Annotated in this window: 74 protein-coding genes (1 of these 74 cut by a window edge); 35 read left to right on the top strand and 39 right to left on the bottom strand. The window is 44.5% G+C overall.

Annotated features, from left to right (window positions below; genetic code table 11):
- Positions 1-241 precede the first annotated feature (241 nt).
- Positions 242-3,415 (top strand): AAA family ATPase, encoded by a 3,174-nt coding sequence (locus tag L3V30_RS09560; RefSeq protein WP_237308799.1) that lies wholly within the window; start codon positions 242-244, stop codon positions 3,413-3,415.
- A 134-nt stretch (positions 3,416-3,549) separates the two neighbouring features.
- Here the strand turns inward: L3V30_RS09560 and L3V30_RS09555 are convergent, their stop codons facing one another.
- Positions 3,550-4,023: a DUF1842 domain-containing protein gene (locus tag L3V30_RS09555; RefSeq protein ID WP_237308798.1), complete on the bottom strand. Its 474-nt coding sequence runs from the start codon at positions 4,021-4,023 to the stop codon at positions 3,550-3,552.
- Between the two features lie 283 nt (positions 4,024-4,306).
- Here L3V30_RS09555 and L3V30_RS09550 point away from each other — a divergent pair, with 283 nt between their 5' ends.
- From L3V30_RS09550 to L3V30_RS09540, 3 genes are all read left to right on the top strand, one after another.
- Positions 4,307-5,998 (top strand): FAD-dependent oxidoreductase, encoded by a 1,692-nt coding sequence (locus L3V30_RS09550; RefSeq protein WP_237308797.1) that lies wholly within the window; start codon positions 4,307-4,309, stop codon positions 5,996-5,998.
- Between the two features lie 87 nt (positions 5,999-6,085).
- Entirely contained in the window at positions 6,086-6,367 is a 282-nt protein-coding gene (locus L3V30_RS09545; RefSeq protein ID WP_237308796.1) for a hypothetical protein, read from the top strand.
- A gap of 415 nt (positions 6,368-6,782) precedes the next feature.
- Positions 6,783-8,069: a linear amide C-N hydrolase gene (locus L3V30_RS09540; RefSeq protein WP_237308795.1), complete on the top strand. Its 1,287-nt coding sequence runs from the start codon at positions 6,783-6,785 to the stop codon at positions 8,067-8,069.
- 147 nt (positions 8,070-8,216) lie between these two features.
- Here L3V30_RS09540 and L3V30_RS09535 read toward each other — a convergent pair whose 3' ends face one another.
- The 5 genes from L3V30_RS09535 to L3V30_RS09515 all read right to left on the bottom strand — a co-directional run bounded on the left by L3V30_RS09535 (position 8,217) and on the right by L3V30_RS09515 (position 14,042).
- Entirely contained in the window at positions 8,217-9,260 is a 1,044-nt protein-coding gene (locus L3V30_RS09535; RefSeq protein WP_005396079.1) for a GMP reductase, read from the bottom strand.
- Between the two features lie 437 nt (positions 9,261-9,697).
- Positions 9,698-11,239, bottom strand: a complete 1,542-nt coding sequence (locus L3V30_RS09530; RefSeq protein ID WP_237308794.1) for an NAD(P)H-hydrate dehydratase — start codon at positions 11,237-11,239, stop codon at positions 9,698-9,700.
- An 86-nt stretch (positions 11,240-11,325) separates the two neighbouring features.
- Positions 11,326-11,763: a PAS domain-containing protein gene (locus tag L3V30_RS09525; RefSeq protein ID WP_005396081.1), complete on the bottom strand. Its 438-nt coding sequence runs from the start codon at positions 11,761-11,763 to the stop codon at positions 11,326-11,328.
- Positions 11,763-12,767: a response regulator gene (locus tag L3V30_RS09520; RefSeq protein WP_237308793.1), complete on the bottom strand. Its 1,005-nt coding sequence runs from the start codon at positions 12,765-12,767 to the stop codon at positions 11,763-11,765. The genes L3V30_RS09525 and L3V30_RS09520 overlap by 1 nt, the downstream gene beginning before the upstream one ends.
- A gap of 366 nt (positions 12,768-13,133) precedes the next feature.
- Positions 13,134-14,042: an aldo/keto reductase family oxidoreductase gene (locus L3V30_RS09515; protein ID WP_047008144.1), complete on the bottom strand. Its 909-nt coding sequence runs from the start codon at positions 14,040-14,042 to the stop codon at positions 13,134-13,136.
- 95 nt (positions 14,043-14,137) lie between these two features.
- Here L3V30_RS09515 and L3V30_RS09510 point away from each other — a divergent pair, with 95 nt between their 5' ends.
- A complete protein-coding gene (locus tag L3V30_RS09510) occupies positions 14,138-14,551 on the top strand; it encodes an XRE family transcriptional regulator (protein ID WP_237308792.1) in 414 nt (137 codons plus the stop codon).
- Here the strand turns inward: L3V30_RS09510 and L3V30_RS09505 are convergent.
- Positions 14,532-15,110: a hypothetical protein gene (locus tag L3V30_RS09505; protein ID WP_074190504.1), complete on the bottom strand. Its 579-nt coding sequence runs from the start codon at positions 15,108-15,110 to the stop codon at positions 14,532-14,534. The two genes, L3V30_RS09510 and L3V30_RS09505, sit on opposite strands and share 20 nt — an antisense overlap.
- Before the next feature lie 491 nt (positions 15,111-15,601).
- Here L3V30_RS09505 and clcA point away from each other — a divergent pair, with 491 nt between their 5' ends.
- On the top strand, positions 15,602-17,005 hold the full coding sequence (clcA, locus tag L3V30_RS09500) for a H(+)/Cl(-) exchange transporter ClcA (protein WP_074190503.1): 1,404 nt from the start codon (positions 15,602-15,604) through the stop codon (positions 17,003-17,005).
- 261 nt (positions 17,006-17,266) lie between these two features.
- Positions 17,267-18,208, top strand: coding sequence for a TDT family transporter (locus L3V30_RS09495; protein ID WP_167394206.1), 942 nt, complete (start codon positions 17,267-17,269; stop codon positions 18,206-18,208).
- A 52-nt stretch (positions 18,209-18,260) separates the two neighbouring features.
- On the opposite strand, the gene L3V30_RS09490 is transcribed toward L3V30_RS09495, so the two are convergent.
- Positions 18,261-19,499 (bottom strand): NRAMP family divalent metal transporter, encoded by a 1,239-nt coding sequence (locus L3V30_RS09490; protein WP_054868071.1) that lies wholly within the window; start codon positions 19,497-19,499, stop codon positions 18,261-18,263.
- 275 nt (positions 19,500-19,774) lie between these two features.
- Positions 19,775-20,428, bottom strand: a complete 654-nt coding sequence (gene folE / locus L3V30_RS09485; protein WP_237308791.1) for a GTP cyclohydrolase I FolE — start codon at positions 20,426-20,428, stop codon at positions 19,775-19,777.
- A gap of 287 nt (positions 20,429-20,715) precedes the next feature.
- On the opposite strand from folE, the gene moeA reads away from it, so the two are divergent.
- From moeA to L3V30_RS09450, 7 genes are all read left to right on the top strand, one after another.
- Positions 20,716-21,951: a molybdopterin molybdotransferase MoeA gene (moeA, locus tag L3V30_RS09480; RefSeq protein ID WP_006741128.1), complete on the top strand. Its 1,236-nt coding sequence runs from the start codon at positions 20,716-20,718 to the stop codon at positions 21,949-21,951.
- A 9-nt stretch (positions 21,952-21,960) separates the two neighbouring features.
- Positions 21,961-22,710: a molybdopterin-synthase adenylyltransferase MoeB gene (gene moeB / locus L3V30_RS09475; protein WP_006741129.1), complete on the top strand. Its 750-nt coding sequence runs from the start codon at positions 21,961-21,963 to the stop codon at positions 22,708-22,710.
- A gap of 185 nt (positions 22,711-22,895) precedes the next feature.
- Entirely contained in the window at positions 22,896-25,007 is a 2,112-nt protein-coding gene (locus tag L3V30_RS09470) for an LruC domain-containing protein (RefSeq protein ID WP_237308790.1), read from the top strand.
- 10 nt (positions 25,008-25,017) lie between these two features.
- A complete protein-coding gene (locus L3V30_RS09465; RefSeq protein WP_047008137.1) occupies positions 25,018-25,473 on the top strand; it encodes a hypothetical protein in 456 nt (151 codons plus the stop codon).
- A gap of 140 nt (positions 25,474-25,613) precedes the next feature.
- On the top strand, positions 25,614-25,910 hold the full coding sequence (locus L3V30_RS09460) for a hypothetical protein (RefSeq protein WP_005396101.1): 297 nt from the start codon (positions 25,614-25,616) through the stop codon (positions 25,908-25,910).
- A gap of 39 nt (positions 25,911-25,949) precedes the next feature.
- A complete protein-coding gene (locus L3V30_RS09455) occupies positions 25,950-26,780 on the top strand; it encodes a sulfurtransferase (RefSeq protein ID WP_237308789.1) in 831 nt (276 codons plus the stop codon).
- 21 nt (positions 26,781-26,801) lie between these two features.
- Positions 26,802-29,093 carry an EAL domain-containing protein gene (locus L3V30_RS09450; RefSeq protein ID WP_237308788.1) on the top strand — a complete coding sequence of 764 codons (2,292 nt, stop codon included), beginning with the start codon at positions 26,802-26,804 and terminating at the stop codon, positions 29,091-29,093.
- A 25-nt stretch (positions 29,094-29,118) separates the two neighbouring features.
- Here the strand turns inward: L3V30_RS09450 and L3V30_RS09445 are convergent, their stop codons facing one another.
- Both L3V30_RS09445 and L3V30_RS09440 read right to left on the bottom strand, forming a co-directional pair.
- Positions 29,119-30,411 (bottom strand): glycoside hydrolase family 18 protein, encoded by a 1,293-nt coding sequence (locus tag L3V30_RS09445; protein ID WP_237308787.1) that lies wholly within the window; start codon positions 30,409-30,411, stop codon positions 29,119-29,121.
- A gap of 131 nt (positions 30,412-30,542) precedes the next feature.
- Positions 30,543-31,544: a sugar-binding transcriptional regulator gene (locus L3V30_RS09440; RefSeq protein ID WP_005396112.1), complete on the bottom strand. Its 1,002-nt coding sequence runs from the start codon at positions 31,542-31,544 to the stop codon at positions 30,543-30,545.
- A 466-nt stretch (positions 31,545-32,010) separates the two neighbouring features.
- On the opposite strand from L3V30_RS09440, the gene tal reads away from it, so the two are divergent.
- Together tal and tkt are read left to right on the top strand one after the other, a co-directional pair.
- The gene (gene tal / locus L3V30_RS09435; RefSeq protein ID WP_005396118.1) at positions 32,011-32,961 is read left to right on the top strand and encodes a transaldolase; all 951 of its coding nucleotides are present in this window, start codon (positions 32,011-32,013) and stop codon (positions 32,959-32,961) included.
- A gap of 123 nt (positions 32,962-33,084) precedes the next feature.
- Positions 33,085-35,076 carry a transketolase gene (gene tkt / locus L3V30_RS09430; protein WP_145472775.1) on the top strand — a complete coding sequence of 664 codons (1,992 nt, stop codon included), beginning with the start codon at positions 33,085-33,087 and terminating at the stop codon, positions 35,074-35,076.
- A gap of 141 nt (positions 35,077-35,217) precedes the next feature.
- Here tkt and L3V30_RS09425 read toward each other — a convergent pair whose 3' ends face one another.
- From L3V30_RS09425 to aroG, 3 genes are all read right to left on the bottom strand, one after another.
- Positions 35,218-36,780 carry a PAS domain-containing methyl-accepting chemotaxis protein gene (locus L3V30_RS09425; RefSeq protein WP_237308786.1) on the bottom strand — a complete coding sequence of 521 codons (1,563 nt, stop codon included), beginning with the start codon at positions 36,778-36,780 and terminating at the stop codon, positions 35,218-35,220.
- A 211-nt stretch (positions 36,781-36,991) separates the two neighbouring features.
- Complete coding sequence (locus L3V30_RS09420; RefSeq protein ID WP_237308785.1) at positions 36,992-38,164, bottom strand: MFS transporter; 1,173 nt, start codon at positions 38,162-38,164, stop codon at positions 36,992-36,994.
- A 141-nt stretch (positions 38,165-38,305) separates the two neighbouring features.
- A complete protein-coding gene (gene aroG / locus L3V30_RS09415) occupies positions 38,306-39,358 on the bottom strand; it encodes a 3-deoxy-7-phosphoheptulonate synthase AroG (protein WP_005396134.1) in 1,053 nt (350 codons plus the stop codon).
- A gap of 461 nt (positions 39,359-39,819) precedes the next feature.
- Here aroG and L3V30_RS09410 point away from each other — a divergent pair, with 461 nt between their 5' ends.
- Complete coding sequence (locus L3V30_RS09410; RefSeq protein WP_005396135.1) at positions 39,820-40,812, top strand: OmpA family protein; 993 nt, start codon at positions 39,820-39,822, stop codon at positions 40,810-40,812.
- Positions 40,813-40,896: 84 nt separating this feature from the next.
- Here the strand turns inward: L3V30_RS09410 and L3V30_RS09405 are convergent, their stop codons facing one another.
- Complete coding sequence (locus L3V30_RS09405; RefSeq protein WP_104972370.1) at positions 40,897-41,502, bottom strand: beta-phosphoglucomutase family hydrolase; 606 nt, start codon at positions 41,500-41,502, stop codon at positions 40,897-40,899.
- Between the two features lie 76 nt (positions 41,503-41,578).
- Between L3V30_RS09405 and arfB the strand changes: the two genes are divergently transcribed.
- Entirely contained in the window at positions 41,579-41,992 is a 414-nt protein-coding gene (arfB, locus tag L3V30_RS09400) for an alternative ribosome rescue aminoacyl-tRNA hydrolase ArfB (RefSeq protein WP_005396137.1), read from the top strand.
- 101 nt (positions 41,993-42,093) lie between these two features.
- Complete coding sequence (locus L3V30_RS09395) at positions 42,094-43,863, top strand: methyl-accepting chemotaxis protein (RefSeq protein WP_237308784.1); 1,770 nt, start codon at positions 42,094-42,096, stop codon at positions 43,861-43,863.
- A gap of 91 nt (positions 43,864-43,954) precedes the next feature.
- Here L3V30_RS09395 and vmeZ read toward each other — a convergent pair whose 3' ends face one another.
- Entirely contained in the window at positions 43,955-47,107 is a 3,153-nt protein-coding gene (gene vmeZ / locus L3V30_RS09390; protein ID WP_046875892.1) for a multidrug efflux RND transporter permease subunit VmeZ, read from the bottom strand.
- Positions 47,108-47,115: 8 nt separating this feature from the next.
- Positions 47,116-48,243 (bottom strand): multidrug efflux RND transporter periplasmic adaptor subunit VmeY, encoded by a 1,128-nt coding sequence (gene vmeY / locus L3V30_RS09385; RefSeq protein WP_134645504.1) that lies wholly within the window; start codon positions 48,241-48,243, stop codon positions 47,116-47,118.
- Between the two features lie 417 nt (positions 48,244-48,660).
- On the opposite strand from vmeY, the gene L3V30_RS09380 reads away from it, so the two are divergent.
- The gene (locus L3V30_RS09380; protein ID WP_005373515.1) at positions 48,661-49,125 is read left to right on the top strand and encodes a cytidine/deoxycytidylate deaminase family protein; all 465 of its coding nucleotides are present in this window, start codon (positions 48,661-48,663) and stop codon (positions 49,123-49,125) included.
- An 88-nt stretch (positions 49,126-49,213) separates the two neighbouring features.
- On the opposite strand, the gene pepT is transcribed toward L3V30_RS09380, so the two are convergent.
- Positions 49,214-50,443, bottom strand: a complete 1,230-nt coding sequence (pepT, locus tag L3V30_RS09375; protein ID WP_237308783.1) for a peptidase T — start codon at positions 50,441-50,443, stop codon at positions 49,214-49,216.
- A gap of 170 nt (positions 50,444-50,613) precedes the next feature.
- A complete protein-coding gene (locus L3V30_RS09370; protein ID WP_048624836.1) occupies positions 50,614-51,477 on the bottom strand; it encodes a DUF6279 family lipoprotein in 864 nt (287 codons plus the stop codon).
- A 261-nt stretch (positions 51,478-51,738) separates the two neighbouring features.
- Here L3V30_RS09370 and L3V30_RS09365 point away from each other — a divergent pair, with 261 nt between their 5' ends.
- Positions 51,739-51,912, top strand: a complete 174-nt coding sequence (locus tag L3V30_RS09365; RefSeq protein ID WP_005373524.1) for a hypothetical protein — start codon at positions 51,739-51,741, stop codon at positions 51,910-51,912.
- 88 nt (positions 51,913-52,000) lie between these two features.
- On the opposite strand, the gene L3V30_RS09360 is transcribed toward L3V30_RS09365, so the two are convergent.
- The gene (locus L3V30_RS09360) at positions 52,001-52,633 is read right to left on the bottom strand and encodes a response regulator (protein ID WP_237308782.1); all 633 of its coding nucleotides are present in this window, start codon (positions 52,631-52,633) and stop codon (positions 52,001-52,003) included.
- Entirely contained in the window at positions 52,620-54,356 is a 1,737-nt protein-coding gene (narQ, locus tag L3V30_RS09355; protein WP_012842359.1) for a nitrate/nitrite two-component system sensor histidine kinase NarQ, read from the bottom strand. The genes L3V30_RS09360 and narQ overlap by 14 nt, the downstream gene beginning before the upstream one ends.
- Before the next feature lie 247 nt (positions 54,357-54,603).
- Between narQ and napF the strand changes: the two genes are divergently transcribed.
- The 6 genes from napF to L3V30_RS09325 all read left to right on the top strand — a co-directional run bounded on the left by napF (position 54,604) and on the right by L3V30_RS09325 (position 59,212).
- Positions 54,604-55,089, top strand: coding sequence for a ferredoxin-type protein NapF (gene napF / locus L3V30_RS09350; protein WP_237308781.1), 486 nt, complete (start codon positions 54,604-54,606; stop codon positions 55,087-55,089).
- A gap of 41 nt (positions 55,090-55,130) precedes the next feature.
- On the top strand, positions 55,131-55,439 hold the full coding sequence (locus L3V30_RS09345) for a chaperone NapD (RefSeq protein WP_005398456.1): 309 nt from the start codon (positions 55,131-55,133) through the stop codon (positions 55,437-55,439).
- On the top strand, positions 55,436-57,925 hold the full coding sequence (napA, locus tag L3V30_RS09340) for a periplasmic nitrate reductase subunit alpha (RefSeq protein ID WP_006741149.1): 2,490 nt from the start codon (positions 55,436-55,438) through the stop codon (positions 57,923-57,925). Before L3V30_RS09345 ends, napA begins: the two co-directional genes overlap by 4 nt.
- A gap of 78 nt (positions 57,926-58,003) precedes the next feature.
- On the top strand, positions 58,004-58,459 hold the full coding sequence (locus L3V30_RS09335) for a nitrate reductase cytochrome c-type subunit (protein WP_031780699.1): 456 nt from the start codon (positions 58,004-58,006) through the stop codon (positions 58,457-58,459).
- Between the two features lie 28 nt (positions 58,460-58,487).
- Positions 58,488-59,066: a NapC/NirT family cytochrome c gene (locus tag L3V30_RS09330; protein WP_005398274.1), complete on the top strand. Its 579-nt coding sequence runs from the start codon at positions 58,488-58,490 to the stop codon at positions 59,064-59,066.
- Between the two features lie 11 nt (positions 59,067-59,077).
- Positions 59,078-59,212 (top strand): TIGR02808 family protein, encoded by a 135-nt coding sequence (locus L3V30_RS09325; RefSeq protein ID WP_005373546.1) that lies wholly within the window; start codon positions 59,078-59,080, stop codon positions 59,210-59,212.
- Between the two features lie 203 nt (positions 59,213-59,415).
- Here L3V30_RS09325 and phaC read toward each other — a convergent pair whose 3' ends face one another.
- From phaC to L3V30_RS09305, 4 genes are all read right to left on the bottom strand, one after another.
- The gene (phaC, locus tag L3V30_RS09320) at positions 59,416-61,191 is read right to left on the bottom strand and encodes a class I poly(R)-hydroxyalkanoic acid synthase (RefSeq protein ID WP_237308780.1); all 1,776 of its coding nucleotides are present in this window, start codon (positions 61,189-61,191) and stop codon (positions 59,416-59,418) included.
- Between the two features lie 80 nt (positions 61,192-61,271).
- Complete coding sequence (locus tag L3V30_RS09315) at positions 61,272-61,619, bottom strand: phasin family protein (protein ID WP_005398278.1); 348 nt, start codon at positions 61,617-61,619, stop codon at positions 61,272-61,274.
- Positions 61,620-61,663: 44 nt separating this feature from the next.
- Positions 61,664-62,872 (bottom strand): acetyl-CoA C-acetyltransferase, encoded by a 1,209-nt coding sequence (locus L3V30_RS09310; protein WP_237308803.1) that lies wholly within the window; start codon positions 62,870-62,872, stop codon positions 61,664-61,666.
- 12 nt (positions 62,873-62,884) lie between these two features.
- Entirely contained in the window at positions 62,885-63,625 is a 741-nt protein-coding gene (locus tag L3V30_RS09305; protein ID WP_005398281.1) for an SDR family oxidoreductase, read from the bottom strand.
- Positions 63,626-64,630: 1,005 nt separating this feature from the next.
- On the opposite strand from L3V30_RS09305, the gene L3V30_RS09300 reads away from it, so the two are divergent.
- Together L3V30_RS09300 and L3V30_RS09295 are read left to right on the top strand one after the other, a co-directional pair.
- Complete coding sequence (locus L3V30_RS09300; protein ID WP_046875887.1) at positions 64,631-65,251, top strand: LysE family translocator; 621 nt, start codon at positions 64,631-64,633, stop codon at positions 65,249-65,251.
- Between the two features lie 16 nt (positions 65,252-65,267).
- Complete coding sequence (locus L3V30_RS09295; RefSeq protein ID WP_104970816.1) at positions 65,268-65,534, top strand: hypothetical protein; 267 nt, start codon at positions 65,268-65,270, stop codon at positions 65,532-65,534.
- Positions 65,535-65,596: 62 nt separating this feature from the next.
- Here L3V30_RS09295 and secF read toward each other — a convergent pair whose 3' ends face one another.
- The 4 genes from secF to L3V30_RS09275 all read right to left on the bottom strand — a co-directional run bounded on the left by secF (position 65,597) and on the right by L3V30_RS09275 (position 69,778).
- Positions 65,597-66,499 carry a protein translocase subunit SecF gene (gene secF / locus L3V30_RS09290; protein ID WP_005397711.1) on the bottom strand — a complete coding sequence of 301 codons (903 nt, stop codon included), beginning with the start codon at positions 66,497-66,499 and terminating at the stop codon, positions 65,597-65,599.
- A gap of 2 nt (positions 66,500-66,501) precedes the next feature.
- Entirely contained in the window at positions 66,502-68,340 is a 1,839-nt protein-coding gene (gene secD, locus L3V30_RS09285) for a protein translocase subunit SecD (protein ID WP_005397712.1), read from the bottom strand.
- A gap of 164 nt (positions 68,341-68,504) precedes the next feature.
- Positions 68,505-68,984, bottom strand: coding sequence for a hypothetical protein (locus L3V30_RS09280; protein ID WP_104973502.1), 480 nt, complete (start codon positions 68,982-68,984; stop codon positions 68,505-68,507).
- Between the two features lie 125 nt (positions 68,985-69,109).
- Positions 69,110-69,778, bottom strand: coding sequence for an SH3 domain-containing protein (locus L3V30_RS09275; RefSeq protein WP_237308779.1), 669 nt, complete (start codon positions 69,776-69,778; stop codon positions 69,110-69,112).
- 103 nt (positions 69,779-69,881) lie between these two features.
- Here L3V30_RS09275 and L3V30_RS09270 point away from each other — a divergent pair, with 103 nt between their 5' ends.
- The gene (locus L3V30_RS09270; protein ID WP_104970815.1) at positions 69,882-70,430 is read left to right on the top strand and encodes an ATPase; all 549 of its coding nucleotides are present in this window, start codon (positions 69,882-69,884) and stop codon (positions 70,428-70,430) included.
- A gap of 271 nt (positions 70,431-70,701) precedes the next feature.
- Positions 70,702-70,932 (top strand): hypothetical protein, encoded by a 231-nt coding sequence (locus L3V30_RS24020; RefSeq protein ID WP_031780651.1) that lies wholly within the window; start codon positions 70,702-70,704, stop codon positions 70,930-70,932.
- Between the two features lie 24 nt (positions 70,933-70,956).
- On the opposite strand, the gene L3V30_RS09265 is transcribed toward L3V30_RS24020, so the two are convergent.
- Positions 70,957-71,580: a class I SAM-dependent methyltransferase gene (locus tag L3V30_RS09265; RefSeq protein WP_104972363.1), complete on the bottom strand. Its 624-nt coding sequence runs from the start codon at positions 71,578-71,580 to the stop codon at positions 70,957-70,959.
- 5 nt (positions 71,581-71,585) lie between these two features.
- A complete protein-coding gene (locus L3V30_RS09260; RefSeq protein ID WP_031780652.1) occupies positions 71,586-72,041 on the bottom strand; it encodes an Lrp/AsnC family transcriptional regulator in 456 nt (151 codons plus the stop codon).
- 148 nt (positions 72,042-72,189) lie between these two features.
- Between L3V30_RS09260 and L3V30_RS09255 the strand changes: the two genes are divergently transcribed.
- A complete protein-coding gene (locus tag L3V30_RS09255; protein ID WP_237308802.1) occupies positions 72,190-73,116 on the top strand; it encodes a DMT family transporter in 927 nt (308 codons plus the stop codon).
- 94 nt (positions 73,117-73,210) lie between these two features.
- Positions 73,211-73,873 (top strand): flagellar brake protein, encoded by a 663-nt coding sequence (locus L3V30_RS09250; RefSeq protein ID WP_065646235.1) that lies wholly within the window; start codon positions 73,211-73,213, stop codon positions 73,871-73,873.
- Between the two features lie 2 nt (positions 73,874-73,875).
- Here L3V30_RS09250 and L3V30_RS09245 read toward each other — a convergent pair whose 3' ends face one another.
- The 8 genes from L3V30_RS09245 to L3V30_RS09210 form a co-directional block, all read right to left on the bottom strand.
- Positions 73,876-74,913, bottom strand: coding sequence for a DUF2955 domain-containing protein (locus L3V30_RS09245; protein WP_046875880.1), 1,038 nt, complete (start codon positions 74,911-74,913; stop codon positions 73,876-73,878).
- Between the two features lie 12 nt (positions 74,914-74,925).
- The gene (locus L3V30_RS09240) at positions 74,926-75,984 is read right to left on the bottom strand and encodes an HlyD family secretion protein (RefSeq protein WP_006741161.1); all 1,059 of its coding nucleotides are present in this window, start codon (positions 75,982-75,984) and stop codon (positions 74,926-74,928) included.
- Positions 75,985-76,019: 35 nt separating this feature from the next.
- Positions 76,020-76,475, bottom strand: coding sequence for a MarR family transcriptional regulator (locus L3V30_RS09235; protein ID WP_237308778.1), 456 nt, complete (start codon positions 76,473-76,475; stop codon positions 76,020-76,022).
- A 301-nt stretch (positions 76,476-76,776) separates the two neighbouring features.
- Entirely contained in the window at positions 76,777-79,353 is a 2,577-nt protein-coding gene (gene luxQ / locus L3V30_RS09230; RefSeq protein WP_237308777.1) for a quorum-sensing autoinducer 2 sensor kinase/phosphatase LuxQ, read from the bottom strand.
- On the bottom strand, positions 79,353-80,450 hold the full coding sequence (locus L3V30_RS09225) for an autoinducer 2-binding periplasmic protein LuxP (protein ID WP_005397733.1): 1,098 nt from the start codon (positions 80,448-80,450) through the stop codon (positions 79,353-79,355). The genes luxQ and L3V30_RS09225 overlap by 1 nt, the downstream gene beginning before the upstream one ends.
- A gap of 320 nt (positions 80,451-80,770) precedes the next feature.
- On the bottom strand, positions 80,771-81,091 hold the full coding sequence (locus L3V30_RS09220; protein WP_193448273.1) for a GIY-YIG nuclease family protein: 321 nt from the start codon (positions 81,089-81,091) through the stop codon (positions 80,771-80,773).
- Complete coding sequence (locus L3V30_RS09215) at positions 81,088-81,744, bottom strand: YceH family protein (RefSeq protein ID WP_237308776.1); 657 nt, start codon at positions 81,742-81,744, stop codon at positions 81,088-81,090. The genes L3V30_RS09220 and L3V30_RS09215 overlap by 4 nt, the downstream gene beginning before the upstream one ends.
- A gap of 165 nt (positions 81,745-81,909) precedes the next feature.
- Entirely contained in the window at positions 81,910-82,134 is a 225-nt protein-coding gene (locus L3V30_RS09210) for a hypothetical protein (RefSeq protein WP_005397742.1), read from the bottom strand.
- A gap of 220 nt (positions 82,135-82,354) precedes the next feature.
- Here L3V30_RS09210 and L3V30_RS09205 point away from each other — a divergent pair, with 220 nt between their 5' ends.
- Both L3V30_RS09205 and L3V30_RS09200 read left to right on the top strand, forming a co-directional pair.
- Positions 82,355-82,669: a DUF496 family protein gene (locus L3V30_RS09205; RefSeq protein WP_005373603.1), complete on the top strand. Its 315-nt coding sequence runs from the start codon at positions 82,355-82,357 to the stop codon at positions 82,667-82,669.
- Between the two features lie 121 nt (positions 82,670-82,790).
- Positions 82,791-83,210: the 5' portion of an MATE family efflux transporter gene (locus tag L3V30_RS09200; RefSeq protein ID WP_065646232.1), read on the top strand. It continues 918 nt past the right edge of the window; only the first 420 of its 1,338 coding nucleotides appear in the window; its start codon is at positions 82,791-82,793; its stop codon lies off the right edge, out of view.

Here is an 83,210-nt window from a genome sequence, read left to right as displayed (position 1 = left end):
TATCACGTTCAATATCGTGCATTTGTTCGAGTTGCAGTTTCTGTTGAGGAGTCAGTGTAATTTTCATGGTTCGTAGCATGATCCTGATTCTAAAAAAAATCAAGCATCTTCAATGATCACGGGTATATAACATTTTAACTACTAGTATTATATGTGGTGAAATAAGATAAATTTATTCACTCAACATATCCAATCGATTCAGGTTTACTGGGAAAAGCTATACGTTACAACGGAGTGAAATATGGCAAATAGGGATGGAAGAATTCCACTCAACGTATTACGACTCAAAGAACTGAGAAAGAAATTAGGACTGAGCCAAGAAAGACTGGCGGAAGAATGCTTTCAACAGGGTTTTGTCGTATCTATTGCTTCCATAAAGCGAGCAGAGTCTGGGGCGAATGTGCTGTATCGTACCGCATCCAATCTCGCGGAATACTTTTCTGTCCCCCTAGAGGACCTCTTAATAGATCGCGCCTCAGAACCATTACTTACAAATGTGCCTTCATCACCACCATATTTTTTTATTTTTGCAATCGAAGCAAAGTGTGATTTGACCGCAAAGACTCTGCAAACATTACTTTTCAGCCAAAACACTACACCCATAATACAAAACCGGACGTTTGTTCTTACTTGGTCTATACAGGAATCGGACGAATATGTTTTTGAACGAATTCGACAACTAGCCCTTCAATTACAGGTTGCTCTTTCGGCTTCGATTAGGTCTTTTATCAATGTGAAATACAAGCATCGAGTCACTGAGCTATCGGAACATCCGATTGCGATAACCCCACTCAATGAAATCCTAGTTAAAATCCCTTGGGGAGAAATAGCTGCTTGTCCTTGCTTTATCTCGTCCAATTGTGCCAGACCAATAAAACCGTTTCTAACAGGAGAGCCAGACTTCAACAACTGGCATCTTGTATCCTTACACCAAAGCCATACTGACTGTTTTGTAGGGCGTAAACTTGAACTAGAAACATTGAATAGCGGAATCAAGCGATGGCAAAAACAAGAAGCAGGCCAAACGTATTGTATTACTGGTACCGCAGGGATAGGAAAGACCAGCCTACTCAACCAGGTCATTGCGTCTTTGAATCGATCTTCGTGTTTAACCACAGAGATTCAAATCCTGAATCATGGTAGTGCTGATCTCTTATCCCCTCAAAATATATTCACTCGGGCAATTTGTTCATTTACTCGTGAAGATACCGATGATTCTATTCGTCAGCAAACTGTCGAGTCATCAATTCCCTCTTCTTTCCACCTCTGCCTTTATTGGTTAATGGGGGTAGCACTCAACGAATCAGAAAAGCAGTTGCTGAACTTAATGGAGTTCCAAACGCTGAAACAAACGATAGAGCAATCTATCCCTTTCTTAATTCAACAACGGCAGACCAGCAAACCGCACTTGATTATTGTTGAAGATGTCCATTGGGCCGACGAGGTAATGTTGGCGTTTCTTGAGACACTGCTACCTCATATTACAAACACCAATATTTTGCTCTTTCTGACGTTTAGGCAGCAAAAACGACTTAGTTCCAAACAATCTTGGTTTACCAACGTGAATCTAATCGAACTTAGGGAGTTATCATCTGAAGAGTCTTACGAGTTAGCTTGCTCAATCACATGCCAACAGAATAAACATATCAATGACTGTATAAAGCTTGCGAAAGGCCATCCTCTATACTTGCGCCAAACACTGCTTTGCTCTCAGTTTGATAAAGACGTTCCGGAGTCATTGGAACATTTAGTTTCGATACAATTAGCTCAACTTCCAGCCCAAGATCGCCAAGCACTCTGTACTGCCTCTGTGTTGGGGCAGTGCTTTCAACTGGAGCAACTGCGTGAAATCACTCGAATTCCCGGCTACGTACCAGATAAGTTAGTCGACGCTGGCTTAGTAAAACTCAATGGCGATCAATACCTTTTCCATCATGATTTGATTTGCAATGCTGTTTTCCGTCAAATAGACAAGTCACAGTGTTCAAAAATACACATGGCCTGTGCAAAATGGTATGAGAACCGAGATCGATTCTTATATGCCGTCCATATCAATCATGCCAAGGGCGAAGATGTATTTACTGTTCTTGAACAGACCGCCACACATTACCTGAGTAATTATCAGTTTGAAAAAGCACTGACACTTATTGAGTACGCTATTAAAGAGTCACCTAAAGAACAGATGGCGTATGCACTAAATATGAAAGGAAACTGCCTGTATTCGATGGGACGCATCAAAGAGAGTATTGAGGTTCTTGAGCAAGCGGTTCATCACACAGAAAATGATCCTGAACGTGTTCAATACTATTTAGACCTCATTAACCCCTACCGCTTAACCGACAACTTTGTACAAGCGATGTCGATTTTAGACCAAGCCCAAGCTCTGTGCGAAAAGCTGACGTTAAATAAATCTTTGTGTGAAATCCACTCGATGAGAGGTAATATGCTGTTCCCTACTGGGCAGCTAGACGAATGTGAGAAAGAACATTTACTTGCATTAGATTACAGTCAGCGAGCAAACTGTTTTCGCGCGAAAGCAAAATCGCTTGGCGGCCTCGGTGATTGTGCCTACGCACAAGGAAAAATGGCTCGCTCATACGAGCACTTAACCGAGTGTTTGCAATTGTGTGAAGAGCATCAGTTGCTTTCGATTGAAACTGCCAATCGCTACATGCTGGCAACAGTGATGATCTATCAACTGCAATCTGACGAAGCACTAAAACAGGCTCAGCATGCCTCGAATCTTGCCTATCTCACGGCAAACCGCCGAGCAGAAATTGTTTCCAGGCTTACGGCAGCATGGATCTTTCTCGACCGTAATGTATTGGTGCAAGCTGAAAACGAAATCTCGACCGCTCTGCAACTTTCAAAACAGCTTAATGCTCATCGATTTGTCGCTTTTCTTTTGGAGTCCAGTGCAAGATTGCACTGGTATCAGGGAAAAGAGGAGAAAGCCCTTTCGGACATCGACACGGCTCTAGAGCTTGTTCATATCAATAAGCTACACAATTTTATTGGTCCTTGGCTCGTATCTACCAAGGCACTTATTTGTGGCGATGAATCAACGGCCCTCTCCGCTTTGCGCACTGGTGAGGCTTGGCTAGAATCTACCTGTGTTGGTCATAACTATTTACGCTTTTACCAACAAGGAATCCAAGTAGCGTGGCAGTATAAGCAGCCTACGCTACTTCGAAAATATCGCGATAAGCTTGCTAACTTCACCCAAGAAGATCCGCATCCATGGGGTGATTTTTATATTGAACAAGCGAATCTGATGCTTGCCTTACTCGACCAGTCCAGCTCCGTCTCTGAGTTGTTAAACTTCAATCAGGCCGCGCGTAAGCATCAACTGAACCAGGCTCAAATAAGTGTTGATGAGCTCGACCATTGGCTCTTCACATCTACTCAACCATGAAATATTCAATAAACGAAGAAAGTCGACTAATTGCACCGTCAAATCATCTTGTTTGCTCGATTTACCTCGTCAAACACAGATATTCGAAACCATCGAATATCTGTGTTTTGGCACAGTGTCATCGCTGATTAGATTTATGCTGGCGCAAGATCACTTTGCTCCACCTTAAAGTTTTCGATGCTAGGAACATGCTCAGGTAAAAGTAGAGTAACGCGTTGATTTGCTACTTCAACCCATTTACCTGAACTATTTTTATATCGATAGAATGCCACGCCTGACTTCCAATCATCATTAAGTAGGATGTTGAGCGTTACGTTGTGAAGATCTGCTCCTAGAGGAGCAATGCCTAGGTAAGGCTGGTAGCCCTGCAACGTCACCATGATATGACAATCACGCATCGTGCATTGATAGTTGAAACTGCCATTGAGATCAGACACCACATTTAACGGTGGGTTAATGGCCTGAAAGATATGTCCTTTACCCACTATTGATTTGTCTTCGCTGGCCACGAGTAGATTAACATCGAAGTTCACTCCTCCAGGTAAGCCGTTGCCAATTTGATAATGAGCAGTAAAAATTGCTTGTGATACTTTTGATTCCATTTTCATTGTGTTCTCCAACTGAATTTATTGTCGTTAGTGACCCATTCAATGTAGATAACACGTCATTCAAGTTCAGTATCACTTTAGGCTCAGATCTACTTGACTACATAAATTATCTACGGTCACGCAGGTGCCGCTCGTTCTTTTCATCAACCAGATATTATTGCTCTCTCGCTGATGCTTTTGGCGATTTGTACAGAACAACTGATACCAAACTGATATGGCGAACATATGCACGCTAGTTAATATTTAAACAACTATTCAATACATAAGCCAAATGGAAAAAATAATGGAACAAGAATGGATGCAGGGAACTAAAGAAAACCAAGTGGTAGAACAGCACCCTAACCCTCAAATACAACGCCTCGCTGTACTTAACGCGTACTCAATCTCAATCAATAATGCCAAACTGTTTATTCAGAAAATGGATAAATGCGGTTTTCCTAAAGAGCGACTACTGACACCTCTTGAAAACACGGTTTCACCGGTTCCTGGTTTGAACCAATATCAAGTCGAGTCACTCATCTTCAATACTCGCTATCAACACCAACCCTTTGTCATTGTCATGTGCGAAAGTACGCAAGAAGTTCAGCAAGCCTATCTAACAGCAACTCGATTCAGTCTCCCGATTCGTGTTCGCTCAGGAGGGCATGATCACGCAGGTGAATGCAGTGGTGACAACGTCATTTTGATTGACGTGAGGAGAATTAAGACCTTCCAACTGTGTGACAATATTGCCACCATTGGTGCAGGCTATCGCTTCTATCAACTAACACCAAAACTTGCAGAGCATGATCGAATGATTGCACATGGAACCTGTGCCACAGTTGGGTTGACTGGCTATATTCAAGGCGGAGGATGGGGCCCTTGGACGCGAAAATACGGCATGTGTTGTGAGCACCTAGTGAGTGCAACCGTGGTATTGGGCGATGGTACGATCACAGAAGTCTCAGCAGAGTCCAACCCTCACCTATTTTGGGCACTAAGAGGCGGCGGAGGCATGAGTTATGGCATTGTTACCGAGCTACGCGTAAAAACATTCCCTTTACCCAAAGAGATCCACCGCTTCGAACTTCAGTGGAACCTTTACAAAAAAATCAACGGTATGCTTCAGCCAATACCATCGCACCCTACCATAGATGTGCTAAAAAATTGGGAACAGGCTATAAAAAGTCTCGATACGGCTAAACTTCTCGGCACCAACTTGCAAATTGATGCTCTGCCTGATTTACCTAACCATTGCGATATCGACACAATAAGCCATCACTGCACTATGTACGGTTACTGGGAAGGGACATTGCAAGATCTTGACCAATTTATAGCCGTTCAATTTGGCGCTTGCTCCCCTGATTTAGTTCAAGTCTATGAAGCACATGGCACTGATTTTGACGGGAAGAAATACGATCACTCCCTGATGAGCACATGGGGGCGCGATTCTTTATGTCAAAGCGGTTCTCCTTTCCCTCCCGATTATGACGCCCCAGCACCTCACAAAATCACTTCGCGATTGGTGTCAGAGCGAGGTCTTAAAGCAGAAGGCTATACTGCACTTTTGCAAAGCTTAACTTCACCTTTGATAAAGCCAGAAAACCGCGATCAAGGGCTATTTAGTTACGTAACCTTAGGTGCGATCACTGGTGGCTTTTATCATCACTCAGACGATCTTGAAGACATATCTTTCCCCTACCGCCAGTGTCAATATACGGTCCAATACCAAACCTGGTGGAATGAAGAGATAAAGCAAAAACTAGAACTACAAAATAACCCAGTACTTGTTGATGTAAACAGAGCCATGGACTGGATTGATAAAGCCAGAGAAGCTGATATACCGGGAACCTATGGTGCCTTCATCAGCTTTAAAGATCCGGCAATTCCGACAAGCGTTTATTTTGATCGAAGCTACCGCGACTTAATCGGTATAAAAGAAAAATACGCTAAGGATAAGTTTAATCATCTTAGAACTAATAAGACCATCATTTAACATCAATATGCACCTTAAAAAGCATATATTTACAGACCGTCATTTGGCCGTTCTATCACGTATAGAAATTAAAAAAGAGGAAAAATCATGGCAACTAAGGGGGCATTTTACGTTAAAAATAACTCCAGCGATAAAATCACCGGATATGTGAGATTTAAAGACTCTCCGGAAATGGAAGTCCGTTTCGACTTGAATACTGGCGAACAATCTGAATCTGCTAGTTTGAATCCGGTGCCGCTACCCATGACTCCTGGTACTACAGTTTCAAAAAGGCAGGTGAAACCTATACTGGGGACAAGTCCTGTGCATACTATGCAAAAGACGAAAATAAAGGCCCCGTCGCTGTGGAAATCTTTAATGATAATTTAAAAATATCTCCACCACTTAGCGGTTCTTGTGAGAAAACTTTATAGCCGCTTACCCGATTCATCACTTCGCCCGAGACAGTTGCACAACTTCTCGGGCAGTTTCATTTCTCTGTATTTGGATTGAAAACCCTCCCCATTTTCAATCACAATCTGAAATTGTTAACTTTATGTTCTCACTTTATATCACCACTGCAAGATAATCGAATCAATACAAATCACTTTTTATTTTAACTCTATCAACTGATACTAAACTGCTACTGACGTTTTTTGATTGAATGCTTAAATTAATAGCATGCGCTTATCTCCATGGCTAAAACCATTATTAAAGCGCAATTCTTCTATATCCACGTAATCTCCAAGCATTTGATTCAGAGAGTTTCTTGGATATGCATCATTCAAGATAAACAACGGAAAGCATGGCTATGTGTACAGATGTGAATATCAATTATGGTTGCAACAACCAAACCTTATCCGCTAGAACCATGGAGTTTGCAGTTAACCTTCAGACCGAGATTTGGTTTAGAGCCCAACAAACTTACCAAATTACGACCGTTACTTCCGACGGAAAAGCCGACCGTGTTTTCAATGGTCAGCCGCCAAAACGTCACAGTAAAGAATGTGAGTTTCGAGCAAATTGGCAGGGAGAGTTGAGCTTCATACACTGCAACGCCATTACCCACCCTCTTTTAACAGCTGATGGCATTAATGAATCTGGCCTTTCTGTTGGGTCACTGTACTTGCCCATTCTCAATCAAAATGTATCGACCTCTCACATCCCTGATGATGCCTTTGCATTAGGCAGCGGCCTGTTTGGTACTTTTATCTTGTCTACGTTTAATACTGTGGACGAGATGGTGACGTACTTCACTACTCACCCCGTTTACGTGTTTAACTCGACTATTTCAACTGGTGAAACAGAGAGTGACAATATGACGTTGGATCAGCATTTCGTGATTCACGATGCAAATAATGACAGTGCAGTCATTGAGTTTCTTAACGGTAATATGCATATCTATCGAGCATTTAAAGAAAGCGATATGTTCAGCAAAGAGGAAAATCAGCAAGCACGCTATCAATGTACCGAATATGACTTTGATGATTATAAAGTGGTTGTGGACCACTCCTACGTAGGAGTAATGACTAACTGCCCAAATTACCATTGGCATGTCAATCACCTCTCATATTTTTCCAATTTGCGCAACTACAACCCAGAACCGAACAATGAAGTAACCATGCAACGTCATGTCCAAGTGCCTGGCCCACTTCAATCAATCAATGGCGCTGGCTTGATGGGCCTACCCGCCGACCCAACACCGCCGTCTCGATTTGTACAAACCTATGCAATTAAGCAGTTAAGCGAACAACCAACTAACTTCGACGAAGCCTTCTCACTCGGACAAAAGCTACTTAATCGCGTTGATATACCTTTGGGTATCATGGCGAATGAGTTTGAGACATCCGATAACCCTGAAGTCTTTTTTAGTGATATCACCCAATGGAGCGTTATTAGACATAACAGTCATCAGTCACCCGCGTTCTATCTGCGTACTTACGGAGACATGACTTGGCGAGTAGCCAATGTCAAAGACTATATTGGATTAAATAGAGACTGTCAGATTTCAAGCGTTTTACAGCTCATGCCTGTTACAACATCATTACCGTTTGAACAAGTCGAATCTCGACCAACTATTAAAATCGCTTAGAGTTAATTTTGAAGCGCAAACAAATGAGAAGCAAAAAAGCCAGAGTAAGAAATCAATCTCACTCTGGCTCATAGCTGCATATAGTATAGTTTTATCTGCTATAGATATAACGTATGGTTGCTTTTACACTTGTTACATTCAGTCGATTTACTCTTTACCGAACACGTTGTTCTCTTGTTCTTGAACGCGAATGAATGTAGTACGCTTGGTTAGCTCTTTAAGCTTTGCTGCACCCACGTATGTACAAGTTGAGCGAACGCCACCAAGGATGTCTTGAATAGTGCCGTGAACGCTGCCACGGTATGGCAATAACACGGTTTTGCCTTCGGCTGCGCGGTAGCCAGCAACACCACCTGAGTGCTTCTCCATCGCACTCTTAGAAGACATGCCGTAGAATTTCATGAACTTCTCGCCGTCTTTCTCGATCACTTCGCCGCCTGACTCTTCGTGGCCCGCTAACATGCCGCCTAGCATAACAAAGTCCGCACCGCCGCCGAATGCTTTGGATACATCACCTGCGCATGAGCAACCACCGTCACCGATGATCATGCCACCAAGGCCGTGCGCTGCATCGCCACACTCGATGATTGCAGAAAGCTGCGGGTAACCAACACCCGTTTTTACACGAGTTGTACAAACTGAGCCAGGGCCAATGCCTACTTTCACGATGTCTGCACCAGCGAGGATCAACTCTTCACACATATCACCAGTAACCACGTTACCCGCAGAAATCACCTTGTCTGGGAACTCTGCTCGCACGCGTTCAACATACTCGACTAAATGCTCTGAGTAACCATTTGCAATGTCGATACAGATGAAAATAAATTCATCTGAAAGCGCCATAATATCTTTGGTTTTTTGGAAGTCTGCGTCAGATGTTCCCGTAGACACCATTACGTTATTCAGGGTTGCTTTATCAGCTGATTTAGCAAACTCAGCCCAATCTTCTACCGTGTAATGTTTGTGAACAGCAGTCATTACACCATGCTCAGCTAGCGCTTTAGCCATTGCAAAGCTACCAACCGAATCCATGTTTGCTGCGATTACAGGCACACCAGACCATTGACGACCACTATGCTTGAATGTAAAATCGCGGGTTAAATTTACTTGAGAACGGCTCTTAAGGGTAGAACGTTTCGGGCGAAACAGTACATCTTTAAAACCTAACTTAAGTTCTTGTTCGATACGCATTGTGTAATTCCTTGATTCATATGTATATGTGTCATCTCAGAGTGCGTAGTGATTTCGTTGGCAGACGAGTTCACTGTTCTTCGGACACAAAAAAACCGGAGCGTTGGCAGACGCTCCGGTTTTCAGCATTATAGGCTGTGATTTATTTCCTACAAGTCTGATATTTGAATTTTTTTTGTGATACCATCTTGATAATCGCATATCAAAAACACTCCTCAAGTCGTTATTTTTTCTCATTATTTATAATTATCAACAACTTAAGAAAACGTTTAAGTTAACCTATTGCGCAAACCTTTGCGTCATACCTTTAAAATGAAAACGCATCACCTCTCAAATCTGCCTAAAACTCAATCACCTAATACTAAGATGCGCTGCTAATTCGGAAAAAGTACTCCAAAAAAATCGATCATTTTTTCATAGTGATGGGCGAGATCTAGCTACGTCCTATCGATTTGTTGAGTAATAGCGGTACGAAGTGTGCCTATAACATCACTTGCCAAAAGACCAATTTGACCATGCTGACTCACGTTTATATCCGCAGCATGACTGTGGAGTACCACACCTAAACGTGCCGCAATGGAAATGGGTAACCCTTTAGCTAGCAACGCACCAATAACACCAGATAGCACATCTCCCATTCCGCCCGTCGCCATTCCGGCGTTACCCGCTAGGCAGACGTACATTCTCGTTCCATCGTAAATAAGTGTTCCCGCGCCTTTTAAAACCACCACACCGCCATAACGCTCTTGCAGTTGTCTTGCAGCAGAATATCGGTCACTTTCTATTTGTTGAGTGGTCACATTTAATAGTCGAGCTGCCTCTCCAGGATGCGGCGTGATCACTCGCTGGTTGTCGCACACCAAAGTGCCATCACATCGTTGGCTTAGCATCGCTAGAATATTGAGCCCATCAGCATCAACAACTTTAGGTTTCTGTTCTTGAGCCAGATATTGATAGGCTTGATAAGCCCACTCATCATCACCAAAACCTGGACCAAACACCAATACTTCAGCCCAGCGAATGCGTTTGGTTAAGTCGTTCTCAGTATCCCTGAGTAAGTCAGCGGTGATGCTTTGGCTCATTACTTCTGGGCAGCCAATCTGTAGTGGAATAAGGCTACTCGGGTGAGTAATTGCGGCAGTTAAACCCGCTCCGGCTCTAACCGCAGCGGAGGAACATAAACGAATCGCTCCTGACATACCTTGGTTACCACCGACGCAAAGTAGTTTGCCATTGTCACCTTTGTGTGCTGTAGGGTTTGGCTTGGGCATTAACCTTGACACAACCTGATGATCAATACCTAGTGCACTTTCTACTTCGATAGAATCAAACTCAACATTTACACCCAATCCACAAAAGTGGAGTTCACCAACTCGATCTCTCGCTTGTCCGGTGCACAAGCCTTGCTTAACACCAATGAAGGTTACAGTATGCTCAGCATGAATGGCATCGCCTAAAATAGCACCTGTATTTGCACACAACCCGGAAGGAATATCGACTGCAATCACTGGGGTGTGAATTTGATTGATTTGCTCAATGTAGCGACGGTACTCCGAACGAACCTCACCACTTAAACCAGTGCCTAACATGGAATCAATGATCACATCGGCTTCTAGCAATGCGGTATTCCACTCATCCCAATCATTGTTAACACCATCGATGGACTGCCAATCTTGATATGCGCGTAAAGCATCACCTTTGAGCGCAGTCACATCACCAAGTTGGAAAACCTGTACATTGAGTTGCGCTTGTTTAGCAAGCGAGGCAAATACGTATCCGTCACCACCATTATTCCCTTTGCCACAAATGACTAAGATATTTTTTGATTTGGGATACAAGTGTAAAAAACGCTCATACACAGCCATACCTGCGCGTTGCATTAGGCTATACATAGAAACACCAGCCATTTGCGCTGCCAGCGTTTCACCGTTTTTTACTTGTTCTGCGGTGTAGAGTTTTAGGGCGAGATTAAAGTCCATCTTCACGTTCTGCGCATTAGGAAACACAATTATAAGTATACAAAAAAGCCAAGGCGAACCTTGGCTTTTGAGAAAGTTTTTTATCGCTACTGACTCTGAGACATCAATGCTTCAGCCGTCGCGTCTTGTATAGATAAAAACAACGAATTGATTTTTCCAGTCGGTGTACGCATGGGGTTCAACGTAACGTTCTGGTACATAAACTCCGCTTGCTGAGTGACAGGGCGTACGTTACGGCAGCGAAACAAGTAAGGACGCTGGCGCCACGTAATAAAGCTGCGGCAACCTAAATCATACACTGGCTTTGTTTTTAACTTAAACCATTCCTGCGGGATTTCAGGGAAGATATCAAAGATAGAACGACCAATTGCGTCATGAGATTGCAAACCGCTGTGATGAGTCATAAACCCATTCCACACTTGCACATTATAATCTCGGTCAATGACGACGAGCCCCATGTCGACGTTTTGTACCATGTCTACCATCCAATGGAATTGTTCAAACTCTGCTGGCATATTCAACATTAGAACTCCTCCATTAGATATGACAGTTTGTTATCGAGCAGCGGCAAAGATTCATCGACGAACATAAACAATAAATCACAACGGATTGACGTTCCCTCAATGTTGTAGCTCACCTCGAATGTCATGGTGCGGCTGAATGCGCCCGTCGTAGACTCAATGATCGAATCAATTGATATATGCTGACCAAGAAGCACTGGAGGGCTTTGGAAGAATCGTACTTCAGATTGTTCGCCCAAGCCATTTAAGAATGACCCCACCAAGATATTGGAAACATCCATGAGCAGCTCAAGCTCTTCCAGTTCGTCGCTGTCTGCCGGCACTTTCATCAACTTCTTGAGATCCGATACGCTCGAATCGCTCAAAATCACCAGCGCTTCACCCGCAATACCTTCGCCACAAAAGCCCTGACAAACGCCCGATACGTTATCATGCGACGCTAAGTCACGGAGAGCCATGTGTAGTTCACTCACTTCGAAGATATTAACGTTCGGCAGAGGCAGTTGCACAAACACATCAAAGTGACGCGCCAATGCATCTGCGGCTCGACCAATAGAGACGTTCGCCACTTCCATATAAATATCGCGACGACGTAAAATCGGTAACTCAATAGAAACAGGCGTGATAATTTGAGGACGAGGCTCTGGCTCGACCAACTCTTTAAGCGCCTTCTTGAGTTCATCTTTGGCGATCGGTTTTTGAATAAACGCTTTTGCGCCAAGTGCGAACACACGCTCTTTCGCTTTAGGTTGGATATCCCCCGACACCACAACCACCGGAGTTGTATTCCCTAACCGCTGCATGTTTTCTAGTGTTTCAAAGCCATCCATTTCTGGCATGGTCAAATCAAGAAACATCAATTTAAACTCGTTCTTTTCGAGTTCTTCTAGCGCATTTTTTCCGTGGATAGCAAACGTAATATCGGCATTCAATGTGGCTGGTAGTGATCTCGCCATCTGTTTGCGTGCTAACGCTGAATCATCACAGATGAGTACGGGAAAAGACATTCAATCACCTTTTTATATTCCACAATCTGCGCCGGAGTCTAACAGATTGTTACAGCATGTAATACGAGAAAACTGACGAGTTTTTATTTCTTTTTTATTCAATAAGCATACGCAATATGAATGGATGAGTGAACAAAATGGCGAAAAAGCAAACATCCCATTCGCTGTTTAGTGACATGAAACAAACATGGATAAAACGCCTCCATTAAAAATAAGCACAAAGTTGCATTTTAAATTAAAAATCCGTTTTTACTTACACTCTATCCGCTCAGTATGAGTGCTGGGGAAATCGGTATCACGTAGCAATAAAAAAGCACCCTTTCATAGGGTGCCTTGAATAATGTATTCATCAATAAAGTGTCACTTCTATGGCACTCCGTGACCTTTCGAAGCCACCCATACGCGATACCATTGCTCTCGAGTCAATTCGATATTCAGCGCATTTACTGCCGTTTGCACACGCTCAATCTTACCAGAGCCAATGATTGGAATTGGGTTAGATGGTAAACGACGTACCCAAGCGTAAATCACTTGGTCAATGCTAGTCGCGCCCACTTCTTCGCGAATCGCTTCTAATTCGTTGCGAACACGAACGGCTTGCTCACTGTCACCACTGAAGATTGAGCCACCACCGAGACAAGACCAAGCCATTGGGCGCGTACGCAGCATTTGCATTTGATCAAGCGTTCCATCATGTGCAACTTCAAAATTAAGCGGGTTGATTTCCACTTGGTTAGTCACAAGAGGCTTACCTAAACGAGATTGCAACAGCTCAAACTGACGTGGAGTAAAGTTAGATACACCAAAGTGCTTCACTTTACCCACTTTGTGTAACTCTGAGAATGCTTCAGCCACTTCATCGGCATCCATTAACACGTCAGGGCGATGGATTAAAAGCACATCGATTTCGTCCACATTCAAACGCTCAAGCGAGTTATTCACCGATTGGTAGATGTGAGCGGAACTTGTATCATAGTGATTGATCTTACGCTCTGGTGTTTTATCTCCGCACAGGTTGATATCACACTTTGTGACGATCTGAATCTGCTCTCGCACGCTCTTATCGAGAGCAAGTGCTTCACCAAACAATTTCTCACACTCGTAATTACCGTATATGTCTGCGTGATCGACCGTGGTAATGCCTAACTCAATATGTTGCTTGAGGAATGACAAACGCTCTTGAGCAGTCATGCCCCAATCAACTGCACGCCAATATCCTTGGACCAGCTCTGAGAACTCAGGGCCTTTTGGTGCAGTCACAACTTTTGCAACCATGGTTTTTCTCCTTCAATTGATCTGCATTCATCGTAGTCTTGTTTTCACATCGGCTCAACGGGTAAACTTTGGCAATTCGAACTGGAGTACGAAATATGTCTTTTGCCCAACGCCTAGCCACCTTGATCGGAGAAGAAAGCGTCAGCGGATTTGCACGACGCGTTGATGTGTCTGAAGCTTTAATACGCAAATATTTAAAAGGCAGTGAACCGAGCCTAACGAAAGCAAATCAAATTGCGATGCGAGCCAACTGCTCTCTTGAATGGTTAGCGACCGGATGTGGTTATTTATATCGCCGCGCTGAAGTCGTAGATATGGATGCGTACAAACTTGCATTTCAACACGTTATGAATCAGCCGTTGACAGATGAGGCAGAAGAACAGCACCGTAAGCTCATCGCTGGCTATCAATACCTGCGCGCGCACAAAAAATCGGATGGATTTTTGGACGAGTCTGCGATGGCGACCTTCCTATCTCTCCATAAAGAATCTAAAAACGAGTCACTTTAACATCGATAATTTCGCCATCGCTGTGCAATTCCACATTTAAAGACGGTGATGGCGACGAAAACTCGTCCGGTTTTACCCAAAATAAGCTTCGAATCGTTTCTTGCGGATAGCGGTTTATCAACAAGATAACTTCTTTATCGACGAGCTCAGAAGATTTCTTTTCCAGCGCTTCAACGACGTCATAGTGTTCTTGTCCGATAGTTATATTGCGTAAAACCAATCCGTCTGTTCTTAAATTGAGGATTAAGTCATTGAGACTTTGCCATTGATATTCGGTCAAAAAAGAGAACTGAGCACTGTCCTTTCCCAAAACAACTTCACCATACAGATGCTGCTGATAGTACGAAAAATCGTCCAAACAAAATGTGCTGAAATACGTTGAAGCATCTTGCTGCTGCACGTCACAGCGATACCAGCTTCCCTTTGTTTCTATACGCTCTCTTAAATTGGAGTACGGCATTGCAGACAACGTGTCCTGCCACCAACTCTGGGTTGAAAATGCTGGAAACGTTACCGAAAAACAACATAAAGAAAACAGGACTCGAGGATAAAAGCGCATGAATTACTCTGGTTGATTAACATCGACCCCAGACATTACCGACTAGTAGAAATTGTTCAAGATAAAAATAGTGGCAAGTAGTGCGGAAAGTTGTAGAGCAGAAATTAAGAAGGCGCACATTTGCGTGCGCCTCTACCTCGTTACTCAATCGTGAGTGTGCGAATCGGAGATGTCTATTGATGCATCCCGAACATAAAACGAGGACTTACCGTAGGGTTTGAATCCATCCAAATTGTGTGTAAAACCTCACATCCCTCCTTCTGAAGCAGTCATGTTGCTTTACACCTAAAGCATGGTTCATTTTGCTCAAAAAACAAGTTTTTTATCCCAAATTATGAGAGCAATAGCACAATCTTGGTGAATGAATGACATCGCGACACTTCGAACACTCAATAGTGAAAAGCTAAATTGCATCTTTATTGATTAGGTCTAGACTCTGCGAAGCGTATACTTTCTCGCGTCCCTTCCACCAGCAACAGGAGAACTTGTTAATGACCAAACGAGAGAGAATTGTAAAATCTGTGTTAGCGCACGTACCGAAAGATGCGATTAACCAGTTTGTCTCTCGAGGGTCCACACCATTTTCTGTCCTGATTATGGCCGCAATCGTTGGCACACTAGCTGGTTTTGTCGGCACTTACTTCGAACTTGCGGTTCATTTTGTTTCTGAAACCCGTACCGAATGGCTGAGAAGCGAAATCGGTAGCGTACTTCCTCTTTGGCTTGCTGCGGTGCTGATCAGCGCGTTGCTTGCTTTTATTGGCTACTTTCTTGTTCACCGCTTTGCCCCAGAGGCGGCGGGCTCAGGTATCCCTGAAATTGAAGGCGCGATGGACAACATTCGCCCTGTGCGTTGGTGGCGAGTCCTGCCAGTAAAATTCTTCGGCGGCATGGGCGCACTTGGCTCCGGAATGGTGCTCGGTCGTGAAGGCCCAACGGTGCAAATGGGCGGTGCTGTCGGTCGAATGGTGACCGATATTTTCCGTGTGAAAGATGACGATACTCGTCATTCCCTACTCGCTTCAGGTGCCGCTGGTGGTTTGGCTGCCGCCTTTAATGCCCCACTCGCTGGCATTATGTTCGTTGTGGAGGAAATGCGACCTCAGTTTCGCTATTCTCTGATCTCAATTCGCGCGGTGATCATCTCTGCTATTATGGCCAATATTGTGTTTCGTGCCATCAACGGGCAAGACGCTGTCATCACAATGCCGCAATATCACTCTCCAGAGCTTCAGTCCCTTTGGTTATTTTTATTGCTTGGCGCATTGTTTGGCGTATTCGGAGTGATCTTCAATAAATTGATTACCGTGGCACAAGACAGTTTTGTCGCAATTCACAAAAACGATCGTAAACGCTATTTAATCGTGGGTTCACTACTTGGTGGCATTTTTGGTCTGCTTCTCTTATACGTGCCACAGCTAACTGGCGGTGGCATCGGCCTTATTCCTGATATTACCAATGGCAACTACTCGGTATCCGTTTTAGTTCTGCTTTTCTTTGGTCGCGTCATCACGACGTTGCTATGCTTTGGCTCTGGTGCGCCGGGCGGTATCTTTGCACCGATGCTTGCTCTGGGGACCTTGTTTGGCTATGCATTCGGAGCGAGTGCTGATGTGTTGCTTCCCACGCTTGATATCGAACCTGGCGTATTTGCTATTGCGGGCATGGGGGCCCTTTTTGCTGCAACGGTACGCGCACCGATCACGGGCATTTTGTTGGTGATTGAAATGACCAATAACTACTACTTAATTCTACCACTTATCATTACTTGTTTAGGTGCCGTGATTATTGCTCAGTTGTTTGGCGGACAACCGATTTACAGCCAGTTGCTACATCGTACAATCAAAAACGATAAGTTACGTCAGCAGGATCTTCCTGAAAACCAATCGACATAATTCTCGCTTTGTTATTATTTCGCTCCAAACTATCGAAGGGTTTGGAGCGATAAGCTCTACATTTTTACATCCTTTCCCAAATATTCGATACCAAACTCACAAAAATACCATTCTCTGATATTTCCTCACCACCTTTCATGAGTAAGCACTCTCTAAACTTGCTAGTATTCGCTACTCAAATAGAGCATTTCATCCAAATCATCACGTTTCGTTTCATTCAGGCAAAAATCAAATGGAGTAGATTTGAACTGGAGAAGACTTGTGCAGTTTTATAGCGTTCCGCCGTCTCAAGCCGCGTTAGCGCTAGGTATGATAGGTTTAGGACAAGCTTGGGCACTCTATGTCCCTGAAATTGGTGAACCAATACGCCCATTTTTAGCGTCACTCGGCGCGCTTTTACTCGCCCCTGTGCTGATAAAATATGCCACGAATCCACGATTATTTATGGTCGACATTCGTCACCCATTGAGCGGTAGCTTAATGGCCCCCATGAGTATGGCGTTACTGATCCTTGCAGATTATCTTGCTTCTGTAGCGCCAATCATTGCTTATCCACTCTGGTTTATGGCACTTTTGCTGCATTTTACTATGATGGTACTGTTTTTTAGCTTTCAGCTAATGAACTTCAAAATGTCGAATATTGTACCTAGCTGGTTTCTCTATCCAGTGGGACTGATCAGCAGCTCATTAGCAGGCTCCCAATTGGGTCACAACCTATTCTCTGAAACCTTAGCGATGATGTGCATTGGCATTTATTTCTTTATGTTACCGCTGGTGCTCTATCGTTTGGTGTTTTTCGGATCTCTACCGAGACGAGCCAGGCCGACCCTCGCAATTATGGCCGCACCGGTAAACTTGTCATTGGCGGCATACTTGGTGAACTTTCCCCTGCCCGATCCGATACTGACTGGCGCATTAGCAGGGATTGCTATCACAATGACGTTATTGATCTACCTGTGTTACTTCCGCTTACTTCGATTGAAGTTTCAACCTTCTATCGCGGCGGTAACCTTTCCTTCCGTGATCAGTGCCATTGCGATGCACCGCTTAACCTCCTTTTTTGCCGAATCGCATCCACATTGGCACTGGCTACACGATTTTGGCTTTTTAGAGCTCAGCATTGCGACTGTGTTGGTGGTTTGGGTATCGGCAGGTTACGTCAAAATGTATTGGCCAGAAATCGTTAAGTCGCCCTCTAAATAAGCATAAAAAAACGGCCTCATCTGAGGCCGCTGTTCATCTCATCAATAAGACATCAACCCACAAACTTCGCCATGAAGTTCCCAATGTTAGTCAAACTCGATGCCGCCATTACGATAACAATCGCTGCTCCAGTTAGCGTTAAGTACATTGGGTGTTGGTAGTCACCGACGATATCTTTGCGTTTTGTCGCAACCAATACAGTGCCCAAAACGATAGGAAGAATAATGCTGTTCACTAGGCCTGCTAGCATCAAAAGAAGAATTGGCATATCCATGGTTACCGTGCCTAACGAGGTTAGGATAATGAAACCAACACACCAAGCTTTCTCGTTTCGCGCGACAACTGGGAAAAGCGTCTTAATTAATGAAATAGCCATGTAAGAGTTGCCAACCACAGACGTGATGGAAGCTACAAACAGTACTAAGCCAAAGATGAAGTAACCAAGCTGGCCAGCACCTTGACGGAAAGCATCCGCCGCAGGGTTAGCCGTATCCAGCGTTGCGCCTGTCGCGATAACGCCAAACACTGCCAAAAACAGTAGGATTCGAATAACCACCGCAATAGAAATACCAGCCCACGCTGTTGAGGTGATGGAAGGCACGTTCTCTTTGCCTTTCAAGCCGATGTCTACTAGGCGTTGTGCACCCGTGTAGTAACCGCCAACTGCGCCGCCAACGATAGTCAACGTAGGCAGAAGCAAACTACCAACATCCATAGGCATCACCGCTGCACTTAGTGTCTCTCCCATCGGAGGTAAGCTCGTCATAGCCACGTATGCGATCAGAACAATCATAAACAAGCCAAGGTAGCGGGCCATTTGGTCCATTCGTTTGGAAGCGTTATGAACCACAAACAACAAACAGCCAACGACACCGGTAAACAGTGCGCCCCATGTTGTGTCCACGCCCGTTAGCACATTGATGCCTAACGCTGCGCCACTCACGTTGCCAAAGTTAAACGCTACTGCACCAAGCGCAAGGAGAATACCAACACCATAACCCATGCCGGGTGCCACTTTGTTCGCAATGTCTTGGATTCGCATGCCAGAAACGCCGACAATACGCCACAAGTTCATCACGATACCAAACGTGATAAAAATGGAAGCCAAAACTGGAAATGCCATGTCGACTTTGTAGATATTTGTGAAGACTGCGGTTTGAGTCAAAAAGCCGGGACCCACAGAGGTTGTCGCCATCAAAAAAGCGACACTGAGCATGGCTTTCTTTTGCCAACTGCTTTCTGTAACTGGAGCTGAAATAGAGGAGGTGCTGATAGTGCTTTGTGTAGTCATGCCGAGTCCCAAATTTGTTGTCTTTCTATTATTAGAAAATAGAAAGACAACTGACCGAGATCAGCTGAACTTAGAGAAATATCTCTTTTTAAAACAAACAATTACAAGTTGTAGCCGTTCATTGGGCGCATATATTAAGAGCAACGAATGTGACTGTCAATACACAATTGCATAATTACTATTTATTGCGACTCACTTGACGATGATTTGGATATAAAAGATATAAAAAAGGATGGCAACTCGCCATCCTCTCTCAATTTTATTTGTCGATTTGATTAACGCAGGCCATGCAGAAATTCAGCACGGGTCGCTGGGTTGCTCTTAAAAATACCACCTAACGCTGTAGTCGTGGTTTCACTGGTGGCATCCATCACACCGCGTGATTTCACACAGTAATGCGTCGCGTCGATAGTCACCGCTACATCGTCAGACTCAAGCAATGTTTGCAAAGCAACAAGGATTTGCTGGGTCATACGCTCTTGAACTTGAGGGCGTTGCGCAAAGAAACGAACAATACGGTTGATCTTAGACAGGCCAATGATCTTACCGCGAGGAATATAAGCAACAGCGGCTTTACCGTCGATTGTCACAAGGTGGTGTTCGCACGTACTGGTCACAGTAATGTCTTTCACGCGAACCATTTCGCTCACGTTCATCTTGTTTTCGATAACTGTGATCTTGGGGAAGTTGGAGTAATCCAAACCAGAGAAAATCTCGTCCACGTACATTTTTGCAATGCGGTGTGGCGTTTCCTCTAAGCTATCATCCGTAAGGTCGAGCTGAAGCAGACCAAGAATCTCACGCATGTGGTATTCAATCTTTTCCTTCTTCTCTTCACGGCTAACGGCATTAGAGCGCATTGGTGTTTCTAACCCGCGTTGCTCTAGCGCTTCTTTCACTAACTTTGCTGACTCGCTAAGACCTGACATTCCACTTCCTCTTTTGTAACTACCACTCTCGGTGTGAAATACAATTGCCGTGTTTTCATCCCGTAGCGTTAAAGTCGCTCAGTCCGATGTTTATAACGCCAAGGCACATAACAAGAATACACTGAGCTATTTTCTCATGCTCCGCAGGAACTTTACCCCTTTCGGATGGGTGACAAGGATACTCGGATTTTTGAATAATTACACCCATATTTTATAGGTGGACATTCTTACTCGGTCCCCTTTTATGGTAGAGTTGCCACAAAACAAAAGAACATAGGATTATCTCAATGGGCTGCTGCGACGCACCTGGCTTGATGCCAATTGAAGAAGCGATGGATAAGATGCTATCGCGAATCAAACCTATCCAAACGACACTTTCTCTTCCTCTTGCTGACGCTCTGGGTTTTGTGCTGGCTGAGGACATTTTATCGCCAATTCACGTGCCCCCTTTCGACAATTCAGCGATGGACGGTTATGCCATTCGTATTCAAGACCTAGAAGTGTCTACAGTGTTGCCTCTGGCAGGTAAATCCTTCGCAGGTCAGCCTTTTGAGGGTGAATGGCCGGCAGGCACTTGTGTTCGAATCATGACTGGCGCGAAAATTCCGGAAGGCTGTGATGCCGTTATCATGCAAGAAAATACGGAAGTGACCGACGCTGGTATTCAGTTCAACCAAACGGATGTGAAGCCGCAAAATAACATCCGCCCTACGGGTGACGACATCAAGCAAGGCGATATCGTATTGGCAAAAGGCGCGCGCCTAACACCACGCGATATTCCAATGATTGCCTCTCTTGGTGTCAGCCATGTCACCGTCGTGCGTAAGCCAAAGGTGGCATTTTTCTCCACAGGTGATGAACTTAAACCATTGGGTGAGCCACTCAAGGCGGGTCAAATCTACGACAGTAATCGTTACGGTATTAAGCCGCTAATCGAAAACTTTGGCTGTGAAGCGATTGATCTTGGCATTATCCCTGACTGCCCAGAGACACTAAAAGCAACATTCGAAAAAGCACAAACTCTCGCGGATGTAGTTGTAACGTCTGGCGGCGTCAGCGTTGGTGAAGCAGATTACACCAAAGACATTCTTGAAGAACTTGGCGAAATCGGTTTCTGGAAACTGGCAATCAAGCCGGGTAAACCTTTCGCATTTGGCAAGTTAAGTACTGCTTGGTTCTGTGGGCTACCAGGTAACCCTGTATCTGCGGTGCTAACCATGTACGTACTTGTTCAACCAATGTTGGCTAAATTGGCAGGCCACACTGAATGGAAAGCACCTGAGTCTATCCCTGCTACGACAAAAACTGCATTTAAGAAAGCGCCAGGCCGCACGGACTACCAACGCGGTATCTATACTCTAGAAAACGGTAAATTTGTCGTTGAAACCACTGGCAACCAAAGTTCAGGAGCCTTTCGCTCAATGAGTTTGGCAAACTGCTTTGTTGTATTGGAACGTGAACGTGGCCGTGTGGAAGTTGGCGAAACGGTTCAAATCCAACTGTTTAACTCAACGTTATACTAGGAACGTACCGTGGATATTCTTTCCGATCAGGAGATGCTGCGCTATAACCGCCAGATCATTCTTCGTCAGTTCGATTTCGAAGGGCAAGAAGCGCTCAAACAAAGCTCGGTGCTTATTTTGGGTGCTGGCGGTTTAGGTTGCGCTTCTAGCCAATACCTTGCCACGGCTGGTGTTGGCAATATTACTTTTATCGATGACGATATTGTTGAACTCTCCAATTTACAACGCCAAGTATTGCACCACGACGCCGATATTGGCCGTAAAAAGGTTGACTCCGCGGCGGATGCGTTGCGGGAACTTAATCCTCATATCGAAGTAAACACCGTTGCTAAACGCCTTGACGACATTCAGCTTCAGGCTTTGATTGAACAACACACTGTGGTGGTCGATGCTTCAGATAACGTCGACACTCGCAATCAACTCAACCGACTCTGCTTTGCAACAAAAACACCGCTTATTTCTGGTGCAGCCATTCGTATGGAAGGCCAAGTGAGTGTGTTTACGTACGACGACCCAACTCAACCGTGCTATCAGTGTTTGAGCGCGCTATTCGGCAGCAGTGCATTAAGTTGCGTTGAAGCTGGCGTAATGGCGCCTGTTGTGGGTATTGTTGGCGCTGTACAAGCGATGGAAACCATCAAGGTGATTGCAAATTACGGCCAACCCAAAAAAGGGAAGATCCTCATTCTCGATGCATTTAGCATGTCCTGGCGGGAAATGAATTTGATGAAAATGCCGACCTGCCCTGTTTGTGGCTAAGTAACGCTGTCAGCTTATCAATGAAGATTCTCAAAAAGCTCAACGTAACGTTGAGCTTTTTCTTATTCTGAGATTCATATTTCGAACCAAATAACTTACCGATATAAAATTCATTATAAACAGTAAGTTAAAAACTGGCACGTTCCTTTCATTGCATATCATACAAACCAATGAGAGGGCGAATCATGAAAAGGACATCACTATTACTTGGATCTCTGTTCGCAAGCGCATACGTAAGCGCAGCGCCATTCGACACTTGTCCGAGCAAAGCATATTTATTCCAATCGACCCCAGTGCAAGTTTACGGCGTTAATCTGGTTACCGGATCAACCAAGTTACTGACCGACGATGTGGGCTTAGCATCTGGTATTAACGGCGTCGGTTTCAACTTCACTGATCGATACATCTATGGTTACGATACAACCAACTTGAAAATCGTACGTTTAGGCCAGGACTTTCAAGCAGAAACTCTCAACGTACAAGGGCTTCCTAGCCATACGTTTTTTGTCGGCGACGTGTACAACCACGTATACTACTTGTATCGCAAAGGTAAAGGGCTGTTTTCCATTGATCTGTCGCCGTTAGATACGGACCCAAATGCTACCTTAACCCTGAATAAAATCACATCAAATGCAAGCGTGAGTTTAACCGATTTTGCGTTCCACCCTGGCGACGGTGCGCTCTATGGTATCGATAATGGGTCTGGCGTATTGTATAAATTCGATACAAAAACAGGCCAAGCAACCGCGATCGGCAATACAGGGGAAACGGGTACCTTTGGTGCAGGCTACTTTGATATAAACGGAAACTACTACGTATCGCGTAACCAGGACGGCAAAATTTATCGCGTCGACTTATCAGAAAATAATGCCGCCAATATCGCTGCGGGCATTGTTCCTGCTGTAGAATTTGTGTCTAACGGTCCAAGTTCCAGCCAAAATGACGGTGCCCGATGCGCGAACGCTCCTGTTATTGACGAAGACGAGCCAATTGACTTTGGTGACGCACCTGACACTTACGCTACCTTGCTCTCTTCTAACGGACCACGCCACGCTGTTGATGGTGTAACTTGGCTTGGCACAATTGCGCCAGATGGTGATGCCGATGGACAAGTGGCTCCGTCTGGAGATAACAAAGTTGGTACAGCAGATGAAGATGGCGTCGGCTTTGTTACCGCACTCGACCCAGGGTTAAGTTCACTAGTGAGCGTAACTGCATCGACATCCGGCTACTTGTCAGCTTGGTTTGACTGGAACCGAGATGGTGACTTTGCTGACGAAGGTGAGCAAGTATTCACCGATGAGTTACTCTCTGCAGGCAGCAATACGCTTCCATTTGTCGTCTCTGAACTGGCAACCGCAGGCCCTAGCTGGAGCCGATTCCGCTTTAGCCAACAAACTGGTCTGAACTTCGATGGCGGATCAACATCAGGTGAAGTAGAAGATTACCCAATCACAATCACTGAAAACGGCGTATCCGTACAGCACTTCCCAAGTGCCGATTCCTACGCAACGGTCGCGTATGAAGACAACTGGCCTTACACCGCTGACTACGACATGAATGACGTAGTCATTAAGTTCCGTATGACTGAAACACGTATGGACGGCACGGTGGAAAATATCCAAATTAGCGGAGATCTGGCCGCCTATGGGGCTGGCTATAAAAATGGCTTTGCTATTCGTCTACCTGGCGTTTCGAAAGCAAGCATTGAAAACGGCTTAACAAAGCTAACGTTTAATGGCAAAGAACAACCGACCAACGGTCTAGAAGCGATATCAGAAGAAGCCATCTTCATTATCAGTGACGACCTCAGTCAGTATGCGCAAAGTCAATGTGCGTATTTTCGAACCCAAACGGGTTGTAATGATAACGTCGCGTTGTCTTTCACACTGACCATCTACTTTAAGGAAGGAGCCGACCGCTCAGCGCTACAGGCCATGCCTTATGACCCATTTATCTTTGCCACCCCCAATACATATCACGGCGACGGCATCACCTTTCAACCAGGTAGAAAATGGGAAGTACATTTGCCAGACCAAGCACCAACTGAGCAGTTTGATGACGCAAACCTATATGGCGTGGGCGTAGACGCAAGTGACCCGGCTCGAGGCGTGTACTTCAAAACAGCGAACAACCTCCCTTGGGCATTGCTTATCGTCGAAGAGTGGAATTGGCCGCTAGAGAAAGTTGACTTAGTTGACGCTTACCCAGAGTTTGCCACCTACGCCGAGTCTGGTGGGCGAGAAGGAGCAAACTGGCATACCCAACCTAAAGCAAACAAACGTTACATTCCATAGGAGAAACATCATGAAAAACTTAATCACAATCATCATGGGATTAGCGTTAACAGCCTGCGGCGGTGGCGGTGGCGGCGGTGGAGACAAAAGCAACGATAGCGCTACTCCACCTCCAGCTCAAACTACCGTTATTGTTGAAGAGCCAAGCATGCAAAATTTAGACGTACCAGATGGGTTCGATTATGACCCAAGGTTAGAAAGCTCACTTGCGGTAGATATTAGTGGTTACTCTTTACAGCGCGCACATCTGAGCATTTATAAGGAGTACCGTGAAGATGCGTCTGGAACCTACCAAGCGAAATATTCGAGCAATATTGCTTCTGCTGCGCTGACGAGTGGGAAAGCTAAATTAGACTTCTCCACCTCGGACAGCCAAGATAACCTGTTAGTCGAAATTTGGTTCTACGATGGCTCAGAACCTCTGCAAAAAGTCGTCTCAACCGGAAATACGACATGGCGCATGTAAGATGCTCTATTGGTGAGCATTGATACTCGGGACTGGCGCAAGCCACAGGTTTTAAGACAAAATCGCATCGTTCTTTGAACATGCGATTTTTTTGTTGTAAAACAAAATGATTACTTGAAACAATAGCAATGGAGCGCAAATTGGATAATCCCAAAACCTATATGTTGGTCTTCAGCGGTTTCATTGCCCTACTTGTGCTCTTGTTGCTCATTAAGCAGACGGATGAGAACACGGTTTCAGCCACCGTCATTAGCAACACTTTAACTCAGTCCCTTGATGGTCAACGTCGGTACCTCACTATTAATTCACCTGAGATAGAGCAACAACGAGTGACGGTTCCAGTGTCCGCATCTTGTCCAGTGGGCTCTATTGCGTTGTTCCACCAAGCATCCCGCTCAAGTTTTGACTCATCCCTTTCATTCATTCGCTGTGAGTAAAGATACTGTGCGGACTTCCCAAATCAGAAGGATTTAACCATGCAAGCATTGATCGATGCCAAAGAACTTCATGCTTTATTAGACCAAGCAAATGTAAAACTTCTAGACGCGAGTATTCGTTTTCAAATTCCTTCCGAAGGGAAAAAGATCACCAATAAGTGGATTCCAGGCTCATTGCGTTTCGACTACGACAATGACTTTTGTCTCCCAGATACCAATCTCCCTCATATGATGCCAACAGAAGAAGGATTTAATAACAGCGCTCAGAAACTAGGCCTGAACAACGAAGACCTTATTGTTGTTTATGACAACTCTGGAACACTCGCCTCTCCGCGCGCATGGTGGATGTTTAAGGCAATGGGACACGATAATGTCAAAGTGCTTAATGGTGGCCTCCCGGCTTGGATTGAGGCTGGACTGCCTGTCACGAATACCTTGTCCGAAGCTAAGCAGCTTGGAAAATTTACCGGGAAATTAAATAAACATGCTTTTTTGGACGCAAATGCAATATTAGAGTACTCAAACAATTGCAGTGCAAACATTGTTGACGCTCGCTCACGTGCACGTTTTTTAGGCGAGGTACCAGAGCCAAGAGAAGGACTGCGTTCTGGTCATATTCCTAATTCTGTTTGCCTCCCTTTCCAAACATTATTGAGTAATGGCTTTATAAAGGCAGACTCGGAATTGAAACAAGCATTTAGTGCACTAACGTTATATAATGATAAATCAATCATTTTCAGTTGTGGCTCAGGTGTAACGGCCTGTATTTTGCTGCTAGCAGCATACCAGTTAGGTTGGCGTGATTTATCGGTCTATGACGGGTCATGGACAGAATGGGGCGCAGACCACTCATTACCCATTACTCGCTAATCTAGGAGCTATCGAAGCGGCATGGTCAGGTTAAAGAAGAACATTTGGACACTATACATGGCGCTACTTACAATAAGCGCCGTGCTGTTCGTGTTGTTTGGCCGCTACCATTATGAGTCAACCCTGAATAAGTACAAAGATAAGCAGCTCCTACAATTGGAGCTGTTTGCCTCTTCTGTCGAATCACTTCTGAAAGGACAAGAATCGTTACTTGAAGTCATTGGTCATCAGTTGGTCGAGAGAAATGACTTTACTCGTACAGCAGCAGTTCAAACTCGCCCGATGCTGGACAAACTGCTCAGTATCCATCCGGCGATTATTGGATTCGGCCTAACCAACCCCGATGGAGACTACATCGCCGTAAGCTCCAACTTGATCTTGGCAAAGCTACATAATCTAAAACAAGATCCATTGACTCGTGATACCTTTTTGGCAGCGCTCAACTCCGACCGAATGATTATAGGTCGAACGTATTTTATGCCAGCTCAAGATTCACTTGTGATTCCGATCCGAAAAGCAATTCCAAATAAAGATGGTGTTGTACAAGCAGTGATGACGGCTGGCTTTAATATGAATTCATCTTCGGTTTTTCGTAACGATATCCATGCCAATGAGCACAACCGGGTCACATTGATCCGCAGTGATGGCTACCTTACTTTTAGCTCGTCAGAAGATACAACCCTAGAAGATTACCTAAAACCTGCCAATGATTTAGATATAAAAGCCGTTATGGCTCAAATCACAAAAGATTCAGGCTGGGATATGGCGCAACTAAAAGAGCTCACACGAGCGCTCAATATTGTTGTCGACAATTCTCGCCTGAGTGAGTTAATCACATTGAGATACCTTCCTGATTATCATCTTTGGGCCTCTTCCTCGACAGATTTGAATTTTATTAAGCGCGGATTTTACGAACAGTTTGCACTGTACTCGATTGTTTTTCTTATCGTCCAAGGTGCTTTTTACGCTTTATTTCGCTCCATTGCGAACAATGAACATAAAACAAAACTGCGTTTGCTCTATCAAGCGAACCACGATCATCTCACTGGATTACCAAACCGAGAGTACCTACGCGCAAACATTCGACACTGGCTTTCTGGGAAAGGGAATCCTTTTTCTTTGATGTTTATCGATATTGATAATTTCAAATCAGTCAACGACACACATGGTCATGACTTTGGCGACGAAGTTCTAAAACAAATATCTATCCGCTTAAACACCTTTGTTAGCGATGGCCGATTAATCATCCGTGAAGCCAGTGACGAGTTTATTTTTCTAACGAATCGAATTGATGAAGTAAGCGTTAAAAGACTAGCGAGCGACTTAATAAAGGCGCTATCAGAGCCCTACGAAGTCAATGACAGTCAGTTTCTGCTCAGTTGCAGTATTGGTATTGCCTGCTATCCACACCATGGTGAAACATTAGATGAATTGCTCCTGTCAGCCGATATTGCGATGTATCAAGCGAAAAAACAACGCAACGTATACAGCCTGTTCAATCAACAGATGCAAGCTACACATCTGCGTAAAATGAAAATTGAGCAACGCCTGAGGCTCGCGATAGATAAGCAAGCGCTTCATATGGTTTATCAACCTCAGTTAAACCTAGAAGGCGATATTTATGGTGTCGAAGCGCTTATTCGTTGGAGTGATGATGAGCTCGGCTTAGTCCCACCAAGTGAATTTATTCCCGTCGCAGAAAGCACTGGGTTGATGGTTCGTATTGGTGAACAAATCATTGAAAATAGCCTGTCAGATATGGCTAAACTGACTGGTAATATTGATACATCTATCCAGATGTCTATTAACATCTCGGTCAAACAGTTTGTTCACGCCAAATTCATTACTAATCTTATGAATGCTATTGAGAAACGCGGCATCGAATGTTCAAAGATTACCCTAGAGATCACCGAAAACCTGTTTATTGAAGATCTTGAAAAGTTCGCACCAATTTGCGAGCGCTTGCATGCTCTTGGCTTTAAAATCTCGCTCGATGATTTCGGGACTGGCTACTCTTCATTAAGCATGTTGCGTACGCTACCTATTGATGAGGTGAAGATTGACAAGAGCTTTGTCGATCACATTGAGCATGACAAAAAAGCACTGAATATGGTTAAGAATATCATTTCTATCGGCAAAAACTTTGAAATGAAAGTACTAGCTGAAGGAGTAGAGACGCTGCAACAACTGAATGAGTTAAAAGCTTGCGGTTGTGATTTGATTCAGGGCTACTTCTACTCTAAACCTTTATCGCTTGAAGACTTGATCGCTTTTACGAAGCAGAACCAAAGCAAAGAAACCGTAGTTGAATAACTACGATCGCTTTGCTTAGAAGGTTTTATTTATTCATTTCTTGGTGCATCACCTCCACCAACTCGCCTTTCGGGTCGCCTGATAATTCCCAGGTAAAAATGCCACCTAAGTTCGCCTGTTTAGCCCAATTTGCTTTGGCTTTGATCGAGCGTTGATCTTCGTAAGAGATAAAGACTTTCTTTACAGGATGCCACAAGTAAGGCGCTTGAGATTGCTCATCATACTTGTACTCGTAGCCCTGCTCCGCTCCATAGTTCTTCACCAAATCCCAGAACATGAAATAGCCGTTCTCACCCGTACCAAACTGCGCTCCTTGCTCGGATACAAGATCTTGCGTTGGTAAGCCACCCGAGAAGTCTTTGGTGCCTTGCCAGCCACGCCCGTAAAACGCAGCGCCAATCACCAGTTTCTCACTTGGAATACCGAGCTCAATCATCTGATTGATGAACACGTCTGCGCCCATGCCCCACCAGCTTCGCTCAGTCGCATGCAAGTTGGTAGTATGCCCAGTTTGCTGCCCCCAACCACCAAGGAAGTCATACGTCATCGCAAACATGTTAGTTAGGTACGGCTCCGCGGCTTTCCAATCGATACCTGCTGCTTTTGGACCAACGCCAACAGCAGTAGAGAGCTCGTATTCACGTTTGGTTTGATTTGTGAGTTCATCTAACTCTGCACGCATGGTTTTTACTAAATAGGTAAAGGCCTCACGCTCAGATGCTTTTTGTTCATCAGAAAGCTTGGTGTCAGGGTTCCAAGGCGACGTTGTTAAACCGCCACCACCTGGGTATTCCCAATCCAGATCAATACCATCAAAGAAATCATATTGAGCAATCAACTTAACGGCAGTTTTTGAAAATTTATCCATCGCTTGTTTGCTTTTCGCCATAGCATGGAACGGTTCGGACATTGTCCAACCACCAAAAGAAGGGAGAATTTTAAGATCAGGATGTTGTTTCTTCATTTCAGCAAGTTGAGCGAAGTGGCCTTTGTATGGCACGTTAACGGAGACATCGCCAAAGTCCTTTTCTAATGCTGCTTCGGTATCGACAATGATCGCCGTATACGGATCTTTTCCTTCACATTGTTCGGCAACCAGTTTTTGTACCGTTTCAGAAGCACCGGCATGAGGGCCGCACATACTAAGAAACGCGTAAATCACATGCGTCAGCTTATCGGCGGGAATATCGTTCACCGTGTATGGGTTTTCTGCATTCGCGTACTGCCAATCCGCAAAGTAACCCGCCACGACTTTTTGCTCGGCGTGCGCAGCACCAGTCAGCCCCATAATCAGTGCAGCAAGAAGTGTCTTTTTCATTGTGTTCTCCAGAGTAGATGTACAAATTTAAAGCTACTCCTAGAGAATATTTTTAACTTGGAAACGAAATCAGGCTGCGAGTCATTTATAACTCCTCGCAGCCTGATTACATAAATTGCATATTATTTGTGCTAACTCTCAGATGCCGCGTTGCCGTGCATTTGCTCATCTAAGTTGAGTACCGTTAATGCGTTGCTGACGCTCGTGGCGATCACGTCTATCGCTCCGGTTCTTAATGCTCCAAGTAAGGCGAGCGGCTTGCTGTTCTCCGCTGCAATCGCGATGACTTCCGATATTGGGCGAAACTCTTCAATACCAAGGCCAATCACTCGGTCACTCATTACGGTGTTGGCAACATTACCGTGAATATCAAAGAAATCATAACCTGCAAAGTCCCCGACCACGCCTTGTTGAAGTCTCGACTGAACCACTTCATCAGGCGTAAACCAACCTAAGTCCACCATGTAGCTGTTTTCGCTCATGTCACCAATACCGACCAAAGCGACATCAGCTTTACGTGCTAGGTCGAGCGTTTGTTTCACGGTTGCATTTTGCATGAAAGCCAACTTCTGTTCTCTGTTCTCTGCATAAGCCGGCGCATAGAGAGTTTCGGACGTTCCACCGTACTTTTTCGCTAACTGACGACAAATGTGGTCGGCGTTATACATACCACCACGTGGGTGAATACCGCCGATACCACATACAAATTTACAGTCACGCGGCGTAATAACACCAATATGGTGAGCGACGGACGACACGTTGCGCCCTTGTCCGACCGTCACCACCATGCCGTTTTTAAGCGTGCTGGTGAGGTAATTGGACACCAATCCCGATACCTGTAGTCGCTGTGCCTCTTCATTTGGCTGATCAAGAGCGACAAGCGCACGCTTAACGCCGAATCGCTCGATCAAACGTTGCTCAATCTTGGCGCTAAACACCGGGTGGTATTTAACGGTGATTTCAACGATGCCTTCATCACGCGCCTGCTTGAGCATTCGCCCGACCTTTGCGCGTGATATGGCAAATTTTCTCGATATCTCTTCCTGAGTCGCACCGTCTTGATAATACGCGACGGAAATCTCTGTCAACAAATCCGTGTTTTCAATGGAAATATCTTGATTAGAACTGCTCATGGTTTCTCTCGCCCTTTAAGAGGATCGATATTGTATGCAATAAGTGAGCATATGCTCATTGACTTAGCATATGTTCTTTATCAATTTAAACGCTACATTTGCTCATCGCAATAACATTTTCTCACTACAATTTTTTACCCTCACGTACAACGCTCAACCTTTGAACAATAAGGGCAAACGTTTATTTGGGTTAACCACTAAACACACAGTAAAAAAACGTTGATGAAGTTCACTATAAGTCAATTTCAGCGATTGACTTTCAGCATAGATAGGATAAATATGGACACATCATTTACTCAGCTATCGATCAAATGTTCATTGCATTTGTTCGGTAACGAAATTTTCCGTAGTTGGCTGAGCAGATGTCTCATTAAATGCGATGAGACGATTAGCTAACTCGCTTGCAAATGCACAAGCTGTGATAACAAAAATCACGCTTAAGCCCATTTAAATAGGATGATCGATTATGAGCAACAAGTTAGAGCAACTTCGTAAACTAACGACTGTAGTAGCAGACACTGGCGAAATTGATGCAATCAAAAAGTATCAACCAGAAGACGCAACAACTAACCCTTCTCTTATCCTGAAAGCCGCTCAAATCGCAGAGTACGCACCTCTAATCGATGCTTCAATCGAATATGCTAAAGCACAGAGCAACGACAAAGCTCAACAAGTTCAAGACACTTGTGACATGCTTGCAGTAAACATCGGTAAAGAAATCCTAAAAACTATTCCAGGTCGTATCTCTACAGAAGTTGACGCGCGCCTATCTTACGATATGGAAGGCAGCGTAGCGAAAGCACGTCAACTAGTAAAAATGTACAACGATGCAGGCATCACTAACGACCGCATCCTTATCAAACTAGCGTCTACTTGGGAAGGTATCCGCGCAGCAGAAATCCTAGAGAAAGAAGGCATCAACTGTAACCTAACGCTTCTATTCTCATTCGCTCAAGCGCGTGCTTGTGCAGAAGCTGGCGTATTCCTAATCTCTCCATTCGTTGGCCGTATTATGGACTGGTACAAAGCGAAAGAAGGCCGTGACTTCGAAGCTTCAGAAGATCCAGGCGTACTGTCTGTAACTAAGATCTACAACTACTACAAAGAGTACGGCTACAAAACTGTCGTAATGGGCGCAAGCTTCCGTAACATCGGTGAGATCCTAGAACTGGCTGGCTGTGACCGTCTAACTATCGCTCCTGCTCTACTTGCTGAGCTAGAAGCTGCAGAAGGTGAAGTGGTTGAGAAGCTAGTTGATTCTAAAGGCGCAGCTGAGCGTCCTGCACCAATGACTCATTCTGAGTTCCTATGGGAACACAACCAAGACCCAATGGCGGTTGAGAAACTGGCTGAAGGCATCCGCAACTTCGCCGTTGACCAAGGTAAACTAGAAGCGATGATCGAAGCTAAGCTTTAATTGCTTACCAAAAGCGAGTAGCCCGTCTACTCGCTTTTACCATCAGCGCTTATTCAAGATTTTCTATTTGAACTTGTTTCGACGAGTTCCCTCTATTTAAACCCTTATCGAGAAGTAATCACTATGGATCGTAAATATCTAGCAAATGCAATCCGTGCGCTAAGCATGGATGGTGTTCAACAAGCTAACTCTGGTCACCCAGGTGCACCTATGGGCATGGCTGATATCGCTGAAGTTCTTTGGCGTTCTCACCTAAACCACAACCCATCAAACCCTGAGTGGGCAGACCGCGACCGTTTCGTACTGTCTAACGGCCACGGCTCAATGCTAATTTACTCTCTACTGCACTTGAGCGGTTACGAGCTATCTATCGATGATCTGAAAAACTTCCGTCAGCTTCACTCTAAGACTCCTGGTCACCCAGAGTACGGCTACGCGCCTGGTATCGAGACCACAACGGGTCCTCTAGGTCAAGGCATCACTAACGCGGTTGGTATGGCTCTAGCTGAGAAAGCGCTAGCAGCACAGTTCAACAAAGAAGGCCACGACATCGTTGACCACTTTACTTACGTGTTCATGGGCGACGGCTGTCTGATGGAAGGTATCTCGCACGAGGCATGCTCTCTAGCAGGTACACTAGGTCTAGGCAAACTGATCGCATTCTGGGATGACAACGGCATCTCAATCGATGGTCACGTTGAAGGTTGGTTCTCTGACGACACGCCTAAGCGTTTTGAAGCGTACGGCTGGCACGTAATCCCAGCAGTAGACGGTCACGATTCTGAAGCGATCAACGCAGCAATCGAAGCGGCGAAAGCGGATCCTCGCCCTACACTTATCTGTACTAAGACAATCATCGGTTTTGGTTCACCAAACAAATCTGGTTCACACGATTGTCACGGTGCGCCACTAGGTGCAGAAGAAATCGCAGCAACACGCAAAGAACTAGGTTGGGAGCACGGTCCTTTTGAAATTCCGCAAGAAGTCTACGCAGAATGGTCAGCGAAAGAAACAGGCGCAGCTAAGGAAGCTGCGTGGAACGAGAAATTTGCAGCTTATGAAGCAGCGTACCCTGAGCTGGCAGCTGAATTTAAACGCCGCGTAAACGGTGAACTTCCTGCACAGTGGGAAGAGAAAGCAAGCCAAATCATTGCCGATCTTCAAGCAAACCCAGCAAACATTGCGTCACGTAAAGCATCTCAAAACGCTCTAGAGGCATTTGGTGCTCTACTACCTGAGTTCATGGGCGGCTCTGCTGACCTAGCGCCGTCTAACCTAACCATGTGGTCTGGTTCTAAGTCTCTAGAAGCAAGTGACTTCTCTGGTAACTACATCCACTACGGTGTACGTGAATTCGGTATGACGGCGATCATGAACGGTATTGCGCTACACGGTGGTTTCGTTCCTTACGGCGCGACATTCCTAATGTTCATGGAATATGCTCGTAACGCAATGCGTATGGCGGCTCTGATGAAGATTCAGAACATCCAAGTGTACACGCACGATTCTATCGGTCTTGGCGAAGATGGCCCAACTCACCAACCGGTTGAGCAAATGGCATCGCTACGTCTAACGCCAAACATGAGCACATGGCGTCCATGTGACCAAGTTGAATCAGCAGTGGCTTGGAAACTAGCGATTGAACGTAAAGATGCACCAACTGCGCTTATCTTCTCTCGTCAGAACCTAGCGCAACAAGAGCGTGATGCGGAGCAATTAGCAAACATCGCGAAAGGTGGTTACATCCTGAAAGATTGCGAAGGCAAGCCAGAGCTAATCCTTATCGCAACAGGTTCTGAAGTTGAACTAGCAGTAGAAGCAGCAGCACAGCTAACTGCTGAAGGTAAGAAAGTACGCGTTGTTTCAATGCCATCAACAGATGCATTTGACAAGCAAGACGCCGCTTACCGTGAAGCCGTTCTACCATCAGACGTAACAGCTCGTATCGCTATCGAAGCAGGTATTGCTGACTTCTGGTACAAGTACGTAGGCTTCGACGGTCGCATCATCGGTATGACTTCATTCGGTGAATCTGCACCTGCTGGTGAACTGTTTAAAATGTTCGGTTTCACTACTGAAAACGTAGTAAATACAGCAAAAGAACTACTAGCGTAATTGCAGTAAAAAGATAATCAGTTTTCTCTATTGCGAATGTGAAAACTGAAAAGCCCCGCCAGCAATGGCGGGGCTTTCTTTTATCTGGCCCCTATTTGTGTAAACACAGCCAGAAAGTGAACACAACGACTTTCGTTACGGCTATTTGTCTTCAAATCGAAGCGCGAGCTGATAGAAATCTTGTACTTGCTCTTTCAACTGACGGCTGTTTTGCTCTACGGAGTGCGTTGCTGCCAAGTTTTGCTCTGCCGTAGAAGCAATAGAGTGAATATGCTGATTTACATCGCTGGATAGCTTCAGCTGGTTATTCGCCGCTTCCGCCACATCGACCATCAACCCACTCATGCTTTGCATCATCTGTTCAACCTCAGACAAACGAAGCGCGCTTTGTTCGGCAACCTGAGAACATGTATCCGTTTGCTCTTTGTTTGCCAGAATGTCTTTTTGCCAACTTTGTATCGTCGCCAACATAGCAGAGATAGACGCTTGGATTTGTTCAGTTGCATTGGATGTGCGACCAGAGAGCGCGCGCACCTCATCGGCAACAACAGCAAAACCACGACCTTGCTCACCCGCCCTCGCCGCTTCAATTGCCGCGTTAAGTGCCAGTAAATTGGTTTGTTCTGCGATCCCACCAATCTCTTCCATCAAATGATTCACTTTCTGCGCCTGATCACTCAGTTGATACGTCGTTTCCGTCGCTTTTTCAGCTTGAAGGCTTAATTGCGCTAGATTGGTGTGCGTTTGATCGATGGTCTCCTTCGCCATCAAGCATGACTTCAATGTATCATCAATTAGCATATGGGCATCATTGGTGCTAGAAGAGACTGAATTCGCCGAAGACTCCACCTCTTGAGTCGCATCACGTACGCGATGAATATCGGTGTTTTGCTGATTTAATGCAGCCGAAACTTCTGCTGTGGTTTGGCTCAATTCTTCAGCACAATGCTGCAACGGCAGTGCGGAGTCAGTCATTCTTCCCAACACGGTTCGAATTCTTGCGGACAGCATTTTGATATGGAAATCGGCAATCGAAAATGCCGTATTACCGGAATAGATCAAGCGACTCACGCTGTCGTATTGCTTTTGTAACTTTTTCAGTTGTTGAGGCGTATCAATTAATTCTTGGCGGAATAACAACGCTAGAACACTCGCAGGTAGTGCACTTGCAAGCCAAGCTAATGGACCTTCAATAGACAATGCATATGCGGCTGCAGGTGCGGTCAATGCGCCAAGTAGAATCGCATAGCGAATGGTTTCATTGATTTTCAACGACCAAGTACGACCTGATTTCTCGGCGGCGCGCATACTCTTGTAGGCTTTCGTGGCTATATCAACCCACTCTCGCTTTGGCTTCACGCGCACAGATTGATAACCAACAACGTGGTTATTTTCATAAATAGGGGTGACATAGGCATCAACCCAATAGTAACCGCCCGACTTAGTGGCATTCTTAACCATGCCGCGCCAGGCTTTGCCTTGCTTAAGACGTGCCCACATATCGCCGAAAGCGGCTTTAGGCATGTCATTGTGGCGAACGATATTGTGGTTCTGGCCGACGAGTTCTTCGTGAGTGTACTCAGCAACACGGCAAAAGGCTTCGTTACAATACGTAATAACACCTTGTAGGTTCGTTGTTGAGACGAGTTCCTCAGACTCCCTCACGAGAGTTTCTTGAGCTTTATGAGAAATATTGACTGACATAGACGAAACTTCTGTAGTTTTTATTGATTTTCGGCAAGATATATACAGGATTTTTATTTTTATTACAAAAAGTTAGACAAAAAGTCTTATCAATTCGACATTTTTAGTGTGGGAATTCACATTATCAATAAAAATATAAAGAAGAAGTTGTGGAGTTGAGCTAATAAGCAAAACCCGACACGTTATGCCGGGCCATGTATAGAAGATCTAATCAAGCAGTTTGGGATTCCGTTTCTTTGTTCGTTTTCAAAGCAAACATCACGATGACGAGTAGCACAAAAGGAAGAACGTACAAATTAAGGTTTTGCCAACCTACGGTGGATTCAAGCCAGCCAGATAGTAATGCAGTGATAGTGACACAACTGAACACGAAGAATTCATTAAATGCCTGAGCCTTGCTCCTGTTTTTCGCTTCATAGCTTTGACTAAATAACCCAGTTGCCGCGATAAACATAAAGTTCCAACCAACGCCTAACAGAACTAAAGCAAAACTAAAGTGCCAAATGGACACTCCGTGCATGTTAATTCCAATGCAAGCAACAAATAGCAATCCACCGGCTAAAATCATATTCTTCGCGCCAAACCGCTCTATCAAGCGTCCCGTGACAAACGCCGGTGCAAACATGCCCAGCACATGCCATTCGATCACTCCTGCCGCTTTGTCAAAATCAAAGCCACAACCAATCATCGCCAGAGGCGTTGCTGTCATTAAAATGTTCATTACCGCATACGCAACCATTGCGGCGATAACCGCTAGCATGAAATTAGGTCGACGGATAATGTCCCCCACTTTATCCGCTTTAGTATGTAGAACTTGCGTGTGTGCTGGTGGAAAACGAATCGTTTGCAGCACGATCAACGCAGTTATATAAAGTCCAATAAGCACGGCAAAAGCACTAATGTACAAACCATCATTTGACCATTGCTGCGAATACACCGCCAAATTAGGGCCAAGTATCGCCGCTAGTACCCCTCCCGCCATAGATATCGAAATCGCCCTGTGTCTTGCCGACTCTTCACACACTTCAATAGCAGCAAATCTGTATAGCGTACCGAAGCCAATACCAACACCGAGCAAAAAGGTAGAAACACAGAATAGATAGAAGTTCTGTTGACTTAACGCATACGTCGCTAGGCTGGCACCCAAAATGCCAATAACATTACCGAGACTAAACCCAAGGCGACGTCCTAACTTGCCCATAATCAGTGATGCTGGGATCGTCGCAGCCATCAGTCCTAAAAATTGCAGCGCAACGGGCAACGTAATAAAACTTGATGACGGCGCAAGTGTTTTGCCAATAAGGGCAATAACAGATATGAGTAAAATATTCCCTGTCATTAATAGGGCTTGGCAAAGGGATAATAGCCATACATTACGATTCAATTCCAAATTCCTTTTGGTTACAGCGCATACAGATAACATATAGGAAAGCAGAAACAATAGAAAGAGATGCGAGTAATTCTCAATAAAAAGAGCCAGAGGCACAATGCCTCTGGCTCTTTAAAAAAGTTCTTTCTGTTGAGCTTATTTATTACGGCGCGCTTTTACTGCATCAGAAAGCTGACGAAGTACGGTTTCCGTATCTTCCCAACCGATACATGCATCGGTAATCGACTGACCATAAGTGGCCGCTTTGCCATCCACTAAGTCTTGGCGACCTTCAACTAAATGAGACTCAATCATCACACCAAAAATTGCTTCTTCGCCACCAGCGATTTGCTCTGATACGTCATCAGATACCAACATTTGACGTTTGAACTGCTTCGAGCTGTTAGCGTGGCTAAAATCAATCATCACTTTTTTCGGTAGCCCTGCGCCGTCTAACTCGTCTTTAATTTGAGCAACATGCGCTGCACTGTAGTTTGGCTCTTTACCACCACGGAGAATGATATGGCAATCAGGATTGCCAGCGGTTTCTACGATCGCAGAATGACCGTATTTTGTTACTGATAAGAAGTGGTGAGAAGCACTTGCAGAACGAATCGCGTCGCTCGCGATCTTAATGTTCCCGTCTGTACCATTTTTAAACCCAACAGGGCAAGAAAGACCAGAAGCAAGCTCACGGTGAACCTGAGATTCTGTCGTACGAGCACCGATAGCCCCCCAACTGATCAGATCCGCCACGTACTGAGGCGTGATCATATCTAGGAACTCACTCGCGGTCGGCAAGCCCATATCGGTAAGATCAAGAAGAAGCTTACGTCCAATACGCAGACCATCATTCAGCTTGTAGGTATCATTTAGGTAAGGGTCGTTGATCAGACCTTTCCATCCTACCGTTGTACGCGGTTTCTCAAAATAAACTCGCATCACAACTTCTAGTTGTTCACCAAGTTCATCACGTAATACTTTTAGCTTTTTACCATATTCAACCGCAGCAGCAGGATCGTGAATGGAACACGGGCCAACAATTACAAGCAATCGGTCATCTTTTCCTTCAAGAATATTGTGAATGGCATTACGGCAATCGAAAGTGGTCGAAGAAGCGGTTTCAGTCGCTGGGAACTTCTCTAATACTGCTACAGGTGGCAATAACTCTTTTACTCTATTTATTCTTACATCATCAGTTTGAAACATTACTTCTACTTCCTGGTTTTTATTTCCGACCCAATTTTTTGCCAACTGAACTCATTGCAACATTGTTCACAAAGCGAGCAGCATCAAGGGCTCTGGTCATTTTCTGTCTAGCGTTTAAGTAACTTATCGGCTTAGGCGTAGACTTGCAATCAGTTTTTGCAAATAAATGCAAATAAAAACCACCTGTTAACCACCACGCACAATGTAAAATAAAGTTTACGAAAAAAAGTTCAAAATAATCATCAATTTTCTTATGACCCTAAAAATCTTTACTACAATGTAAGAAATATCAGAAGTTTGTGAGGTGTTATTGGTTAGTAAATGTTGATCAAGTTCAAAGATATTGTTGCTTGATATGAAATGATTAGAATATTAAACTAATTTCTTATAAACGCTGGTTTTTTCTAATTTTTTGATAAAACGAAGTAGAAGTTAATATGCAATCAATACAAGGAAACATTATGAACAAAGTAGCAATTGCAGTAGCAGCAGTGGTAGCTGGTAGTAGCGCGCTTTTAAACTCTGCTCAAGCTGAAATGTATATCGGGGGCAAAGTAGGCATGACTACACTTGACGATGCTTGCTATCTAAATAGCCCTTGTGATGATGAAGCTTTTGGTGCTGGACTACATATCGGTTATGACTTCACCGATATCATCGGGCTAGAGTATGGTGTCGACTTCTTAGGCGATTACAAAGCTAACTTTAAGTCAGGGGCTAATACAGTTAATACGATCGACGGCAATTTAACGGCTTTAACTCTCGCACCTAAATTCAACTGGCACTTAAACGAATCTTGGAATTTATTCGCTAAGATCGGTGGTGCTTACATGATGTCTGATGACGAAAAAGATTTCGTTCCAACTGGCTCGCTAGGTGCTGAATACACTATCGACAGAAACTGGAGCGTACGCGCAGAATATCAACGCTATCAAGACCTGTCTGATGACGTATGGGACGACATGGACGCTAACTTCTTCGGTATCGGCTTTAACTACAAATTTGCGGCTGCGCCAGTGGTTGCGGCAGTTGTAACAGAAGAAGTGGTTGAGCCAGATCCAGAACCAGTGATGATGAGCAAAGTGCACAAAGAAGAGTACGGTACAGGTACGTTTGAATTCGACAGTGCTAAGCTAACAGACTCTGTTTCGGAGCGTCTAGACAACTTCGTATCATTCTTGAACGAATACCCTCAAGCTCAAGTAGAGATCACTGGCTACACGGATAGCTCTGGTCCTGCGACTTACAACCAAAAACTGTCTGAGCGTCGTGCTCAATCTGTTGCGGATTACCTAACTGCTGCAGGCATTGACTCAGATCGTTTAACTGTGAAAGGCATGGGTGAAGAAAACCCAGTTGCTGACAACAGCACTCGTGAAGGTCGTGAGAAAAACCGTCGCGTAGAGGTTGTGGTTCCTTCGTTTGAATATCAAGAGCTAGTTCAACCTGAATAAACATCTATGATACTTTATCTATGATGTTGTAACAGTTAATGGGGTGCGTTTGCACCCCATTTTGATCTCGCTTTATCGCTCTTTTTACGATGGTTTTGGAAAAAAGATTAACTCGTTATCTTGCACCATAACGCAATCCATACCCGCTGCATGCGCCGCTCGTTTACCTAGCTCGGTATCCTCGAATACAAGACATTGTGACGCTTCCAACCCAAGATGCTCGGCCGCCACCAAAAAGGTATCCGGAAAAGGCTTATGATTCTCTACATCACTTGCTGTTACCACAACATCCAACTTGTCCAATAAACCGGAGTGGCTCAGTAAGCGCATTGCACTTTCTCGTTGACTGCCAGTTCCGACCGCTATTTTCTTGTGGCCTAAATATTCTTCTAACACGATATTAGTGCACGGAATAACGTCCCCGTGCAGCTCCATAGCAGCGAACGTTTCCATTTTAAATGTAGCGACGGTTTTAGGATCTAATGAAAGCTCATGCACACGGTTTAGCTCCTCAACAATTTTAAAGCTCGGCATGCCCCCTAAACTGTGAAACCACTCCTGACAAAACGGAAAATCAAAGCGATCTGCGGTTGCTTGCCAAGCCGCCAAATGGGCTGGCATGGTATCTATTAAAGTACCATCCATATCAAATATGAATCCCTCATAGGGCCTAAAATCAATCGTGCTCATGTCTTTTCTTCTATTTGTACATCTGTGATGTTAATTTATCAGCTCTTTCAATCGTCCTTACCGGCATTTACTTATCATGCTCAAAATTTCGAACTCCGTCACAATTCAAGAGTGGGAAATTCAATTATCCCCAATTAGAGCTCAAGGAAATGGTGGCCAGAACGTTAACAAGGTAGCGTCCGCTATACATTTACGCTTTGATATCCGACATTCCAGCTTACCTGACTTCTACAAAGAACGATTACTTGCTCTTTCTGACAGTCGTATAACTAAAGATGGCGTGATCATCATCAAAGCGCAACAATTTCGCACGCAAGAACAAAATAAGGAAGACGCCCTGAATCGGCTTCAAGCTTTAATTAAAGCTGCCGCCTTACAGGAGAAGAAGCGTATTAAAACGAAACCAACCCGCGCTTCTCAACGCCGAAGACTTGATACCAAGAACAAGCATGGAGCGAAAAAGCAGCAACGTAAGAAAGTGCTGTATTAATGCATGTCGTTTTCTCGACATGTTAGTTGAACAACGTTTGCTAGCCCTTGGGAAATCTCATTGGATTTCTCTTTTTAGTTACTTATTCAGGAAACAACAATATGACTATTAGGCAAAAACTCTACTTCCTCGGAGTTATCGCCATTTTAGGCATCGTGGCCCTTTTGGGTACGTCATCCCATTTCGCCAATAAGAGCAATGAACTTAACCACGCCATCAAACTCGTTGGCGATCTAGAAATACGTTTACTCAACTTACGCAGAAACGAGAAAGATTTCTTACTGCGTAGTAATGACAAATACTTAAACAAATTTGATGCGAATGTTGATAAGTTTCTAAATACCGAAAAAGAGCTTGCGAGCATACTCACGAGCAATGAATTACCTTCCAGTCAACGATTCAAACAAGACCTCCTTGCATACCAAAAGGGCTTTCAGAATCTGGTCAGTGCTTACCAACGCTACGGACTTGATGCAAAGAGTGGCCTTCTTGCTGGTTACGAGCAAGCACTGTTAGAAGCCAAGCAACGCTCCGACCACCAGCAATTGCTGGCGTTGGTTCGTTTTGACTCTGCGGTCAAATCAGGTCAATTCAATAGTGATTTGCTTGTGGGGCTATATGCTCCGGAGCTCATCAAAACAGGTAAGCTAGTAGCGGCACAAAAACAAGTTGTAGGGGTCGCTTACGACCAAGGCCTACTTGGTGAAACTCGCGCATTATCTCATGCCGTAGAAGAGCAATTTGAAACCTTTTCGACAGCCCTTAGCTCTGCTGCTGCAAAGCGTGATGAACAAATGTCGACCATCAAGCAAGTCATTACTGCCCTGATCTTAGGTGTTATTTTCGCATTGATTTGGCAGATCTCTCACTCAATCAATACACGAGTAAACAGCTTGCTTGGTACCATTCGAAGCATTAGCGAAACAAACAACATGGGACTGCGCTCTGACTTGAAAGGCAAAGATGAGCTATTTGATATCAGCCACCACCTGAATGATCTGTTGGATAAGCTTGAGCAGTTAATTAGTGGCACCCAAGAAAAATCGGCGCAGTTAACGGCCAGTACCGATAATATGCATCGTGAGCTAGAAGGGGTTATGGAGCAGTTCCATACTCAAACGGACCACACTGCATCGATGGCTACTGCGGTTCAGCAAATGGTGGCAACGATAGGCGAAATATCGGAAAGCACGTCGGTTGCGGTAGAGGGTGTGCATCAAGCCGCGAATAATGCCGAACAAGGCCGAAGTGTTGTTGAAACTACTGTAACCAACATTGGTCAATTGACCAGTATTTTATCGAACAGTCAGCAGTCGATTGGCTCGTTGAACCAACATGTAGATAAAATTGGTGGTGCGGTGAACATCATCCAAGAAATTGCGGAACAAACTAACTTACTGGCTCTCAATGCAGCAATTGAAGCCGCGCGAGCAGGCGAGCAAGGTCGTGGCTTCGCCGTTGTTGCCGATGAAGTACGTGCCCTAGCTAGCCGAACTCATCAATCTACCGAGGAAATCACGCGAGTTGTTGTTGATATTCAAGCTCAAATGTCGACGGTCGTGGCGGATATTGATCAATGTAACGATCAAGGACAACAAACGCTCAATGCCTCTGAAAAACTGGATTCTAGCCTGCAGCAGATCATCACTGACATGCATGCAATTCAAGGCAATTCGGAGCGCATTGCTTCTGCGATTGAAGAGCAAGGTATCGTGATGAACCAAGTTAGTGGCTCAATCACCGAGCTTAACGCGATATCTGAAAACAACATGCAATCCGCTCAGGAATGCTTGCATGAAGTGAACTCTGTTTCTGCTCAAGCTCATGATATGGACGAAGCCGTTGCACAATTTAAAACCGCGCTAAAATAACCTTCCCTACAAATAAAAAGCCCGAGGCAATCATTGCTTCGGGCTTTTTTTCGACTTTAACTTCGTGCTCTACTGTGCACAGCGGGTGTGATTACTCATCATCAAGAGGAACCAGCTTGGTGTTGCCGCCATGAACTTTCTCACGCTGCCTTTGCACCAGAGCGTAGAAGCCAGGGATCAAGAATGTACCTGCTAGAAGCACACACAATAGACCACCAATCAGCGACACGCCGAGCGAGTTTTGGCTCACGTGCCCTGCACCTGCGGCGAAGATCAGCGGGAAGATACCCAGGATAAACGACCAAGATGTCATATTCACAGCGCGGAAACGTAACGTGCCTCCTTTAACCGCTGCACTATCGATATCAGCATCTTTTTCTTCACGTTCTTGCTTGGCGAACTCCACAATCAAAATTGCGTTTTTCGCCGCCAAGGCTATGAGCAAGACAAGGCCAATTTGCGCATACAAGTTAAGCGGTGTCCCAGTCAGATTCAACGCCAAGAAGGAGCCTAACGTTGCTACTGGCACCACCAAAATGATGGCTAATGGAATACTCCAGCTCTCATATTGTGCCACCATGAACAAGTAAATGAAGATCAAAGCCAGTGCAAACGCATAAATGGCTTGGTTACCCGCAAGTACTTCCTGATAAGCCATGCCTGTCCATTCGTACGTGTAGCCCTGCGGAAGAACCTCTGCAGCAACGCGTTCCATTGCGGCAATCGCATCACCACTAGAGTAGCCCGGAGCTGGTTGGCCTTGAATGATAGCACTGCGGTACATGTTGTAACGCCATGCCACATCAGGCTCAAACACTTGCTCGTAGCTCACTAGCGTACTTAGCGGAACCATATCACCGTTCGAAGAACGAACATGGAAACGCTCTAGATCTTCCATGCTGCTACGGTGCTGGCTATCAGCTTGCATGGTTACGCGGAAGTTCTTACCAAACATGGTGAAGTCATTCACATAAAGCGAACCTAAGTTGCCTTGCAAGGTTTGGAAAATAGACGACAGTGAAATACCCAACTGCTGTGCTTTCTCACGGTCGATATCAACGTAGTAGTGAGGGACATTCGCGCGGAACGTACTAAACGTGTAGGCAATTTCAGGGGCTTGGTTGGCCGCTTGGATCATTTCTCCCATGACCATCGACAAATCGGTACGGCTTCGCCCTAGCGTATCTTCAAGCACAAACTCAAAACCAGACGCTGCCCCCATACCAGGAACCGCTGGTGGCCCCATCGCAAACACAACCGCTTGAGGCAACTCTGTTGCAGCACGACCGTTAATACGCGCCGCGATGGCATTGGCAGAGTGCTCCCCTTGCAACGAGTTACGAGTATCCCAGTCATGCAGTTTGATAAACACAGATGCACCGTTTGATGCTGCTGCGCCTGTCATAAACGAGTAACCGTTCGCAACCGTCACGCCATCCACACCAGGTTCTTCACCAATCATGTTCATTAAATCATTGGTGACTTCTTCAGTACGAGATAAAGAAGCTGAATCTGGTAGCTGAACGTTAACCAGCAAAATGCCTTTATCTTCTTGAGGAACAAACGCTGTTGAGGTGGTTTTCGCAAAGAAAGTGACCGCCGCGATAGCGACTATAAAGAACGTCACGAGTAGCAAAGATTTCTTCACCAAGAAACCAGCGACCTGACCATAACGCGTTGTGATACGCTCTAAGCCTCGGTTGAAAGCCTGGAACCAGTTAGCCGTGTTGCCCCCACCCTGCTTCAATACCAAAGAACAAAGTGCTGGAGAGAGCGTCAATGCGTTAATGGATGAGATCACAACCGAAATACAGATGGTCAAAGCGAACTGGCGATACATGATTCCAGTGATACCCGGCAGCATCGCGACTGGTATGAATACCGCAAGTAGAACCAAGGTCGACGTGATGATTGGGCCCGTTACTTCTTTCATCGCTAGCAATGTCGCTTTACGCGGTGAAATGGTTGGGTCTTTCGCCATGGTGGTATCGACGTTTTCGATAACCAGAATCGCATCGTCCACCACGATACCAATCGCGAGGATCAAGCCAAACAAAGTGACCGTATTGATGGTGAAGCCCGTCGCCTGCATGATGGCAAACGTACCAATCAGAGAAACGGGGATCGCAACAACAGGAATCAACGTTGCGCGCGCGCTACCCAAAAACAAGTAAGTTACAGCAATCACCAATAGAATCGCTTCAATCAGTGTTTTGACTACCCCTTTGATCGATTCAGATACAAACACGGTTGTATCGTAGCTGGTCTCATACGCCATGCCCTCAGGGAAGTTTTTACTCAAGTCCTCAAGCAGCTCCATGACGGCCTGACCACTTTCTAACGCGTTCGCATCTGATTGAAGAGACAATGCAACAATTGACGCGTCCTGACCACGGAATTTACCGTTACCATCGTAGAACTTTTTGCCTAGTTCAACGCGAGCAACATCTTTCAGATAAACCGTGGAACCATTGGGATTAGCTCGAAGGACAACGTTCTCAAACTCGCTCACGCTTTCCAAGCGACCTTTGGTCACAAGGTTAAACTGAACTTCTTGCGGATTGTTGTATGGTGCTGCACCAACACGCCCTGCCGCAACTTGAACGTTTTGTTCAGCCAAAGCGGCGTATACGTCTGACGTGGTTAGCTTAAGGTTGGCCATTTTTTCCGGATCTAACCAAACACGCATTGCGTATTCGCCACCACCAATCACGTTAACTTCACTAATGCCTTTCGCACGAGCCAGCTGATCTTTTACATTCAAGTTAATGTAGTTAATCAAGAACTGATCGTCATATTTACCATCAGGTGAATAGAAGTTAAGGACCATCAGCAAGTCAGGTGAGCGTTTTTTCACCGTCACACCAACCATGCGCACTTCTTGAGGCAGTTTTGACTCGATCTGTGACACACGGTTTTGCACGTTTACTTGCGCCATGTCTGGATCGGTCCCAACATCGAACGTGACATTTAGGCTGTATGAGCCATCGTTCGCGCTCTTTGAAGACATGTAGATCATGTCCTCAACGCCATTGACCGACGTCTCTATGGGGTCCGCAATGGCCTGCTCGACAACTTCCGCACTCGCACCGGTGTAGTATGCCGAAACACTGACTGATGGCGGACTTATCTGTGGGTACTCCGCCACTGGCAAAATCGCCAGTGAGATCGCGCCTGCTAGCGTTAATATGATCGAAATAACCAGCGCGAATTTAGGTCTCTGAATAAAGAAACGACTTAACATAGTGCCCCCTACTGCTTATCTTCAGCAGGTGTTTGAATGCGCACTTCTACACCATTACGCACACGCTGTAGGCCCTGTGTAATAACCGTATCTTCCTGATCGAGGCCTTCTCGAATGATAATGCCTTGTTCAACCTGAGGTCCAAGCTCGACGTTACGACGCTCTGCCACACTTCCCTCAGCCATCACCATCACAAAGTCACCTTCTAAGTCAGTCTGTACGGCACGTCGTGGGATAACAATAACGTCTTTCGTGTTCTTATCTCTCAAGTTCACTTTGATGTGCTGACCCGGAAGTAACTTCTGCTCTGGGTTTGGCACTAGCGCACGCATTGCAATCGTACCAGTTTTGGTATCAATACGATTACCTAAGAAATCGAGCTTACCGAGATGCTCAAAAAACTGGCCATTTTCCAGCTCAAGCTGAACTTCAACTCTGTTTGATTCTGCTGAGCCGTCGCCTTTGACTTGATCCATCCCCATGGCTAAACGCTCACGCTCACTCACACTAAATGAAGTATGCACTGGATCTAAGCTCACCAATGTCGTCAGCACGCCAGATGAAGGAGAAACAAGATCACCAGTACTCACTTTGGTATCGCTAATACGACCGCTGAACGGAGCCCGGATTTGAGTATAAGAAAGGTTAACTTCAGCAAGCTTAAGCTGAGCATTTGCTGCTTCTAGCTCGGCTTTCGCACCAAGAAGTGCCGCAGTTAAGGCGTCAAACTCAGATTGGGAGATACTACCGCGAGGCAACAAGTTTTTACCTCGGGTATGGTCTAGTTCCGCTTTTTTTAGCGCGGCTTTTGCTTGTGCAAGTGCCGCTTTAGCGCTCGCGACTTGTGCTTCAAAAGAAGATGGCTCGATAGAATAAAGAAGCTGTCCTTTTTCTACCATTTGCCCCTCTTCAAAGTGACGAGCTTTTAAATAGCCAGAAATCTGCGCGGTAATATTGGTATCTTCTACTGCTTCAATGCGACCGATATAAGACTTGCTCGGTTGGTAGTCGATAACCGTGACATCCTGAGTCACTACGAGAGGCGCTTGGCCTTCCCTTTGGGCATTATTAGCTTCCCCGCATCCAGCGAGGATTGCTGTAGCCGCCATTAGTGCGACAAGTGGTTTCTTTTGCATGTATTTACCGTCTTTATAGAACAGGATATTGTTGAATTCCCATCAACCTTACTCCTTGCTGCAACTGAAAACTTCACTCAAAAGCCCCCAAAATGTTTCTAAATGTAAACATGAGAAACAAAAAGAAAATAAAGTAATTTAGTTAACAGTGATATTTAATGAACAATATACAAGCAGATCAATCATAACTATTTTATATACACTCTCAGGCATCGTGCATTTAGAGGCGCTAGGAAACGCGAATTAAGATATCGTATAAAGACGGAAAGTGAGATTCGGTGCTCAAGATAAGAACGTTTTATGGTTAAAAATACAAAAAATGACGCCTTCATACTCAAGACCCCGATTTTGACTATTTTTTTAATATAAATGGGTTATCATTCAATTAATTCAACGCCTTCGACAGAGAGGATGACTATGATTTCTAAATGGGCAAAACGCTTTTACCAGATGGCAGAACTAGTGGCGTCTTGGAGTAAGGACCCATCAACACAAGTCGGTGCAGTTATCACTAAACAGAATCGCATTGTATCTGTTGGATTTAATGGCTACCCGCACGGTGTTTCTGACAGTGTCGATACCGATGAACGCGAGTTGAAATATCTAAAAACACTGCATGCAGAAGAGAACGCAATTTTGTTCTCAAAACGTGATTTAGACGGATGTGATATTTGGGTGACGCATTTTCCATGTCCTAATTGCGCGGCAAAGATCATTCAAACAGGGATCTCACACGTGCACTGCCCTGAGCAATCTGAAGACTTTCTATCTCGCTGGGGAGATAAAATCCAAGTCAGCCAAGACATGTTCGATCAAGCGGGTGTGAAAGTCGACTGGCTACCACTAGAAGACATTGAAATTGAAGACAAAGACGTACGTTAATGTTTCGTTTTTGAATTTAAAAATAGCCCAGATGACTCTGGGCTATTTTTTCCCCATTCAATCGACAAGAACCGCTCGACCTGGTCTGTTAACCGTGTTTTTTCGCGGTGATTTCAGCAATTTTGACGATGACAAGCACTGACTTCTCCATCATTTCAACCGAAATAAACTCATGAATCCCATGGAAGTTAAAACCACCAGTGAAGATATTCGGGCACGGCAACCCCATAAAAGATAAACGAGCGCCATCTGTACCACCACGAATAGGTTTTATAATCGGCTCCACATCACACGCTTCCATCGCTTGCTTCGCTAGCTCAATGATATGCGGGTAAGGCTCAACCATTTCTCTCATATTGTAATAGCTGTCTGTTATTTTCAGTTCTACAGAACCATGGCGTAAGCCCGCGTTCATGTCATCAACGAGTTTCTGCATAAAGGCTTTTCGCTCTTCAAGGCCCTGACGATCAAAGTCTCGGATAATGTAACCAAGTTCGCTTCGCGCCACGCCCATTTCTGCCGATTTTAAATGGAAGAACCCTTCGTAGCCTTCGGTTGTTTCCGGAGTTTGATCTTGAGGCATTTGAACCTGAAATTTCGCAGCCAAGTTCATCGCATTAACCATTTTACCTTTTGCAGTACCAGGGTGAACGCTGACACCATGAAAAATCACATCGGCGTTTGCCGCATTAAAATTTTCGTATTCCAGCTCACCTTGCGGGCCACCATCAATAGTGTATGCCCATTTCGCGCCAAACTTTTCAACATCAAATAAATCTGCGCCCCGGCCAATCTCTTCATCTGGTGTAAAGCCGATACAAATGTCGCCGTGTGGAATGTCTGGATTTTCTAGTAACAGCGCGACTGCAGAGAGAATCTCAGCAATACCAGCTTTGTTATCCGCGCCAAGTAATGTAGTGCCATCGGTAGTGATAAGATTGTGGCCATGTAGATGATGTAAATCTGGGTATTGCACCGGAGATAACACTTCATCCCCCAACCCTAGCGCAATATCGCCGCCTTGGTAATCTTCAATAAATTGCGGTTTTACGTTTTTTCCTGAGGCGTCAGGCGCGGTATCCATATGGGCAATAAAGCCTATAGGCGGCACCTCATAATCAACGTTAGCTGGCAGTCTAGCCATCAAGTAGCCATTTTTATCTAATGTCACATCACTTAAGCCAAGTTCGATCATCTCTTTCTTAAGCGACTCAGCAAACACAAGCTGACCAGGCGAGCTTGGGCAAAGCGTAACATGTGGATTTGATTGGGTATCGAACGTGACGTAGCGAAGAAATCTTTCAACTAAATGTTTCATATTTATTCTCATTGTTTTTATACGATGAGGCTTTATCAACCATCAGTAAGCTGACCTTACCTCATCAAACCTCAAGCTATGTTACGCTTTTAGCTCAATAAGAATTTGCTTTGAATCATTTTTTCATAAGAAAGGCTAATGCACATCCCCTCGTCAATTGAAGCATGAATCTAATCTAATAATTCCTCAGCTAGTACTCGCCACTCTTTTACCTTACCGCGAAAATGACGCCATTGTTTATCGGTCATAGATTGAGAAATATCTAATGTCAGTTGATCGACCAGCACAAAGTTAGAATCAATATTTTTAGAAAGCTGCTCACTGTAATAGCTCTCTGGCTCGAACAACAGGCGCATAAATATATCCTGATAAGTGACAGCATTGGACTTGTTGTCGAACAGATATTCGAGCTCTTGATATATCGTTGCTCGATAACCTCTCCATAAAGGACTGTTAAGAGTGACTTGTTGAGAAAACGTTTGAGCTAATTGGCGCTGACTTTCTGATAGGCTTCCCAACCACTCTTCCATCCATTCTTCTGTGTTATCTAGAATAATTTCACGTATTTCATCTTCCGTTTTATCCGCATATTTTGCGTTTCGCTCTTGATAATGCTCTTGTACATTACTCAGAAATTCCCGTTCTTGATCTTTCGTTAACTGTAAACTCAAAGCAAAAAGGTCTGGTGCCGCTTTGCTTACCACTCTATCGTAATGCGCTCGCATTCTATCTCGATTTTCCTGCAAATAATTTAGGGTGATATCGCTCGCTTTTAATCTCTCAAGCTCTTTTAAATGATCGATATATAACGGTAACTCTTCTTTCTTATGCCATTCTGCTAACAATAATAAGCGTTCTTCGACCAAGACTTCTTGTTCACCTTGCAGAGAAACATAATCCTCTATGTAATCGATAACGAACCAATCGATATTGCTGTATAGAAACTTCTTCGTACATCCGGCAAGAAGAAATACGAAACAAAATAGAAGGCCATAACCAAGCACCTTATTAGATACACCCTGTAATTTAGTCACTTATTCGTATTCCCTTTTCTATTGATTAAGTTCTATACTCAACTTGTATCACTTAATATTGCGGCAAACTTACACCAGTGTGACAAATATTGATTGCCACCTTAATAATATATAGAGTTTGAAATTAACTTTTTGATCACAACTATCCGCAAAAAAGTGAGTTAGAGCGCAATTATCGGCTAAAAAACACACCGAACGACGCTCCCTATAACGGCATATAATTTGCATGGATGTTTTTTGGATGGTTTATGGAGGCGAAGTATGGCAGCCGCTGAGCAACTTGATACCAGTGTAGAATATGAGATTCGATATTTTGAACAGGGGAAAATGCACTGCATGAGAGTCATTGCTGAAAGCAAAAAAGTGGCTTATCAGTACTATTTAGAGTGCGGTAAGCACAACAGTGACTTGTACTCTATTCGCCCAGACAAATAAAAAAACCGCCTTAAAGGCGGTTTTTTATTATTAAAATTACGCTAAACGATTGATTCCATTGGTGGTTTGGGATTATTCTTCAACTGTATTATTTGATGTCGCCAAAGCGCTCAAGATAAAGAACGGTTGCCGCAGTACGAGAAGGAACTTGAAGCTTTTTAAGTAAACTCTTCATATGCACTTTAACCGTGGATTCAGAAATAAAAAGACGATCGGCAATCTGCTTGTTGCGGAAACCTCTTGCCACCTCTCTTAAGATCTGCGTTTCGCGATCCGTCAGCGTATCAAAAACGTCCTCTTGTCCTGAACGCTCACTCAAGTACTTAGATACTTCTTGGCTGTATGCTTTGTCGCCTTGATACGCTTGTTTTAGCAACTCAACCAACTCATCAGGCTCGGTATCTTTCAACAAATAGCCATCTGCGCCACTTCTAACTATTGCTTCTATGTCAGCTGGGCTATCTGATACAGTTAAGATAACAATTCGAGCTTCACAACCATCAGCACGTAGCGCTTGTAAGGTATCGAGGCCTGACATGCCTTTCATATTGAGATCAAGAAGTACAAGATCCAGTTCCAGCTCATGCGCTTTCGCTACCGCATCTGCGCCATTACTTGCTTCTGCAACGACTTCAAACTCAGGCTCAAAGCTTAAAAGTTGGTGAATACCTCGTCGCATGAGTGGATGATCATCCACCAGCATTACTTTACACACTGTCACTGTTTACTTCCTTACTATGTTGGAATTCTAGTTTTACGGTACAGCCTTTGTTGATCGATGCTTCAATGTGAAGATCGGCATGCAGCCTAGCGGCTCGCTCTTGCATGATACTCATACCGTAATGATTTAATTTTTCGTCTTGATGTTCAAAGCCTATTCCATCATCGGTAACGGTTACTGTGACTTTTCCATCATTATCAAGACATTGAATGTGAATATTATCTGCTTGCGCATGCTTGATGGCATTAATTGCTGCTTCTCTTATCAACTGTAGTAAATGAACCTGCTGGTGTGCATCCAGTTCAGTTGAAGAAAGTCTATTTTTTAACGTAATGTCAGCGACGGTTTGTTCGTTGAGCGTTTCGACCATATCTTGCAATGCTTGGCCAAAACTGCCCTCTTTAATCGTAAGACGAAACGTCGTCAGTAATTCGCGTAGTTGGGTATAAGCAGCAGATAAGCCCGTATCCAACTCGGCAATGACTTGATTCGCCTGAGCTATCGCTTTTTCATCAGGCAAATTCTTTACGCTTCTCTTTAATAAAGCGACCTGAATTTTTAAATAAGAGAGTGCTTGAGCTAATGAATCATGCAGTTCCCGAGCAATGGTGGCTCGCTCTTCCATCAGTAGGATTTGTTCTGCTTGGCGTTGGGCTCGATTGTAATACACGGCACGCGATAAAATCTGCACAAAGTTGTCAATCAGTGCCTCATTCGGACAAGGTAACCCGGCCTTCCAATACAAATAGCCTAAGTGCTCACCGTCCAACGTTAGAGCCTTACTGTGGCAATCTTCATCACAGTCGTGGCAGCACTCTTCCCCTTCCATCAATATCCAACTCGGTTCTCCCAATTGCTCTATTTCAAGTTTGACCGCTTTAATGCCTTCAAGACTTGCAATATGTTGTAATATGGCTTGGAAGTTATCCTGATTAATACGCGAAGCCGTTAACTCTTTCGACGAGTCATACAATACTTCTAAAGACTGATTCGCATGCTGTAATTTACGCGTTTTTTCATCAACCGCTTGTTCTAGCCCTCGGTATAACTTACCAAGGTCCGTCGCCATCCGATTAAAGGTTCGAGTCAGGATCCCCATTTCATTATCGCTGGATACATCAAGCGATATATTAAATGAGCGATTCTTAATTTGCTCGCTAGCAAAAACTAAAGCACGCAAAGGCCGTACAACTTCGAGGCGCACAAAATGGACAACAAACATACTGACACAAAGGATACCGCCTAACCCTAACCCGCCAATCCAAGCTAAGTTAATCAGCTTTTGCTCCGAAAAGCTTTGCAGCTTAAATACAAACTCATCGATCTGCTTTACAAAACCAGCCACTAGGAGTTGGTACTCCGCCGGGTTGTCTCCTCTCAACACCGACTTGAGCTCATGCCATCTCATAATAAGACGGTAGTAATCATGAGTAATGTCTTCTGGCACTGACCAATGCTGGAGTGCTTTCATGGAAGGTGAGTATATCGAATGTTCAAATGCGTCAATATGTGAAGAATAGTCAACAGATTTAACCTGAATATCATTCGCCAGACGGTAGCTTTGCATTCGCATCGAGCCAGCAACATTGACGGCTTCTGCATCATTCAAGCTTGACGCTAACGTAAAAATTGCAAAACCAGTCGTAGCAACTGAAAGCAGCAAAATAAGAAGCATCGCGGACGCAATCGTGCGCGTCACTGACTTTTTCACATTTTTAAACAATCTGAGTTCCTCGCCCATTAACAACCCTATTTGTACGTGCAATGAACCCATTACCTTTCAACTTTATCAATATGTGATCACCTGCGACGGAATTTATTGATCCAAAACAATATTGCATCCCATTTACCTCCTAAGAGGTATTTATACAAATATGTCAAAAACTACAATTTCGTTAGTTTAAATGACAGTTTATTAATGAAAATTGTGGACTATGCTTAGTTTGGGTTCCAAGTTTCGAGGTGACTAAGTGGTAGACCTTTTCAGAAGAAGACTCTTTGCAAGAAAAGCGCACCCCGACAACGCCGTACGTTTGCCTTGGTTAACCAAGCCAGAACAGTTTACGGACGATTGCACTCGCTGCGGTAAATGCATTGAGGCCTGCGAAACAAAGATTATAACTAAAAGTGATGGCGGATTCCCTTCGGTCGATTTTTCTATTGATGAATGCACATTTTGTTATCAGTGTGCAGACGCCTGTCCTGAGCCCCTTTTCTTGCCAAAAACAGAGCAACCTTGGCAAGCGAAAGCAAGCATCAACGATAGCTGCTTAGCAAAACAAAATGTCGAATGCCGAAGCTGTGGGGATATGTGCGACCCAATGGCAATTCAGTTCAAATTAGAGCTGGGGAAAGTAGCACAACCCAATTTAGACCTTGATGAGTGTAACGGCTGCGGCGCCTGTGTTTCAGTGTGCCCGACTTCATCCATCAATGTGAGCAATATAACAGCCTAAGCCGTATGTCGTCGGCCAAAGGCAATAAATGAGAGAGCTATATGTCACTAAATGAAGTGCATATTTCAAGTTTGGTAGTACACGTACTGCCAGAACATCTGGACGAAATCAAACAACAGATCGAAGCACATGAAAATGCGGAAATCTATGGTGACAGTCCAGAAGGCAAGATTATCGTCGTGCTTGAAACCGAAAACCAAGGTTTTATCACAGACACTATCGATGCCATCAACAATTTACCGAATGTCTTGAGCACGGTATTGGTTTATCACCAAATCGAAACTGGGCTTGAAGAAACGGATGAAGAAGACACTGGAACACAACATTCCCAAATCGAGGGTGAAGTATGAAAATGACAAGACGTGCGTTTGTGAAAGCAAACGCGGCTGCATCAGCTGCTGCTGTCGCAGGTGTGACACTACCAGCATCTGCAGCCAACCTGATTGCAAGCTCTGATCAAACCAAAATCACATGGGACAAAGCACCTTGTCGTTTCTGTGGTACAGGCTGTTCTGTTCTTGTTGGTACTCAAAATGGCAAAGTGGTAGCAACACAGGGTGACCCAGAAGCACCAGTAAACAAAGGCCTAAACTGTATTAAAGGCTACTTCCTTTCTAAGATCATGTACGGTCAAGACCGTCTGACTCAGCCGATGCTGAGAATGAAAGATGGCAAATTCCACAAAGACGGTGAATTTACACCTATCTCTTGGGATGACGCTTTCGACATCATGGCTGAGAAATGGAAAGCTTCCCTCGAGAAAAAAGGTCCAACAAGCGTAGGTATGTTTGGCTCAGGCCAATGGACAGTAATGGAAGGCTACGCTGCGTCAAAGCTAATGAAAGCGGGCTTTCGTTCAAACAACATTGATCCAAACGCTCGTCACTGTATGGCTTCTGCTGTAGTTGGCTTTATGCGCGCATTCGGTATCGATGAGCCGATGGGTTGTTACGATGACTTTGAGAACGCAGACGCATTCGTTCTATGGGGCTCGAACATGGCAGAGATGCACCCTGTTCTATGGACTCGTATTACTGACCGTCGCCTAAGTCACCCTCACGTTAAAGTGAACGTGCTTTCTACTTACTACCACCGTTCATTTGAGTTGGCAGATCACGGCTACATTTTTAATCCACAGTCTGACCTAGCGATTGCTAACTTCATCGCGAACTACATCATCGAAAACGATGCGGTAAACTGGGACTTCGTGAACAAGCACACTAACTTCACTCAAGCAGATACCGACATCGGTTACGGCCTACGTGACGATGATCCGCTACAAAAAGCAGCGAAGAATCCTAACTCAGGCAAGCTAACGTCTATCTCTTTCGAAGAGTACAAAAAGTCTGTTGCACCTTACACCGCTGAGAAAGCCTCTGAAATCTCTGGTGTTGAAAAAGAGAAGCTTATCGAGCTTGCGAAGCAATACGCCAATCCAAATACAAAAGTAATGTCACTTTGGACAATGGGTATGAACCAACATACTCGTGGCGTGTGGATGAATAACTTGGTTTACAACATCCACCTACTAACCGGTAAGATCTCGACTCCGGGTAACAGCCCATTCTCACTAACGGGTCAACCATCAGCATGTGGTACCGCTCGTGAGGTGGGTACGTTTGCTCACCGTCTACCTGCAGACATGGTAGTAGCTAACCCGAAACACCGTAAGATTGCGGAAGACATCTGGAAACTGCCAGAAGGGACGATTCCACCAAAACCTGGCTTCCACGCCGTATTGCAAGACCGCATGTTGAATGACGGCGTTCTGAACTGTTACTGGGTTCAATGTAACAACAACATGCAAGCAGGTCCAAACATCAACACAGAACGTCTTCCAGGTTACCGCAACCCAGAAAACTTCATCGTTGTGTCTGACCCATACCCGACGGCAACAGCGCAAGCAGCAGACCTTATTCTTCCAACAGCAATGTGGATTGAGAAAGAAGGTGCTTACGGTAACGCAGAGCGTCGTACTCAAGCTTGGTACCAACAAGTGGGCACGGTCGGTCAGGCAAAATCTGACCTGTGGCAGCTAATGGAGTTCTCGAAACGCTTCAAAATGGAAGAAGTGTGGCCTGAAGAGCTTCTAGCGAAAGCGCCTCAGTACCGTGGTAAAACCATGTACGACGTACTATACCGCAATGGTAATGTCGACAAGTTCCCTATCGAAGAAGCTCGCGAATTGAATGACGATGCTCACCACTTCGGTTTCTATGTTCAAAAAGGTCTGTTTGAGGAATACGCAACGTTTGGCCGTGGTCACGGGCATGATTTAGCACCATACGACCGTTACCATGAAGTGCGTGGTCTACGTTGGCCAGTTGTTGATGGTAAGGAAACACAATGGCGCTTTAAAGAAGGTTCTGATCCATACGCAAAAGAAGGTTCTGGTTGGGACTTCTACGGCAATGCTGACGGCAAAGCGAAGATTATCTCTGCACCATATGAAGCGCCACCAGAAGTGCCAAACGATGAGTTTGATATGTGGCTATGTACTGGTCGTGTTCTTGAACATTGGCACACAGGCACCATGACTCGTCGTGTACCTGAGCTATACAAAGCAGTACCAGACGCAGTATGTTACATGCACCCTGAAGACGCAAAAGCGCGTAACGTTCGTCGTGGTGAAGAAGTACTCATGGCAAACAAACGCGGCGAAGTACGCGTTCGTGTTGAAACTCGCGGTCGTAACCGTCCGCCAAAAGGTTTGGTATTCGTACCGTTCTTTGATGCACGTATTTTGATTAACAAGCTCATCCTAGATGCGACTGACCCACTGTCTAAACAGACAGACTTTAAGAAGTGTCCAGTCAAAATCACTAAGATTGCTTAACCTTCAGATACCGAATGCTACGGCCGTCACTATGGCGGCCTAATAAAGAATTTAAGCCATAAAGGCGGAGATGAAATGATGAAAAAATTACTTGTCGCACTTTTATCTGTAGGTGCTTTAGTGACAGGCATTGCGCAAGCTGAGTTAGATAATCCAGGTGGCATTGGTGGTCTAGAGTCTCTACGTGGAATGTCTCAATTGGAAGACACACGCCCAGCAGATGAGTTCAAAGACTTCCCTAAAGATCAGATTGTTGAAGATAGCTTTGTTTATCAACCACCGTTGATCCCACACAGCATCCGTCACTACGAAGTGTCGTTAAATGCTAATAAGTGTCTTGCGTGCCACAGCTGGAAAAATGCAAAAGAGTCAGGCGCGACTAAAATTAGCGTAACGCACTATGTAAACCGAGAAGATGCTGTATTGGCGGATATGTCTCCTCGTCGTTACTTCTGTTTGCAATGCCACGTGCCACAAACTAATGCTAAGCCACTAGTTGAAAACAAGTTCGAGGCAGTTGATTCGCTTCAGTAATTGAAACGCGAGTACGAAGAGGTTATTTATGAAAATACTTAAAGCGTTTTGGAAAAGACTGAAGAACCCAAGTAAAGCTGCCGCTGGTGTGGTTTTGTTCTTAGGTTTTGCTGGCGGTCTTTTGTTTTGGGGCGCATTCAACACAGGTATGGAAGCAACCAACACAGAAGAGTTCTGTTCTGGCTGTCACGCACCAATCGTTGCTGAAATTCAAGAAACAATTCACTACTCTAACCGTTCTGGTGTTCGTGCCATCTGCTCAGACTGTCACGTTCCTCATGAATGGACAGATAAGATCGTTCGTAAAGTACAAGCATCCAAAGAGCTATTCGCTCACTATGTTCTGCGTACTATCGATACACCAGAGAAGTTCCAAGAGCGTCGAGGACACCTTGCTGAGCGAGAGTGGGCACGAATGAAAAAGAATGACTCTCTTGAGTGTCGTAACTGTCACGAGTTTGATTATATGGATTACTCTCAACAAGGCTCACGAGCAGCGGAACAGCACTCTACTGCGCTAGCTTCTGGAGAGAAAACCTGCGTAGATTGTCACAAAGGCATCGCGCACAAACTACCGGACATGAGCGGCGTTGAAGGCTGGCACTAAGGAGACTTCCCATGAGTACTTTAGAATCTGTAATTTGGCATATCCTTGGCTATAGCGCCATGCCTGTGATTATTCTTTCCGGCTTTGTGGCAGTAGCAGCAATCTCTCTCTGGCTGCTGTCATTTGGTAAGGATAAAGAGGTGTAATGTAACGCACTTCTACCCGTCAACTTGCCTATTTGTTGACACTAAGCGCTGAGTATCTACTCGGCGCTTTTTTATTCACCGTCACTTTCGGCCCAAAATGTCCTCAACCGATACATATATTCAATCGGTGTAATAAGGTAGTCAGTAACGACCAAAAAAAGCGACCATAAAGGTCGCTAAAATTTACTGCTATAGGGAGTTGTTTAAGACTCTTTTACTGGCAGAACCTGCTTGACGTATTGCCCTGGCGCTTCATCGATTGCTGGGTGGTCTTCCGAGCCAATAGGGAATGGTTCGACTTGCTCTTTTGGATTGAATTGAAGTAGCCATTCATTCCAATGTGTCCACCACGATCCCTCTTTGTGCTCGGCATTATTCAACCACTCGTCAGCCGAATCATCCAAAGTATCGTTCAACCAATAACCATACTTATTTTTCGCTGGAGGGTTCACGATACCCGCAATATGACCCGACTCACCGAGAACAAACGTTTTGTTGCCACCAGTGTTCAGGGCACCACGATAAGTTCCCTGCCATAACGCTATATGGTCTTCTTTCGTTGATACGAAATAGCTAGGAATTTTGATCTTGTTTAGGTCAATCCATACCCCACCAATTTTGACGCCTTTGTCTTGCACTAGCTTATTCTCTAAATAGAGCTCACGAAGCAAGAAGTTATGGGAGGCAGCACTCACGTTGGTGCTGTCACTGTTCCAGTACAACAAGTCAAAATCGACTGGGCTGTTGCCCTTTAAGTAGTTGTCTACATAGTAGTTCCAGTACAAGCTATTTTCGCGCAGTAAGCTGAATGTGACGCTTAATGAACGACCGTCCATATACCCTTTTGCGTTGTTTTGCGCCTCAATTGCACTCACAATGGTGTCATTGATGTACGCGCCAACTTCTCCTGGCTGAGAAAAGTCGAGCAATGTGGTGAAGAAAGTCGCTGATTTAATACGCTTCTTCATACGTTTTGCCGCATAGTACGCAACCGTGCTCGCCAGAACCGTACCACCAATACAGTAACCAGCCGCGTTGATTTGCTCTTGGCCCGTTATATCTTCAATTGCGGCGACGGCTTTGACGACGCCTTCTGTCACATAGTCACCAAACTCTACATGCGCTTGTGCCTTGCCTGGGTTACGCCAAGACATCATAAATACGCTATGTCCCTGCTCTAGCAACCATCGAACCATTGAGTTCTTCGCTGTTAAGTCAAGGATGTAGTATTTATTAATGAAAGGCGGAACGATGAGCAGTGGCGTCGCATTCACTTTCTCTGTTAGAGGTCGATATTGAATCAACTCAAACAATTCGTTTTGAAAAACCACATCACCCGGAGTGGTCGCCACGTCATCACCCACGCGGAACGCATTGTTGTTCGTCATACGAATTTTCAAAATGTCCGCACTGGACTCAACGTCTTCTTTTAACTGCTCTAAGCCAGCCAGAAGGTTTTGACCGTTTTGCTCAAGTGTCAGTTTCAAGAGTTCTGGATTCGTCGCGATGAAATTCGAAGGGGAAAGTGCATTGATGGCTTGACGAGAAAAGAAAAGTATTCGCTCTTTAGATTTTTCATCCAAACCTTCGAATGACTCAATTGTATCTAAATAAGTCTTGCTGAATAACAGGTAGGATTGCTTAATGAAGCTATACATCACCTCATTTTGCCACGCTTCATTAGAAAAACGCTTGTCCCCTTTTTCTGCTTCAATGATCTGTTTTTGGTTACCCGCCAACGCGACATTCTGCCAAATTTGTAGCTGCTGTTCCCACCATTCTGCTTGCAGTTTTAAGATCGCAGCAGGCTGATTTACAGCTTGTTCGAAGAGTTTGGCAGTGTCTTCCAAGTTCACTTCTTGCATGGCCTTATTTAAAGGAGAGTTCACGACTGCCTTGTTCACTTCGAAATCATGCCACCACTGTTGATTGGTTTGTTGAAGCTGTACAAGATAGTCCGAAAAGAAGTGCTGAAACATAGTCTTACTCCTATATTCGGAAAAAACAACGCCGCCCAAATTAGGGTCTAGAGACCCTAAGGCGGCGAGAATCGGACAAATTACGCTGGAGTAACAGTCTTTAGATTTTCCGAAGTCATTTTCTCAACGTCTTCTTTGAACTCCTTTGCAATAGCTTGAAGCTTGTTGCTGTCGTCCATCATTTGTTGAGAAAGCTTAGTAAGAACGCTTAGTTGCTGGCTGTTGAAAGCAGTCAATGACGTTACGTCTTTGATTTCTGATGCCGCTTTCATTTGGTTCAGGCCTACTTCGCTGTAAGTACGAATTGCATTCAGTTGAAGCTCAGTCAACACTTCTACGTTTTTTGTCACTAGCTTGTTGAACTTCAAGTAAGGTTCTAGATTTTTTTCAGTTTGATCGCTAAAGGTTTTGAAGAAATCTGTGTACATGGTTTATCTCCTAGAGAAAGAATTAAAAATGTCCGTTTAAATAATTACTTAACTGCTTTTATAACCACAGCCGTCCCCATGCCGCCGCCCACACAAAGTGATGCGACACCATATTGACCATTTTGCTTATGAAGCTCGTGAACAAGCGTCACTAAGATTCGGTTGCCCGATGCACCAAGTGGGTGACCTAGCGCGATAGCACCACCATTAAAGTTCGCTTTATCTTGAATCGCGTTAACAGGAACTTGGTTGGTTTCCGCCAACTGATGAATCACGCCAAGTGCTTGCGCGGCAAATGCTTCGTTTAACTCGTAAACGTCAATGTCGTTTACCGTTAATTCTGCTTTTGCTAATGCTTTATTGACTGACTCCACTGGACCTAGACCCATGATTTTCGGATCAAGCCCCGATTGCGCATAGCTTACGATCTCAGCAATAGGCGTGAGTCCATGCGCTTTAACTGCGCTCTCAGGCGCGACGATAATTGCACTCGCACCATCGTTAATACCTGATGCATTCCCCGCAGTCACAGTGCCTTCACGGTCAAAAGCAGGGCGCAACTTGCTTAACGCTTCCATAGTCGCATTAGCCTTTGGGTATTCGTCGGTATCGAATAGCACCGTTTCACGGCGTTGCTTTACTTCTACGGGCACAATTTCGTCTTTGAATTTACCCGCTTCGATTGCCGCCACCGCTTTCTGTTGGCTAGACAGCGCATACTCGTCTTGCTGTTGACGGGTTAGGCCGATTTCTTTTGCAACGTTTTCTGCCGTCACACCCATGTGATATTGGTTATAAACGTCGGTTAAACCGTCCGCTACGAGCAGGTCTTTCAGCTCTAGGTTGCCCATTTTGTTGCCATCACGAATACTACTTGGCGCGGCAAACGGAATCTGAGACATGACCTCAACACCTGCTGCAACAACAATCTCTGTATCACCACTACGGATATGTGAAACCGCATCCATGACGGTTTTCATGCCACTGCCGCAAACCATGTTTACACCATACGCAGGAACCGCGTCCGGAATCCCAGCGAACAATGCCGCCTGACGACCGACTCCCATGCCTTGACCTGCGCCGACAACGTTGCCAACAATCACCTCATCAATCTTATCACCAGTCAACTTTGCCGCTTCTAACGCGCCTTTAATCGCTACTGCTGCCAAATTGCCAGTAGAGGTATTTTTCAGACTGCCACCAAAGGCGCCAATTGGAGTGCGCTTCGCTGCTACGATAAACACTTTTTCCATCATCTTCTCTCCTTAGTGCATGTATAGGCCGCCATTCACCGACAAAGTCTCACCGGTGATATAGGCCCCTGCATCGCTGACCAAGAAGCTCACTGATGCTGCAATTTCTTCTGGTGTAGCAAGGCGTTTCATTGGGATTTGATTCGTGATGGACTCCAATACTTCTGGCTTCATTTGCTCAACCATTGGTGTACCAGTGTAACCTGGCGCAATAACATTTACTGTCACACCCGAACGAGCACCTTCATACGCCAAGGCTTTAGAGAAACCTATCATCCCAGCTTTCGCCGCCGAGTAGTTTGCTTGACCAAACTGCCCTTTTAGGCCATTGACTGAGGAGATGTTAATGACACGACCACCGCCTTTTTCGCACATCGCAGCGAACAGAGGTTGCGTAACGTTGAATAGACTATTGAGGTTGGTATTAATGACGTCATTCCAAGCTTGCGCAGTCATCTTTTTAAACACGCCATCACGTGTGATACCTGCGTTGTTGATAACGACATCAATGGTCCCTTCTTCCTCAAGCAATTGCGCTAACTTTGCTGCACACTCTGCAGTGTTTGTTACGTCCAACTCAAAAAGGCGAACCTGATCTTTGGTAAACCCTTTACTGTTGAACCACTCCAACGCACATTCATAGTTGCCTGTGAAATACGTAGCGATTACACGGTAACCATCATTCACTAATTGAGAGGAAATAGCAGAACCAATTCCGCCTTTTGATCCGGTGATCAAAGCGACTTTCTTCATCGAAGACTCCATTCTTAACGGCATTTAAAAAAGCAAACTAAATACACTGATGAAATAAATCACCAACTGACGTGTTTATTTATTCTTTTGGCTATCAATCCTGTGATGCCTTTTATTTTAAGTTAAACCAGAAATATTACATTTCAAATAAAAAACTAATCCATTTGCATAAGATTGATTTAGATCTCATTAAACATGAAATGTTATAAAATGGTTAACTCTTTATAAGTCATTGTTTTAAATAAAATAAAGTTAAACACAAGCTTATCAGAACATAAATTTAAGCATTATTTATCAATAGGTTACATACCGAACAGTGGACGTTACATCATCTCATGATTTCAGATACCACTCTCATGCTCAGAGTTGTTCTCTATAAATACGATTAGAATAATAATTCAAATATCAATATAAGCAATTGTCAGTAATATCATTTAATTACTAACTTAAATGATATTTAAGACAGTATAAACTTAATTTTATATTTATAGTTTCGCTTATGAAAAGTGGTATATTTAGAATGTAAACAATAGAAGAAAACGTCTCATTTTGGTGCAGTTCGCACTATTATGACGCAGCAATTAAAAAATAATTTCAGTTTTATTTTAAATATCCAAATAACATCAATTAACTAGCATTTAACGTATCGAATCACTTTTTATCTATTGAAGTACCGGTACGGTGCAATATTCGATGGTGCCATCTCCTAAAGCAATCATCTAGATTCTTTAACCCAGTAAATTGATGTTATACCCAAATGACGTCAAGATGCAGAAATCGTGTCAGTGACATGCTCCGCAGGGCGAGTTTCCTTATCCCACAGCCTTTGTTAACGATTTTTGATTTAGAACCACTAGATCTTCAAATCGTTGCCGTGCCTGTGAGCCAAGTCATTCTCGCTGAACCTAGCACCTTGAGGTTATTTGGGGATATTTGGGGATAGTATCCTTTATCAATTTGCACTATCTTTGTGGCTTCTATCAAATCACTTAGTTATCAACAAACATGAATCTTGCATTGCTCAGTATGTTCATCCCTACCTTCTTTTTTGTCTCAATTACACCAGGAATGTGCATGACGCTCGCCTTAACGCTAGGAATGAGTATCGGTTATCGCCGCACATTATGGATGATGATTGGTGAACTCGTCGGTGTCGCGCTGGTTTCAGTCTCGGCAGTACTAGGGATCGCAGCGATCATGCTCAACTATCCTTGGATGTTTATCGCACTAAAGTTTATTGGTGGCGGCTACTTACTCTATCTTGGTGTAGAAATGTGGCGATCTCGAGGTAAGTTAGCAATAAATGTCGATAATTTAGAAAAACCCAAAAGTGGCAATGTCGCGCTCATCATGCAAGGCTTCGTTACCGCTATCGCAAACCCAAAAGGCTGGGCATTTATGATTTCTCTACTGCCGCCTTTTATCGATCAAAATGCGGCTCTTGCTCCACAGCTGATCGTGCTTGTCTCCATCATCCTTCTTTTTGAGTTCATTTGTATGTCTCTGTATGCCACTGGTGGTAAAGGACTGAAACGCGTGTTGGGTCAATCAAAGAATGTGCGCCTGATGAACCGTATCGCGGGCACTTTAATGATGGGGGTTGGTGTTTGGCTATTACTGAGCTAAAGCAACGCTGGAAATGATGAAAAATATCCTAAGAAAAATTACGCGAAACATAAGTGAAGTATTAGATTTTCAGGCCCGGGTTTGGGTCGTAAACGTTTATGCTGGAGAACACAGAGGCGAATCTTACGTTGTAAACGAAGACAGCTTTTCCGAGCCATTGCAATGGATGAAAAAGAAAGGTTATCACACATCCATGTTGCGCCTGGTTGAATCGATGAAGCGCTCTCAAATCATTGAGTTCGATTTAGGTCACGTCAAACACCGCCTGATGCGTGTGAAATAGCACAAAGTAAAACGCCACTCAAACTGAGTGGCGCGAGCACTTTTTACCTTCAGCACCTCGTATTACGGCGCGGTATCAATCTCAACAGGCAAGTAATGCTTCGGTTCGAGCTTGAACAGTTCAGGTAATACGGTACCAATGGAAATGGAAGACCATGTACCTGATAGCACACCAATAAACATCGCTGTTGAGAAACCCGCTAGCGGTGCTCCCCCCATAATCCATAGTGCACCAACAGTAATCAGTGTTGTGCCTGAAGTCACCATCGTTCTAGAGAACGTCGCGATGACAGCCTGGTCATTGATGTCTTCCATTTTCCAACTTTGTTTCGCGATCAGTAGCTCACGAATTCGATCTGAAATGATGATCGAATCATTCAATGAGTAGCCTAAAATTGCCAATACGGCAGCAAAAACCGTTAAGTTGAATTCCATTTGGGTAACGGCGAAGAAGCCGAGGACGACAATTACGTCATGAGCCAGAGCAAATACAGAGCCACTCGCTAAGCGCCATTCAAAACGGAAACACAAGTAACCAAGGATGCTCAGCACACAAATCAATAGTGCTAAACCGCCTTGGTCAAACAAATCCTGGCCAACTTGAGCACCAACAATACTGTTGCTGACGACATCAACTTGATGTGAAACTGGCTTTAATACCTCTTCCACACTTGGCAGAGTTTGCCCTTCTTCAGGGGCGGAGTAGCGAATGAGCCAACGACCATCTTCACCTGTGCGGGTGACAGAGGTTGATTCACCAAGTTTTGGTTGTAGTGCATCCAGCAGATCGTGGTTAGTTAACGACTTATCGACTTTCACTTCTGTCACCATACCACCAGTGAAATCCAAGCCGAGATTCAACCCTTTAAAGCCCAGAGCACCAAGTGCGATCACCGTCAAAACGATAGAAACTAGCGTAGTGAAGTGGCGAATTTTACGAATATTTTGTTTTAGCATTTCGACCATGATTAAACCCTCACATCACGACGGGCATCTCGGCCCCAAATTAAATTGATCATTGCTCGAGAGGCAAATACGCCTGTAAACATACTGGTTAACAAACCTAATCCGAGTGTTAAAGCAAAGCCTTGGATTGGACCGTTACCGATGGCGTATAAAATCACGGCGGTGATCATGGTAGTAATGTTGGCATCAAGGATGGTCGAGAACGCGCTATCAAAGCCCAGATCAATCGCTTGAGCGAAACTGCGGCCTTCACGCATTTTGTCCTTAATACGTTCGAAGATAATAACGTTGGTGTCCACTGCCATACCAACGGTTAACACCAACCCTGCAATACCTGGAAGCGTTAGCACCGCACCTGGTAACAAGGCAATTAAGCCAAGCAAACAAAGCATGTTGGCACAAAGCGCCACGTTCGCCACCCAACCTAAGCGGCGGTACCAAAGGGCCATAAAGGTCAGTGTTAACCCCATACCTAAAGCAAGTGCCGCAAAACCATTTTCAATGTTTTCAGCTCCCAAAGAAGCACCAATAGTGCGCTCCTCTACGATAGTAACCGGGGCTGTTAGCGAACCCGCACGAAGTAATAGCGCTAACTGCTGCGCTTCGTCCATGCTGCCAGCGCCGGTAATACGGAATTGGCTACCAAGTTGAGATTGAATAGTCGCAACGCTAATAACGCGCTCGCTGCGCTCCGTTACGCCACGATCGTTTGTCTTGTATTCGCGGTAAACCGTCGCCATTGGCTTGCCAATATGCGTTGCAGAGAAATCACTCATCTTTTTACCGCCCGCGTGGTCAAGCGAGATGTTAACTTCTGACATACCCATATTGTCGACGCCTGCACGAGCGTTAACAATGTGCTCACCCGTTAGGACTGGTCGTTTCTCCAGAACAACAGTTCGGCCATCGTTATCTTTCAGCACAAGATCTTGGCCGCTTCGCGCTTGGCCTGCATCTTTCACTTCGTAGAATGCCAAACTCGCAGTGGCACCAATAACGTTTTTCGCTTGTGCTGGGTCTTGTACACCTGGTAGCTCAATACGAATGCTGTCTTTACCCTGACGCTGAACTAATGCTTCCGTAATGCCTAGCTCTTCAATACGACCACGCATAATCTTCAAGTTTTGTTGCAATGTCGTTGATTGGAACTCTTGAATATTCTGCTCACTTGGCTCAAGAACAAAACCGCGAGACGAGCTTTTCACCACCCAACCTGGATAGTTTTGACGCAAGAATTTATTTACTTCAGCCAGGGCGGTATCACTCTCACTGTTTACCGCAATGCGGTTACCACTTTCTGCGCGAATTTGTACACCACGCACGCGCTGATCTCGCAGGCTTGCTTTGATCTCATCGATCAAAGCATTACGTTGCTCCTCAAATGCTTTATTTACGTCGACATTCAAGAGGAACTGTACCCCACCGCGAAGGTCAAGACCGAGTTTGATTGGGCTAAAACCCATCTCATTCAGCCACTCTGGAGCAACAGACACATATGAGAAGGTAATGCTGTCTTCTTTATTTAGCTCATTGTTTAGTAACGCACGAGCTTTGCTTTGCGCATTTTCATCATCGAATACAATGGTCGTTTTGCCATCTTTTTCGATGATTTTGTCTGCTGAGATATGATTGGTTTTCAGTAGTTGATTCAACTGAACAACCGACATTTCACTGCTGTTTTGGTTTGAAAACGTTAGCTGGATCGATGGTTGCTCACCGAACCAAGTCGGAATCGCGCTTAACGTTAAGATAATGACCGTCGTGATTAATACGACATATTTCCAAGCTGAATAGTGATTCATCAGCTTTCTGTTCTTTTGCTGCTTTGGTGTTTTTTTCATGTAAACATCATCCCTTCACTACGAAGTGAAGCTTTTAATAACAAGGCTTAACACACGACAGATGTCCCCAGAATAAATTCAGGGTATGAAATGCTCAGGACGGTTACGCCCTGTTGAATACAATCGTCGTGTTAAGAGTGCACAATGGGGCAAATAGATGGTGTTTAGGCAGAAAACTGACTATTGAGTGCGACGTACATTGCGTTGGTCTCTTTCCAACCAGAAATGCGATGATCGCTTGTGAAATGATAAAAAGTGTACTGGTTTTGACGCCAATTGATATCCATCAGGCTGTAGGCATAACCTGCGTCAACATAGAAAGGCGTGTTTAGGTCACCAACAACGTCAACATGCTCATCATCGAGGCCTTCACGTAAGTGAGAAACCCAACGTTGAGTATTAAATAGGGCTAGCGTATCAAGTCTTGCGTGACTTTCAGAAATCGGAGACTGCGTCGTTTCTTCTGAGACTTCAGAAAAATCGATTGAGGTATTTGCAAAAGCAATACTCGCAACAAATGGTTGCAGCTTAGAAAAGTAAGGTAAATGAGCTTTCTGATCGATTTGCGCAGCAAAAACATGCGCTGGTAGCAATACCATCGCAAGCAGCATAAAAAGCAATTTTTTCAAGCAAATCTGAGACATAAGAACTCACTAAAAACAAAACGAGTCGAGTTTTTTCACTCGACTCGATGATAGTATTCCTATTAATTATGGTTCACAACTAAAAAGTTATAAATCTCTAGAGGCTTTAAACTAAAGGCGCTCTGTTAGCGGTAAAAGATATCGCCTTTATCGACATCTAAATAGATTTTGTTCTCTTGCTCCAAACCACCACAATAAATGAAGTACACATTGCGCTTGTCATAAGTAACCGAACGAACCCAGCCACCGAGCTCTTCAAAATCACTCGGATCACAGGTTTCATCGTCTAACAATTGCTGGGTTTTCTTGCGGAAGATGTCCAAGTGGACTTTTAAATCATCCGACTTCTGCAAATATCCATCCAGTATTTCTAAACGCTCTTGTTCTTTAATAACTGGCTCTGCATCAGATAATCCTTCGGCATTCAACCACTCAGCTTTTTCTTCACCGCCCTCTTCATAAACAAGGTAACCAGAGATTCGATACCAACCATCCACTTTTTCTAACACCGATACTTTTTCTCCCTTATAGAGCGTATCGACAACCAAAGCATTAGCATTTGGCTTATTGTAAGCATTGATTCGACGCTCAATGACATAGTATTCGGTCACTTCAGGAGGGGAGGTTTCTAAATCCAGAATCGGTTTGGATATTTCTTCTTCCACTGGCGCTTGCTCCACTTGCGCAGCTTTTGGCGCCTCAGGTTCATCTTTCTGCATAAAGAAGAAATAGTATCCAGCACCCGCCCCACCGAGCAACAGTATGACAATCAATGCGATGAGAATTTTCTTCATGTACTTTTCCTTTTCATTCTTTGTTCTTATCTCACCGGCAACACGCATGTCGCGGAAATTTGGGTATATACTCAAAAGGGTCGGTCAACTAACGCGAGCAATAATGATCAACAAACTCAATTGGATACTGTTGTTTCTTCTGTTCCCCATTATGGGGCACGCCAATATTCAATGTAACCCGTCGTCGTGGAATGACAATCTTACCCAATTCAATCGTTTAGAGTCCAATTACAATAAGCATGTTGAGGTATTCAATGCACTTTTAGCCGAACATAAGCAGCGCCAGTTATTGTCCCAAACCTTTTCCCTACATGAACTCGTGTTACTTTGGCGCGCCCGCTCGAACCAAAATGCGTTCAAAACTCAATTAAAGGCCTCCATTCAATATAAAGAAGAACTCACGACTAAAGCTAATGAGTTGATTAAATTGAGCACACAATCTCAATGGTCAGCAAATGGATGGAAGAAACTTGCCCAAAAGTGCCGTGAGTCAAACGAAACTGCCAACCAAATCACTGCGGAGTGGTATAACACCAACGCTTTGCAACTTGCCGAGGATTACAAACGCCTTTCTTCACAGTACCAAGCACTAGCGCAACTCTATGATAAAGAAGCGAGATCGCTTCAATACGCTCAAGATGTTTCGAGGTAAAAATCGAGCCCGTTTTGAAAAGACGATGTCGGGTTTTCACTCCAATATTGGACGTTATTCGTGCTTTAATTCCCTCTTTTAGTGATCCCAACGTTATATGTAAAAAATGGGACTGTTCCCTTTTACAAACTTGACTAAACCATGACCAAGAGAGGCAACTTATAGAGACATACGTCACAATAATGCTTTACTTATGGCCAATTTTTGGTTAATTTACCCATTAATAAAATTTAATAAAAAGTCACATTTGGCTGGAGATGATGCTACAACCATGGTTATCAATCGATTAAGTAACAGGGACTGTCCTAATGCTACCAAAGCCAAGTTTTTGTCAGTAGTTAGGCACGTAAAAGAGTTTGGTTCAATCAGCGATTTGGACCTTTGTAAAATCTTCGGAGAAACAATTTGGAGTGATGGGAGGGAATACCATTCAGCTGCGTTCTCATTCAAGGTTGATAGATACACAGGTAACTGTGAAATCTCACAATACAAGCACCAATAAGGCTTAAGAATTTATAAGGCGGAGTTAGGAAACTGATTCCGCTTTTTTGATCATCGCGATCGTAAAGTCGTGATCGGAATAACCCTCGATCAATTGTGCGTCTGGACATAGCCATCGGCAATAGCGTAACACCCCAACTTTATTATGCGATGCGAGCATTCTCATGCTCGGCAGCTTTTCTTCATCCAATAAGTTAAACACGCACCCTTTCTCTGCGGCCCGGTACATTTTCTCGATCATCTCAATGGTATGATTTGGATTCGCGGATTGATAATTCAATGATCCAGAAGCAAAGACATAATCACTACGGGGCAATAGCAACGTTGAAAAGTCACCGCATACGAACTCACTTTGAGTACGAAAGTCCCGCTTTCTGGCCTCAGAGATAAACTGTTTTTGCTGATCAATGCCAATATAACTTTGGGGGCGCAGATTGTTGAACTCAATAAACGCTAATAAGTCTCCGTAGCCGCACCCAATATCTAAAAGACTTGAACCGTCTAACGTTAACCCACGGCACAAGGCTTCAAATCGACTGATTTGGCTGTACTTATCTCTCCATCCCAGCGTTCGCGCTCTGTCTGTACCGAACTGTCGGTATCGCTTTCGGTGATAGTGAGCAATCTTAAGTCTATCGAGAAATTTCATCTTTCTTATGCATAAATCGGCAAGCTTCCATTTCCTTTCACTTGTCTAATCGCCAAGTGCGTATGGATATCTTTTACGTTTTCTAATCGTTGTAGCTTTCTAGTGAATGTTTCATAGCCAGCGAGATCTTTGCTGACCACTTCTAACAAATAATCATAAGCCCCTGATACAACATGGCACGAGATCACCTCGTCCATTTCAACAACAGCATGTTCAAATTCATCAATCGAAGAAGCTTGGTGGTTGTTCAAACTGACTTCAACAAATACGGTCATCGCAATACCCACCGTGTCTCTGGACACAATGGCTCGATAACCGCTAATTACGCCCTCCTGCTCTAAACGCTTAATGCGTCTTGCACAAGGTGATGCCGATAATCCTACTTTGTCAGCGAGCTCTGCCGTAGTCAGGGTTGCATCCTTCTGCATCAAGTTGATCAGTTGCCTGTCAATTTTGTCCATTTTTCCTTCCATGCCAATAATCACTAACAATTGACATTTATACGCGCTTTATCACCAACATCAAGCTTAATTACGTCAAATTTTGCCTCCCTTTGGCACGAGTTTTATTCAACAATTAACACATCATTTACAAATGGACATGCCGACAATGATCTTGGGATACGCAGCTATATTAACGACCTTACTGCTTTGGTCTGGTTTCTTTATTTCTTTAAAAGGGGGCGCAATTTCTAACTTGCAGCCAGCCGATATCGCGTTAGTTCGCTTTCTAATCCCAAGTTTAATTCTATCACCATTTGTGATTAAGCATAAGCAGGCGCTTCGCGTCGTGCCTAAACGATACCTAACTGGTGTTGTGGTAGGGAGTGGCCTGCCCTACCTGCTAGTTGTCGGCACAGCTATGCACTTCGCTCCCGTGGCGCACGGCAGTGCATTAGTACCTGGCACTTTGCCATTGTTTGTTTCTGCTATCGCGGTGTTGTGCTATCAACAGTCGCTGAGTGCTCACCGCTTAATCGGGCTTTCTACGGTGTTGTTAGGGATTTTTGTATTCCTTCTTTCTAATAGCGGTGCAGAGTACAACTGGCCTCAATTACAAGGCCACATCTTGTTTCTAACCGGTAGCATTATGTGGGCTGTTTTCACCATCAGTGCTCGTGTTGCTAACCTTAATGCGCATGTCTGTGCTGGATTCGTTGCAATCGCGTCTTTGGCACTGCTCATCATTGCGGTTGGCTTCGGATGGGTAGATAGTTACCTAGCGATAACGCCGATCAGTCAGTGGCCGTGGGAAGAATTATTTGGCCACGCGATGTTGCAAGGTGTCGGCGCAGGCTTAATCGCCTCTTTTACCTTTATCTATGCAATCCGAATTATTGGCGCCGAAGCCAGTGCTGCTTTTGGGTCATTAACTCCAGTCGTAGCGACACTTCTTGCCGTTCCAATTTTTGGTGAACAACCAGATTCACTTACTTGGTTAGCGCTGATGCTGGTAACCTGCGGCAGTATTGTGGCAAGCCAAATCTTTATGAAAGATGGAATGAGCCAAACTTATCGCCCACCACTTCACAGATAGCGATAATTTTACAAAAACTTTTGTCCTACTATCTTGAATAACAAAATGGCGTTTTGATAGCCTCGATTTAACCAATAATTAAAACGCCAATGTAATGCCTGCCACTCATACTAAAGATGAACTGCATAGATTCCTCAAACCGGGAATGAAACTTTCGACTAATTTCGAGTTTGGGCCTAAGGACCAGTATACGTATTCCACCACCTATCTTGGGATGAAAGAGAACGCGTATTTGATTCTTGATATACCGATGCGTTTGCTTGAAGAGCAAGTGATGAGAAAACTCCCAAACGCCGATGTCATCGTGCGTGGTGTATCAGATACGGAGTTAGGCCATGTCATTGCATTTAAATCCAGTGTTCTAACAACTGCGGTTCGTCCTTCGCCCCTTTTATTTATTCGAATTCCAGGAACATTTGCAACCAAACCAGTCCGGGAACACGAACGATATAAGCTGCAAATGGATTGTAAGATTGTTCACGCGGGGAATGTTTACGACGGTAGCCTTATCGACTTCTCACTGGCAGGTATTGGTATCTCAACCTTTATAGAGCCAGAATTCAACGTTGGTGAAAGTGTCACTATCGACTCTTCTCTAAGTCACTATATCGGAGAAGAAAATCGGTGTGTCATTGCCAACATTAAGAAGTTGGTGAAAGGCTGGGTAATAGGAATTAAGTTTGAAAGCCCAATAGCGATGAGTCACGAGCTAAAAACAGAGTTACTGGAGCAGTCCTTTCTAACCAGTAACGTCTGAACTTACTGCTGGCTAAAGCGCGTCGCCTCAAAGCTGTTGAGCACTCTGTGCACCGCATAGGTCACGAGCAGAGTGACAACAATAGCAAACAAAATACTACTCACGCGATACAGCGCGCTGAACATTAAATCGCCATCCGGAGTAAGGTATTGGCCAAATAAAATACCTAATGTAGTTAATCCGCCAAACCCAGCTCCTGACCCACTAGACTCTTTTACATGCATATAGCTGAACATCATCGCGCCAATCCACAGCAATGGGACGATAAACAGCAAGGTATCCGACCAATCGTATAGTACGAGCTGCCCAGCAATACCAAAGGTTACCCCCATCAAGGTCCCCATTGCTCTTTTGCGCGCATACCCTAAAGCACCGTTCCAATGCATAGGAAACAATAAAAGCAAGGTTGTCGCCTGAGCGGACATAGAATCACTGAGGTCAAATAGCTGGAATACAAGGAAAGACATTGTAGCGATGCTCGCCCCCATAAGGGCTTCATGACGCATGCGGTGACTCTGTTTAGGCTGAGATGGTTTTGCCGGTGGCTGACGAGGCTCTGCATCAGGGATCAAAAATGTCACGACGTAGGCCACGATCACTGAAATAACGTTCGCTTGTAAGTTGCTGAATATTAGATCATTTAAGTCGGTTGTTGGATAACTCGCAAAATGCAGCATGATGCTCAAGCTCAGCACGCTATTTGCCCCAAACAGGAATAAGCTCCCTTTTGACATACAGGCGAACTTATACAAAAACAACCCGAAGGCGATGATCGTCATCATGCCAGGATGTCCACCAAATAGCCCACCAAGAATACCGACCTCCAATCCGCATACGACCGCTGAAAAAATCAGCTGTCGTGCAGCATGCAGGCTCATGACTGGTACCATTCCAAGTAACAACATCGGTGTTACGGTAAAAAATACGCCATAATTCCAGCCAAAGACCTTACATAAGGTGAAGCCAATGGTCGCGCCAGTTGCAATGCGCAAACACTGACGGAAGTCGTTTTCAGACATGGGATGATCCCATAACTTCATATCGCCTCCCCGTTAATAAATGTAATGAAGAAGACTCAAAAATCGGATCTGACATCTCGCTAACCAGCCAGATAACGAGTTTTCTGGCAACAGTTGCACAGTCGCACGAGCCCCGGCCGGAAATGCGCGCTGTTGAGGTTCATCGATAGCTAAATGTAAACGTAAACGCTGCGCGTCTCTCACCCAACGGTTTGAGTCTGTCGGTGTCGCTAAGCGGCCATCTGCATCAAACTGGCCTGAGCTTACCCCTGCATCCACACTCGTAATACGAGCTTCAAATACGTCACCTGGCAAGCTATCAAAGGCCACTAACGCCCGACTGTTCTGATTGAAGTGTCGCAGACTCTTTTCACGAAAGTCGGCAATAATATCCACGTCATCCGAGACTAAAGCCACAAGAGGCGTACCAGCTGCCGCATAGGCACCCGTTTCCAGCTGCAAGTTAGCGACAACGCCATCATGTTCAGCAATTACTTTAGTGTAAGACAGATTAAGTTCCGCTTGTTTTAGCTGGTTTTGTGCCACGCGGATATTTACATTCGTTGCACCTAAATCGCCTCGGTTTACTTCCAACTCTTTTAAACGAGCGCGCGCGGCCAGTAAGTTTGCTCTGGCTGCCGTTGCACTACTTTGTGCGTCATCACGCTGTTGTTGCGAGGTGCCATTGCGATGAAACAATGTATCAAGACGTTTGGCTTCGCGAACTTTTTGCTCGGCGACAATTTTGCTTGCTTCAACGTCCGCTTTTGCTGCTGCAATAGAGGCATCAAGCTGTTCATTATTTTGAATCACACGCTCAAGGTTAAGTTGAGCCTTTTCTACGGCGAGCTGATAAGGCTGTGGATCAATCTGGAATAGTAGATCGCCTTGGCTTATTTCTTGGTTGTTGGCAACATAAAGATGCGTAATCTGTCCGCTCACACGGGGAGCTACTTTAGTTACCACTCGCGTTGCCATTGCCTGAGGCGTCAATGGCATGGCGAGATCTGCGACTAGAAAATAGGCAAAGACAAGGACAAACGCGACGCAAGAATACTTGATCCAACGTGCGAATTTTTGATCTGGAGTCATAGGCGTTTACTTCTCTTTTAATTCGGGTTTCTGACTTATTCGCTAAGTGAATCAAGTGCATTTTGAGCAATCTGATCTAGGATCAATGAAAGCTTTTGAAGCTCTTGGTCATTGATTTCCGTCAGTAGCTTGCTCCGTACTTGAAGAATTCGAGTCTCCATTTGCTTGAGTAGGGTTTTACCTTCTTCTGTAAGGCTAACAATACGTGCTCGCTTGTCATGCTCACTGCAATGGCGAGTGATCAGAGATTGCTCTTCTAATAGCTTTAATGTGCGCATCAGCGATGCCAACTCAATCTCAAGCGCTTCAGCCAAATGCTTCTGACTAACGTTGTCGCCCATTCGATAAAGTTTCCATAACGCAGTCCAACGCGGGTACGTCAGGTTTAAAGGCTCCAACTCGCGATCTGCAACCATTTTCCACAAACGGGCAACACGAGATAACTTTTCAGCCAGAGAAAGGTCGCGCAAACTGTTGATATCTTGAATCATAAGATCTACTCAATTACTTAGCTTGCTAAGTAATATAAAATAGTTAGCACGCTAAGTAAATAAGTTTTTGTGATTTAAATCACATAGAATATGCTATTGGGGAACAAGTTTGCGTAACGCAACGTAGTACTTGGGTTGAATAGTAGTGATATACGACACTAAAGGTGATATCAGCACTCCTGGCTTATCAACAAGTGAAGCATTGAGATACAAAAAAAGCACAACCCTAAGTTATGGCGTTATGCTTTTCGGTTTAGTGAGCGATTGAATTATCAATTAAGGCTCATAGCGAATGAGTTCATCACGTTCGTTCAATTAAGAATCGCTGCTTGAAGTCAACAAAGGCTTCATGCAGCGCATTTTCTTTAATCGGTTTGAGCAATACGTAATTCGCGCCCGCCTCCATAAACGCATCACTGGTTTCTTTCGCCGTATCGGCAGTACAAGCATAAATTGGCGTGCCTAACTTCAGCTTCTGTCGGATCTCTTTGGTTGTTTCAATTCCTCCAAGATGCGGCAGTTGGTTGTCCATCAAAATCAAATCGTAAGTATGATCTTTTAAGAACTCCATCGCTTCCAATCCATCTTTTGCCCAATCAACCTGCATTTTGTACTTGTTACAAAATGCTTTGAGAATGAAAGCATTAGTATGGTTATCTTCTACCAACAGTACTTTTAGACTCTCTGCGAATAACTCACCAGGTTTAACTCTCAAGCTTGAATCAAGAGGGGTGAGCACTCGCTCACGATCTTTCACCGGCATTGTAATAACAAAGGTCGTACCCAAACCTTTTTGACTGCGTACTTGAACGTCACCTTCCAGCATATCGACGAGGCTTTTCACAATGGCCAGTCCCAAGCCACTGCCACCGTATTCTCGAGTGGTCGTTGCTTCCTCTTGAACGAAAGGTTCGAACATTTGGTCGAGCTTATCGGGCTCTATGCCGATGCCCGTATCCGTAATTTCCACTACCAACACACTATTTTCGGCGCCGTAGAACTGCTCTAGTTCCGCATGCAAGCGTACGCTGCCCGAGGGGGTAAACTTAACTGAGTTACTGACTAAGTTGAATAAAACTTGGTTCAGACGAACTTGGTCAGTAAAGATTTCAACATTGGGATCAATCTTGTTTTCAATGACGAGGTTAACGCCTTTATTTTCGCAAATTGGACGATAAATGTTTTCTAACGTTCGAATCGTGTCAGTGAAAGAAAACGGGTGCTTTTGAATATTAAACTTACCCTGCTCAATCTTCGAAAAATCCAAAATATCATTCAAAACAGCAAGTAAGTGCTCACCACTATGTCGAAGTACGTCAATTTGGTTATTCTGTTCTTCCGTTTCGACAGAGTCTTTTAATAATTGAGCAACTCCTAGAATGCCATTGATTGGCGTTCGGATTTCATGGCTCATTTTAGCCAGAAAATCGGCACGTGCTTGGGCGGATTTTTCTGCCTCTTTACGTGCCAAGTTACTTTGTTTTTCCGCTTCAATAAGCGTCGTAATATCCTGACCTTGAACAATGATACCGCTGATATCACCGTCAACTCGAATCGGCGATAAGTTCCAGCGATATACCTTGTCTCCAATTGGTACATTGACGCCAGTTAACGTGGCTCCTTGAGCTGCCATTCGCAGGTGCGGCATCAACTTTTCTTTGAAGCCTTTAAACACTGGGTGCATGGTTTCAATGTCGTTTTCCATGACCAATTCTTTGCGGGCTGCCGGGTTGATTTGGATGAGTACACCAGACTCTGACCACACCATAATCGGCGATAACGCAAAGTTAAACAGATCGCGGAATGAACGCTTTTGCGCTTCCAGCTCTTCAAAGGTGTTTTCTAGTGTCGAACCAATATGATCGAACTCCTCGATATCCGACCCGCCAAACCGTTCGAACCCTTTTTCTTCACGAGCCGAACGAGTGTATGCCATCAACGAGCCAAGCTCTTCGACAACTCGATTCTCAATCCACTCTTTGGTCATCAACGCAATCATCACCATCCCGATAACCGAAGCCAGCATCGCTAAAAGGTGCTGGATTTGCAGCGTCACAACACTCTGATTGTCCTGCACGGTTAGTAAACACAAATCCGTCGTGGCAGCATTGACTTCGATAGGGGTTTTAATGATCAACAACTGGTCAAGCTTTTGCTGAGACTCTCGCCGCTTCAGAACATCAAATATCTTGTACGCTTCATCTCCGACTAGTGAGCTAGCTAGTGGCGTATCGTTGGCCACCAAAACAACATTATCAACGTTCCCTTCGTTTTTTAGTCTTTCCATCAACCCGAAGTTGTTATCTAGAACAACAACATTGTAAGAATACCCCATCACTTCACCGGTTTTAGGTTGTAAAACCGGTACACGACGCAGTAACAGATGGCGAGTTCCCATTGGGGTATGTGAAGGAAGGTAATACCAATTGTTGCTAAAAGTCACTTGGCTCGCGAGATCATTGAGAATCAAGTTATTGATGCCATAGAAATGCGCATTCCCATCGTCCCAAATAATGCCTTGATGATCGGTGAGAAAGCGAAACTCTGGCGTATGAGAAGGATCACTCTGGTCAATACTCATGAAAAAGTAATTGAGAGCTTCTTCATCCCGTTCTGTATAAAAATCTAAAACAACATCACTCTTCGAGTTACTGTTGTGATGAATCTGAATCGCAGCAAAATGGCTATCAAAAATATTAAGAATCAGCGCTGACGTCTGTTGCTTAGTTCTATCCACTTCTTGCCAAATAATTTGCTTCGAGAAGTAATAACTCTGAACGAAGATGCCTAAAATGATCGGAGCAAGTACGAGAATGATTATTTTCGTAATAAGCGTCGACAATGAGCGACGCTTTCTTGTTTTTGATGTAGTTGTCATCAATTGTCTGAGTATCTAAATGCGCGTTTTCTTAATGCTTCAATTCTTTCTGGAGAATCAGATTTCGTGACGACTTCAAAATCACCAGAATAAACGGTTGGAACGGGTTTCCCTTCAAGATCCCACTTAATCGCTTCTGCCATTGCAATGCCAGTATCATCGTTCATACGCATAACAGTAACGTCTAACTCCCCTTTCGAAAGCGCTTCTAATTCTGCAGAGCCGCCACCCCAGCCGTTGATCATGACATCTTCACGCCCTAATTCTTTCAGCGCATCAACAGCCCCTAGCGCCACATCTGTAGAACACGCATAAATAAAATCGACGTCAGGGTATTTTTCCAAACTCGCTTTTGCTGCTTCATACCCAGACTGCTTTGTCGCTTTGGTATAGTAAGCAGATTGTAGTTCAAAGTTGTTATCACGGTTGACTTGATTGATAAAGGTATTGCCTCTGATATCGCTGATATACCCTTCTGAAAAGTAGAGCACACTATAATGGCTCTGTTTTGGAAAACGCTTACCAAACTCCACGGCAAGCTCACGGCTGCCTTCAGCATGATCAAAACCAACATAAAGGAACGGTTGGTGATCCTCCCAATCTCTTACCGGTGTAGTGATATTTTGTAAGATCAACTTGGTTTTCTTTGAGTCTAAGACGTGTTCAACAAACTTACGATGCCTAGTGGTATCGAGAGTGAAAATCAGATAATCGGAGTTGCTCTTCAGCGCTTCCATTAAAGACAAACTTTGTTGCTTAATATCTGCGTTGGGACGGGTAAATACTTGATTAAGTTGATAGTCGATATCGAGTTTATCTAAACGCTGTTCAAATGCGTCTATATTTCGAATCCAATAATCCGAAATCTGTTGGCCTGGATAAACCACAGAAATTTTTAACGGACGCTTTTTGTCTCTTTCAACCGGAACAGGAGTCTCTCGCACGGCGTCAGCCAACGCATTCGTTAACTGCTTCTGTTCTGGAAACTGGTCTAAAAATTCTTGATATGCCCAATACCCATTGAGGACTTGAGTGGCTTGCGCTATCGGCGCGACAGTGGCCATTGACATCAGGGAGAATACTAACGCTTTTTTCATCTACTGCTCTTTTAGCTTTTTATGAGCCTTTTTCAGCTCTATTCGTTACCTAGCCGAGTCATCCTTTACTCTTGTAATCTACCTTCCTCTGAGTGCCTGTTTCAATAATAAATTGGTTCTTAGTCTGAGTTGGAACGAATAAACGTTTATTGTGTACCTAATTGCAAGGTCACAAAATATCATTTCTCCTTTTCATACTCTGAGTGTTTAAACAGAACACCAACCCATTATGCGTCAGTTTGTTCTTACATGGTACTCCAAAACTAAAAAGAAACCGCCTCTGTGGACGGTTTCTTTGTTATTCGGCATGTCGCGAACGCTTATTTCGATAAAGCCATTTCTAACATCATCTGCTGATTTTCATCAACGACAATACTTGCTTTTGACATAACGAGCAGCTCTTTCTTAGCTTTTGTTAGTTGCTTAATATAATACTCAGCCCGCATGGCAAGCGTCTTTGAATCAAAATCCGAAGACCACTCCAATACCAAGGGACCTTTTCCTTTTAAAGCTTTCGCTCCTTTGCCCGTTTGGTGCTGATTGAATCTTCGCTCAACATTGTTTGTGACACCGCAATACAGCGCATTGCGGTTATTTCGTATCAAATAGACACTCCAACGCTGCGCTGTATTTTCAATCATGAAAGTAGTGACTCGACCTTAGCTTTGAGTTCATCGAGCTCTTCTTTAAGCTGAGCAACTTCGAGCTCTAGCTGGCTGACTCGATCAGAATTAGAGCCAGCCGCTGACACTGGCGCTGGCGCTGCAAGCTCAGAGACGTCAACGCCGCCACAGAACAAATGCATATAGCGTGACTCTCGCTTTCCGGCTTCACGCGGTAACTTGACCACTAATGGCCCTTTGTCTTCGCTTGCTAAGTGCTCCAGAACCGTTTCAACTTCTTTTACATCATGAAATGTCGCGAGACGATTGGTACGAGTGCGAATTTCCCCAGGCGTTTGAGCACCACGCAAAAGCATACAGCACACGATTCCCTTCTCTTGTTCTGTCAGTTTTAAATCACCAAACTCCGTATTACAGAAACGGTGCTGATACTTGCTAACACGGCTGTTAAACGCACTTTCGTCACTGACGAGCCTACGCTCAATTAGAGCATCAACGGCATCGAGAACGTCTGACTCAGAGAGCGACATTACGGGATCACGGTTGCTTTTTTGATTACACGCGTTGGTTAAAGCGTTTAGGCTGAGGGGGTAAAGATCTGGGGTGGTGACTTCTTTTTCGATCAAGCAACCAATGACTCGTGCTTCAATTGCCGTTAGCTCAACTTTCATAATGCATTTCCTTATTATTTTTGCATTTGACTTGGTACCTAAATCGCTTCGAAATCATGCATCATACATTGGCAAAGAGATGCAAGAAGCGTTAACGATTCAGGTGTCGGTGTCAGGCTAAAGCATAGCGCAAGACCTGGCACCCTTTGCGAATCGGGTCAGGTATCAATGCTCCGAGAGAATTGGCACTTTCGTCAAATTGCCATCTTGATCAACCATCATGATTTTTGAACGATTCAGCTCAACTTCGATGATTTCGAGTTGCTCGCGAGCGTTGATATACGCTGTTTTTAACTTTTCAGCCACAGAGCGAGTGGCTTGCTCATTATCTTGACTACTTACTTGCTCCGCAGTGTTCCCAGAGTCCATATCAAGTTCATCATTTTGCATTCAATGGTGTTGATAATATAGTGAAGGCCACGTTATGACAATGCATCGATGGATTCTACGATGTTGCCCAAAACTCGATTAAAGAAGCGTGATTATGTAGACACATCGCAATTGGTTGAGAAATGTTCAACTCTGCATTGTGATTGATCTAAAGACTGTTATGCCACTGGATGTTGTGCTTTAATCGAGGGAGATATTCATAAAATTAGGAAAGAGAACTATGAGTAGCGTATTTGAAATCGTTAACCAAGCTCGTCGTAAAAACAAACTAAAACGTGAGCTGCTTGATAACGAAAAGAAAGTTCGTGATAACCGCAAACGTGTTGACCTTCTAGAAAACCTTCTAGATTACATCAAACCAGAAATGACTCACGATGAAATCGTCGCAATCATCAAAAATATGAAAGCAGACTACGAAGATCGTGTTGATGACCACATCATCAAAAGTGCAGAAATCTCTAAAGCACGTCGTGACATCAGCCGTCGTATTCGTGAACTGACTGAAGAAGACAAGCAAACTAGCGGCAAAAAATAAACACGTAAGCTAGATTTTTCAACCCCGAGTAAGGCTACCTTCCTCGGGGTTTATTTTTGTCTCTAAACTAAGCGCCGTGTACAATCAATCCAACTCTTATTCCTAACGCATTCAGCTTTCTATGTCCTCAACTACGACAAGTACACAACCAACACTTGCAAAACAATTATTTACGATGACTTGGCCAATGCTATTTGGCGTTCTATCTTTAATGAGCTTTCAGCTTGTAGATAGTGCGTTTATCGGTCAGCTCGGCGTTTTACCTTTGGCCGCTCAAGGTTTTACTCTTCCGTTGCAAATGGTCATTATCGGCATTCAAGTCGGTTTAGGTATCGCCACGACCGCTGTCATTTCTAAAGCGCTTGGTGCGAATGAAAGTCGTTATGCCAAACAGCTCGGTGGCTTAGTTTTGATGATTGGCTCAATCGGTGTAGCCGTTTTTGGAGGGCTAATTTGGCTTTTGCGCTACCCCATTTTATCTCTATTAAGTGCTCCAGAGTCTGTGATGCCGATTATCGACAGCTACTGGCCTTGGTGGCTG

It is taken from the genome of Vibrio sp. A1-1, assembly GCF_021728175.1.
Taxonomy (GTDB): Bacteria; Pseudomonadota; Gammaproteobacteria; order Enterobacterales; family Vibrionaceae; genus Vibrio; species Vibrio diabolicus.
This window is presented reverse-complemented; position numbering and strand designations above follow the sequence as displayed.

Bases quoted from the DNA above. Each gene is read 5' to 3' on its own strand.
- L3V30_RS09560 (WP_237308799.1), top strand. From the start codon at position 242: ATGGCAAATAGGGATGGAAGAATTCCACTCAACGTATTACGACTCAAA.
- L3V30_RS09555 (WP_237308798.1), bottom strand. From the start codon at position 4,023: ATGAAAATGGAATCAAAAGTATCACAAGCAATTTTTACTGCTCATTAT.
- L3V30_RS09550 (WP_237308797.1), top strand. From the start codon at position 4,307: ATGGAACAAGAATGGATGCAGGGAACTAAAGAAAACCAAGTGGTAGAA.
- L3V30_RS09545 (WP_237308796.1), top strand. From the start codon at position 6,086: ATGGCAACTAAGGGGGCATTTTACGTTAAAAATAACTCCAGCGATAAA.
- L3V30_RS09540 (WP_237308795.1), top strand. From the start codon at position 6,783: ATGGCTATGTGTACAGATGTGAATATCAATTATGGTTGCAACAACCAA.
- L3V30_RS09535 (WP_005396079.1), bottom strand. From the start codon at position 9,260: ATGCGTATCGAACAAGAACTTAAGTTAGGTTTTAAAGATGTACTGTTT.
- L3V30_RS09530 (WP_237308794.1), bottom strand. From the start codon at position 11,239: ATGGACTTTAATCTCGCCCTAAAACTCTACACCGCAGAACAAGTAAAA.
- L3V30_RS09525 (WP_005396081.1), bottom strand. From the start codon at position 11,763: ATGTTGAATATGCCAGCAGAGTTTGAACAATTCCATTGGATGGTAGAC.
- L3V30_RS09520 (WP_237308793.1), bottom strand. From the start codon at position 12,767: ATGTCTTTTCCCGTACTCATCTGTGATGATTCAGCGTTAGCACGCAAA.
- L3V30_RS09515 (WP_047008144.1), bottom strand. From the start codon at position 14,042: ATGGTTGCAAAAGTTGTGACTGCACCAAAAGGCCCTGAGTTCTCAGAG.
- L3V30_RS09510 (WP_237308792.1), top strand. From the start codon at position 14,138: ATGTCTTTTGCCCAACGCCTAGCCACCTTGATCGGAGAAGAAAGCGTC.
- L3V30_RS09505 (WP_074190504.1), bottom strand. From the start codon at position 15,110: ATGCGCTTTTATCCTCGAGTCCTGTTTTCTTTATGTTGTTTTTCGGTA.
- clcA (WP_074190503.1), top strand. From the start codon at position 15,602: ATGACCAAACGAGAGAGAATTGTAAAATCTGTGTTAGCGCACGTACCG.
- L3V30_RS09490 (WP_054868071.1), bottom strand. From the start codon at position 19,499: ATGACTACACAAAGCACTATCAGCACCTCCTCTATTTCAGCTCCAGTT.
- folE (WP_237308791.1), bottom strand. From the start codon at position 20,428: ATGTCAGGTCTTAGCGAGTCAGCAAAGTTAGTGAAAGAAGCGCTAGAG.
- moeA (WP_006741128.1), top strand. From the start codon at position 20,716: ATGGGCTGCTGCGACGCACCTGGCTTGATGCCAATTGAAGAAGCGATG.
- L3V30_RS09470 (WP_237308790.1), top strand. From the start codon at position 22,896: ATGAAAAGGACATCACTATTACTTGGATCTCTGTTCGCAAGCGCATAC.
- L3V30_RS09465 (WP_047008137.1), top strand. From the start codon at position 25,018: ATGAAAAACTTAATCACAATCATCATGGGATTAGCGTTAACAGCCTGC.
- L3V30_RS09455 (WP_237308789.1), top strand. From the start codon at position 25,950: ATGCAAGCATTGATCGATGCCAAAGAACTTCATGCTTTATTAGACCAA.
- L3V30_RS09450 (WP_237308788.1), top strand. From the start codon at position 26,802: ATGGTCAGGTTAAAGAAGAACATTTGGACACTATACATGGCGCTACTT.
- L3V30_RS09445 (WP_237308787.1), bottom strand. From the start codon at position 30,411: ATGAAAAAGACACTTCTTGCTGCACTGATTATGGGGCTGACTGGTGCT.
- L3V30_RS09440 (WP_005396112.1), bottom strand. From the start codon at position 31,544: ATGAGCAGTTCTAATCAAGATATTTCCATTGAAAACACGGATTTGTTG.
- tal (WP_005396118.1), top strand. From the start codon at position 32,011: ATGAGCAACAAGTTAGAGCAACTTCGTAAACTAACGACTGTAGTAGCA.
- tkt (WP_145472775.1), top strand. From the start codon at position 33,085: ATGGATCGTAAATATCTAGCAAATGCAATCCGTGCGCTAAGCATGGAT.
- L3V30_RS09425 (WP_237308786.1), bottom strand. From the start codon at position 36,780: ATGTCAGTCAATATTTCTCATAAAGCTCAAGAAACTCTCGTGAGGGAG.
- aroG (WP_005396134.1), bottom strand. From the start codon at position 39,358: ATGTTTCAAACTGATGATGTAAGAATAAATAGAGTAAAAGAGTTATTG.
- L3V30_RS09410 (WP_005396135.1), top strand. From the start codon at position 39,820: ATGAACAAAGTAGCAATTGCAGTAGCAGCAGTGGTAGCTGGTAGTAGC.
- L3V30_RS09405 (WP_104972370.1), bottom strand. From the start codon at position 41,502: ATGAGCACGATTGATTTTAGGCCCTATGAGGGATTCATATTTGATATG.
- arfB (WP_005396137.1), top strand. From the start codon at position 41,579: ATGCTCAAAATTTCGAACTCCGTCACAATTCAAGAGTGGGAAATTCAA.
- L3V30_RS09395 (WP_237308784.1), top strand. From the start codon at position 42,094: ATGACTATTAGGCAAAAACTCTACTTCCTCGGAGTTATCGCCATTTTA.
- vmeZ (WP_046875892.1), bottom strand. From the start codon at position 47,107: ATGTTAAGTCGTTTCTTTATTCAGAGACCTAAATTCGCGCTGGTTATT.
- vmeY (WP_134645504.1), bottom strand. From the start codon at position 48,243: ATGCAAAAGAAACCACTTGTCGCACTAATGGCGGCTACAGCAATCCTC.
- L3V30_RS09380 (WP_005373515.1), top strand. From the start codon at position 48,661: ATGATTTCTAAATGGGCAAAACGCTTTTACCAGATGGCAGAACTAGTG.
- pepT (WP_237308783.1), bottom strand. From the start codon at position 50,443: ATGAAACATTTAGTTGAAAGATTTCTTCGCTACGTCACGTTCGATACC.
- L3V30_RS09365 (WP_005373524.1), top strand. From the start codon at position 51,739: ATGGCAGCCGCTGAGCAACTTGATACCAGTGTAGAATATGAGATTCGA.
- L3V30_RS09345 (WP_005398456.1), top strand. From the start codon at position 55,131: ATGTCACTAAATGAAGTGCATATTTCAAGTTTGGTAGTACACGTACTG.
- napA (WP_006741149.1), top strand. From the start codon at position 55,436: ATGAAAATGACAAGACGTGCGTTTGTGAAAGCAAACGCGGCTGCATCA.
- L3V30_RS09335 (WP_031780699.1), top strand. From the start codon at position 58,004: ATGAAAAAATTACTTGTCGCACTTTTATCTGTAGGTGCTTTAGTGACA.
- L3V30_RS09330 (WP_005398274.1), top strand. From the start codon at position 58,488: ATGAAAATACTTAAAGCGTTTTGGAAAAGACTGAAGAACCCAAGTAAA.
- L3V30_RS09325 (WP_005373546.1), top strand. From the start codon at position 59,078: ATGAGTACTTTAGAATCTGTAATTTGGCATATCCTTGGCTATAGCGCC.
- phaC (WP_237308780.1), bottom strand. From the start codon at position 61,191: ATGTTTCAGCACTTCTTTTCGGACTATCTTGTACAGCTTCAACAAACC.
- L3V30_RS09315 (WP_005398278.1), bottom strand. From the start codon at position 61,619: ATGTACACAGATTTCTTCAAAACCTTTAGCGATCAAACTGAAAAAAAT.
- L3V30_RS09310 (WP_237308803.1), bottom strand. From the start codon at position 62,872: ATGGAAAAAGTGTTTATCGTAGCAGCGAAGCGCACTCCAATTGGCGCC.
- L3V30_RS09305 (WP_005398281.1), bottom strand. From the start codon at position 63,625: ATGAAGAAAGTCGCTTTGATCACCGGATCAAAAGGCGGAATTGGTTCT.
- L3V30_RS09300 (WP_046875887.1), top strand. From the start codon at position 64,631: ATGAATCTTGCATTGCTCAGTATGTTCATCCCTACCTTCTTTTTTGTC.
- L3V30_RS09295 (WP_104970816.1), top strand. From the start codon at position 65,268: ATGAAAAATATCCTAAGAAAAATTACGCGAAACATAAGTGAAGTATTA.
- secF (WP_005397711.1), bottom strand. From the start codon at position 66,499: ATGGTCGAAATGCTAAAACAAAATATTCGTAAAATTCGCCACTTCACT.
- secD (WP_005397712.1), bottom strand. From the start codon at position 68,340: ATGAAAAAAACACCAAAGCAGCAAAAGAACAGAAAGCTGATGAATCAC.
- L3V30_RS09280 (WP_104973502.1), bottom strand. From the start codon at position 68,984: ATGTCTCAGATTTGCTTGAAAAAATTGCTTTTTATGCTGCTTGCGATG.
- L3V30_RS09275 (WP_237308779.1), bottom strand. From the start codon at position 69,778: ATGAAGAAAATTCTCATCGCATTGATTGTCATACTGTTGCTCGGTGGG.
- L3V30_RS09270 (WP_104970815.1), top strand. From the start codon at position 69,882: ATGATCAACAAACTCAATTGGATACTGTTGTTTCTTCTGTTCCCCATT.
- L3V30_RS24020 (WP_031780651.1), top strand. From the start codon at position 70,702: ATGGTTATCAATCGATTAAGTAACAGGGACTGTCCTAATGCTACCAAA.
- L3V30_RS09265 (WP_104972363.1), bottom strand. From the start codon at position 71,580: ATGAAATTTCTCGATAGACTTAAGATTGCTCACTATCACCGAAAGCGA.
- L3V30_RS09260 (WP_031780652.1), bottom strand. From the start codon at position 72,041: ATGGACAAAATTGACAGGCAACTGATCAACTTGATGCAGAAGGATGCA.
- L3V30_RS09255 (WP_237308802.1), top strand. From the start codon at position 72,190: ATGATCTTGGGATACGCAGCTATATTAACGACCTTACTGCTTTGGTCT.
- L3V30_RS09250 (WP_065646235.1), top strand. From the start codon at position 73,211: ATGCCTGCCACTCATACTAAAGATGAACTGCATAGATTCCTCAAACCG.
- L3V30_RS09245 (WP_046875880.1), bottom strand. From the start codon at position 74,913: ATGAAGTTATGGGATCATCCCATGTCTGAAAACGACTTCCGTCAGTGT.
- L3V30_RS09240 (WP_006741161.1), bottom strand. From the start codon at position 75,984: ATGACTCCAGATCAAAAATTCGCACGTTGGATCAAGTATTCTTGCGTC.
- L3V30_RS09235 (WP_237308778.1), bottom strand. From the start codon at position 76,475: ATGATTCAAGATATCAACAGTTTGCGCGACCTTTCTCTGGCTGAAAAG.
- luxQ (WP_237308777.1), bottom strand. From the start codon at position 79,353: ATGACAACTACATCAAAAACAAGAAAGCGTCGCTCATTGTCGACGCTT.
- L3V30_RS09225 (WP_005397733.1), bottom strand. From the start codon at position 80,450: ATGAAAAAAGCGTTAGTATTCTCCCTGATGTCAATGGCCACTGTCGCG.
- L3V30_RS09220 (WP_193448273.1), bottom strand. From the start codon at position 81,091: ATGATTGAAAATACAGCGCAGCGTTGGAGTGTCTATTTGATACGAAAT.
- L3V30_RS09215 (WP_237308776.1), bottom strand. From the start codon at position 81,744: ATGAAAGTTGAGCTAACGGCAATTGAAGCACGAGTCATTGGTTGCTTG.
- L3V30_RS09210 (WP_005397742.1), bottom strand. From the start codon at position 82,134: ATGCAAAATGATGAACTTGATATGGACTCTGGGAACACTGCGGAGCAA.
- L3V30_RS09205 (WP_005373603.1), top strand. From the start codon at position 82,355: ATGAGTAGCGTATTTGAAATCGTTAACCAAGCTCGTCGTAAAAACAAA.